This is a genomic window from Winogradskyella sp. PC-19 (assembly GCF_002163855.1).
Taxonomy (GTDB): Bacteria; Bacteroidota; Bacteroidia; order Flavobacteriales; family Flavobacteriaceae; genus Winogradskyella.
Map to the genome: position 1 here is coordinate 99,213 of NZ_CP019332.1, position 115,343 is coordinate 214,555.

At 31.0% G+C, this 115,343-nt stretch carries 108 protein-coding genes and 1 tRNA gene (1 of these 109 only partly in view); 31 read left to right on the plus strand and 78 right to left on the minus strand.

Annotation, left to right across the window (positions count from 1 at the left end; genetic code table 11):
- The 17 genes from BTO05_RS14065 to BTO05_RS00520 form a co-directional block, all read right to left on the minus strand.
- Window positions 1-3,849: M14 family zinc carboxypeptidase (locus tag BTO05_RS14065; protein WP_198295242.1), on the minus strand; the 3,849-nt coding region annotated here is incomplete at its 3' end.
- A 419-nt stretch (window positions 3,850-4,268) separates the two neighbouring features.
- The gene (locus tag BTO05_RS13905) at window positions 4,269-4,640 is read right to left on the minus strand and encodes a hypothetical protein (RefSeq protein WP_157662492.1); all 372 of its coding nucleotides are present in this window, start codon (window positions 4,638-4,640) and stop codon (window positions 4,269-4,271) included.
- Entirely contained in the window at window positions 4,637-5,137 is a 501-nt protein-coding gene (locus tag BTO05_RS00450; RefSeq protein WP_087490765.1) for a thermonuclease family protein, read from the minus strand. The genes BTO05_RS13905 and BTO05_RS00450 overlap by 4 nt, the downstream gene beginning before the upstream one ends.
- Window positions 5,137-5,658 (minus strand): hypothetical protein, encoded by a 522-nt coding sequence (locus BTO05_RS00455; RefSeq protein ID WP_087490766.1) that lies wholly within the window; start codon window positions 5,656-5,658, stop codon window positions 5,137-5,139. Before BTO05_RS00455 ends, BTO05_RS00450 begins: the two co-directional genes overlap by 1 nt.
- A gap of 2 nt (window positions 5,659-5,660) precedes the next feature.
- A complete protein-coding gene (locus tag BTO05_RS00460; RefSeq protein WP_087490767.1) occupies window positions 5,661-7,256 on the minus strand; it encodes a hypothetical protein in 1,596 nt (531 codons plus the stop codon).
- Window positions 7,237-8,220, minus strand: a complete 984-nt coding sequence (locus BTO05_RS00465) for a DUF4407 domain-containing protein (protein WP_087490768.1) — start codon at window positions 8,218-8,220, stop codon at window positions 7,237-7,239. The genes BTO05_RS00460 and BTO05_RS00465 overlap by 20 nt, the downstream gene beginning before the upstream one ends.
- Complete coding sequence (locus BTO05_RS00470; RefSeq protein ID WP_232459758.1) at window positions 8,221-9,444, minus strand: DUF4407 domain-containing protein; 1,224 nt, start codon at window positions 9,442-9,444, stop codon at window positions 8,221-8,223.
- Window positions 9,437-10,039 (minus strand): hypothetical protein, encoded by a 603-nt coding sequence (locus BTO05_RS00475; RefSeq protein ID WP_087490769.1) that lies wholly within the window; start codon window positions 10,037-10,039, stop codon window positions 9,437-9,439. Before BTO05_RS00475 ends, BTO05_RS00470 begins: the two co-directional genes overlap by 8 nt.
- A gap of 30 nt (window positions 10,040-10,069) precedes the next feature.
- The gene (locus BTO05_RS00480) at window positions 10,070-10,423 is read right to left on the minus strand and encodes a hypothetical protein (RefSeq protein ID WP_157662493.1); all 354 of its coding nucleotides are present in this window, start codon (window positions 10,421-10,423) and stop codon (window positions 10,070-10,072) included.
- 13 nt (window positions 10,424-10,436) lie between these two features.
- Window positions 10,437-10,757, minus strand: coding sequence for a DUF2845 domain-containing protein (locus BTO05_RS00485; RefSeq protein ID WP_087490770.1), 321 nt, complete (start codon window positions 10,755-10,757; stop codon window positions 10,437-10,439).
- 27 nt (window positions 10,758-10,784) lie between these two features.
- Entirely contained in the window at window positions 10,785-11,066 is a 282-nt protein-coding gene (yidD, locus tag BTO05_RS14265; RefSeq protein ID WP_087490771.1) for a membrane protein insertion efficiency factor YidD, read from the minus strand.
- Window position 11,067: 1 nt separating this feature from the next.
- Window positions 11,068-11,301 (minus strand): hypothetical protein, encoded by a 234-nt coding sequence (locus BTO05_RS00495; protein WP_087490772.1) that lies wholly within the window; start codon window positions 11,299-11,301, stop codon window positions 11,068-11,070.
- A 374-nt stretch (window positions 11,302-11,675) separates the two neighbouring features.
- Entirely contained in the window at window positions 11,676-12,218 is a 543-nt protein-coding gene (locus tag BTO05_RS00505; RefSeq protein ID WP_087490773.1) for a hypothetical protein, read from the minus strand.
- A 5-nt stretch (window positions 12,219-12,223) separates the two neighbouring features.
- A complete protein-coding gene (locus BTO05_RS14220) occupies window positions 12,224-12,352 on the minus strand; it encodes a hypothetical protein (RefSeq protein WP_262508171.1) in 129 nt (42 codons plus the stop codon).
- A gap of 111 nt (window positions 12,353-12,463) precedes the next feature.
- Window positions 12,464-13,129: a DNA-binding response regulator gene (locus tag BTO05_RS00510; RefSeq protein WP_087490774.1), complete on the minus strand. Its 666-nt coding sequence runs from the start codon at window positions 13,127-13,129 to the stop codon at window positions 12,464-12,466.
- Window positions 13,130-13,132: 3 nt separating this feature from the next.
- Window positions 13,133-14,719, minus strand: a complete 1,587-nt coding sequence (locus BTO05_RS00515; RefSeq protein WP_198295243.1) for a tetratricopeptide repeat-containing sensor histidine kinase — start codon at window positions 14,717-14,719, stop codon at window positions 13,133-13,135.
- Between the two features lie 126 nt (window positions 14,720-14,845).
- Window positions 14,846-15,025 (minus strand): hypothetical protein, encoded by a 180-nt coding sequence (locus BTO05_RS00520; protein ID WP_087490776.1) that lies wholly within the window; start codon window positions 15,023-15,025, stop codon window positions 14,846-14,848.
- Between the two features lie 355 nt (window positions 15,026-15,380).
- Here BTO05_RS00520 and BTO05_RS00525 point away from each other — a divergent pair, with 355 nt between their 5' ends.
- Window positions 15,381-16,058 carry a hypothetical protein gene (locus BTO05_RS00525; protein WP_157662494.1) on the plus strand — a complete coding sequence of 226 codons (678 nt, stop codon included), beginning with the start codon at window positions 15,381-15,383 and terminating at the stop codon, window positions 16,056-16,058.
- Here the strand turns inward: BTO05_RS00525 and BTO05_RS00530 are convergent.
- From BTO05_RS00530 to BTO05_RS00560, 7 genes are read right to left on the minus strand one after another with little or no spacing between them, the layout of a single operon-like run.
- Window positions 16,055-16,570, minus strand: coding sequence for a hypothetical protein (locus BTO05_RS00530; protein WP_087490778.1), 516 nt, complete (start codon window positions 16,568-16,570; stop codon window positions 16,055-16,057). The two genes, BTO05_RS00525 and BTO05_RS00530, sit on opposite strands and share 4 nt — an antisense overlap.
- The gene (locus tag BTO05_RS00535; RefSeq protein WP_087490779.1) at window positions 16,551-17,768 is read right to left on the minus strand and encodes a hypothetical protein; all 1,218 of its coding nucleotides are present in this window, start codon (window positions 17,766-17,768) and stop codon (window positions 16,551-16,553) included. Before BTO05_RS00535 ends, BTO05_RS00530 begins: the two co-directional genes overlap by 20 nt.
- Window positions 17,768-19,930 carry a type II secretion system protein GspD gene (locus tag BTO05_RS00540; protein WP_087490780.1) on the minus strand — a complete coding sequence of 721 codons (2,163 nt, stop codon included), beginning with the start codon at window positions 19,928-19,930 and terminating at the stop codon, window positions 17,768-17,770. The genes BTO05_RS00535 and BTO05_RS00540 overlap by 1 nt, the downstream gene beginning before the upstream one ends.
- 4 nt (window positions 19,931-19,934) lie before the next feature.
- Complete coding sequence (locus BTO05_RS00545) at window positions 19,935-21,341, minus strand: GspE/PulE family protein (protein ID WP_087490781.1); 1,407 nt, start codon at window positions 21,339-21,341, stop codon at window positions 19,935-19,937.
- Window positions 21,341-21,820: a hypothetical protein gene (locus BTO05_RS00550; protein ID WP_087490782.1), complete on the minus strand. Its 480-nt coding sequence runs from the start codon at window positions 21,818-21,820 to the stop codon at window positions 21,341-21,343. Before BTO05_RS00550 ends, BTO05_RS00545 begins: the two co-directional genes overlap by 1 nt.
- 3 nt (window positions 21,821-21,823) lie before the next feature.
- Window positions 21,824-22,228 carry a prepilin-type N-terminal cleavage/methylation domain-containing protein gene (locus tag BTO05_RS00555; RefSeq protein ID WP_087490783.1) on the minus strand — a complete coding sequence of 135 codons (405 nt, stop codon included), beginning with the start codon at window positions 22,226-22,228 and terminating at the stop codon, window positions 21,824-21,826.
- 18 nt (window positions 22,229-22,246) lie between these two features.
- On the minus strand, window positions 22,247-22,966 hold the full coding sequence (locus BTO05_RS00560; protein WP_087490784.1) for a response regulator: 720 nt from the start codon (window positions 22,964-22,966) through the stop codon (window positions 22,247-22,249).
- Between the two features lie 213 nt (window positions 22,967-23,179).
- On the opposite strand from BTO05_RS00560, the gene BTO05_RS00565 reads away from it, so the two are divergent.
- The 4 genes from BTO05_RS00565 to BTO05_RS00580 are packed head-to-tail and all read left to right on the plus strand — an operon-like array spanning window position 23,180 to window position 31,451.
- The gene (locus tag BTO05_RS00565; protein ID WP_087490785.1) at window positions 23,180-26,578 is read left to right on the plus strand and encodes an RHS repeat domain-containing protein; all 3,399 of its coding nucleotides are present in this window, start codon (window positions 23,180-23,182) and stop codon (window positions 26,576-26,578) included.
- 11 nt (window positions 26,579-26,589) lie between these two features.
- On the plus strand, window positions 26,590-26,988 hold the full coding sequence (locus BTO05_RS00570) for a hypothetical protein (RefSeq protein ID WP_157662495.1): 399 nt from the start codon (window positions 26,590-26,592) through the stop codon (window positions 26,986-26,988).
- 18 nt (window positions 26,989-27,006) lie between these two features.
- On the plus strand, window positions 27,007-30,711 hold the full coding sequence (locus BTO05_RS00575) for a DUF6443 domain-containing protein (RefSeq protein ID WP_087490787.1): 3,705 nt from the start codon (window positions 27,007-27,009) through the stop codon (window positions 30,709-30,711).
- A 2-nt stretch (window positions 30,712-30,713) separates the two neighbouring features.
- Window positions 30,714-31,451, plus strand: a complete 738-nt coding sequence (locus BTO05_RS00580; RefSeq protein ID WP_087490788.1) for a hypothetical protein — start codon at window positions 30,714-30,716, stop codon at window positions 31,449-31,451.
- Window positions 31,452-31,667: 216 nt separating this feature from the next.
- Here the strand turns inward: BTO05_RS00580 and BTO05_RS00585 are convergent, their stop codons facing one another.
- Window positions 31,668-32,933, minus strand: coding sequence for a DDE-type integrase/transposase/recombinase (locus tag BTO05_RS00585; protein WP_087490789.1), 1,266 nt, complete (start codon window positions 32,931-32,933; stop codon window positions 31,668-31,670).
- 166 nt (window positions 32,934-33,099) lie between these two features.
- Between BTO05_RS00585 and BTO05_RS00590 the strand changes: the two genes are divergently transcribed.
- From BTO05_RS00590 to BTO05_RS00615, 6 genes are read left to right on the plus strand one after another with little or no spacing between them, the layout of a single operon-like run.
- Entirely contained in the window at window positions 33,100-33,459 is a 360-nt protein-coding gene (locus tag BTO05_RS00590) for a hypothetical protein (protein ID WP_157662496.1), read from the plus strand.
- Window positions 33,449-33,910, plus strand: a complete 462-nt coding sequence (locus tag BTO05_RS00595) for a hypothetical protein (protein ID WP_087490791.1) — start codon at window positions 33,449-33,451, stop codon at window positions 33,908-33,910. Before BTO05_RS00590 ends, BTO05_RS00595 begins: the two co-directional genes overlap by 11 nt.
- Complete coding sequence (locus BTO05_RS00600; protein WP_087490792.1) at window positions 33,907-35,160, plus strand: hypothetical protein; 1,254 nt, start codon at window positions 33,907-33,909, stop codon at window positions 35,158-35,160. The genes BTO05_RS00595 and BTO05_RS00600 overlap by 4 nt, the downstream gene beginning before the upstream one ends.
- On the plus strand, window positions 35,148-35,474 hold the full coding sequence (locus BTO05_RS00605; protein WP_087490793.1) for a hypothetical protein: 327 nt from the start codon (window positions 35,148-35,150) through the stop codon (window positions 35,472-35,474). Before BTO05_RS00600 ends, BTO05_RS00605 begins: the two co-directional genes overlap by 13 nt.
- Window positions 35,464-35,928 carry a hypothetical protein gene (locus BTO05_RS00610; protein WP_087490794.1) on the plus strand — a complete coding sequence of 155 codons (465 nt, stop codon included), beginning with the start codon at window positions 35,464-35,466 and terminating at the stop codon, window positions 35,926-35,928. The genes BTO05_RS00605 and BTO05_RS00610 overlap by 11 nt, the downstream gene beginning before the upstream one ends.
- Window positions 35,928-37,058 (plus strand): type II secretion system F family protein, encoded by a 1,131-nt coding sequence (locus BTO05_RS00615; protein ID WP_087490795.1) that lies wholly within the window; start codon window positions 35,928-35,930, stop codon window positions 37,056-37,058. The genes BTO05_RS00610 and BTO05_RS00615 overlap by 1 nt, the downstream gene beginning before the upstream one ends.
- A 37-nt stretch (window positions 37,059-37,095) precedes the next feature.
- Here BTO05_RS00615 and BTO05_RS00620 read toward each other — a convergent pair whose 3' ends face one another.
- From BTO05_RS00620 to BTO05_RS00630, 3 genes are all read right to left on the minus strand, one after another.
- Window positions 37,096-37,752 (minus strand): hypothetical protein, encoded by a 657-nt coding sequence (locus tag BTO05_RS00620; RefSeq protein ID WP_087490796.1) that lies wholly within the window; start codon window positions 37,750-37,752, stop codon window positions 37,096-37,098.
- A gap of 2 nt (window positions 37,753-37,754) precedes the next feature.
- On the minus strand, window positions 37,755-39,065 hold the full coding sequence (locus tag BTO05_RS00625) for a tyrosine-type recombinase/integrase (RefSeq protein ID WP_087490797.1): 1,311 nt from the start codon (window positions 39,063-39,065) through the stop codon (window positions 37,755-37,757).
- Window positions 39,066-39,118: 53 nt separating this feature from the next.
- A tRNA-Met gene (locus BTO05_RS00630) sits at window positions 39,119-39,192 on the minus strand.
- A 150-nt stretch (window positions 39,193-39,342) separates the two neighbouring features.
- On the opposite strand from BTO05_RS00630, the gene BTO05_RS00635 reads away from it, so the two are divergent.
- Both BTO05_RS00635 and BTO05_RS00640 read left to right on the plus strand, forming a co-directional pair.
- Window positions 39,343-39,735 carry an START-like domain-containing protein gene (locus tag BTO05_RS00635; protein ID WP_087490798.1) on the plus strand — a complete coding sequence of 131 codons (393 nt, stop codon included), beginning with the start codon at window positions 39,343-39,345 and terminating at the stop codon, window positions 39,733-39,735.
- A 54-nt stretch (window positions 39,736-39,789) separates the two neighbouring features.
- Entirely contained in the window at window positions 39,790-40,641 is an 852-nt protein-coding gene (locus BTO05_RS00640) for an aminotransferase class IV (RefSeq protein WP_087490799.1), read from the plus strand.
- Here BTO05_RS00640 and BTO05_RS00645 read toward each other — a convergent pair.
- The 5 genes from BTO05_RS00645 to BTO05_RS00665 form a co-directional block, all read right to left on the minus strand.
- Window positions 40,638-41,192: a YqgE/AlgH family protein gene (locus tag BTO05_RS00645; protein ID WP_087490800.1), complete on the minus strand. Its 555-nt coding sequence runs from the start codon at window positions 41,190-41,192 to the stop codon at window positions 40,638-40,640. The genes BTO05_RS00640 and BTO05_RS00645 overlap by 4 nt on opposite strands.
- Window positions 41,193-41,324: 132 nt before the next feature.
- On the minus strand, window positions 41,325-41,597 hold the full coding sequence (locus BTO05_RS00650) for an HU family DNA-binding protein (protein WP_087490801.1): 273 nt from the start codon (window positions 41,595-41,597) through the stop codon (window positions 41,325-41,327).
- Between the two features lie 194 nt (window positions 41,598-41,791).
- Entirely contained in the window at window positions 41,792-42,751 is a 960-nt protein-coding gene (gene fmt / locus BTO05_RS00655; RefSeq protein ID WP_087490802.1) for a methionyl-tRNA formyltransferase, read from the minus strand.
- Window positions 42,748-44,643, minus strand: coding sequence for an ATP-dependent DNA helicase RecQ (locus tag BTO05_RS00660; protein ID WP_087490803.1), 1,896 nt, complete (start codon window positions 44,641-44,643; stop codon window positions 42,748-42,750). The genes fmt and BTO05_RS00660 overlap by 4 nt, the downstream gene beginning before the upstream one ends.
- A gap of 1 nt (window position 44,644) precedes the next feature.
- Window positions 44,645-45,184 (minus strand): AAA family ATPase, encoded by a 540-nt coding sequence (locus BTO05_RS00665; protein ID WP_087490804.1) that lies wholly within the window; start codon window positions 45,182-45,184, stop codon window positions 44,645-44,647.
- 89 nt (window positions 45,185-45,273) lie between these two features.
- Between BTO05_RS00665 and BTO05_RS00670 the strand changes: the two genes are divergently transcribed.
- From BTO05_RS00670 to murA, 3 genes are all read left to right on the plus strand, one after another.
- A complete protein-coding gene (locus tag BTO05_RS00670; protein WP_087490805.1) occupies window positions 45,274-45,567 on the plus strand; it encodes a DUF493 family protein in 294 nt (97 codons plus the stop codon).
- 88 nt (window positions 45,568-45,655) lie between these two features.
- The gene (locus BTO05_RS00675; RefSeq protein WP_087490806.1) at window positions 45,656-46,309 is read left to right on the plus strand and encodes a DUF4290 domain-containing protein; all 654 of its coding nucleotides are present in this window, start codon (window positions 45,656-45,658) and stop codon (window positions 46,307-46,309) included.
- Window positions 46,310-46,315: 6 nt separating this feature from the next.
- Complete coding sequence (gene murA, locus BTO05_RS00680; RefSeq protein ID WP_087490807.1) at window positions 46,316-47,632, plus strand: UDP-N-acetylglucosamine 1-carboxyvinyltransferase; 1,317 nt, start codon at window positions 46,316-46,318, stop codon at window positions 47,630-47,632.
- Window positions 47,633-48,398: 766 nt separating this feature from the next.
- On the opposite strand, the gene BTO05_RS00685 is transcribed toward murA, so the two are convergent.
- From BTO05_RS00685 to BTO05_RS00795, 23 genes are all read right to left on the minus strand, one after another.
- Entirely contained in the window at window positions 48,399-50,393 is a 1,995-nt protein-coding gene (locus BTO05_RS00685) for a DUF748 domain-containing protein (RefSeq protein ID WP_087490808.1), read from the minus strand.
- A gap of 44 nt (window positions 50,394-50,437) precedes the next feature.
- The gene (locus BTO05_RS13910) at window positions 50,438-50,578 is read right to left on the minus strand and encodes a hypothetical protein (RefSeq protein ID WP_157662497.1); all 141 of its coding nucleotides are present in this window, start codon (window positions 50,576-50,578) and stop codon (window positions 50,438-50,440) included.
- 61 nt (window positions 50,579-50,639) lie between these two features.
- Window positions 50,640-52,322 (minus strand): mechanosensitive ion channel family protein, encoded by a 1,683-nt coding sequence (locus tag BTO05_RS00690; protein WP_087490809.1) that lies wholly within the window; start codon window positions 52,320-52,322, stop codon window positions 50,640-50,642.
- Between the two features lie 152 nt (window positions 52,323-52,474).
- Window positions 52,475-53,026, minus strand: a complete 552-nt coding sequence (locus BTO05_RS00695) for a porin family protein (protein ID WP_087490810.1) — start codon at window positions 53,024-53,026, stop codon at window positions 52,475-52,477.
- A 53-nt stretch (window positions 53,027-53,079) separates the two neighbouring features.
- Window positions 53,080-53,538 carry a phosphate-starvation-inducible PsiE family protein gene (locus tag BTO05_RS00700; protein ID WP_157662498.1) on the minus strand — a complete coding sequence of 153 codons (459 nt, stop codon included), beginning with the start codon at window positions 53,536-53,538 and terminating at the stop codon, window positions 53,080-53,082.
- Window positions 53,539-53,983: 445 nt separating this feature from the next.
- Window positions 53,984-55,204 (minus strand): toxin-antitoxin system YwqK family antitoxin, encoded by a 1,221-nt coding sequence (locus tag BTO05_RS00705; protein WP_087490812.1) that lies wholly within the window; start codon window positions 55,202-55,204, stop codon window positions 53,984-53,986.
- Between the two features lie 678 nt (window positions 55,205-55,882).
- Window positions 55,883-56,611, minus strand: coding sequence for a DUF6090 family protein (locus BTO05_RS00710; RefSeq protein WP_087490813.1), 729 nt, complete (start codon window positions 56,609-56,611; stop codon window positions 55,883-55,885).
- A gap of 348 nt (window positions 56,612-56,959) precedes the next feature.
- On the minus strand, window positions 56,960-57,604 hold the full coding sequence (locus BTO05_RS00715; protein ID WP_087490814.1) for a hypothetical protein: 645 nt from the start codon (window positions 57,602-57,604) through the stop codon (window positions 56,960-56,962).
- Window positions 57,605-57,783: 179 nt separating this feature from the next.
- On the minus strand, window positions 57,784-58,212 hold the full coding sequence (locus BTO05_RS00720) for a hypothetical protein (RefSeq protein ID WP_087490815.1): 429 nt from the start codon (window positions 58,210-58,212) through the stop codon (window positions 57,784-57,786).
- Between the two features lie 391 nt (window positions 58,213-58,603).
- Entirely contained in the window at window positions 58,604-59,515 is a 912-nt protein-coding gene (gene hchA, locus BTO05_RS00725) for a glyoxalase III HchA (RefSeq protein ID WP_087490816.1), read from the minus strand.
- Between the two features lie 8 nt (window positions 59,516-59,523).
- On the minus strand, window positions 59,524-60,153 hold the full coding sequence (locus BTO05_RS00730; RefSeq protein WP_087490817.1) for a nitroreductase family protein: 630 nt from the start codon (window positions 60,151-60,153) through the stop codon (window positions 59,524-59,526).
- Window positions 60,154-60,223: 70 nt separating this feature from the next.
- Entirely contained in the window at window positions 60,224-60,799 is a 576-nt protein-coding gene (locus BTO05_RS00735) for a Crp/Fnr family transcriptional regulator (RefSeq protein ID WP_087490818.1), read from the minus strand.
- Between the two features lie 148 nt (window positions 60,800-60,947).
- The gene (locus BTO05_RS00740; RefSeq protein ID WP_087490819.1) at window positions 60,948-62,138 is read right to left on the minus strand and encodes a serine hydrolase domain-containing protein; all 1,191 of its coding nucleotides are present in this window, start codon (window positions 62,136-62,138) and stop codon (window positions 60,948-60,950) included.
- Window positions 62,139-62,526: 388 nt separating this feature from the next.
- Window positions 62,527-63,321 (minus strand): cation transporter, encoded by a 795-nt coding sequence (locus BTO05_RS00745; RefSeq protein ID WP_198295244.1) that lies wholly within the window; start codon window positions 63,319-63,321, stop codon window positions 62,527-62,529.
- Between the two features lie 165 nt (window positions 63,322-63,486).
- Complete coding sequence (locus BTO05_RS00750) at window positions 63,487-63,831, minus strand: hypothetical protein (RefSeq protein WP_087490820.1); 345 nt, start codon at window positions 63,829-63,831, stop codon at window positions 63,487-63,489.
- Between the two features lie 44 nt (window positions 63,832-63,875).
- On the minus strand, window positions 63,876-64,751 hold the full coding sequence (locus BTO05_RS00755; RefSeq protein ID WP_087490821.1) for a carboxypeptidase-like regulatory domain-containing protein: 876 nt from the start codon (window positions 64,749-64,751) through the stop codon (window positions 63,876-63,878).
- Window positions 64,752-65,047: 296 nt separating this feature from the next.
- The gene (locus BTO05_RS00760) at window positions 65,048-65,599 is read right to left on the minus strand and encodes a hypothetical protein (protein ID WP_087490822.1); all 552 of its coding nucleotides are present in this window, start codon (window positions 65,597-65,599) and stop codon (window positions 65,048-65,050) included.
- A 353-nt stretch (window positions 65,600-65,952) separates the two neighbouring features.
- The gene (locus BTO05_RS00765) at window positions 65,953-66,528 is read right to left on the minus strand and encodes a tyrosine-protein phosphatase (protein WP_087490823.1); all 576 of its coding nucleotides are present in this window, start codon (window positions 66,526-66,528) and stop codon (window positions 65,953-65,955) included.
- A 506-nt stretch (window positions 66,529-67,034) separates the two neighbouring features.
- Window positions 67,035-68,483 carry a toxin-antitoxin system YwqK family antitoxin gene (locus tag BTO05_RS00770; RefSeq protein WP_087490824.1) on the minus strand — a complete coding sequence of 483 codons (1,449 nt, stop codon included), beginning with the start codon at window positions 68,481-68,483 and terminating at the stop codon, window positions 67,035-67,037.
- 427 nt (window positions 68,484-68,910) lie between these two features.
- Window positions 68,911-70,386 carry an amidohydrolase family protein gene (locus tag BTO05_RS00775; RefSeq protein ID WP_087490825.1) on the minus strand — a complete coding sequence of 492 codons (1,476 nt, stop codon included), beginning with the start codon at window positions 70,384-70,386 and terminating at the stop codon, window positions 68,911-68,913.
- Between the two features lie 580 nt (window positions 70,387-70,966).
- Window positions 70,967-71,842 carry a T9SS type A sorting domain-containing protein gene (locus BTO05_RS00785; protein WP_087490827.1) on the minus strand — a complete coding sequence of 292 codons (876 nt, stop codon included), beginning with the start codon at window positions 71,840-71,842 and terminating at the stop codon, window positions 70,967-70,969.
- An 801-nt stretch (window positions 71,843-72,643) separates the two neighbouring features.
- Window positions 72,644-73,819 (minus strand): P1 family peptidase, encoded by a 1,176-nt coding sequence (locus BTO05_RS00790; RefSeq protein WP_087490828.1) that lies wholly within the window; start codon window positions 73,817-73,819, stop codon window positions 72,644-72,646.
- 396 nt (window positions 73,820-74,215) lie between these two features.
- Window positions 74,216-75,295: a choloylglycine hydrolase family protein gene (locus BTO05_RS00795; protein WP_087490829.1), complete on the minus strand. Its 1,080-nt coding sequence runs from the start codon at window positions 75,293-75,295 to the stop codon at window positions 74,216-74,218.
- 331 nt (window positions 75,296-75,626) lie between these two features.
- Between BTO05_RS00795 and BTO05_RS00800 the strand changes: the two genes are divergently transcribed.
- The 10 genes from BTO05_RS00800 to BTO05_RS00845 all read left to right on the plus strand — a co-directional run bounded on the left by BTO05_RS00800 (window position 75,627) and on the right by BTO05_RS00845 (window position 86,913).
- Window positions 75,627-76,844: a site-specific integrase gene (locus BTO05_RS00800; RefSeq protein ID WP_087490830.1), complete on the plus strand. Its 1,218-nt coding sequence runs from the start codon at window positions 75,627-75,629 to the stop codon at window positions 76,842-76,844.
- A 3-nt stretch (window positions 76,845-76,847) separates the two neighbouring features.
- Window positions 76,848-78,830, plus strand: a complete 1,983-nt coding sequence (locus BTO05_RS00805; RefSeq protein WP_087490831.1) for a hypothetical protein — start codon at window positions 76,848-76,850, stop codon at window positions 78,828-78,830.
- Between the two features lie 187 nt (window positions 78,831-79,017).
- A complete protein-coding gene (locus BTO05_RS00810; RefSeq protein WP_087490832.1) occupies window positions 79,018-79,308 on the plus strand; it encodes a helix-turn-helix domain-containing protein in 291 nt (96 codons plus the stop codon).
- 19 nt (window positions 79,309-79,327) lie between these two features.
- On the plus strand, window positions 79,328-80,812 hold the full coding sequence (locus tag BTO05_RS00815; protein WP_087490833.1) for a phage/plasmid primase, P4 family: 1,485 nt from the start codon (window positions 79,328-79,330) through the stop codon (window positions 80,810-80,812).
- Window positions 80,813-80,903: 91 nt separating this feature from the next.
- Window positions 80,904-82,289 carry a DUF6965 family protein gene (locus tag BTO05_RS00820; protein ID WP_198295245.1) on the plus strand — a complete coding sequence of 462 codons (1,386 nt, stop codon included), beginning with the start codon at window positions 80,904-80,906 and terminating at the stop codon, window positions 82,287-82,289.
- A gap of 29 nt (window positions 82,290-82,318) precedes the next feature.
- Window positions 82,319-82,834 carry a hypothetical protein gene (locus BTO05_RS00825; protein WP_087490834.1) on the plus strand — a complete coding sequence of 172 codons (516 nt, stop codon included), beginning with the start codon at window positions 82,319-82,321 and terminating at the stop codon, window positions 82,832-82,834.
- Window positions 82,835-82,912: 78 nt separating this feature from the next.
- A complete protein-coding gene (locus BTO05_RS00830; RefSeq protein WP_087490835.1) occupies window positions 82,913-83,230 on the plus strand; it encodes a helix-turn-helix domain-containing protein in 318 nt (105 codons plus the stop codon).
- The gene (locus tag BTO05_RS00835; protein ID WP_087490836.1) at window positions 83,230-85,218 is read left to right on the plus strand and encodes an Eco57I restriction-modification methylase domain-containing protein; all 1,989 of its coding nucleotides are present in this window, start codon (window positions 83,230-83,232) and stop codon (window positions 85,216-85,218) included. Before BTO05_RS00830 ends, BTO05_RS00835 begins: the two co-directional genes overlap by 1 nt.
- Window positions 85,205-86,386: a DNA (cytosine-5-)-methyltransferase gene (gene dcm, locus BTO05_RS00840; protein ID WP_087490837.1), complete on the plus strand. Its 1,182-nt coding sequence runs from the start codon at window positions 85,205-85,207 to the stop codon at window positions 86,384-86,386. Before BTO05_RS00835 ends, dcm begins: the two co-directional genes overlap by 14 nt.
- A 20-nt stretch (window positions 86,387-86,406) precedes the next feature.
- Window positions 86,407-86,913 (plus strand): hypothetical protein, encoded by a 507-nt coding sequence (locus BTO05_RS00845; protein ID WP_087490838.1) that lies wholly within the window; start codon window positions 86,407-86,409, stop codon window positions 86,911-86,913.
- A 7-nt stretch (window positions 86,914-86,920) separates the two neighbouring features.
- Here the strand turns inward: BTO05_RS00845 and BTO05_RS00850 are convergent, their stop codons facing one another.
- Window positions 86,921-88,531, minus strand: coding sequence for a hypothetical protein (locus tag BTO05_RS00850; RefSeq protein ID WP_087490839.1), 1,611 nt, complete (start codon window positions 88,529-88,531; stop codon window positions 86,921-86,923).
- Window positions 88,532-89,383: 852 nt separating this feature from the next.
- Here BTO05_RS00850 and BTO05_RS13915 point away from each other — a divergent pair.
- The 5 genes from BTO05_RS13915 (at window position 89,384) to BTO05_RS00870 (ending at window position 92,213) form a co-directional block, all read left to right on the plus strand.
- Window positions 89,384-89,551 carry a hypothetical protein gene (locus tag BTO05_RS13915; protein WP_157662499.1) on the plus strand — a complete coding sequence of 56 codons (168 nt, stop codon included), beginning with the start codon at window positions 89,384-89,386 and terminating at the stop codon, window positions 89,549-89,551.
- 249 nt (window positions 89,552-89,800) lie between these two features.
- Window positions 89,801-90,241 (plus strand): DUF6943 family protein, encoded by a 441-nt coding sequence (locus BTO05_RS00855; protein WP_087490840.1) that lies wholly within the window; start codon window positions 89,801-89,803, stop codon window positions 90,239-90,241.
- A 137-nt stretch (window positions 90,242-90,378) separates the two neighbouring features.
- Window positions 90,379-91,020 (plus strand): DUF6266 family protein, encoded by a 642-nt coding sequence (locus BTO05_RS00860; RefSeq protein WP_087490841.1) that lies wholly within the window; start codon window positions 90,379-90,381, stop codon window positions 91,018-91,020.
- Between the two features lie 172 nt (window positions 91,021-91,192).
- Window positions 91,193-91,705: a Panacea domain-containing protein gene (locus tag BTO05_RS00865; protein ID WP_087490842.1), complete on the plus strand. Its 513-nt coding sequence runs from the start codon at window positions 91,193-91,195 to the stop codon at window positions 91,703-91,705.
- The gene (locus tag BTO05_RS00870) at window positions 91,698-92,213 is read left to right on the plus strand and encodes a hypothetical protein (RefSeq protein ID WP_087490843.1); all 516 of its coding nucleotides are present in this window, start codon (window positions 91,698-91,700) and stop codon (window positions 92,211-92,213) included. The genes BTO05_RS00865 and BTO05_RS00870 overlap by 8 nt, the downstream gene beginning before the upstream one ends.
- A gap of 217 nt (window positions 92,214-92,430) precedes the next feature.
- Here the strand turns inward: BTO05_RS00870 and BTO05_RS00875 are convergent, their stop codons facing one another.
- From BTO05_RS00875 to BTO05_RS00975, 21 genes are all read right to left on the minus strand, one after another.
- On the minus strand, window positions 92,431-93,141 hold the full coding sequence (locus BTO05_RS00875) for a T9SS type A sorting domain-containing protein (protein ID WP_087490844.1): 711 nt from the start codon (window positions 93,139-93,141) through the stop codon (window positions 92,431-92,433).
- A gap of 10 nt (window positions 93,142-93,151) precedes the next feature.
- Window positions 93,152-93,664, minus strand: coding sequence for a hypothetical protein (locus BTO05_RS00880; protein ID WP_087490845.1), 513 nt, complete (start codon window positions 93,662-93,664; stop codon window positions 93,152-93,154).
- A gap of 205 nt (window positions 93,665-93,869) precedes the next feature.
- Window positions 93,870-94,601 (minus strand): DUF6090 family protein, encoded by a 732-nt coding sequence (locus BTO05_RS00885; protein ID WP_087490846.1) that lies wholly within the window; start codon window positions 94,599-94,601, stop codon window positions 93,870-93,872.
- A gap of 524 nt (window positions 94,602-95,125) precedes the next feature.
- The gene (locus BTO05_RS00890) at window positions 95,126-96,982 is read right to left on the minus strand and encodes a hypothetical protein (RefSeq protein WP_087490847.1); all 1,857 of its coding nucleotides are present in this window, start codon (window positions 96,980-96,982) and stop codon (window positions 95,126-95,128) included.
- A 116-nt stretch (window positions 96,983-97,098) separates the two neighbouring features.
- The gene (locus BTO05_RS00895; protein ID WP_087490848.1) at window positions 97,099-97,779 is read right to left on the minus strand and encodes a response regulator; all 681 of its coding nucleotides are present in this window, start codon (window positions 97,777-97,779) and stop codon (window positions 97,099-97,101) included.
- Complete coding sequence (locus BTO05_RS00900; protein ID WP_087490849.1) at window positions 97,779-99,689, minus strand: sensor histidine kinase; 1,911 nt, start codon at window positions 99,687-99,689, stop codon at window positions 97,779-97,781. The genes BTO05_RS00895 and BTO05_RS00900 overlap by 1 nt, the downstream gene beginning before the upstream one ends.
- A 450-nt stretch (window positions 99,690-100,139) precedes the next feature.
- Window positions 100,140-101,021, minus strand: a complete 882-nt coding sequence (locus tag BTO05_RS00905; protein ID WP_087490850.1) for a hypothetical protein — start codon at window positions 101,019-101,021, stop codon at window positions 100,140-100,142.
- A gap of 490 nt (window positions 101,022-101,511) precedes the next feature.
- Entirely contained in the window at window positions 101,512-101,817 is a 306-nt protein-coding gene (locus BTO05_RS00910; RefSeq protein ID WP_087490851.1) for a hypothetical protein, read from the minus strand.
- 44 nt (window positions 101,818-101,861) lie between these two features.
- Window positions 101,862-102,743 carry a hypothetical protein gene (locus BTO05_RS00915; protein WP_087490852.1) on the minus strand — a complete coding sequence of 294 codons (882 nt, stop codon included), beginning with the start codon at window positions 102,741-102,743 and terminating at the stop codon, window positions 101,862-101,864.
- A 213-nt stretch (window positions 102,744-102,956) separates the two neighbouring features.
- On the minus strand, window positions 102,957-103,553 hold the full coding sequence (locus tag BTO05_RS00920; RefSeq protein ID WP_157662501.1) for a hypothetical protein: 597 nt from the start codon (window positions 103,551-103,553) through the stop codon (window positions 102,957-102,959).
- Between the two features lie 231 nt (window positions 103,554-103,784).
- Window positions 103,785-105,470: a serine hydrolase domain-containing protein gene (locus tag BTO05_RS00925; protein WP_087490854.1), complete on the minus strand. Its 1,686-nt coding sequence runs from the start codon at window positions 105,468-105,470 to the stop codon at window positions 103,785-103,787.
- A 118-nt stretch (window positions 105,471-105,588) separates the two neighbouring features.
- A complete protein-coding gene (locus tag BTO05_RS00930) occupies window positions 105,589-106,125 on the minus strand; it encodes a helix-turn-helix domain-containing protein (RefSeq protein ID WP_157662502.1) in 537 nt (178 codons plus the stop codon).
- A 403-nt stretch (window positions 106,126-106,528) separates the two neighbouring features.
- Entirely contained in the window at window positions 106,529-107,452 is a 924-nt protein-coding gene (locus BTO05_RS00935) for an RtcB family protein (RefSeq protein WP_087490856.1), read from the minus strand.
- Window positions 107,453-107,606: 154 nt separating this feature from the next.
- Window positions 107,607-108,350, minus strand: a complete 744-nt coding sequence (locus tag BTO05_RS00940; RefSeq protein ID WP_157662503.1) for a DUF2927 domain-containing protein — start codon at window positions 108,348-108,350, stop codon at window positions 107,607-107,609.
- Between the two features lie 337 nt (window positions 108,351-108,687).
- Window positions 108,688-109,857, minus strand: a complete 1,170-nt coding sequence (locus BTO05_RS00945) for an acyltransferase family protein (RefSeq protein WP_087490858.1) — start codon at window positions 109,855-109,857, stop codon at window positions 108,688-108,690.
- Between the two features lie 109 nt (window positions 109,858-109,966).
- A complete protein-coding gene (locus BTO05_RS00950; protein ID WP_087490859.1) occupies window positions 109,967-110,842 on the minus strand; it encodes a LytR/AlgR family response regulator transcription factor in 876 nt (291 codons plus the stop codon).
- A gap of 226 nt (window positions 110,843-111,068) precedes the next feature.
- A complete protein-coding gene (locus BTO05_RS00955) occupies window positions 111,069-111,800 on the minus strand; it encodes a DUF6090 family protein (protein ID WP_087490860.1) in 732 nt (243 codons plus the stop codon).
- A gap of 161 nt (window positions 111,801-111,961) precedes the next feature.
- Window positions 111,962-112,432, minus strand: coding sequence for a hypothetical protein (locus tag BTO05_RS00960; RefSeq protein ID WP_087490861.1), 471 nt, complete (start codon window positions 112,430-112,432; stop codon window positions 111,962-111,964).
- 198 nt (window positions 112,433-112,630) lie between these two features.
- Window positions 112,631-113,200 (minus strand): hypothetical protein, encoded by a 570-nt coding sequence (locus tag BTO05_RS00965; protein ID WP_087490862.1) that lies wholly within the window; start codon window positions 113,198-113,200, stop codon window positions 112,631-112,633.
- A 165-nt stretch (window positions 113,201-113,365) separates the two neighbouring features.
- Window positions 113,366-114,052, minus strand: a complete 687-nt coding sequence (locus BTO05_RS00970) for an RloB family protein (protein WP_087490863.1) — start codon at window positions 114,050-114,052, stop codon at window positions 113,366-113,368.
- A protein-coding gene (locus BTO05_RS00975; protein ID WP_087490864.1) for an AAA family ATPase crosses the window boundary here: on the minus strand, window positions 114,052-115,343 show its 3' portion. 25 nt of this gene lie beyond the right edge of the window; only the last 1,292 of its 1,317 coding nucleotides appear in the window; its start codon lies off the right edge, out of view — the gene reads right to left on this strand; the stop codon is at window positions 114,052-114,054. Before BTO05_RS00975 ends, BTO05_RS00970 begins: the two co-directional genes overlap by 1 nt.

Below are 115,343 nucleotides of genomic sequence, written 5' to 3' on the forward strand. Positions count from 1 at the left end.
GACGACGACAATATTTTGTGTTTGTGTAGATGTGTTCCCATTACCATCATCGAAAGTCCAAGTTACAGATGTAGTACCTTGAGTAGAACTTGTTAAGCTATCTGATGTTGTCCCAGTAATAGTACCACCACAGTTATCTGTAGCAGTAGGAGCACTACCAGAGATGGTCGCAGAACACTCACCAGTGGCATCAGACAGTGCTGTCGCATCTGGTACAGGTGCTAAATTATCAACAACAGTAACAATAGCTGTGTCTGATGCAGAACCATTATCATCTGTTACGGTAAGAGTTACAGTATTTGCTCCAATATTTGCACATGTAAATGCCGTGGTATCGGTATTAAAGCTCAGTGTTCCTGTACCTGTACTACCGTTATTTACTGCATCTTCTGCTATCGTTGCATTACCAGTAGCATCTAAATTCACTGTTATATCTTGAGTTATTACTGAAGGACCAGCGGCAACATTAGATGAAAAATTTAAATTATCTATTGATATATCACTTGTAAAAGTGCCATCCGTAATTGCAACAAATCTTAATCTAATTATTTTACCATCGTAGTCGGATAAATCTGCGGATTGAGTTTTCCAAACAGCACCATTACTAGTCTGTTGTTCACCAATTAGAGGATTTTCCTGAGAAGTGTCTGTGTTTGGTACTACAATAAAAGGAGCACCGCCATCACTTACTTCTAATGATAAACTACCTGTTGAATTTAATCCAAACATATGATAATCAAAAGTGAAAGTACTATTTTCTCTTCCGGTCAAGTCAAAGCATGGCGAAGATAATATTGCGTTTCTAACAGGAGTAATATTACCAGGGGCAGAGGCTTCAATATATAAATATCGTGAACCATTAGAGGCGTTATTTGGTCCAGTTCCACCAGAACCAGTTGTTCCAGAATTATTTGTCCAATTTAAATCATCATCTGTGTTCTGAGTCCAATCTCCAGTAAATGTTGATGATGCAGTTTCAAAACTTTCAGAATAAGGATAGCTAGAAATTGTTTCGTCACAAAAAACTAAAGTATTGAACTTTACGGATTCAGAGAATGTTGAAACAGTACTATTACATCTTGTAGCCACCTGTAATTCATATTCTGTATTATTAATTAATCCCGATAGAGCCTGTGTTATATTATTTATATCAGTAATAACTGTCCAAGTCGAACTGCCTGTTTCTCGGTATCGTAAATCATAAGTAGATCCTGAAATATTTGACCAAGAAGCATCAGCTGTTGTAAAACTGATATTATCTAATTGAATGTTCTTTGGGGGTAAAGCAGCATCGCAAGGGACATCTAATTCTAGAATTCTAAAGTCGTCAAAATAAAAACCGCTAGGAGTAGAGGAATAGTTTTCTAAAACATTGCCATTATCACTTCTAAATCTAAATTGTATTCTAACATTTGATTGACCAAGTAGAAAAGAATTTGTTTCAGAATCAATAACTATTTCTTCCATTTTCCAATTGTCATACAAATCTCCATCGTATATTAATCCAGAACTATTTGAGTCTTGTTGCGTATTGCCATTATTTGAATGATCTGTTGTTGCTGTTGTGGCTGCAGGTTTTGTGTATTTACCTTCTAAAGGCTGAAATGCACCATTGTTTATAGAAGCTAGCACCTCAACAAAATCATAATTTCTTTCAATATCCCATTTTGCAAAATATTGAATAAGATAATCTGGATTTGTATTAAAATTATAAGAGTTTTGAGTTGTAATGGTTCTTGTTGTACTATTAGGATAAGCATTATTGTTATTTCCGCCAACTTTAATTCCTCTTGTGCCAGAATAAGCAGCTCCTGTTGCTGTAGCTGCAGTCCAAGTTCCAGAAGTGGTCCAGTTGCTTAATAAATCAGTATCAGGATTATCTTGAAAAAGTACAGTTGGTTTATATATTTTTTCGTAAGTCGCATCGTAAATGATAGCGCCTGTACTATTTGCTAACTCTACCTTGTATATTATACGTTCTTTAGGTTGTATGCTAGACGTTAAAGTTATTGAACTTGAAACTTCTGTTTGGTCTAATGAATTTAGGCCATTAATTGCTATAGTTGGTGTTGCTATAGATTGAATGTTTTGAATAGGTGTAATTGTCAATGTAAAATTCCCATCCGTTTGTCCAACTCTTTCTACACCAAACGTTAAGTCAGTTGTTAAGTTTGAGGCTGGTTGGCCACTTAGTAAGTTTGATGGTGTTAAGTCATGAAATTTTGCGTAGCGTCCACCATAATATGCATTCATTAGATTTATACGCATCATACGTTTTGCAATAGGAATTATATTGTTCCTAGTTGGCCAAAAACCTTGATTGGCACCATTGTTAGTAAACCCATTTCCTGAGGCTTCACTGCTTGCTCCATTTTCTGGAGTAGTAGCCAATATTCTCATTGGTGTAGTACCTAGACCATTAGGGACAGCGCCATATGAGCCATTATCATCTTCAGCACCACCTAACATCCAATCATCTGCAATACCATTTGCAGGTGGAAATATTGTTGCACCAGATACATATCTATTGTATTTGGTCATGTCTTCGTGCCACTTTTGCATTTCATCTTCTCTACCAGAAACAAATGATGGATTACCTCCATATGGATGCGGAATGGAATTGGCAAAAGTGTGCTGCCAAACAGCTGTTTTAAAGTTTCTTGATTCTACAAACTCCACAATTATTTTTGTTTCAGGCTCAGAAGCTGCTGCGGGACCTCTATAACCAGAACTTGTCGGGCTAGGAGAAGAACCAGAACCAGCACTTCCCCAGAAGTAATCAAAATTTCTATTCAAATCTACACCTCTGTTGTCAAGTGATGAAGAGTTTGCGTTTGGTCTTAAGTTTTTACGTTGCATACCACCACCAAAAGGTTGTGTTACTTCATTCCATTTTAATCCATCTGGATTTACTACTGGAATAAAATAAAGTTCGTTATTGTCCACTAATTCTTTTACAGCGGGATTGCAATCATAATTTTCAATTAAATACCACATAAAAAAGATGTTCCCTATCTGAGCACTTAACTCTCTTGAGTGAATCATCGAAGTATATAAAATTTGAGGTTTAGTTCCTTCTGCCGTACTAGATTCGTTACCAGTTATTCTAATATAATATATAGTTTGTGGGTCAAAACGTTGTGCTGTTGTTCCGACACCTATATAATCTTCAGGATTGCTTGCTGAGTTTTCAGGAAGCATATCATCATATAAGGGATTAGGAATTGTAGTTAGAGGGTTACCCCATGTTTTCATATTTAAAGTTCCAGAGGCATCGGCTTTTTCTGAAACTATATTTAGTCCTTTACTTTGAGAATAAGCACGCATTTCGTCGAGTTCTGTTAAAACTTGTGATATTGTTAGAGCGCCACCCATAGGCACTTCCGCGGAAGAAGTCACATCTGGAAAATTTAATGGTACATTCCAATCTTCTTCGGAAGCCCCAATATATTGCAGGTAATTATCAATGGTGTTTAATGCAACTGATGATCTCTGACTTAAGCCTTGACGGAATGCTAAAGTCTTAGCTCGCTCTGCTTGAAACTCTTGTTGTGCTCTAAATAAATCTTTAGTAGAGTTTTCTTGATAAAATTCATTTAAGTTATCTATAACGATTTGGTATGAGATATTATTTTCTCTTAATAGTTCAAGCTCTTCATTGCTAATGTCAATTGTAGATTCGTGATCATGATGTGTAGCACCACACCTTAAATCAATTCCTAAGTCTGCCAGTCTATTTACATTTGCTTGGCTATGGCTATTAATTTTAATTCTCTTATGAGTTTGTGAATTTGCGGTTTGCGCTAAGGCAAAAAATGCCAATAGAACAATGAGGGTAATTCTTTTCATTAGATTTGGGTTTAAATGAATTTGCGGCAAATATATAATAATATTTATAAAATAATCGATAAAAAGCAAAAAAAATAGATAAAGTGTAAAATTTATATATTTTATATGTTTCAAGTCAATTTGAAAAATGATTTAAAAGAAATAATAATTTATTTTTCTAGTGAATTAGTACGTTATGTAAATGTTTAAAAATAACCCATAAAAAAACCAGTACAATTTGTACTGGTTCTTATAAATATTAGTAGCGAGAACGAGATTTGAACTCGTGACCTCCGGGTTATGAACTCGCGTTATGAACACAATTTCAATGAATTGAGGCGCTATTTCTTTCTTTTTTTATCTAATATGTTCTAAATCGTGTTCAGTTTTATGTTCACATGATTGTAATGCAAAAGTAACATTTTTTAATTATTGATTTATCAATGTTGATAACAACGTCCACTCGAATTTTTTGTTTTCCGTTTGCAGCGTTTTCCAGATTTAGTTTTACCAGTACATTGACTAGCGACTGCTTTTTTTGAAGTTGTTGTTCTCTTTTCTTTCTTTGAAGTTAAAGACGTTGCATTTGATTTCTTTTTTGTATTGCTTACTGTTGGTTTACATACTTTACAAGCCAAGTATCCTAATGCTTTGGCTCTGTCTAATTTGATTTCTTTTTTAGAATACTTAAGATAACGGCAATTACTTTTATGGTATTTCTCGCCAGTTTTAGTGGTATAAACAGTTTGTGCAGATATACAATAACCAAAGGATAATGTTATGAAAAGTATGATGATTTTTAGCGACTTCATTCTTTAGATTTTTTCTTTTTCTTGTCTCGCCATTCCCAAGGAGCCATAGCATTTTTATCTTGCCAAAGTCCTATTTTGTTCCTTCTGGCATTATCCTCTAAGTCTTGTAAAATAGAATCCTTAGAATATTTTCTGTAATGCCATGCTAGACCATTTTTCACAAGCTCATGGCATAAACTTAGAGAATCATCATATATGACATTACTGATATAGCGTCTATATCTATCCTTTTTTAGTACGTTTAACTTTACAGTTTTACTAAAGATGGCTTTAGATACAAATTGTTTAGCAATATTAGAAAATGGTTGTTTACGTTCTGGGCAATCTATATTGGCTAATCTTACTTTTATAAGCGTAGAATCTTTGGTCAGTAGTTTAAACGTATCACCATCTGTTATAGCAACTACTTTGCCTGTAATAGTTTGCTTTTTTACAACCGCTTTGTCCTTTTTTGTGGTAACAAAAAGAAGTAGAAGAATGATTAGGAGTTTTTGCATTAGTATAAAAGGTTAGGCATTTCTGGGTATGGAACAAAGCTGTCTAATATCATTTGCAGATTATCTTTTAATAAGAAGCTACAAGAAATTAAAACAGTAACAACCAAAATACTGATCCCTAAATTATTGTTTTTAATCTCTTCGTAAATGTTTATTCCTTTTAAATAGCGTTTTGTGATTGCTATTACTATTGTGCAAATTACCAATGCCAGAACTAAGGCTATTATTAAAAGTATTGAAATATGTTTTGCAGACTCAATGGTATATTGCCACGAATTTAAACTGCTACCTAATAGTTTTAAGGTTGAAATTACAGGTGTAACTAAAACTGATATAATGTAAAAAACAGAGAAAACTATTCCGCCAGTAAAAATACCAAAAGCAGTATTGTAATTTTCAATATTATGTTTTTTGGCTATAAATCGTTTAATGAACCAAAGTGTTATAATCAATGCTATAATTGACAATAAAAGAAAAATACCAAAATGTATTAATCCTGTTTTAAATAGTTGCTGCTCCATAATTAATTATTGTTAGTTATTAAATGTACGCTCCATAAATCCATATTAGAAATTTCTGGATTTAAAACACCAGGCTCAAAACCTTTTGCTGTGGTTTCCCATGTGTAATAACGTTTTCCTTTTATACTTTTATAAATACCATTGTATGGCAAATTTATTGCTAAAATTGAATGTTGATAGGGTAAACTCCCTAAAACTGCAACGTCGTACCCAAATTTTGAAAGTATGGTAAACAATAAAACTGTACGTGTGTCGCAATCACCTTTTAAATTAGCAACAAATTCTACTGGTGCTTGTACACCATATTTAACATCGCCAATACAACATTCTTGGCATTTATATAATTGTTGTTTAATAGAGTTATCCTCGTATAAATTACTTTTACATTGTTCTTGTAAAACTAAGGCATAAGGAATGTCTTGAATGCAAGACACAACCATTTCTGCAAATTGCGTTTTATTAAGTTGATTTTTACGACTAATGCTATCAAAGGTTTTGATTACATATTCTAATTTATTCTTATCGTTATTAATTAAGGAATGGTATAATTGTGTCCATTGATAATCGTCATACAAGCGATAATTTGTTAAATTTCTATGTTGAAATGACGCATTAAAATCTGAAGATAACACACTTAAATTACCTCTATAAATATTTTGATTATAATCTCGCCAAACACGTTGATGACTAATTATTGACACACTATCTGTGAGCTTAGTTTGGGTTGTTGTTTCTTCTTTAACAAATTCTGTTTGATCTGGGATAATGTTGCCGGTTGAACGCGTCGAAGATTTTGTTACTACCGAATAAATGCCTGAAAGTATTGATATGGCAAACATAAATATCAGGAAATTAAAAAATAGTCTTAACAGCCACCCAATAATATTGATGATGCCATTTGCTAAAACAGAAACATAAGAGAATAGAAAATAAATTACTGTAATAACTGCTAGTAAAATTAGTCCAGGCAAACCTATTGCCGCAATAAAAGCAATACCCAATCCTATGATTATAAACCAACCAAAAATTTCAGAAAAATCAACACCTGACGGTATTCTTGTTCTGCCTTGGCTATCTTTTGGTTTTGTTGTATCTGGCTTATCAATTTCAATAGGTCTATATGGTTTACACTTGCATAGACTTGGTATTTTGTAGCACCAATCACAAACTTTAATTTCAGTTTCAAATTCTTTATCTCTAGTATCAATTAAATAGCCATAAACTTTACAAGAAAAAGTGCCAAAAGTTTGGTTGTCTTCTTTGACCACATCTTCAATATCGATGAATTGTACCTTTGGAGCATTGATTTTTAACCGAAAACCATCAAAATTATTTATTTGTTCATCGGTTATGGAGGTAACATTTTCAAACTGTTGCTGTAAAAAATGAGTTTCAGAATCGATGTCTTCATAATCCGATTCCGAAATAATTTCAGTATTTCTTATTTCGCCTTCATAGATATTGATATTGTAATAGCGTTCATTCTTAAAAAGTACTTTTTTACTGTCGAAATCACCGTAGTATTTCCCAACAAAATTGCCTTTAATATACGTTTTTCGTTCAACTGGTTTTATGACTTTAACTATCTTGGTTGCCATATAGATGTTTAATGAAATCGGTTTCTTTACCTATGTTACGATTGTCTTCAATTTTGACGGTATTAAAAGGCGGATTTTTATAATGCTCTATAACTTCAATTGCTCTACCTATAGATTTTTTGAAAATTAGAGGATAATGTTTTTTAAAAAAACTGTACTCATCTTCAATAATTTTATTTTGAATATTAAGCCGTTTTCTGTTATATATTCCTGAAGGCGTTACAGAAAACTTTAGAACAAAAGGCGTTAAGAATAATGAGACCAAAATGAGAGTTATCAGCCACATTTGTGGATGTTTAGAATTAACAAAAATGAGTCCTTTTATAAAATAAGGCGACGCATTTAGCAATTGCTCTGTTTCTTTTATTTGCTGCGTTTTATCCGCCTTTAAAAATTCAATTTTATCTGTAAGACTTTTTTCTTTAGTTTGATAATTGACCAAACGTTGTGTTTCAATTTTTACCCTAAAATCCTTAAGTGCTTTTTCTGTATTGGTTATTTCAGTTTCAAAATAAGTTGCTGTTTTATTAAGTGCTTTTTCAATTTTTTGCTGTTTTGCATCTTCAATTCCTTTTGAAAAAACAGTATCAAAAATGATAAGTTCTAATGGTTTTATAACCGTTAAACCTATAAGCATAATAAATACAAGCCTAATGCCTAAGGACACAAAATACCCGAAGCTATACTTTAATTTTTGAGAAGAAAGCGTAATAATATTTAGTCTATAAATATTAATAATTACCATAGTAAACACTAAGCCAATTATCCAAGAAAACACGGGTATTTTAAATAGCTTATTAAATGTGTAATGGTAAGATATAACGCTTAGTAAAAAGAGCACACAAATAATAATACCACTACATAAAAACCTGCTTTTGAGTTTGGCGTTGGTGTTATTAAGGACCTGTGCTTCTTCGCCAGATACCTTCCAAAAAAAATGATATAGTTGGTTGCTATCCTGCATTTAGGCTTCTGAGATGTAATCTTCTACATTTTGGTCTATGTTCTGTTTCTCTTTTTCTTTCCACTTTTCAATAATGTAATCACTAAGCTCTGTTTGCGCTTTAATCAGCATCATTTTTTCATCTACTTTTTTCTTTGCTTGGTGGTTAATAATAAGATTACGCTCTTGCCCTTTTTTATCTTTGTAATAATCGTACTTTATCTGTATGCCTTGGTCGGCCTTTAGTAGCTCATTAACGTTGTCCGACATATAATCGTAAGGGCTTTTTATAAGCATCATTTTAAAGAAAATCGGTGTTAGCTCAATAACTATAAACAATAGGGTTATAAAAAAAGTGATCCAAAAACCAGCGACTTCGTGTGCTAAGTGAATACGTTCTAAAAGACCGTCGAGACCACCAGCGACTTCTTTATTCTTTGCGAGTTCGGAATCTAATTCTGTTTGTAGTTTCAGCTTTTCTGAGTTTAACCGTGTGAGTTCGCTTTTATTCGTTTCATCAAAATCATCTAACTCTAATTCTAATTTATCTATTTGACTTTTCAGTGCTTTCGATAATGGTCCATTACCAGGCGTTGTTCCTGGTACCTTACCGTTTAACTGGTCACTATAATCTTGTTCTGCTTTTTTTATTCTTTCGATTAAATCAACTCTTTTAATTTCAATCTTTTTTAATCCCTTTTCAATTTCTAGAAATCTACCATCATAATTAGCTGTTGTAGCCTCTTCATATTCTTTTTGTTTTTCTAATTGCGTCTGATGCAACTCGGCATCAATCTCAGATTTAAACATCCTAATTTCCATAGGTTTAGAAATAGTTATAGCTATAACCAAACCCATAATAATACGTGGTATTGAGCCAGTAAATTCTTTCCAAGTTATTGCTTCTGTACCATCGCCTTTTCCTGTTGCTGCTACGATAAAGCGGTCTATATTAAAGATAATTAAGCCCCAAATAACCCCAAATATACAAGCCATTAAAGCCGTTGGTATATGCGTAGCATCATCTAAGGCAGAACCTTTGGGCTCAAAAATGGTGTAAACAGCGTAACCACCTGCCAAAGCTGCCATAAATCCTGTGGCTACAACAATACCACCTAAACAGGCGTATTTTACTTGGTCGTTGTAGGTGCTTCGTTTTAAGATGTAGGCGTCTGAACCAGCTGCTTTCCATAGCCATTGCATTACTTTTCCTGGCTTTGGACTGTGGTAATAATCTCTATTCATAATTATGGTTATTTAGTTGGTCTAAGGTTTGGTAATTATTTATAATGTCCAGTTTGTCGATTGGTTGTGGGCTATCTAAAACCTTTAGCTTATCAATTTTAGCTGAAATTTTTATAGGTTTAAATTTTATACTCGCTGTTTTATCTATTTTTTTTAAACCGAAATTGACTTTCTGCAATTTATTAAACTTGGGATTGTATTTTTTTACAGCAGAAGTTCTATGCTTTAAAAGTTTTGCCTCAATTTCTTTTTGTTTTAAAGCAACTACTTTTATGCTCGTTTTTTCAATTACCTTTCTATTAAAACCATAAACCTTTAATGAAAAATGGGTTTGATTTTCATCAACTTTAAAAATAAAATCTTGCGTATTGAGATGTACTTTTGATGTACCTTCAACAATGGTAAAAAGAGAGTTTTCTACGTCCCAAATTAATTGGTTAAGTGCTCCATTTATACAATAATTGTTTGTGGCTTTAAATGAATTGACTACTAGTTGTCTTTTAAGTATGACAAATTTAAAATACCTTAAAACCAAGATTGGCGAATATTTTAATAGTTGCAATGTTATGCTAAGCTTTTGTTTTGAAATAATCATCAATCACAAATTTGTTCGTCTAAAATTACATTATTCAAGCTTATAAACCGTAGCCGAGTAATAATCTACTTTCATGATACATTCGGTTGAATAACCTGCATAGCCAAAATAGCCTCTAAATTTTATGTATATGTTAGTGCCTTTTACCTCGTATAAATCGCCATCGCCGTCAGAAAGTTCTATTTTATAATCGCCTGAATCTACTTCGGTTTTGACATAGATGTAATCGATATCGTCGCCATCTTCGTCTAATGTGCCGTAATCTAATTCTACTTTTTTGTAAAACTCATCGACGGTGTAATTGTCTAAATCTTTTAGACTTTGAGAAAAAGAAAAACTAATAAAAAGAATTAATGTGGTGGTTGAAAATATGTATTTTTTCATCTCTATACTTATTTTATTTTTTATCCCAACCAATAACTTTCCCATCTTCAATCGTAATTTTTAAGGCATATCTATTGGTTCCTGTCTTTTGATATTTCCAAATTTCTTTTTTTCTTGTTTTTAAAACCTGTTCACTTATTTGCTCTGGTTTTCCTAGAGCGTCTATTAGCTGACCTTTGGGTTGTCCCTGCCAAAAAGAGCCTGACATTAGTTTCTCTACAAGAACTTCGTCCTTATATTTTTTCATTAAACGCTCTCTTTTTTGCTTGTCATTAATGTAAGTAATAAAGAAGATAGCAACGATAACTAGTATTATCCATATATACCAAGGCATAGTTTATTTATTTTAAGTTTTATCTATCTAAAACGAAGTTATTATACTCTGATTAATAAAGTTCTCTTTGAAGATTTTGTTAGACTTAGTAATTAAAACCTTCTCTCCATCTAATTCCATAATGGAGTAATGAGGATTACAATTTTTAACTCTAAACTTTAAAGCTTTTAAACCTGAAAATAATCCCTCAGACTTAGTTGTTTCATAAACATAATTTGAGCATGACTTTTTAAATAGACATTTTCTACGTCTATTTTTAGGTATTAAATACCAGTACAACTTGATAACTATTAAAAGGAAAACTTTCATATTATCCTTTACCAAAAACAACCATCTGATTTGATGTTGTATAACCAGCAGTTGCTCCTAATCCAAAACAACCTGTATTTGGCTGTACAAATGTTGTCACACTTTCTAGTCTTACATACTTCCAACCTTGGTTAGAATGATGCTCAATAATATCTTCTAACTGATTTGCAACATGACTCGAGTTTCCACTTTTTGAGTCTATTGATGCTACGAATGGTATTACTTTATATTCCATTTTATACTTTTTTTAATTAATAACATTAGAGATTGGGTGAGCATTTAAGTACTTTATTATATGGCTCAATGTATTTCCAGAATGCTTTTCCAGCACTATCTAAATAGTGCGATGAGTAATTAAATTTTGTGTTTAAATCTACTTGATATATGTTTTAAAGAGCTTGTAAATTTTACTAAAGCAAAATAGTGTGCATTGTAATTATTGTCAGTTACATCATAAAAAGTAACTTGTGAAATAGCATCACTATCATAACTGTACTAGGTACTGCCATAACTTTTAGACTTAACATAATCCATTAACTCTGTGCACGATTGTGCAGTAATTCTAGAAATTAATACCAATAAAAAAGTGGTAAATAAGATTTTTTCATTTCAATTATTTTTTAATTCCTCAATTTTTTCTTTCCCAGATTGAAATACTAATTCTAAGTCTTCATAATTCTTGACAAAAATTGTGTTGTCACTACCGTATTTTTCTAGTACTGCGTACCATTTAACTTTTCCCTTACCAGCATAATAGCCTATCTTAAATCCATCTTCTGTAATGAACTTATTTTCTAAATAATCTGCTGTGGTAGTGATATCAACTTCTGATTGCAACTTTAAAGTTTGTATGGCTTGTTGTACTTCTACAATATCATCATATGCTATTGATGCTGTCTTGGTATCATACTTTCCTGTTTTAGAAATTTGAAGAAAATATTGGATTTCATCTCCTGCAATAATCTTTCTTATTTTGGATGGTGCAACACTAGAAAAAGTAAGTTTTATACTTTGTAAATTATAATCTTCAAGCTTTATTATTACTCCAGTTTTAGATGCAAATTCTTGCATTTTAGAAACTCCATTTTTCTTTTCTTGACCATATCCTATAAGAGTGACTAATAAAATAATAATCTTAATACAATTTTTCATGAAAACTATTTTTTTCTTCGTTTTGGTGGTTTCAAAGAAGGTGTATTTCCTTGTGTTTCTTTATTGTCTCGTGCTCTTCTATCTGGTTTCCCAGTTGATTTGGCAATTCTTTTTGGTCCTGGTTTAAGTCCCATAGTTTTCAAATTTTAAGATTAATAATGCCCAAACCTAAAACCATTAAAAGAGTATTCCTTACGGTATTCCGTAAGGCTTAATTTTTTGACATAAAAAATATTTTTAGATAATTAAATAAGTCCCAAGTCTTTCATTTTGGCAACTAAGTGAATAGCGTTGTCTGCTTTGAACTTAATACGAAGGTTATTTAGGCGTTTTTCTATTGAGCTTACGCTACCAGGTGAGATATTGTTTTCAATAAAGTAACGACTAATACCCTTTTGGTCTAAACCTAAAGAAAGTTGTTTGGTAAGTTCAATATCATAATCTGTGATTTCTAAATCTAATTTTGAATTTATGGCATTTGCTACTTGCGGTGACAGGAAAGATTCATTATTGTATACTAATTTTATAGCTTCAGCCAATTCCTTTGAACCGTTTCTGTCTTTGCAGACATAGGCATTGACTTTATAGTTTTTGACTAAAAGCCGTACTTTCTGCAATTGGTCTTTCATAGAATATATTATGATGGACAAATTGGGAAAGTCTTTTCTTAATGCAGCAATTAAATCTTCACCAGATGTAATATCGCAATTACGATGGTCTTTTTTAAAGGATAGGTCAGTTATTAGCAAGTCATAAGGTTCATTATCATATTTAGCTCTTTTAATCTTTAAAAATGCATCATCACAGTATTGAGAATTAATAATATTGCTAACATCATTAGCTTTTAAAATATTAAATACACTAGTATTGATATCATCATGATCATCGACAATTAAAACCTTTTTAAACATATCTTAAACTTCAATTATAGCCTTAAAGCCTTTGTTTATTTCTGACTCAAAATTAATTCTACCACTAATAGCATTAATACGGTTTTCCACATTTAATAATCCATTACTCTTTTTTAAGTGACAACCAATACCATCATCTTTATAGTTTATTATTATCTTTTTAGAACTACTATTAAACGTAATTACTGCAATCGAAGCTTTGCTATGTTTTTTCATATTTATAAGTAGTTCTTGAAGGACTTTATATAAAGCAGTTTTCTTTATGTCAGAAACTTTCTCCCATTGTATTTTTGAGACATCCTTAAGGATAACATTTGTGTCAGAATTAGTGTAATTAATAGCTAAATCATTTAAAATTGTTTTAAAATCTCCAGTAATATTTAACTCTCCTAATTGTTTAGAAATATCCCTAGCTTTATCGTAGATATGTTCAATGTTACTTTTTAAGTTGCTGTTTATATCTGCTTCTGCTTCTAAGTTTGTCATTACTTGAAAAACGTCATTAGCAATTTCATCATGTACTTTTTTTGATATTCGAGATTCAGTTTTATAGACTTGTTGTAGTTTTTCTTTTTTGTGCTTAGATTTTAAAAGAAAAAATAAGAAAATTGAGGAAATAAAGATTATACTTCCTAAGAGTAAATAAATAGTTTTGTAGCGCTTTTGTTCTAAACTAGATAATTCTGCTTCCTTAGCTCTTATGTCTGCGTCTTTTGCCTTAAGTTGATTTTCTTTTGCTAATTTTTCTTGTTTTTCATAAGCATATTTTTTTGATGCATATTTATTTTGTGCTAACCTATTGCTTTTATTTATACTGTCTTCTAGTCTTTTTAATTTTAGAATTTTAGAATCTCTATTTAATTTACTGTAAAATGACAAAGTATTTAATAAATAGTCACTATTTCCGGTAGCTTCAGCAACTTCAATTGCTTTATTTGAATATTCCAAGGCTATTTTTCTTTTGTTTCTGTCTTTGTAATATTCTCCTATGTGCAAATAACTCTCAATGATTCCTGGTGTGTAGTTTAAATTCTGTCTCATTTTCAAAGCCTCTGTTAAGTTTTCTATGGCATCCAAATTTGCTATTTTGGATTGAGCGAATCCCAAATTATCCAGAGCTCTTGCAGTATTTTTTTTGTCATCAAAATATAAGCTACCTTGATATGATTTTTCATAGAACTTAATAGCAGATTCATAATCTTTTAAACCAAAATATACTTTACCAATATTATTTATAATTGTAGCTATATTCTTTGGGTCTTCGTTTAGTTCTAAAACTTTATTGTAAAATTTAAGAGATGTTTCATAGTCTTCAAGTTCTAAATATAGAATACCTAAAGAATTATATAGAGGTATTTTATATTCAAAGTTATCTTCTTCTAAATCATCGAGTATTTTAATAGCTTCAACGGCTGAATTCTCAGCTTCATATATCACTCCCATTTTTCTTTGCCCACGAGCAATATATGTTAAGTTATATACTAACCTTATGGAATTATTCTCTTGCTTTTGAATGACATTGTCTTTTCTAAAAAATGATATTGCATCTATAATATCATTATCATTTTTAGAATCATTTATCAATTTCACATAATAACTTAAACTGTCTACACTGTTTTGTGCTTCACTGTTTTGAGTAAAACAAAAAATAAATAAAAAAAAGAGGAATGAAATTTTTATTGGTTTCATTCCTCTAAAATAATAACAAATTAGTTATTACCCACCAGTTCCAGGTGGTGGTGGTGGAGGTGGTGGTGGTGGAGGCGGTGGATCAATTTCTCCACTTCCATCACAACAGGCTTGCTCTTTTACTTCTTCATTAAGTGCTTCTGGTGTGCACGAAAAGAAAGCTCCGTTGAGGAAAACCGTAAATAGAATTACATATATTTTTTTCATTTTGTTATGTTTAAAATTGAACAATAGTGTTGCTGTCCGAGTAATTCTCAGAGTATTTATTGCATAGCAACACAAACTAAATTTTGAAGAGGTACCTCTTCATTGGGAAGTATGGAGCGCAGAAGTAAAACAGTATCGTTACTTCCCAAATGGCAATCCCATTTTACTTTGCAACTCCAATATTGAATTGAATTTCGTAAGCCCTATTACGAGTAAGACGTTTATCAATTCTTAAGCAAATGAATGGAGATTTTTTTGTGAATAATGGAATTAAACTGGAAATAAATTGGAAAAGAATTTCCAATTTATTTCCAAAAATGAATTATTAACTTTAAGATTTGTTAATCATAATAAAATGCATAGAGAACTACTTATAAAAGCTTTTCAAAAGGCTGAAGAAGAAATACAAACAGATAAGGTTTTACCAAGAGCAAAATTGCTTTCAGATTTTATTCTAGAAGACAGTAAGGAACCTTATGGTGAAAAAATTTTGGGAATAAAGTTTAAGGCTGTAAAAGATGGCGCTAAAAAAACAATTCGACTAAAAAAACATGCCGAGGAAGCATTAAGTCATTACTTAGATTATGAAGATTATCCATCTTTTTTAAAAGCAAATAGTGTAGATAAACCAGATGATAAGGGTAGAGTGGAAATATTTTGGAATAAAAATAAGATTATACTGATAGTTTCATTAGTTATCATAACTAGCATAATAATTTATAACTCTTTAAATAGACAGCGTTGGATGATTTGGCAAGAAGATCATTATATAGAGGTGAAGTTAGATTTAGAGAAGTATAATGTAAATCAACTTAAAGTATATAAAGAAGAACGCGTAGAGTTTTTTAAGAAGATAAATCCAGATTGCAGTTATAAATTCTTTAATGATGATGGAAGTGTTATAATTTGGTATGGAAAGAACATTAAAAAAGAATTAGAATATTTTACAGCATTAGGTCTACATCCAGAAACTGGTGTTACTTTGAAACCAATCACTAATTATATGATTAATAAACATATTTGCGATAATTAACCAAAACTCTTCAGCAAAACTCTAGCTTGAAGATAGTTTTTTCTGGAACGACGTTGCTTTTTGAGTTCAAAATGCACATGAATAACTTCTCCAAACTTGGTGTTTTGTTCTAAATGGTGTATGAGCTCAAGAATTGAATTATAGTTTCCTTCTAAACTAAATTCGTAGGTCTTAGCTATAAGCTCATTTTGTTCTATTACATGAGGCTCTATAAACGAAGTAACTTTTATATCCTTTTCTTCCGAGAGTTTATTTAGTGTCTTTAAAAGATTATACTGTAATGAACCTTTTCCTATTTGGTATTGATTTAATAAAGTATCGTAGTATTTTTCTTTTTTCTTTAGAATAGCCAGTTGTGTAGGCATATCCTCAAATAATTTAGCCTCATTTTTAAGTGCTATATATTTATTTTTTAAATCAAAAGTTTTAGAAATTGAAACTTTGTAGGCTATTGCTGTTATGAATATAAACCCAATAGCTAAATAGATATTTTTAAGCTTGGGATTTTTCATTGATTTTTATTTTAATGCTAAAATTAGACTCACGTTTATTTACTGTTTCGTAATTAATTATATCAACAATTTTCACCCATTTTAGATTTTCAAGTTGAGTTAACCAACTTGAGAAAAACTCACTATCCAATGATTTTCCGCTTATTTCTATTGTCCCAAGTTGACTCTCTATACTTTTATTTGATTGAATTTTTTTATCGAGAGGCTGATAATTAAGCTCTTTTAAACTTAATGATTCTGGTATGCTAATAATAATTTCATTTATATAATAAGAAGCTTTAGAATTACTTAAACGTTGAACATCTTGCACCTTCTTTTTAGATTTTAAAACTTTATCTGCTAGCTTAGTCATTTTTTCTTGTGAAGATGACGTTATTTCAGAAGTGTTTCTTAGGTGGTCTAATTGATTGAAATAATAATTAAAGAATAAAAAATTAGTGATTAAAGTCACTAGCAAGAAAGTTATGATACCTCTTGATGCAAGTCTAAAAATGCGCTTATGTTTAAAGTTTTCTTTTAATTCTAAATGGTTGCGGTTAAAGTTACTTTTTAGAAGACTACTATTTAAAGCTAATTTTAAAGCTCCAGAAAATGCCAATAGATAGTTAGAGCTTATGTCCAAACCATTGACATTATATGTTTTACTCTCTGTAGTGTTTGATTTCTTAATATTTTGAATTTCTTTTTCATCTAAACTAATAATAGTGTTTGATAGAGAGATAGATTCCGTTTTATTCAGAAAACTAAGTGTATTGGAAATAATCAAATTACCAATAATAAAATCAACAATATTGATTCTATTTGTTTGATATTCTTTTAGAATAGTATCAATAACTTCTTTTCTGCATATTGAAACAAAAGCATTTCTCTTTTGTTTTAAAATTTCAAAATAAAACTCATCTTTATTAAGATTTGGAAATGCTTCGTTTAGTATTTTATTGTCATCTTGATGAGTACTATCTATGCTTTTTATTAGTACATCTGAAGTATTGATGACTAAAGTTACAGGCTTATCTTTACAAATAAGCTTAGCTACATCTTTTATATTATTAAAGCAATCCTTAGATATAATATCAAGCCTTTTTTTTGACTTTTTTAATTGTATAACATTAAAAACCTCTTCACTATCCTGTGTTGTGTATTCTATACCAAAAACGGTATTGCCAATTTCTAAATATGACGCTATTTTAGATTTCATTAATCAATAATTGTTGGCTTTATAAATACAGTAAGCCTTGACTTTCTTGCTTCTCTTTTACGCTTGCTAAAAAGCCACTTAATTATAGGAACTCTTGCAAGAAAAGGTACACCTGAGCCACTATTGTTTTTAAAATTTTCTTCAAGTCCACCTAAAACAGCAATATCTTTATCTTTCATTCTTACTGTTGATGAAAAGTTCCGTGAATTTATATCAGGTGGTGCATCTTCAGCTATTCTATTTCCAAAGCTAGACTGCACAACTTTTATATTTAATAAAACTTGCCCATCACCAGTGACATAAGGTTTAATATCTAGTCCTAGTTTTGCATCAATAGGGAAGTAGTTACGGATTTCATTAGTTACAGGGTTATCAGTTCCAAATGTATTTCTATCTGTAACTGCATAATATGAAGTCTGTCCATTAGAGAATGAAGCTCTATGACCATTGAGTGTAGCCAACTTTGGAGTTGACTTTATTTTTAAGTCTCCATTAGTCTCCATAGCTTTTATGGTGGCAAAAAAATTAGGTACTACGCTGCCAAAATTAAATGCCGATGTATTACCAAAGCCATTTATAATTTTATTAATTGTTTTTGCACCCAAGGTTAAATCTGTATTTGGAAAAATTCCACCTTGTGTTGTACTAGGATTATCTCCAATACCCCATTCAACACCAGTTTCAACAGTATTACTAATACTGGCTTCAACTATCATAACCTCGATAATAATTACAGGAATTGGCTTATCTATGTGAGTGATAAAATCTTTAAAAAATTGAATTTTTGCTCCAGTACCAGTAACATATATGCTATTTAGTTCTATATCAACTTTAAAATCTAAGCCTTCTTTAACTTCGTCTGGTATTAAGTCTAAGATATCTTTTTCTTCTCCTTCAATTTCTAATGTATTTTGGTCTTGATAATTTCGATCTATTGGTCTAGTTGTATTGCTATTATTGAAGTTTCCTTGAGGCGTAAAACGAACATTTCTATTAGACCTATTAAAATTGCTTTCTACAACACTAGAGTTAATATCTGATTGCGTATCTGGCATTAGATTTACAGAACGATGTCTTAATCTAATAATTTCAACATTTCTAACGCTTAATTGATGCTCTGTTCCGAAATAATAGATATTGTTTTCCTTTTTATATGTAAATCTTTTCCTTTTCGAAACTGAAGAGTTATTCTGTACTGTATTAGTTCTATTGGAAGAGGTAATGGTTTTATTTGTAGATGTTATTACTTCAGTTTGAGTTTCAAACATTTTGTTCAATAACTCATCAAAAGTGATATTCTGGGCTCTAAAAGTAATGTTGCCTGCTTCTTTTAATGGTGTCGCTGTAAATCTATTAATAGCCAATGTATCTCCCAACTGATTAACAATCTCTTCTATAGAAATATTTTCGAAGTTTACATTAAGTAATTGATTATTGATATCAATAACTTCAAAAGCCACATCAGAATTTATTCTTCCGTAAAAACTACTTTTGGACGTTTTGTCTTTATTTAGCGTATCAAATACATAAAAATTATCTTTTGTTTTTACTAAGGTCATATTATTCGTTAATGCCAATTTCTCCATAGCAGAGTCAAAATTCACAAGCTTCATATAGGCATTCAACTTTGTGTTTTCCATCCCAGGTGCAAAAACTAAATTTTTGCCTGTCTTATCCATTATAACTTTAAACACGTCATAAAGGTTATTATCCTTTATATCCATATCGACTTCATTGAATTGAGGATTATATTGGACATAGATATCGTGTTTCTTTGGTACAATATCTTTAGAATTGTAAGGCTTTATAGACAATATGTTTTCTGTAAATTCTATAGTTAAGCTATATTCTTTACATAGAAAAAGTATAGCTGTAGATACATTTACATTTGAAAAGTTATTTGAGATGGTAGCTTGCTGAATGTTTGGGGAAACATTCATGTTAATTTTATGAATATTAGATACAGCTAATAAAAAACTGGATAATGATATGTTATTAAGCGCAATATCCGTGTTTAATTGTTCTGAAAGCCCTGGAGAAGAAGAAGCTGTAATTTCTAGCTTGTTTCTTAAATCATTAATACGTTGCGTTTCATCTTGAGTATACCCAAATTGGAGTGAAAGAAAAATGAAAAGTATGAATATTTTAAATTTTAATTTCATTCAATTAGTTGTTTAAAAGTGGGTAAACCTCTTCAAGAGATGTAATTCCGTCTCTAACTAGATTTATTGCATTTTGCTTAAGCGTTACAATTTTATTATCATTTAAATAATCATCAATGTCCAGTTCATTAGATTTAATATGCCTTATGAGGGATGTATTTATAGGTATTATCTCATAAATGGCTTTACGTCCACTATATCCAGTATAAAAGCAGGACGGACATCCAATAGGAACAAATTGTTGCTCTAAGCCTTTATCAGGTTTGTAGTTTAGTGGGTAATCTTCCGATTTTATCTTTTTTCTTTCTTTACATTTCACACACAGTTTTCTAACTAAACGTTGCGCAACACTGACATTTAATGTACTTGCAATTAAGAATGGTGGAATACCCATATCTACTAATCTAGATATTGTAGCCCATGCAGAATTTGTATGTATTGTTGACAGAACTAAATGTCCTGTTAAGGATGCTCTTATAGCCATGTTAGCAGTTTTTACATCTCTTATCTCACCAACCATAATGACATCTGGGTCTTGTCTTAAAAATGTTCTAAGTGTGCTCGAAAAATCAAGACCTATGTTTTCTCTAAGCTGTACTTGGTTGATACCTTCAAGAGTGTACTCAATAGGGTCTTCAATAGTTAGAATATTAGTTTTTTCATTATTGAGTAATTTTAAAGTAGCATATAGAGTTGTTGTTTTGCCAGAACCTGTTGGTCCAGATATTAGGACTATACCATTTGGTTTTTTAACACATTCTTTATATGTAATTAACTCTTTGGTAGTGAAGCCAAGATCATTTAATTGAATATGTTCTGCATCTTTACTCAATATTCTGAGTACCATTTTTTCACCATGTAGAGTAGGTAAAGATGATACTCTAATATCATATTCCTCAGTCACAGACTTTATACTTATTCTACCATCTTGAGGTAGACGTTTTTCAGAAATATCTAATCCAGCTCTAATTTTTAACTTATTAATGATGACAGGATATTCTTCTGTTGCTATAATGTAGTATTCTTTCAGTTTTCCATCTAAACGTAGTCTAACTCTGCACTTATGTTCAAAGACTTCAAAATGGATATCACTACTGCCAATTTGTTTTGCACTATCAATGAGTTTTTCTAAAAAATCTGTGCTGTAATTTAAATTTTGAGTGTTTGCCTGTGTTTTAATTCTGAAATTATGGCTTAGATATTTTTCTATGTTATTGTCAGAATCTTCAATTAGCTTTATATCTCTTCCTAAAACAATTTTTAGCTCTTGCTTTAAATCATCTGTTACGTCCTTAGTTTTAAAGGTAATTATATCATCTTCTAATGCTATAGGAATAATATTATAGTTGTAAGCTTGTTCACTACTAATTAGTTGAACTAACTGTGTTGGTATTTGAAATTCAGCTACCATTATATACTATAAAGGTTAGTGGTTATACCAGTCCAATTCGAAACGTAAACTAGAATAAAAAATAGACTCATATAACCAGCAAGTGGTATTGTAGTTACTTTGTTTTTTTGCTTAAGAAGTAAGTGTAATAGTAAGGAAAATATAAGTGAGAAAACGAAAATAACTATATACGATATTGACGCAAAGCTGAATGCTAAGCCTATAAAAAGTAAAGCATCACCCAAGCCAAAAACATTTTTAGGAGATGTTTTTAGTTTAAATATTGAGTAACTATATACAATAGTGAGTAAGAAAACAACCATAGCTAGATTAACCAAAACATTGATAATAAATAATTCAAGAATAGTACTATTGTAGAATAATATTCCTGAAATTAAGGCTACCAAAGGAAATAAGAACCAATATACCTGTCGTTCTTTTATATCTTGAAAAAGAATCAAAGCAAACCCTGTGATAAGTATGATTTTTAATAGAATCATTAATTAGTCTTTAACTATTTGTTTTGGGTTACCATTTTCATCAATCTCCCAAACATTAAATACACCATCACCATCAAAATCATTAATTGCTGTTGCTCTGGCTTTAAAAGATGTATCAGATGCATTTAAAATTTCATATACATAATTGCTAGTACCTTCTTCCTTAGTAGTTTTTGGAGGTTCAAAATCCAACTCATTCATGTTAATGGTGTATTTAGAATTGAGATACCTATGCGTTGTTTGATTATTATAGATGTACTTTAACTGAATTTGAGCTTCAACACTTTTTGTTCTTGCAATTAGAGGCATTAGACTTGGCAAGGCTAATAATAAAAGAATGCCAATTATGGCCAATACTGTTAATACTTCCTGAAGATTAAAAGCATCTACTTTATTTTTTTGCTTCATAGCTATAGAATTTAAATTTTAAAGAAAGCCAGCTATTTCAGCTTTTACTATTAAGTCTCTATCACTACCATTATCAACTTCAAAAGTTGTTTTTAGTCCATACTTTCTCTGTTCTACTGCACTTTTAGATAAGCAAACAAGCTCAGCTATTTCAGAGGTTTTAGCACCTTTATGTAGATGATATAGTAATTGACGGTCAATCTTGTCAAGTACAAAACTATTAGAGATATGTCTACGTATTAATTGCTGTATAGCCTTACTGTAGTATGGTGGCTCTTGTAATACAGACTGTATAGCATCTAGTAATTTTAAATAATTAATATCACTTTTTATAAGAAAGCCATCAGGATCTATAGACTTAAGAATATTGTTAAGTCTATAATTATTATTATGGGAGGTAAAAACAATAACCTTAACTTTTGGAAATAAACTTTTTATTTCTATTCCTAAATCTTCTCCTGACAAAATACGTTTGTCACTCGAAGGCGGAATAGATATATCCAATAAGATTAAATCAAAAGGTACTGACTTTACTGCTCTATCAATTTCATTAAGGGCTAAATCAGAGTTTGTTGCTGACTTTACTTTAAAATCATAACGTCCGTTAGATTCACTAATACTATTTAATGCATTCTTTAACACATCAATAATCAGTGGTTCATCTTCTACAATTAAAACATTAATTGGTTCACACATATTCTTTCTAATATCCACACCTGTATAAGAAGGTGTATTCAACTTCTACGAAAATATTAGATGTGTGATAATTACAACAAAGGAAAAGCCTTTGAATAAATGGGGGAAATCCACAACTGTAAAAAAAATAAGGGATATAAATTTACAGACATTATTTAAGAACTCGACTGTATGTCAGTAAAAAATATTATTGATGTAATAATCGGGGCTTAATTAAGAATATCAGGGTAAATAATCCAATAAACGTATTTAAAAATGAAAAAACAACTTAATTCAGTTATCAAGATTTTGATAGGCTTGCTCCCTCTATTAGCTCTATCTCAGGAGCTTCCAGAGGTTTTACCACCGTCACCAACTGTTGCTAACCTAATGCAATTTGAAGAAGTCCCAGTAAGTTACTATACTGGACAACCTAATATTTCTATTCCTATTTACTCGAAAGGTTTAAGTGGTGATTTGTCTGTAAATGTAAGTTTAAGCTACAATACCCAAGGAGTTAAGATTAATAACCGCTCTGGATGGACAGGTACGGGATGGTCTTTAAATGCAGGTGGTACAATATCCAGAACAGTTAGAGGAGAACCAGATGAGATTTCTACTAATACGCACAGTACTAAAGTAGGTATTTATCATTTAGACGATTATTGGAATTATGATAACCCTTCCACAGATAAAGCAAAGTTTAACTATCATGTGGCAGGAACAAGTGCTGAGAAATATGATAATAAGCCAGATTTATATCAATTTAATTTTATGGGCTATTCTGGTCGCTTTATTATTTTAAAAGAAGCTAATAATACTTTAGTACCCAAATTCATAACAAACAACTCTAATATAAAAGTTGAATTTGTAAACACTACTGACTATACTATTACAAGTTTTAAAGTTACTGACTCTAAAGGCTATATCTATACTTTTAATGCTGTTGAAAGTTCTCTGACTTACCCATTTACTGGTACACAAACTCAAGGTCAAGGAAGCACATATAACGTTTCTGCTTCTCAAGCCCAACAAGCCTATTCAGCAAATACTGCATGGCATCTTACAAAAGTTGAAAATAGCTCTGGATTAGAATTATTAAGTCTTGCATATAATTTTATTACCGAAAATTATACTGTATCAATAAGTAGCACTAAAAATGTTATTCTGGGAATGGATCCCGCTAGTTTTCAAATAATTACTAGTAATTCTTATAATCAAGGTATACTAGAGCCCTACCATACTATTAGCTATCAAAACGTAAATACTGGAACTCAAAAGCTATCTAACATATCATTCCCTCAGGATAATGTTGTGATAAGTTTTGATGTAGATACTAACTATACACATCCTGAAACACTAGGTAGACTTCTAAAAAATATAGAAATAAAAAGAGGGACTGAAATTGATAAAACTTTCACTTTTGATTATGAAGAAACAATTGACAACTCTACACCAGTAATAAAAAAACGTGTATGGCTAACCAAACTTACCGAAACTAGTGGAAATATAGATCAAGAATATCAATTGAATTATTATCAAAAAGAAAACCTACCCGGTTTTAATGATGGATATCAAGATAGTGCATGGGGTTATAATAGTGGTATAAATTTGGGTTTACTAAGTTGCTCAAATAATACATATAATGATAATATCATTAAAACAGGTCTTCTTTCATCAATAGAATATCCTACTGGTGGTGTTAAAGAATTTGAATTTGAGCATAACACATATTCATATTTTCAAGATGATCTTATTGATTATGATGACTACATAGAAAATCCTAGAAATACAGAAATAGTATCTCAATTTACAGATGATTTGACATATACCAATGGTTCATCACCTGTGGAATTATTAATTGACACGTTTACTTTAGATTTTGAACAAGAAATACATATTTCTTCTTGGGTTACTGCTTCTCCAAGTCAATACTTAAATGAGCATAGAATAAAAATATCTCAAGCTAATAATCAAGGTAGCTCATTCTTTTTTGATTTAAATGAACAATGCCAGAGCTCGACTAATCTTTCAGCGGGAAATTATACCATGTCGTTAGTGCCAACTGAAAATTTACTTTTGGATCAATATTCAATAACAGGAGATTATAGAGTTTCTTTTGTAGAGGAAAAAGCAACTATAAAACAAGAAATGATAGGCGGAGGTGTAAGGATAAAGGAGATTAGATTCAAGGATGATATCAACACCCTCAATTTATCTAAAAAAATACTTTACGAATACAAAGATGAAAATAACAGTAATCTTTCTTCAGGAGTTATTGATTCGAAAGCTGATAAGCTTGACCGAAAATATATTAAAAACACATCTCGTTTTGTGTTTGGTAATACTCTAAATAATTGTGGTGCTTTTTTAGTACAAAATATTCAATATCAAGTTACAGAAAACAGTTATAATGTAGAACTCTCTCAAGGAAGTTATGTAGGGTATGAACATGTAAAAGTGACAGAAGAAAATAATGGGTATAAAACTTATTCTTACACATCACCTGCGTTATATCCAAGTCCTTTAGGTACGTTTTCCTATGAAATTCCTAGACCAAAAGAAAATATAGATTATAAAAGAGGCCTTTTATTGGAGGAAAAAATATTCAATCAAACAGGTGAGATTTTAAAGGAAGTTAGTTATAAAGATATTAATAATGAACCTAATTATGAGTTTGCAGAAACACTACTTTTTAAAGATAGATCTGTCTTTAAGCCAAATTGTGAATATCTTCAGTTTTATGATTTATATACATTTTATGAGAGTGGTACTGTGCAACTTCATGTACCTTCGTCAACAAGCGGAAATTGTTCACAGCCGAGTTACTCTCCAACTCCATGTGGTGCATTTCCAGTATTTACTGCAGACTTTAATTCCGGTTGGGCAAAGCTTAAGGGTTCTACAACCAAAGAATACTTCTACGACACTTTAGGTACCCAAAGCGTCAAAGAAACGCGTCAAGTCTTTACTTACAACTCTGATAATTATCAAATAGCAACTCAAGATACCTATTATGATATAAAAGGTGTTGACGAACATTTAGAGACTAAATATTATTATCCTGTTGGTCCTTCACTAAATAGTAATTCTACAGCCGTTAAGAATACTCTTGTTGCAACAAATAAAGTTACTGAAATTTTAGAATCCCAATCTTTTAGAAACAGTAACAAAATCAGTGAGACGCATAATATTTATGACGATTTTGATGCTAGTGCCAACGATTTAATGTTACCAAAAGAAATTAGGGTTGGTAAAAGCACATTAACACCAGAAACTCGTGTAGAATTCTTAAAGTACGATAGCTATGGTAATCCTACTGAGGTCAAAAAGACAAATGGTACATCTATCATATATGTTTACGGCTTTAACGGCTCACTGCCTGTAGCTAAGATTACCAATGGCAATTATACTACTGTTCAAAATACAGTGGGCAATACGCTTAATGTAGCGACTAACCTTACAACCACTCAAGAAAACACTCTAAGGTCTTCTCTCCCAAATGCGATGATATCCTTTTACAGGTATGACCCACTAAAAGGCGTAATAAGTACTATAGATGACAAAGGCTACGAAACGACCTATGAATATGACGAATTTAACCGTCTTAAAGTAGTTAAAGATGCCCAAGGCAACATCTTAGGCGAGAATAGTTACCATTATAAAAATCAATAAATATAATAGATATGAAATTAATGTATACAAGCATTGTACTGCTACTATTGGTTATAGCACCATTAAATGAAGTGAGTTCTACATTTACACTTAATTGTAGTAATACCGAAGTCGATAATGTTTCTTCTAATGTTGTTTCAACAATAGAGGTATTAGATGATACTGTTGTTTGGACACAGTTTCAGACGACAGAGGACATACCATCAAGCTTTGATATTGTATCCACTTCAGGTAGTTGGGATGCTACCAACTCTACTGGACAGTTAAGCTATATACTTAACCAAGATGGCTATCAAGCAGACTTTAGTGTTACAGGAACCAACTCAGGGATAAGTGCACAGTTTGTGTTTCATATTTCGGATACACAACAAGAGACTTACAATTTCTTGGTTAGTAGCATCACTTATTAATTAAATTCATTTCAAGTTATGTCAAGCATAAAATCACGTACATTAAATAAAACAATATTTCTTTTTTTAATAGGCTTATCTTTTGGGTTTTCGAGTTTTTCCCAAAATATAACAGGTACCACTAATCCATCTTTAAACAGTTCAGAGACCTATTTATTCAACGATGGTAATCTATGGCCTTACTTTAATTGGCAGGTTGTAGGCGGTACAGTGACATCCTCAGGACTTCAGTCAGGCACTACATACTATGCTGTTGTCAACTGGACAACTTTAGGAGCTGGTTCAATAACAGCAAGACGTAAGGGTATTGTGTTAGGAACACTCAGTGTTACAGTAGCCAATGGCGGAGGTGCACCAGTATGCGCAGATACTAATTTAAGTAATAATGAGAATTATGTACATACCTTAGCACCTCGAATAGCAACAACCAATACAAGTGGCTTATCTAATGATCAAAAGATAGAATCGGTAACTTACTTTGATGGATTAGGCAGAGCAAAACAATCGATAGGGATACGCGCAGGTGCAGGATGTGAAGATATTATTACTCATGTAGCTTATGACCAATATGGTAGAGCAGAAAAAGAGTACCTACCATTTGCACAAGGTAATAATGGCGGAGCACAACACAGCAATGCATTAAGTGCCACCAATACGTTTTATAACACTACAAAATATGAGAATACACCAAACCCATTCTCAGAAAAGGAGTTTGAGGCATCACCATTAAACCGAGTATTTAAGCAAGCAGCACCTGGTCAAGATTGGGCGATGGGTAGTAGTCATGAGATAGAACTCGATTACCAAACAAATGGTATTGATGAAGTGAGACGCTATAAAGTTAGTACATCTTTACATGTTTACAATAGAGCTAAAACATATAATCCATCTTTAATTTCAGACGGTTATTATAACCCAAGTGAGCTTTATAAATCTATTACAAGAGATGAGAATCATACAGTTGGTGACAATTATAATCATACTACAGAAGAATTTAAAGATGCCGAAGGACGTGTTATTTTAAAACGTACTTACAATAATAATGAGACTCATGACACTTATTATGTCTATGATGATTTTGGAAATCTCACCTATGTGTTACCACCAAAGGTAGATACTAGTAATGGGGTTTCTTCTTCAGAACTTGACGATTTGAGCTACCAATACGTCTATGATTACAGAAACAGATTGGTAGAAAAGAAAATACCAGGAAAAGGTTGGGAGTATATTGTGTATAATTTATTAGACCAGCCAATACTTACTCAAGACGCAAACCAAAGAGCGAAAAGTCCTGATGAATGGCTATTTACTAAGTACGACGCTTTTGGACGTATAGCTTACACTGGACTAGTAAAAAGTAATACAGCGAGGCATGTAATTCAAAACTCTGGTGATAATCCTAATCATATGCATTACGAAACCAGACGCACCGAGCATAATGTATTAGGTACATTAATGAATTACACACATGATGCGTTCCCTGTTTCTGGAGTAGTTGCGATATACACAATTAATTACTACGACGACTATGCTTTTGACAAAGATGGTGGTAACTCAGAAACGGCATACGGTGTTACGCCAATCACTAGTGTTACAAACTTAGCAACTGGCAGTAAAGTTAGAGTACTAGGCACAAGTGATTGGATAACTTCTGTGACGTATTACGATGATAAGGCACGACCAATTTACGTCTACTCCAAAAACAATTATTTAGATACCACAGACAAAATAAAGAGTGACCTTACATTTGATGGCACAGTGACTGAAACCACAACCTCACATGCAAGACAAGGCTTTAGTACAATCACCACAGTAGATAGCTTTACCTATGACCATATGAATCGTCTCATTGACCAACAGCAAACCATTAATGGTTCTGCAGCAGAAGTAATTGTTGAGAACACCTATGATGAGCTTGGACAATTAGAAAGCAAAGGTGTTGGAGGTACCACAGCACAAACGCGTTTACAAACTGTAGATTACAAATACAATATCAGAGGTTGGCTTAAAGAGATTAACGATGTGGCTAATATGGGTAACGATCTCTTTAGTTTTAAGTTGGGCTATAACGAAGGTGCAAACCCACTATTCAATGGTAACATTTCTCAAACGCAATGGCGTTCAAACAATACAGATAACACATTAAAAGGTTACACATACCAATACGATGCGCTTAACAGAATTATCAATGCTACAGACAATACAGGGAAGTTTAATCTCGACTTGGTGAGTTATGACAAAAATGGAAACATTGACCAACTGATACGAAAAGGAGCTGTAGTTAACCAACCTGTTTTATCTAACAATAGCCATTTTAATACAATGGATAACCTTATTTATACCTATAGCGGAAATAAATTGACTAAGGTTTTAGATAACGGTAATGACAACTATGGGTTTATAGATAGTGCAGTTAATGACCAAGACTATTGGTACGATTCTAATGGTAATATGACAAAGGATGATAACAAGGGTATTACAAATATTACATACAACCATCTTAACTTACCAACCAGCGTTTCGATAAACGGTAATGGTAATAACGGAACAATTACGTACATTTACGATGCAACTGGTGTAAAACAAACAAAGACGGTGAGTAACGGAGCTACGACATACTATTCAGGTAACTATATCTATGAGAATAGTACGCTTAAGTTTTTCTCACATCCAGAAGGATACATTGAGCCTAATGGAAGTAATTTTGACTATGTATACCAGTATAAAGATCATTTAGGAAACATAAGATTGGCTTATTCTGACAGTGACAATAACGGATCTGTTAACAGCTCTGAAATTATAGAAGAAAACAACTACTATCCTTTTGGACTTGAACACAAAGGATACAATAATGTCGTGAATGGTAGAGAACACAACTACAAATACAACGGAAAAGAACATCAACAAGAATTAGGTTTAAATTGGTACGATTATCAAGCTCGAAATTATGACCCAGCTTTAGGACGTTGGCACGTTATTGACCCATTAGCTGATGAATTTTACGATTGGTCACCATATACTTATGCTTTTAATGACCCTATTAGGTTTGTTGACCCTGATGGAATGGCACCTGATGACATAGTTTTAAGAGGTAAAAATAATTCAAGTGTCACAATAAAAACAGATTTGATAAATGTTGATGTCAATGTTGGTGGTATTGTAGGAGATTTAGGAGGTAATTATTCTTTTGAAGGTGATGATATTTTAGTTGCAGGATTAGATATTGTAGGTATTGCTGACCCAACTGGTGTTGCAGATATAGCTTCTGCCAGTATTGAAGCTAAAAACGGAAATTGGGGCGGAGCTATTTTAAGTGGTTTAGGTGTTATACCATATGTTGGAGATATAGGAAAAGTTGGTAAAATTGGTAAACACGTTAAAACAATTAATAAAGCTATTGATGGTGCTAAAGCTGTAAATGGTAATTCCAAAGCGAGTAAAAAAGCACAACACGTATATGAAATAGTAAATAATACCACAAAAAATGTAGAGAAAGTAGGTATAAGCGGTGGAAAAATATCTAAAGCAGGTAACTCATATCGAGCAACAAGTCAAGTAAATAAACTCAATAAGGCAGGCGGTAATTATTCTTCACGTATTGTAGAAAAAATATCTGCTGGTAAAGGAGCAAGACAAAAGGCTTTAAATGCAGAAAAAAGAGTTACTAATGCTAACAAAAAGACTTTAAATCCATTAATACATAAAAGACCAAAAGCAAACTAATTATGAATTTGAATTATATATCATTGGGTTTAGATTACAACACTTACATTGGTGTTGATAATGAGCTTCGTTATGATTTTCAACAACATATAGATTTTATTAACGATTATTTTTCAAAAGCAATTAGAAAAGATAAGTTTAAAACTGATGGCACATTCAATATGATTAACGTTGCTTTATCGGAGTTTGAGTTAAAAACATCATCTATTGTGCCTTCTAACGTATTGCAAGTACATTTAGATTTTGATAAGTCGAAATATAAAAAGGCAAAAAAAACAAACGACTGTAGTTATTATTTAGAATTACTTGAAAAAGGTTTTAAAAAAGCTCACAAGTTTAAATCCATACCGTTAGATAATCTTTTGAATTTGATAGAGGAATTTAAAAAAGGAGATTGTTTAAATAAATGGGTTCACAAGAAAAAACGTTTTAAAGGAGATGATTTAGAAATTATACTAACTTGTGAATTAACTACTAACTGTTTTCAATTGTGGTTAACTGCAAATAAAATAAGCACTAAAGAAGAGCTGATAAATGGAGTTATAATGAGAACAGAAACAGGAACTTCAATTCACGAAGGAATGTTTAAAAACATTATAATTGATAAAGATATTATAATAACTGACAAGAGTGATAGCCCAAGAGTAATAGTAAATAAACAGGCTGTATTTAAAAGGGAGTTATTATTTGAAATAAACGGTGATTCTGAAATAAAAGAAATATTATCGTATGAATTATAAGTAACAAGAATTAATGTAAAGCCACAACGAAAGTTGTGGTTTTTTTATTTATAAGCTAAACGAGTTTTAGCATCACGAAGTAAAGCATCAAGATTATAAAGGATAGCTTCTTTATCCTGCTCTGCTACGTCCAAAGCACTTTTAAAATAACGTGTCCCTTAAATGGGAATAGATATAGAAACACCTGTTGATTCAGGTGTTTTCTGTTTATACTAACTAAGTACATATTTTACAGCTGCTATTTTTATTCAGCTTAATTCTTAGATCTTTTTGTTCTTTAAAACCCAATTTATATTGGTTAAAATTTGTGATTTTCCCTGAGTACGTTTCTAATGGCGTATTTCCTCCCAAAGATTTTTGTGGTCTTTTACTGTTATATGTTTCTACAACCTGTACAAAAATATTAGCTAATTGTTTTTTTGAGTTTATGTTTTTTGGGTAAAGAAACTGGTGCTTCAATATTTTATTTAAAGCTTCTATCATTGAGTTAGAATATAAAACATCGCGCTGCGCAATGATATGTTTGTGAGGAAATACTATATTATTTAAAAATGAGAATACATTACTATTTATATTTTCTGTACCTGCATCTGTAACCAATTCTAATTTATCTGGTTTGTATCGTTTTGTAGCTTCTCTTAATATATTTGCTAGTGCTTTTCCAGAATTTGATGTTTCAATTTTATAACCTAGTATATACTTTGAGTAATGATCCATTAGTATATGTATATAGTGTTTTTTACCATCTCCTGTTTTAAAGATAGTTACATCGGCACACCATTTTTCATTTGGTTGCTTAGTAATAAGTGGATTATAATCATTGCTTTTTTTTCGTTTTGGTTTGTTAGCAAAACCCAATAACCTGCAATAATTATAAAAAGTACTATCGCAACACTTAAGTGCATTATCTCTAACTGCTTTAATGTATACAGATGCTTTTGACCAAAACTGATAATCTTTATGAGTCATATAAGATTTAATCACTTCAACTTCTTTTGGTAGCAATTGATTTGGAAAACGTTTGCTACATCTACTATAATATGAGCTATCACATTTATGGATGACTATAGATTTATAATTCTGGTATGTGCTACGAGAAATGCCAAACAGTTTTAATGCACTTTCTATAGGAATGCTCTCCTTTACTTGTTCTATAGTATTTACAATAATAGCTTTGTTATTTTTTATAGATTTTTTTAATGGTTTTGCATTATCTGTAATGTGATTAAATGCATCGATGAGTCTAAAATAATTTTCATTTAACTGTTTTATCCTTGAGGACTGACAGAATCGTTTTATTAAATCTAACTCTTGTTTTAATAGCTCGTTAAGTTCTGAAAACTCGTATTTATCTTCAGGCTCATGTTTCCACCTCGATATGTTACTACTTGGTAATTGAGAATATTGTTCTCTTGTCAAAATAGATTCTAATATTCCTAAACGTGCTAAATGTTTTACAGATGTATCCCATGATTTTCGCATTGTATTTATTTTTTAAAATGAGCCAACCAATAAAAAATAGATACTTGTAATATCACAAGGTATTTCCCTTTGTCTTGCAAGGGAAACATCGTATCAAAACAAAGGGAAAACCACAATACATGACGATTGAAATGTATTAAATTTCTTCTTTAAAAGATAAATACAAATGAGAATACGTTTTCTTTTTCTTTGCTCACTTTTAGTATTAGTGTCTTGTGAAGAAATTATTGAGGTAGAGGATATTTCCCAAGCACAAATAGATATTTTGGCACCAACAAATGATGCTGTTTTAAACACGACTCAATTAAGATTTTCGTGGCAAGACTTAGAGTTTTCAGAATACTACAGATTACAAGTAGCGACACCTAATTTTTTAGAAGCTATACAAATTGTAGAAGATACTTTAATCTCTACTACTGAGTTTAATAAAATCTTACAAGTAGGAGATTATCAGTGGCGTATTAAGGCTATTAATTCAGCTTATCAAACACAATATCAAACCCAATCTTTCAGCATTGAAGAATAAGAAAAAGACATATGGACTTTTAGTATTGGTTATCGCAGTTTGGGGCTACATTGGGTATTATGTGATGACATCATTAGACCCTTCATTACCTGATTATACAGAATCTAAAATAGCATTTAAGGATGATTTTGTTTTTAATAATTCCTTTGAGAAATTCTCAATTCAAAGAGTAAATAGAGACCCTTTTTTAGGTACGGTAGAGACTCCTATATCTCAAAAAACAAATACACCAAAAATAAAAAAGCAAATGTCTTGGAAACCTATTAGTTATTTAGGTATGATAGCTAATGACACTAATAAGGATAAAGTGTTTATCCTGTCAATAGCTAATCAACAAGTATTACTAAAACAAGGACATACTCATGATAGTGTAAAAGTTATTAGAGGAAATGCTAAGAATATTACACTGAGGTACAAAGACAATACCAAAAGTTTTAAACTAAAGACATGATAAGTCCAAAAAAGCTAAACGCTGGTTCTCTGCAATTGGTAACCTTTGTGATTGTTGTTATAGCATTGTTGTTAGGATGCTTTATTCTTTTGGTGCATACTCAGAAACAGTATAGAGTCAAAACCTATCTACTAAAAGACACTATACAAAATACTGACAAGGGAATTTTATATGTTTTAGAGCATAACAATATTAACCAAGATAGTTTAGAGATTGTTACAGATGAGAATTTAAGTCTAAAGTTAAAAACAGAACTTTGGGGTACTTACCAGAAAGTAGGTGTTGTATCTAAGCTTAAAAATTTTAAATACAAAAAAACCGCACTTATCGGCGCAAAGCAAGAAATTGATAATACTGTATTGTATCTAAAAGATAATAACAAGCCTTTAGTGCTTGTTGGAAACACCAGAATTAAAGGAAATAGTTCTTTACCAGAGCAAGGCGCAAAATCTGGAAATATTTCTGGTATCTCTTTTAATGGAAATCGATTTATAGAAGGTAAAGTAGATATTAGTAAGCAGTTTCCTAAACTTAGTTTTCAGACACGTAGTTATATTCAGAATATTCAGTCAATATACGATTCTGATAAAAGTTTAGAGAACTTCAAAATCAAACTTGGAAGCTCAGTTTCAAACTCTTTTGAGAATGAAACCTTGGTTAGTGTAAGTTCTGATGCCATTTACCTCGAAGATATTTCTCTAATTGGTAATCTCGTTATTCAGTCCTATTCGAAAATTGTAGTAAGTAATACGGCTAAGCTTAAAGATGTGATTCTTATTGCACCTAAAATTGAAATTGAAGACAATACAACAGGAAGCTTTCAATCTTTTGCAACTGACCATATTTTAGTTGGTAATGGTTGTAAACTCCAATATCCATCGGCATTAGCATTGGTAAAACCATTTACAGATACGTTTCAAGAAGAACATAAAATTCTGATAAATACTGGTTCTAAATTACAAGGAAGCATTATTCTATTGGGAAGAAAAGAAAGAAATAACTACAATCCTCAGATAGTTATAAACCCAGAAGTAACTGTTGAAGGTGAAGTATACTGTGAACAAACTTTGGAATTAAAGGGTAAAGTATATGGGTCGGTATTTACAGATAGTTTTATCGCTATTGCTAATGGGTCTTATTATCAAAACCATTTATTAGATGCAGAGATAAATAGCGCTGAGTTAGAAGATGAATACATCGGTTTGCCATTAGTTAATACAAAGAAAGGAGTTGCTAAATGGTTGTATTAAAAAAAATAAAAGCATCTACTTTGATGGAGACTTTAGTAGCGACAGTGCTCATTGTTGTAGTTTTTATGATGGCTAGTCTTATTTTAAACAATACGTTTTCTAACCAGATAAAAAACAATAACCATCAGTTGAAAAATTATATCTATGAGTTGGAGTATATGTATGTTTCAGACAAAATAAGTTTACCATATAATTCTGAATACAAAGATTGGTCTATATCTGTTTTTAAAAACATAGAATCGTCTGAGGTAATTATTTCTGCAATACAAAATGTAACAAAGAAAGAGCTAAAGCAAGTTATATATGCACATTGATAAAAAAATACCATCAATGACTATTAATGAAATGCTAGTGGTTATTATTATATCGACCATAGTCGTTGGTATGGCATTTTCTGTGTTGCGTATGGTTCAGCAACATATGTGGTCCATTGAAAAATATATTTCAAAAAATAGAACTATAACAAGCTTAGAGCAATCACTTTGGATTGATTTTAATAGATATAGTTCTATAAACTATAACAGTGAAAAATCTACATTGTTCTTTAAATCTGAGTTAGATTCAGTTACTTATAGATTTGATACTGAGTTAGTAGTTAAAAACAGAGATACTTTTAGGCTAGCAACAAAAACTAAACACTTATTTTTTGATGGTAATCGAATAGAATCTGGTAAGATAGATGCACTTAAATTAATCCTAGAAAAAACACCTATTGAAAAATCACTTTTTGTATATAAACGAAAAGATGCACACCAATTTATGAACTAATGGCATTTGATTTAACCAAAATAGAAAAAAGAGAATCTATAGCGGTAGCTAAAGACAAACCTTCTATTCTCGAAAAAGAAATAGTAGTTTTTAAAAAACCTTTTTCAAATAAAATTAAAGAAGATTTTTATACAGAATTAAGTGTGTTATTAAAAGCAGGAGTTAACCTTAAAAACGCGCTAGAATTACTTTTAAACGCACAAAAGCAACAACAAAATAAAGATGTTGTAAAAACGATACTTACAGCAATTATATCCGGAGAGAGTTTATCTCAATCTGTGAAGAATCTTAAACCTTTTTCAAGGTATGAATACTATTCTTTAAAAATAGGAGAGGAGACAGGTAGGACTGCTGAAATTGCTGAGCAACTTGGTGATTTCTTCTCAAGAAAAAATGAACAACGTAGACATCTCGTCAATGGTCTGACTTATCCTGCAATAATTTTAATTACAGCTCTATTGGTTGTTGTATTCATGCTACAATTTGTAGTGCCTATGTTTCAAGATATCTTTAAACAACAAAATGTGGAGTTACCAGGGATTACAAATTTTGTTGTGTCACTCTCTAATGGTATACAAGATTATGGTTGGATTATACTAGTTGGATTCTTTGGAATACTTGTTATAGCTAAACTTTTAAAAAATAACATTAGATATTTAAGACTAAAAGACAAAATACTAAGCAAAATTCCATTTGTTGGTGATTTTATAAAAACTGTATATCTGTCTCAATTTACCCAAGCAGTAGCACTTTTAACCGCATCTAAGGTGCCAGTTGTAAATAGTATAAAGCTAGTCAAACAAATGATAGCTTATCAGCCCTTAATTCAATCTCTAGAAGTTGTTGAACTAGAACTTTTAAAAGGGAATACATTAAGTAAAAGTCTATCTGAACACAAACTCTTTGATGATAAGATGATAGCATTAGTTAAAGTTGCTGAAGAGACAAACCAAACCAAGTTTATATTTAATAGATTAAATCAACAATACAACACCAAAGTACAACAACGGTCTAAGTTATTATCTACAGTTTTAGAACCATTCATTATACTTGTTGTTGGTGTTTTTGTTGGGTTTATTTTAGTAGCAATGTATTTACCAATGTTTAGACTAAGTAGTGTTATTGGGTAGCAAATTGGTTATTAGTTAAATCAAAAAGTAAATTGTTTTATGTTATCTCAATATTAAAAACATATTGTAATAAGTAGTTATCAGCTTCCTCTTCACGTATTAACAAATCAGTTTGTTGTTGATTAAGACTTTTATGTTTTGCAACAAAAAAACTTTTGTTGTTGCTGTTGTTAAGACCTCTAAAGTCAAGCTCTTTAATGGTTTTGGTGAACTTGGCGAAGTAAGTTTTTTTATGTTGTTGCAAACAATTGTGTTGTAATTCAAAAAAAGGAAGTAATTCTGGATAGTAATTGTCTAATGTTCTTGAGTTAGAGTCCTCTTGTAGATATTCTATCATTATTTTAGTATAGTCAACCCAAGCTAAAAGTTCTTTTGAATAGCTGTCTAATAAAAATTCAAAAGCTTTATCGTTTAGCAAAGCCTTTTGTTGCAACAACAAAAAAATGTTGTTTTGTAGAATTTTTTCTTTCTCGAGTAACTTTATTTGATATAAATTATTGTCTATATGCCTTATAGAGTCATCTACATTCAGTATAACGATGCTATCAATAATACGGGTAACTTTTAATCCAGAGTAATTCGTATTCTCTAATTGGTCTAATAGTTGGCTAGGAATAAAAAACAAAAGAGGTTTTCTAATGCTATTCAACAATTGTTGCATTATCGTATTTGTATCGTTATTGTTTGTAGCCATATTTAATCAAATAATTCAGAATAGTCGGCTGGTAGTTCCGCATCTATGTTTCGCAGGTATTTTTCTAAAGCATCCATAGTGATATGACCAGTAATCTGCATCAATTTACTTTTGGCCTCGTTAGGAGTCATACTTTTGACTAACTTTCTATAAAGTTTTGTGATAAAAGTATGTCTAAAACTATACAATCCGTAATTATTATCAAATCCAAAGTAATCCTTGACTTTTTCTTTATATTTTTTACTAAAATAATCTCTTCTATTCGTCAGTTTGATATCCCAATAACCTCCAATTTTATTTGGAGTAAATAACAACTGGTTTTTATCTAGCTTCGATATGTCGGGTAGCTCTTTAAATAGAATATCTGGGATTAATTTTGTTTTTAGAGTTTTGTTTTTTGCTTTAACTGTTAATGTTTTTTGATTAAAATTTATATCGCCAATTGTTAGCCTGCATATTTCAATAGGTCTTAAAAAACCATATGAAATAAATTTTATAAACAACAACAATACTTTATCCTTTTGTTGTAAGTGCTCAAAAATTTCCTTTTGCTCTTTTTCAGTATATGATTTGTTTCTTGTTGGTTTTGTTTTGATAATATTTATTGAGCTAATAAAATTATCATCTACAATATCATTATCCTTGAGTGTTTGGAATATACTAGATAAGACAGCTCTATTATTGTTTCTATTTCTTGCTGAGGTATTAAATTGAACATTATTTAAGTACTCAACAACAATTTTTCTATCAATTTGATTAATTGTTGCAATACTTTTTTTGTTCTCGCTAAGCCATTCCTTAAAATTACTTAGCCGATTTTTATAATCAGCAAATGTTTTCTCTGCAACAATATTATATTTTAGTTTAAGTGCCTTTTCAAATGCTTCAGAATAAGTTATAATACTATTATCAATAGAAGTAACTGTTTTCTTTTTTTTTGTTTTTCTATTAGTATTCTCTGACACATCAGGATTAGAATTTTTTAATCTTTTCTTATATAATTCAATATTATTTGAAAATGGATTAAAACCTTCTTGCAATAATTTGATTAATCTTTTTTTGTAAAGATTAAGTAGTGTATATCGTTCTTCTTTTGTTTTATAGCGGTTAGCTTTCCCATAAATGTTCTTAACCCGTTTTAACTTTCCAGTTTCAGGATGACGATAAGAGAAATACACATACCAACGCTTAGATAAATCTCCATTAGCATCAAAAATTTTTGGTGTAGAAAAAAGTGGTTTGTGTTCCAAATTGTGTTCTAAATCGTGTTCATTTAAAACATCTAAGGTAATTAATTCAAAAATATTGTACATAAAAAAAGGTTTAGTGTGAACTAAACCTTTTGTTTATAACATATTTTAAAAAGTAGCGAGAACGAGATTTGAACTCGTGACCTCCGGGTTATGAATCCGACGCTCTAACCAACTGAGCTACCTCGCCGTAAATTTTTATGCAAAAGCTAATCTTAAGCGGCTGCAAATATAAAAACAAATTCTTCTACAGCAAACATTACTTTCCAAAAAAATAAATTTAGTTTAATGTTTTAATCTCCACTAATATTATATATATTGAGCAAATAATTATTTATTTATGGACGACAAAGTTAAGTACGAATTAGAATTTCCTATACACGCATCACCAGCTATGTTATACACACATATATCTACACCATCTGGTTTGTCAGAGTGGTACGCAGATAATGTTAATAGTAGAGGAGAGTTGTTTACTTTTATTTGGGATGGCAGCGAAGAACAAGCTAAACTTCTCAATAAAAAAAGCAACGAGCGTGTAAAATTTCGTTGGCTAGAAGATGAAGAAGAAGGATTTTCATGTTATTTCGAAATTCGTATTCAAGTCGATGAAATTACAAAAGATGTATCTTTAATGGTAACAGATTTTGCAGATGAAGACGAAGTTGAAGAATCTAAAATGCTTTGGGAGAATATGATAGGTAGTCTTAAGCAAGTTTTAGGCTCGGCCTAAATTTTATGACTTACAAATAGTATCTTTGTCCCGTATTTATTTCGGGATTTTTTTATGGTAAATTTTAACGGCAAATTATTAAATAATTCAGAGGCTAAAATAGATATCTCTAATCGAGGCTATAAGTATGGTGATGCTCTTTTTGAAACCATCAGAGTTGTAAGCGGAAAAGTTTTATTTCTTGAAGACCACTATTTTAGATTAATGGCATCTATGCGCATCATGCGTATGGATATACCTATGAATTTTACAATGGAATTTTTTGAAGAAGAAATCATAAAAACTGTAAAAGCTAACGAATTTTCTGGAAATTCAGCTAGAGTTAGACTTAACGTAGATAGAGGTGAAGGTGGAAAATACATACCTAATCAAAACGCAAATGTCAATTTTAATATAGTTGCCGAAACTTTAAATAACCCTTTTTACCAGACCAATAATTTCAAAGATTACATTGTAGACTTATATAAAGATTTTTATGTAGCACCTGGACTACTTTCTGGTCTAAAGTCAAATAATAAAGCAATACAAGTAATTGGTAGTATTTACGCTAAAGAAAATGGATGGAATAACTGTTTGGTTTTAAATACTAACAAAAGTATTATAGAGGCTTTAAATGGAAATTTATTTTTGGTTAAGGGCGAAAATATTAAAACGCCACCATTAGAAGATGGATGTCTCAAAGGCGTAATGCGTAAGCAAATTTTGAGCTTACTTCAAAATAATCCAAATTATAATATCGAAGAAGCTTCAATTTCTCCTTTTGAACTCCAGAAAGCAGATGAATTATTTATTACAAATACGATTGTAGGTATACAGTCTATTGGTCAATACCGTAAAAAGAAATATAATAATACAGTAGCTGAAGATATTTTAAAAAGTCTAAATGTAAAATTAAGATTGGGCTAGTTGTAGCTAGGATTTTCAGGTGCATTTGACCAAATGGAATATTCCCCACCCATTTCTAGCATTTTTTCTTTCCAAAATTCATTACAACACTTAGATATGAGTTTGTTATTGTAAGTGTTTTTTGAAACTACCCAAGCACGGGAATCTAATTCATCGTTGAGTTGCTTTTCTTCCCAACCAGAATATCCAAGGAAAAACTTAATATCCTCACATGTTATTTTTCGAGTATTGATAAGCTCTAATACGGTGCCAAAATCGCCACCCCAAAAAATACCTTGAGAAATTTCTATGCTATTTGGTATTAAATCTGGTGATTTGTGTATAAAATAAAGATTATCCTGTTCTACAGGACCACCATTATATACAGGGAATTCAGACTCTGTACCTTCAATTATATCTTTGAGATTATAATCTAATTTTTTGTTTAATATAAAACCTACGGAACCCAAATCGTTATGGTCCGCCAAAAGTACGACAGCTCTATTGAAAGATAAATCTCCAATAATAGATGGTTCTGCAATTAATAAACTTCCTTTTTCTGGCTTTTTCACGGTTGGTTTCGTAGTTATACTATACTAAAAATAGCGATATTTTTTTTATAAGCAATTAATTATATATCAAATTTATGCAAACAAAAAAGCCTACTTAAAAAAGTAGGCTTTAATATCGTAAACAAATTAAGCTTAGTTTACAGCATCACTTAAGTCAGAACCTGCCTTAAATTTTACTACATTTTTTGCTTTAATTTTTATTGTTTTTCCTGTTTGTGGATTTCTTCCGTCTCTTGCAGCTCTACGAGTAACTGACCAAGAACCAAAACCTACTAAAGATACGCGGTTACCTTTTTGTAAAGATCCTTCGATATCGATTAATAATCCGTCTAATGCTTTCTTAGCTGCAGCTTTTGTGATACCTGCATTTTCAGCCATGTTGTTAACTAAATCTGTTTTGTTCATAAAATGTTAAATTTAAATTATTAAATGTTTGGATTCTAACATAAATGTTAAAACCAATAACAAATTTATACGTATAATCCACTCATGCAAGGAAAACCCTAGTAAATACGCGGTTTTGTTGATAACTCGACCGATTTGTTAATAAAGGTGTGCATTTTATCGATGTTTTCTCGAATCCTAATGAGAATAAGGGTTTAGAGCATTTTTGCATTTTTATTAAATTCAAAACCATTTAATAATGATTTTGCATCCATTTTTCGCTTATTAGGTAGTTGTAATTCTTTGATATTAATGAATCCATTTTTACAGGCTACTTTTATTTCATTATCAGAAATTTTTATTGTGCCATTTTCATAATTGTGCAATTCTTCAATCTTTGAAACACCATAAACTTTTACAGAAATTTTTTCGTCTTCCGCATTGTTCAAATAACACCATGCAGTAGGAAAAGGATTTAATCCTCGAATCTTATTATATATAAGGTCTAAATTCTGATTCCAGTCAATTTTACAATTATCTCGATTTAGTTTATAAGCTGTTTTTAAATCTTCACTTTTTGGTTGTATTGTTGTTTCAACCTTATCGTTTTCGATAAGTCTAACTGTTTTAATAACTAAATCGCTTCCTATATCCATTAATTTATCATGAAGTTTACCCACAGTTGCATCTTTAGCTACATCTGTTTCTTTTTTCATTATAATTGCACCAGTATCTATTTTCTCATCGATAAAGAATGTTGTAACACCAGTTTTTTCTTCACCATTAATAATAGCCCAATGTATTGGTGCAGCTCCACGATAGTTTGGTAGAAGTGAAGCATGTAAATTAAAGGTGCCGTATTCTGGCATATCCCAAACTACTTTTGGTAACATTCTAAAAGCAACTATTATTTGAAGATTTGCTTTTAATGAAGTTAATTCTTCAATAAACTCTTCAGATTTAAGATTTGTAGGTTGCATGATTTTCAAATCGTTTGCTAATGCAAATTCTTTAACTGCAGATGATTTTAGTTTTCTGCCACGACCTGCAGGTCTATCAGGTGCAGTTATAACACTAACAACATTATAATTATGGTCTAATAGATTTTTTAAAGTCGCGACAGCAAAATCTGGCGTTCCCATAAAAACAATTCTTAAATCTCTCTTTTTTGTCATTTTAGCTTGTAAGTATTTGTAGGTGTAACTATAATTGTTTCATCTTTAGTGAGCAAAGATAATACTTGTAAAAGTTCTGCTTGGCTACATTCTATATGGTGTAACAAGTCTCTAGAAGATCTATCTTTTTCTTTTAATAATAATAAAATTCTTTCCTCTATAGATTTTATTGAGGTTTTAGTCGAAGTTTTTTGTTTTGATAAACAAACTGAGCAGATACCACAGTTTTCTGTAGATGTTTCATCGAAATAACTTAATAATTGAATGCTTTTGCAGATTGTATCATTGTTAGTATAATCGACAACGCTCTTTATTTGACGTTTTTTCTGAGCCTGCTGTTGTTCTATAATACCAATTATTGGATTAATAGTTTTTTCGTCTTCTCTTGGTTTTATGAATGTAATTTCAGAATCTGTATTGGCGATATTAAGTTCTATAATATTGTGTCGTTCCAAATCTTTTAAAATAGCAATGATTTGTTTGGAATTGGTTTCAGCTTTATTAGCTACCAATTCAACATTAATTTTTGTTGGATAATCTATTATACCTCCATAAGTTCTCAAAAGTGCTTTTATAGCTTTGTCTTGAGATTTATTATTTTCTAAATATTTAAATATAGAAGTATTACTTACTTTAAACTGAACTGTAGTTTTATAATTAAAACGCTGGTCGAGCGAAATAATACTGTTGCTATCTAATATTCGAAGTGCATTAAAAGTAAGCGTGTTTTTTAGACCATAGATATTACAAAATGTTTTAAAGTTAAGTTGGTGTAATGTGTTTTGACCTTCACCATAAGATATCTGAAAATAACTGCATAGCTTTTTATAGACATATTTTATGGCATCGATTGAAGGTAGTGTATTTAAAAACTGAGACTTTAGTCTATCTTCATCTACATTTTTCTTCAATATTACAGCAATTGCATTTTGTCCATTTCGACCAGCACGACCGGCTTCTTGATAATAACTTTCTAAACTTTCTGGTAAATTATAATGAATAATACTCTTTACATCTGCTTTATCAATTCCCATACCAAAAGCTGTTGTAGCTACCATTATAGGTTTTTGATTGTTTGTCCATTGCTGTAAACGTTCAGTTTTTTCAACATTGGTCAAGCCACCATGGTAAAATGTTGCTTCGAACCCTTTTGAAATTAAATAGTCCGAAATGCTTATTGTAGCTTTTCTGCTTCTAGCATATATAATCGAAGCACCATTATATTGTTTTAAAAGGGTTTCTAAATGATAGTTTTTATCTTCTGTATTAATGACTTGGTAACTAATATTTTCTCGTTTAAAAGATCCTTTAAAAACCTTTGCATCTATAAAGTCTAATGCGTCGATTGTGTCTTTTACAACTTCGGCTTTTGCTGTAGCAGTCAATGCAATACAACTGACACTTGGTTGCAGTTCTCTTAATTTAGAAATTGTTTTATAAGCAGGTCTAAAATCGTTTCCCCATTGGCTAATACAATGTGCCTCATCAACGGCAATAAGATTTACGTTCATTTGCTGAATACGTTCTTGTACTATAGCTTGTTGTAAACGTTCTGGAGATAGATATAAAAACTTATAATTACCGTAAATACAATTGTCTAGTTGTGTGTCTAAATCGGCGTAAGATACCCCAGCAGAAATTGCCATGGCTTTTATACCTTTTTGTTTTAAGGTGTTAACTTGGTCTTGCATCAATGCTACTAAAGGAGAGATGACAATACATATACCAGGTTTAATTAATGCAGGAATCTGAAAACAAATCGATTTTCCGCCACCAGTTGGTAATAGTGCAAAAGTATCGTCATTATTAAGTACAGAAGTTATAATCTCTTCTTGTAATGGTCTAAAAGAGGTGTGATTCCAATAACGTTCTAATACTTCAATAGGATGCATATTACAAATCTAAAGTCTGTAATATAAAGTTAACTCTTTCTTTAACAGTCCCAAAAGGAACCTCGATTAAATTATAACCGTATTTAGTGTAGGTTTCAGCCAAATGTGTGTGTATGGTTACGGATTGTTCAAAATTTTCATAACGTTCACTATCTGGGGTAAAAATAGCTTCCCATGGTGGTAGTAAAAAGACAAGATCATATTTATGAATTTCGCAAGACTTTACGAAATGTTCAGGGTAATCATCACCGATATAATCCATGTATGCCAAAACATCCGGAATACCTCTGTCTAAAAATACAACTTCAGTCTTTTCATCGTTAGCACCTTTAAATTGCTGAGCTCGTCCTTCTAATAACTTCTCACTAAATAGAAGTGGCTCTGTTAAAAATAGCTGCTCAATTCCATCTTTTCTTGCTTGCAAAGTGATTTGTCTAGAAATTTCATCATAACACATATAACCACTGTTCTTTAGTAAGTTAATTATCGATGTTTTTCCTGTTCCTGGACCACCAGTAATAGCTATTTTTTTTGGATTCAAATCTGAAAATATTTTGTCACAAAATTCGGAATTAAAATTTAATTAAAAACTATAAACTTAAATGTATCTTTGCAGTTCAAAAATTGGTTATGAGTACATCAGATAAATCGGAAGCATTTTACAAAAAATTAAAATCTCAATTACAAGACACAGCACTTTGGCCATCGGAGTATTTGTATAAGTTTATCATAACTACAGATGCATCAAAAATTAAGAAATTAAGCAACTTGTTCAATAATCAAGGAGCTGTTATTACGACCAAAGAGTCTAAAAACGGAAAATATACAAGTGTGTCGATTAATGTTAAGATGAAAAACCCTGACGCAGTTATTTCTAAATATAAAGAAGTAGCAGAAAAAATAGAGGATGTAATTTCTCTATAATTTTGGTGTAGCTATCTAAATTTTTGTACTTTGCGACAGAACCAGTAACTACAGGTTCTGATATAATTTACTACACATTTTTACAATTTTGATAGACGATTTAGAATACAACACGGAGCGTGAGCATTTGATTATTCCAGAATATGGACGCCATCTTCAAAAGATGATTAATCATGCAAAATCACGTGAAACAAAAGAAGAACGTAACAAATTAGCAAAATCAATCATTTCGGTGATGGGTAATTTGCAACCACATTTAAGAGATGTTGCGGATTTTCAGCACAAACTTTGGGATCAACTTTTTATAATGGCAGATTTTGACATCGACGTTGATTCTCCATACGACAAGCCAGAGCGCGAAGTTTTACAGGCTAGACCTGAGCCATTAAAATATCCTCAGAATTTCCCTAAATATCGTTTTTATGGTAATAATATAAAAACTATGATTGATGTAGCTATCACTTGGGAAGATGGCGAAATGAAAGAGGCATTGACTTACACCATTGCAAACCACATGAAAAAGTGTTTCCTTAATTGGAATAAAGACACGGTTGAAGATGCTGTGATTTATGATCACCTTTTCGAACTATCAAACGGTGCTTTGAACCTTAAAGATAGCGAAGAAACGTTAAGTGATTCTAACAGTTTATTGCGAACAAAATCCAAATACGGAAATAAGAGCAATAACAACAAGAAAAATAACAACAAGAAAAAATATTCCAATAATAGAAAACGTTACTAGAAACGTATGGGAACATTTAAAATAGAAGGTGGCCACCAACTTAAAGGCGATATAACGCCTCAAGGCGCAAAAAACGAAGCATTACAAATTTTATGTGCAGTTTTATTAACTCCAGAAACGATTATTATTGATAATATCCCAGATATTGTCGATGTCAATAAGCTTATAAAACTGCTTATAAACCTTGGTGTCGAAGTCGAAAAACTAGCACCAAACAAATATTCTTTCAAAGCAGAGAATGTCAATCTTGACTACTTAGAGTCTGAAGCTTTTAAAGTCGAAGGCCGTGGACTCAGAGGTTCTATAATGATTGTTGGACCAATGCTTGGGCGTTTTGGAAAAGGATATATCCCAAAACCCGGTGGCGATAAAATTGGTCGTCGTCGTTTAGACACGCATTTTGAAGGTTTTATTAATCTAGGTGCAAAGTTTAGATATAACAGAGAAGATTATTTCTACGGTGTAGAAGCAGATGAGCTTACAGGAACATACATGCTTTTAGACGAAGCTTCAGTAACTGGTACTGCAAATATTGTAATGGCTGCAGTTTTAGCAAAAGGCGAAACAACAATTTATAATGCCGCTTGCGAACCCTATTTACAACAACTTTGTAAAATGCTTAATCGCATGGGTGCAAAGATTACTGGTGTTGGTTCTAATATGCTAAAAATTGAAGGTGTCGAAAGCCTTGGCGGAACAGAACATAGAATGTTACCAGATATGATTGAGATTGGTAGTTGGATTGGTCTTGCTGCGATGACAAAATCAGAGCTTACGATTAAGAATGTGAGTTGGGATGATTTGGGAGTAATACCAAGTGTGTTTCGTAAAATAGGTATCACAGTAGAGCGTAAAGGAGACGATATCCATATACCAGCACATAAAGATGGTTACGAAATACAAAGTTATATCGATGGTTCTATCCTAACAATATCAGATGCGCCATGGCCTGGTTTTACGCCAGATTTATTAAGTATTGTTTTAACTGTACTTATCCAAGCTAGAGGAGAAGCAGTGGTACATCAAAAAATGTTTGAAAGTCGTTTATTCTTCGTGGATAAATTGATTGACATGGGTGCAAAAATTATTTTGTGTGACCCACACCGAGCTACTATAATAGGGCATGACTTTAAATCTCAATTGAAAGCAACGACAATGACTTCGCCAGATATTAGAGCAGGAGTATCCTTATTAATAGCAGCATTGTCTGCAAAAGGCACATCAACTATTCACAATATCGAACAGATTGATAGAGGTTACGAAAACATAGATGGACGTTTAAAAGCCATCGGTGCAAAGATTGAACGTTTAGAAGGAAATTAATAATCCAATAATCTTCTGAAATCTAAAATATTACCAAAACACAAAGCCTCAAGATGTCTTGAGGCTTTTTTATGCATTGTAAAATAGGCTAGAATTTAATCTAACTGTACTAGGATAGACTTGCTTTTATTCAAACCAATATAGAAATTAGGTTTGTTAACCATGTCCTTAAGTTCACTAAAGAAAAAATGTAACGGTATTATAAATCAATGTTTTTTTGAAGTATAATATTTTATAGCTTTAACTTCTAAAATATTCAAGTAATATATATCACCAATATAGAAAATCTTAACAAACTTTTTTATCATTTCGAAAAAAAACAAACAGTACAGGAAGCACTTATTTCTCTATGGTTTTAAATTCTTAATAAATAACAACTGATTTTCTATCTATCGTATTTCAAAATTTTAAGTATTGTTTGGTTGCGATATAATTTTCATAAAAAATTATTAGCTTTTTGACCAAATATATTTCCGTATAAGTCTGTCCATTATTTTTTTAATTTGTCAGGAGTATTTTGTCGTAAATTATATATAAAATAAATAGTATCTATATTGTGATCCAAAAACTTACTAAAGTTAAAATTTATAATAGTCTATTATCATTATTTTTCTATTTTATTTTATTTGTAACGTACTGTCTTAGTTAAATACCATAATTGAAGTAATTTATAACGGTATTTTATTTTTATTATGCGTCTTAAATCTAAGTGTTATAAATAGTTTAAAATGTAAAATTTTATTAAAAAAACAAAAAGGATACTCCTTTAATTATCAATAAAAATTTCAGTCTGATCGCCCTCTCCCAACAAACCATAAGTGATTAAAAACCTAGGATAGGAACCAGAATTTTCAGGTGCTTCTGATTTTCCTTGTTTTAACTGAATATTACTAATTGGATATTCTTGTTTTATAAAAGTATTTATTTGTTTTATTAGATGCTCTCCTCTTAGTACAACCATACTATCAATGGGTTTGTCTTTAGTCAGAGTTCTTAAAGTTTGCTTGATAGTCAAGGAATCGTTACCAACCTTATTTTGTAAATAAACATAAAAGTCCTTTTCATCCTTAATGTAATCTTTCTGAGTCTCTTTATTATATTGTGATCCAATATATTCGGCTTCAAGCGCTTCTTTTAATAAAGTTGAATCCACGTAATATGTCATTGTAATTTTAAGTGAATCTTTTTTACGTTCTAAATTTAATAATTTAGACAGCTGTCTTTTGTGCTTTTTAGATAATAGAGTATCGGTGTATTTAAAATTTAATTCTTCTAACTCTTTTGGATCTCCTCCAACTAGACCAACTAAAAAGTTAACGGGTGCTGCTACTGTTTTTCCAATAACATTCTTGAAAGTTTTCCAAATAATGGGACCAAGATTCGTGCTTGGATCCTTTAAATCGCCTTTGACAGGTATATCTAATTCAACATCACCATTTTTATCTGTGAGTAAAAAGAAGGCAAACTTTAACGGTAAGTCATACAAGCCTCCTTTAGAATTCTCTAAAGATGCGTTTTTAATAATAAGCTTATTTCTACTCTCAATGTTACCATTTGTTAATTTTGATTTTGAAAAGTAGTACATATCGCCTTTTAAAATCCTGTGCCCCATATAATAATTCGTGTAAATATTCAGATCTTCTAATAAAAAGTTTTCTACCGCAATATCTAAAGTTGAATTCAAAAAATTATTGGGATCAATACCAATTTCAGATTTTAAAGTTCCTCGCTCATTAAGTAACATTGTTGCATAAATATCTAACCATTCGCTTGAATTAGTAATACTGTCTGAGTCAATTTTAATTGCACTTAAATTATAATTAAAAGGTTCTCCTGTTAAATTATCAGTGTAGTCTAAAACACCATTATTTAAATTAAACTTATTTACGGCATACCTAAGATTTGTATTAGACTGTTTTTGAATACTGTCAAAGCTAGCTGGAAGGGAGCTTTCTTTTTCTGTTTGATCAATTTTAAAAATTCGAAAGAAATTATTTGAAAGTGAATCTAATTCAAAAAAAGTATAGGAGTTTTCGATACTTATAAAATCAAAAATATAATTTTTGTTGTAATAATCAAGAGATTGTATTTGGGTATTGATATCTTTTGCAGATAAAAATAGGCGATTACTAGCGTCAATCATCTCAAAATTATTAACATTAAAGTCTCCTGAAACTAATGACTTTTTGATTTCATTTGTATTGCCTTCTATTTTTATATTTGAACTTAATAAGCCTTTAAAGTTATTTAATTCTGCATATTCAGCGATGTATTCGTAAAATGACTGTAATGACAAATCATTAAGGGTAATCTCAGCATCAAATGCACCATTAATTGGATTGATGTTAAATAACGATTGAAAGTAACCACCGTTATTAAATTTAAATGCAATATCAGCATTACTTTTTTTCTGTTGGTCCCAAACGATCTTGGGTATAGTAAATGATAAATCGTTAATATGGGTTTCTTTATCAATGTTTTTGTCATCAAAAATAAAATGGGCATCTTTTAGTTCAATATTGGATATATTGTATTTAAGAGGTTTGGTTAATTCTTTACTAACAGAGTCCTTTGGTTTTTTGTAAAATGCTGTTAAATCGTCAAAATTAAAGCTGCTATTTTTCATTATTGCTTTAAGTCTTAATCCTTTTGCATAAAATTGTTCTATTTCTATTTTATCTTTTATTAATTGCAACGGTTCTAGATTGAGGATTAAGGTATCTAACGAAGAAAATAAATCGGTATCGTTATTTTCATACATTTTGAAATCATACACTTTGATAGTGCTTGTAAAGTAATTATACTTTAGACTACCCACATTAATTTTCGTCCAATTAATTCTTTACTATTATTTACAAGATAGTTTTTAATTAATGTTGGAGATATAAGCATTATGATTATGAGGACTGATGTAAATCCAATCAGAATTTTTATTTTTCTGTTCATTTAGATAGAATTTAACTTCCCGATACTGATTTGTTTGTTTCAATAAAATATCACAAAACCACTAGTTTTTTTTATTGGTAATATTTGGCTGATTACTTCCAGTAAGATGATCTATAAGCTTTGATATTGGACTCTTGGTTTCAGAATTTAAATGACTAGGTACTGTGGTCACACTCCCATCTCTAGCAGCTGTATATCCTGGGGACAATATCTCTATACCTGCCTCGTCAAAAACATCCAAAATATACTTATGAATTTCTGAGTAGATAAAGGGTGTTTTTTTATATGCTTCAGTATATGCATTAAGCTCATACGACACATAAAAATCATCAAGACTGGTTTGTAACACGAATGGTGCAGGATCTTTAAATAAAAGTGGAGCACGATTTGCAGCTTTTAATAGTAAGTCATTTGCGGTCTCCCAGGGTACATCATAACCTAAAGTAATAGTAGTGTGTACGATTAAATTTCCTGTTTCAGGACTAGAATAATTAATAATATTACCGACAAGTATATTGGCGTTAGGAATGGTTACATCTTCGTTTTTTGTAGTTCTCAAATGGGTCACTAAAATAGTTTTATTAATGATATCACCAACAAGGTTATCAATTTTTACACGATCACCTATCTGAAAAGGACGCATATAAGTGATGACTATGCCTGCGATAATATTGGCGATGGCAGATGTAGATCCAAATGAGATAATGGCGCCAATAAATATTGAAACACCTTGAAACGCAGATGAACCTGATCCCGGTAAATATGGAAATATTAAAACAAGCGCAAAAGCATAAATAAAAATGGTAAGTAATTTACCAGTAGGCTTAGCCCAATCTTTATGAAAGTTGTGTAATTGTAATTTCTCTCTTTCTATATCAGTGGTAATGACGTTAAGCACTCTTGCAAAATAGCGCGCTGTAATTCCAATGATAATAATAAAAAATAGTGACGGTATAAAATCGATAATACCATTAAATATATAAATCACGGGTTCTTCTATGTATATATAAAATTTCTGAACCAACTTCTCAGAGAATGGAAAAAAACTAAACATAAAAGGAGTTCCTATGAATAGAAGAAAAATAATTAATCCTATTCGTAATACGTTCATTAAAAAAACAAAAATATTATTTGAATTTCCTGGAATGAAATACCTTAATAAACTTCCATTACGATTTAAAAAATGACGTTCAATTTTAGATAGCCGCTTATTAATTTTTGAAAACAAAAGATTAATCAGCCTAACAATGCCATACAACGCCAATAAGCATAGTAGAAATGAACCAATACGTTTGAACCATTCTATGTTACTAATAATTGAATTTTTTTCAAAATGTTCTTTAATATTTTGTTTCCTTAATTTGGCAAGTATTTCTATAGGCTTACCTTCTAAGATGGCATCGCCTTGAGTTACTGTTAATAGCAAGTTTCTATTACAGCTAATCTCAATATAATCATGACTAGTTTTTAAATAAAAACTATCGGTGAGTTTATTATAGCTGGAGGCAAGAATTTTTAGATTTTTATTTATCGCACGCGCTCTAACGGTTGCAGGATAATTTCCTTTAACACTTTTAATGAAGAAAAGGGTATCATTTTTAGAAATAACAGGAACCTTCTCTAACTCTTGTACAGAGTTTTTAACATCATTCTGTTTACTATTTTGCTTTGAACTTGTATCTTGACCATATAATAAATGGCTTACTAAAGTGATAATTAACAAACAACATATATTTCTTCTCATAAACTAAATATTACATAAAATCATATTCTGTAAAACAAGATTTAGATTGATAGATTATTTAACGTTAATTTTAATTTGTACATAAAGAAGGTGTCATTAATTTTTAAATTAAAATCAAACATTTTAGTAAACACTATAAAATGAGTAGACTGCTACAATATTGTAAAACCAACTAATAATGAAAAAACTTTATTTTTTCCGCTGTAATTAGTATTGTCATTAACATCAGAAATACCAAAAATATAACGCGCTTCTAGACGAAGACCAAAAGGAATATCTAGTCCTAATCCAACCACGCCAGATAAATCAAACTTATTGATATCTATATCATTAATAACACCACCTGGTTGTGTAATCTTTATTTTTTCATCTAATACAAAACCAAATTGAGGTCCTACTTGGAAATGGAGTTTACTGATTAGACGGTGTTTGTAAACCACAGGGATGTTCAGATAATTTAAATCAAAATCTCCTCCGGTTAATTTTGCACCTTGTTTTGAGTATAAGGCGTCAGCCCTGATACCAGATTTATCGTTGAAATTAATACCGGCAAAAATGCCACCAACAAAACCTGTCTTATTTTTTAGCTCCGAAGCATCACTTAAATTTGAAAAGTTCATACCTAATTTCACTCCAAAATCAACTCCTTGCGCATACGTGATGTGGGTTACTAAAATAGCAGTCAATAATATTAATTTTTTCATATTGATTTTTTTTGTTGAAGATAATAAATCGATTTATTTAATTATACGCATTGTTAGCACCTAACGGCTTTAATGTTTTTTTTTTTTTTCTTTAATTTGTAACCAGCTTTTTTAATAAGGAAATAACCAAATGAAAGGGCAATAATAAGTGAGGAAATTCCGAAAATAGTAAGAGGTTCTAGATGTTTATAATCTAAATCAATAACATGTCTAGAAATTCCTATAAGAGCTACGAGTAAAACGATTTCGACATGTACAACGTCCTCTTTAAGGTACATTTTAATAGTGTGTAAAAGCTCAATTCCGATTAATACTGAAAGGAAACCACCAAATATACCGTGTAGATGTTTCATAATGTTATTTTCTGAAAAAGAGTCTTGAATCGCTGATAGTATACCTCCCAATAACAGTGATAAAAAGACTATAGTTGTATATGCTACGATAATTAATAAGCCAAAAAGTAGAGCTATGATAATTATTCGTTCTGTTTTTTCTACAATTTTAAGTATCATTTTCATTATGTTTAAGTTTGCTGCTAACGTCCACTGTGTATGGCGTAGTGAGGCGCGCCTCATGGAAAGCCATTGTTGCGCCTCATTAGCTATACACGCTGTTGTATGTAGTTTCGTGTGTAGTTCACGTAGACTTGACTAAATATACATAAAATCGGCGAGGTGCGACAAACAGTGGACGTTGGTATGTAATTAGTAGAAAGGAAGCGTTTGCAAAACGCGATTCTACGTGCCGCAGGCAATTACATACCAACGGTCTTGTGTATGGTTAGTTGCGTGTTTAAGCAACTAATTTAGCAAACATTCACGAGCCAGAGAAAATTCCGAAGGAATTTTCTCAGTAGGCAGTGACCAAGCAATTAATTATACACGTTTTAGTAGCATGTTTTTTTTAGATAAAAATCTTAATGTGAATTATGTTGGTTTGATAATTAGTAATTTATAATTAATCCTTAACAATAACACCTTCTTCATAAGTAACTGTTTTGATTAGTTTTCCGTTCACATCGTATTCATTAACTACGCCTTCACCATTGATAAAAGTTCCTTTATTTAATGGGTTTCCTTGCCCATCAAAACAATTAATTATATCTGTTAGTCCACCATAACTAAATAAAGCAGTTTTATATAATTTACCATTCTCATGGTAATATAGCCACTCACCGTCTTGAGCATCTTGTGGCCATCCTAATTTTAATCCTATACTAGCTATCTGACCATTACGATGATAATATTTCCAGTTATAATCTCCAGATTCATCATCTCTAATACATTCAGAACTAACAGCACCATTTTCATAATAACTCGTTCTAAGCAATATATATCCATAAGACATATCAGCTTTTACTTTTACCTGACCGTTTTCATAATAATAAAAATATTCGCCTTCTAATTTGTCATTTTTATAAAATGATTTCTCCCCGATTTTCCCACTTTTATAATACAATATTTGAATTCCTGTTCTTTCTCCATTTATAATTTCTTTCTCCACGTTTTTACCTCCTTCTTTATTAAAAGATATATACTTACCATTTAACTTATCATTATTAAAATTTGTCTCTACCTCTAATTGTCCGTTTTCAAAATAAGAATAAAACGGACCATTTGCCTTTCCATTAAGATAAGTACTCTTGTTTTTTAATTGTCCATTTTCGTAATACGATTTTCTTTCGCCGTTTAATTCTCCATTACTGAAGTTTGCTATTAAATTTGGTTGAGAATTTTCATAATAGGTTTTAGTTAATCCGTCTAACTTTCCTGCATCATTAAAGTAATCTACAGATTTTAAATCACCGCTAGGATAGAATTTTTTATGTTCACCTATTTTTAAATTATTAGCAAAATTACCTGATGATAAAACAATTCCTTCTTTAGAGTAGGTTTTATAAACACCATGGTATAAATCATTTTTTAAATTGATCAATGTTGATATTTGTCCACTTTCATAATATTCCTTACCTAATCCTGACATTTTTCCATTGTTAAAATGCACCACTCGTTCAAGTTTTCCTGACGGGAAATAGTATTTTGTTTCTCCTGTTAATTCCCCATCCTTTTTTGCACTTTCTATTTTAATATTTCCATTTTCATAATATTCTATGTAAGGTGTTTGTCCAAAAGAATAGAAGTTAATAAAGATTGCAATAAGTATGATTTTGAAATTCATTTGTTTATTAATTATAAATTTAGTTTGCCAAATGTGCTACAACGTCCACTGTGTATGGCGTAGTGAGGCGCGCCTCATGGAAAGCCATTGTTGCGCCTCATTAGCTATACACGCTGTTGTATGTAGTTTCGTGTGTAGTTCACGTAGACTTGACTAAATATACATAAAATCGGCGAGGTGCGACAAACAGTGGACGTTGGTATGTAATTAGTAGAAAGGAAGCGTTTGCAAAACGCGATTCTACGTGCCGCAGGCAATTACATACCAACGCAGCGCTATGTGCAGTTCTGCGTTTGGATTTAGTTTTTGTGTATCGAAGATACGATAAAAAGTAAATACAATAGAGCAGACCAAATTGCATTTAGCGACCTGATATGTACAGTTTTCCTCGATGGCACGTAAAAGTGATAATAAGCTATATGCCTAACGCCTACACCTAATGCAATTTGACATAGCGCTGCGATGATGTACATATCTCAAAGGGCGGGAATCGAGGAACGAGATGTAGCAATTTGAGTTCACTTTTGGGTGAATTGTACATCATCGGTTTCGGCTATGAGTAGTTGCGTGGTTTAGCGGTTAACTTAGCAAGTACACACCAAACTGAAAATCCTCGCGGATTTTCAGAAGTAGGCGAGAAGGAGCAATTACTTATAGCCATTGTTGTGCGTTCGTTATTTAATTGTTGTAATTTCTTATCGTTAACTCTCGTTTAATTTCGTTTACCAATGCATTGCTGCTAGCAAGTATTTCTTTAATATAGGTTCTTTTATTTCCATTAACACCACCTATCACATGGTTATAATGTCTGGATAAAGCTAAATAGGTAGGTGAATTATAATTCCCTATCCAACTGGTGTCAATTTTATTTCTATCGAATTCGGGATTTCCATAGTATTTTTTCAAAAATCGGAAGGTATTTAAATCGGGATTTTTCATATACTCTCGTCCGTCCTCAGTTATTTCTCTCATGAATTGTTGATACTTTTCTATTAAAGCATAATGCTCGTTTAAATGAATTAGTAATTCTTTGTTCTTAATAATATATATTCCGCTAGTATTGAGCATTTCATTATACGTCTTTCTATTTATTTCTATATTATTCCAACTATATTGCATTACCGATTCAATATTCGCAATATCTTTTACTGATGTTGCTTTAAGTAATAGTTCTGGTATTTTTTCTTGATTGGATAGATAACCTGCCAAAATGGAATCTTGCTTAGTTAAATGTCGAATATCGAAATTGATATCTTCTTGCAGTTTCTTAATAAAGGATAATTCCTTCTTTTGTTCTTTTCTATTTTCGTTTAAATCGTTAAGCTGAATAGCTATTAAAATTCCTATAACAACAAGTAAAATTTCACCAATTGCATATTTGAAATACTTTCCAGTTTTGTTTTCCATAAGCAAGTTTTGTCTAATTTTCCTAAAGAATTTTATCATTGGTTAGTGGTTGGTTTTAATGAAGCACAACGTCCACTGTGTATCGCGAGTGAGGCGCGCCTCACGAGAAGCCATAATCGCGTCTCATTTGTTATACATACAGTTGTGTGTAGTTTCGTGAGGAGTTCTCGTAGACTTGACTAAATATACAATAAAATTGGGAGGCGAGATTAACAGTGGACGTTGGTGAGTAATTAGTAGAAAGGGAGCGTTTGCAAAACGCGATTCTACGTGCCGCAGGCAATTACTCACCAACGTTTAGTGTAAAATGCGTTTTAATGCATTTTTACACCTTGTTGTAGACAGTTTTTATTCTTCTTTGTTTTTTAAAATTACTTTAACATCTCGTTCAACTTTTTTCTGTTCCAATATTTTGAATTGCTTTTCTTTTAATTTCAAATTCTTTTCAGTCTCTCTGAATTTCCGCAATTCTTCACTACTCATTCCTTTGGTTTTTCTATTGGAAGGAAAATCCGCAATTTTGACTAATTCATGTGAGTCAGGGTCAACATAAAACTCTTTAGGGATATGTATATTATAATCATATGGTTCATTGGGATTAAGGTGTAAATATTTCTGTTCTCTTTTATCCCAAAGTCCGTCTTCCCGTTTTTCGATTAAATCGGCAACAAACCATTTTAAACAATCCTTATACTCGCTTAAGTTACTTGGTATTCTTTCCGAAACTTCTTTTTGTACATCATTCCAATTGGAACCATTTCTACCTCTTAAGAATCGAATAAGTAGTCCATAATTTATTTTACTATTAAAGAATTTAAAACTTTGTCCCATGCCCTCAAAGGTTGGCAATTCGTCCCAGTTCTTATTCTTATTCTTTTTCGTGTTTCGGGTATCCGAGTAGTCACCATCATTCACATATCGTCTTTTACTTCCAGAAGTTTTAAGTCGTGAAATCAGCCACCTTTTGTTATGTCTTTTTCCTTTATTGCTCATTTCTCAAATTGGCTACAACGGTCTCGGCTATGAGTAGTTGCGTGGGTTAGCACTTAACTTTGCAAGTACACACCAAACTGAAAATCCGCGAGGATTTTCAGAAGTAGGCGAGAACAAGCAATTATTTATAGCCATTGTTGGCAATAGTTATTTTTTATATTTATTTACTAGTACTATATTTAGCTTCCAATTCTTGTCATTGTTATAAAAATCAGTATCAATGTTAGTATTCCAATTATGCTAGTAAATCGTCCTACTTTTTTTGATTTTGTCCAACCCGATAAAGCAATCATAGCAGAAAGGGAAATAAGCCCAATCATAAATGTCAACATTCCCAAAATTCTGGCAATTTGAAAGTCATTCAATGAAACATTTTTAATATATCCTCCTGGAGTTGTAGTCATTACAATATTTACCATTGCAAAAACACTCACAAGAAAACATCCAGCTGATAAAGTCGCTGATTTCAAAATTCGATTGTTCAGTTTATCATTTTTGTCAGAAACCAGTAAATTCGCCACTACGGTAATTGAAAATCCACTTAATAACGAAGTAATCAGTAGTGTTTGCTTTCCAAGTTCATTCCAATATTCTAATGTAATTTCCATTTAAAATTTTGTTCGTTCTAATTATTGCCAACGTCCACTGTATATGGCGTAGTGAGGCGCGCCTCATGGAAAGCCATTGTTGCGCCTCATTAGCTATACACGCTGTTGTATGTAGTTTCGTGTGTAGTTCACGTAGACTTGACTAAATATACATAAAATCGGCGAGGTGCGACAAACAGTGGACGTTGGTATGTAATTAGTAGAAAGGAAGCGTTTGCAAAACGCGATTCTACGTGCCGCAGGCAATTACATACCAACGTGTTTGTGTATGAGTAGTAGCGAGCTTATATACCATACTTTTCGGAAAGTAAAATACAAAATATAAAAAGAATAGCGACTTGAATTAAGATTCAAATCGCTATTACTTATACACGTTGTTGGCGGTAGTTTTTTATTTATTTACCTCTTTAAGTAATTCAGTTGCAGCTAATTTTCCAAAATCATTAGCAGCTAAAGGACTAGCTCCTGTAATTAATTTTCGGTCTTTATGAACTGTATTATCAGCTTCTTCGTTGATGATTGTAACTCCCAAATTGTTTAATTTCTCTCCATACTTGTATGGCATATGACCTGGTGTATAACCAATCATAGGTCCTTGTTCGTCTGCAGCATCTGGAAATGAAGCGATTTTATAGCCTTTATATATATAATTATCTTTGTTACTATCTAAACCTGCTGCTAATAATGCTGCTGGACCATGACAAATTGCTAGTGTAAACATATCATTATTGTGCGACCATTTTATTAGTTTATTCACATCTTCGTTTTCTGGTAGTCCAAGCATTGCTCCATGACCTCCAGGAATAAAAATAGCAGCATAATCTGAGCTTTCATTCATAGTGTTAGCAACAAAATCAGATAAGTTTCCTGGGTTTTCAAATTTCTTTTTGAATTCAGTATATATTGCTTCTACATGTTCATCTTCTTCTGGCATTGCCCATTGTTCAATGACAACTGATTCTCCATTAGGAGTTACAACATCTACTTCAAAGCCAGCATTTCTTAAATGTAATACAGGTAGAAGTATTTCGACAGGATGATTTCCAGTTGAGAATTGTTTGCCGTTAGCCATGGTCATATTTTTTTGCTCTGTACAAATCATTAAGACCTTTTTATTTCCTGTATACTTATTTTCATAAACAGTATTATCAAAATCCGTAGTAGGAGATATTGCCAATTTTAATGCTAATGGTGACGGAATGTAAGATCCATCTTCAATTTCTGTTGGTCTCGATGTAAAGTATAAGACAATACAAGCTAGTAAAATGATGCTTACTAGAGTTAAGATTATTTTTTTCTTCATGATTTAATTTATATAAATGTTACTAATTTATCCATAGGTTTTCTAACCTTTACAAGGTTGACTAACCAATCTTTATCTACGTCTTTATAGCCTATTGGCAATAAAAGTGTACTTCGTAAGCCTTTGTCGCGCAATCCTAGAATTTTATCTAATGCATCTGGATCAAAACCTTCCATTGGTGTGCTATCTAATCCCTCGTATGCAGCTTGAGTAATAGCTGCCATAAAGGCGATATAGGTTTGTCTTGCAGCATGTTCAAAATTTTCTTCTGCGTCTTTTTGAGGATATGCATTTAGCAATTGCTGACGGTAATTTTCCCAACCTTCGTTTTTAAACCCTCTGATTTCGTTAGTTAAATCAAACATATAATTAATACGGTCTTCGGTATAATTTTCCCAAGCGGCAAAAACTAGTAAATGAGAACAATCTGTAACTTGAGATTGATTCCAAGCGATTTCTTTGATACTAGATTTAGTGTCGTCATTTGTAACTACAAACACTTCAAAAGGTTGTAAACCGCTTGATGTTGGGGCTAATCTGATAGCTTCTAAAATATTGTCTATTTTTTCTTGAGGAACTACTTCGCCATTCATAGCTTTAGTAGCATAACGTTCATTTAATTTGTCTAAAAAACTCATTGTCATATTTTAAATTATCGTACAAAACTAAATGATATTTAGAACGCAAATATGAACCTATGGTAATAAATTAATTTTTGATTCTTTCTTTTCGAATTCTACTTAAACTTTGCGGAGTAATGCCTAGATACGAAGCTATTTGATAGTTAGGTATTATCTTTTCAAATTCGGTATATTCTTTAATGAATTGATTGTATTTTTCAGTTGCAGATAGTGCTAACAAACTCAAAATTCGTTTTTGAAGTGCAGAAATCCGTTTTTCAAAATTCTTACGCTGAATGGTTTCAAATTGAGGAAATTTTTGATAAAATTTTTCAACTTTAGAATTGTCGATTATTAAAACCTTAGAATGGGTTAGGCTTTCGATGGTGACAACAGATTTGTTATCTGTATAAAGTGTTATATAATCACTTATCCACCAGTTCTTAATGGCAAATTGTATTGTGTGTTCTTTTCCGTCTTCAGTTTTGAAAAAAGAACGCAAACAACCACTTGCAACAAATACATGTTCTTTTTTAATAGAGTTATCAGTAAGTATTTGTTCTCCTTTAACTAAGTTTTTTTCTTTGATTATTTCATTTAATTTATTTTCTATTTCAGGTGAAATTGTAACCGTATTTTTAAAATAATCTAAAAGTTCATTCATATATTCAAATTACCGCCAACGGTCTCGGCTATGAGTAGTTGCGTGGGTTAGCACTTAACTTTGCAAGTACGCACCAAACTGAAAATCCACAAGGATTTTCAGAAGTAGGCGAGAACAAGCAATTACTTATAGCCATTGTTGTACCCAGTTATTCATTTTTAAGTGCAGGGATTAATCTGTCTTGTAAAACTCTAAAAGTAGACTTTTCAGCCCTGTCATTAATATTCCATCCGTTAAAAATGACTAATAATTCATATTCAGGTGCTACCATTAAAAATTGACCACCGAAACCGTTCGCAGAATAAATAATACTTTTACCATTAGTATGTTCTGGAATCCACCATTGATAACCATATCCTATCTTGCGCCTATCACCTCGATTTGTGTCTTGGATTATGGGGCTAGTCGAATCGGTAATCCAATTTTCAGATACAATTGATTTTTCATTCCATTTCCCTTTATTAAGAAATAATAAGCCAATCTTTGATAGATCTTCAGACGAAAGATACAATCCTCCTTCGGTATCAATTTCACCATCAGGTGTCTCTTTCCAATAATAATCGCTTATGCCAAGTGGGGCAAATAGTTTTTCTTCTGCCCATTTATCAATTCGCTTTCCTGTTATAACCTGAACAATTTTACCTAATAAGACACTTGCTCCACTATTGTAATTGAACTTTGTACCTGGAATTGTATCCAAAGGTTTATTCAGAATAAACTTTACCCATTCATCACTTTCCTCCAATAAAACGCAATCATTTAATGGGTCGGTGTAGTCTGCCTCGTTCCATTTAAGTCCACTTCTCATAGTTAGTAAATCTTCAATGGTCATCCCTTGCTTTCTATTATCCCAAGATTGAACATTATAATTGCCAAATAGTGATGCGACTGTTGTGTTAATATCAAAATCTTTATTAGAATCTAAAGCTATACCTACAAGAATTGATGTTATAGTTTTGGTTGCTGATTGAAGTGTATGTAAGTTAGTCTTCTTGTAATAAGGATGCCAATTTGGATGATTGTAATTATATTGATGATTAGTGGTGTCAAATTTTTGAGCGATGGTTTCATAGTCCTGCTCGTATTTAAAATCTGCCAATAATTTTTCGTTTTGTATGACCATAAAACGGTCAATCAGTCCGTATTTTCCATTATTGATTTCCAAATTAATAGAATCCGCTACCGCTGAAATAACTTTTTGAACAGATAGGTATTTAGAAGTAGGGATCACTCCTTCAGTGGATTCTTTACTCTTATTTTTTGATTCACACCCGAAAACCACTATCGCTATTAAAACTAATAATGGAAGCAATTCTATCTTAATCTTGAGTATTTTCATAATCTATGTTTTAATTGGGTACAACGTCCACTGTGTATGGCGTAGTGAGGCGCGCCTCATGGAAAGCCATTGTTGCGCCTCATTAGCTATACACGCTGTTGTATGTAGTTTCGTGTGTAGTTCACGTAGACTTGACTAAATATACATAAAATCGGCGAGGTGCGACAAACAGTGGACGTTGGTATGTAATTAGTAGAAAGGAAGCGTTTGCAAAACGCGATTCTACGTGCCGCAGGCAATTACATACCAACGTGTTTGTGTATGATTTCGTTGCGTGTTTCAGCACTAAAGTTAGCAAATAAATCACAGATAGAAAGTCCGCGAGGACTTTCGTAAGTAGGCTATAACTAGCAATGAATTATACACGTTGTTGAGGTTAGTACTTATTTTATTTACTTAACTTCAATATTCTAATTGCACCTTGAATTACCAAAATAAAAACGATTGTTCCAATAATTAAATCAGGTTTACTTGAACTCAACCAATTTACCAAAATTCCTGCGATAATTACACCTAAATTGATAATCACATCATTTGAAGTAAAAATCATACTCGCTTTCATATGAGCTTCTTCTTTACTTTTTGACTTTTGTAAAATATAAAGACAAATTCCGTTTGCGATAAGTGCAAAAATTGAAACGATAATCATTGTTGAAAAATTGGGAAGTTTTTCGTCTCCGAAAAATCTCGTTAAAACTTCTACAAATCCAATAATTGCTAGTGTAATTTGAAAATATCCAGCAAGTTTTGCAATCCGCTTTTTCTTAATTACAGTTCCGCCAACCGCAAACAAACTAATTCCGTAAACAAAACTATCGGCAAGCATATCCAAACTATCTGCAACAAGTCCCATTGATTTTGAGATAATTCCTGTTGTCATTTCGATAATGAAAAAGGCAAAATTGATTGCAAGTACAGACCAAAGTAGTTTTTTTTGGTTTGTATTTTCTTTAAATTCCGTTTGGTCGGTTTGTTCAGTTGAGATTTTTTTCCCGCCTAAATTCAGTTCGATAACTGACTTTTCGATTCTGTTAATTTCTCCGCTATGAAAAATGGTCAATTTTCGATTCGGAATGTCAAAGTCCAAATTCGCAATACTTGAAATTCCGTCCAATTTCATTCGGATTAGATTTTCCTCTGAAGGACAATCCATTTTTGTAATTTCAAATATGGTTTTTTTCACTCGGTTTCTGGGTTTTCGGTATTAACCACAACGGTCTCGGCTATGATTCCGTTGCGGCGAAAATCAGAATGATTTTCAGAGTAGGAATCAGTAGCATAGGTTAGGGGATTAAATTTAGTTTTTCTCACGGTTATAGCAATGGATTATAGCCATTGTTGTGTGTAGTTATTTTTTTATGAAGGTTTGATTGTTGTAAAACGAAATTTTGTCTTTAGAAACTATTCCCTTTTCTATTCTATTGTTACCATCTAGGGTTATAATTGAATCGTTAAGGGTGTACTTCCCATTTACTTTCTCTATATTATTATCAATTGCTTTTGTGTAGGTAACTACAAATTCAGATTCAGACAAAAACTTTATAACGTATATATCATCTATATCGATAAACTCCCATTGAGAATTTACAAGTTGTAACGGTTTTTTCTCAGTCTTATTGCATGATATTGTTAACACCAATATTAAGATTGAAATAATTTTTATGAGTTTTAAATTAACTAATTGAATCTTCATTGTTAAAGTAAAAACTGAGTTTATCATAATATGTAAATACTATTTTAGTTTGATAATATTAATTGAGCTGCTATTACGTTATGTTTAATCGTTTGGTTTGTCTGCCACATTTCGTTAAAAGTCTTCCATTTTCCTTGTGAATATATAAATGCGTCATATTGAGAATTATTTGAAACCGTGCCAATACTAGGTTCGTAGGCGTACTGTTTTTTCTTTGATCCCCTTATATTAACCTTGTATTCATATTTATTTTCTTCTATAATTAACCATTCAAAAGCTAGAAAGAAGCCTTTTTTAGGAAACTGAATATTTAAATGAGAAACGTCGACTTCAGTTTTTCTTTTTCCTTTTTTCGCTATTCCATAAATGTTTTCATTAGTAATTAAATTACCTGGTTTACCGTCTTTACTTACAGCATGGATTCTTAAATTAAATTTAGCATTCTTAACATCACTCGACGTCAAAATTTTGATTGTTTTGATGAATGGTGCTTCATCATATTCTTTGTTATAATTAAAATATCTAGCTGTAATCCATGGTACAGGACCACAACCAAAACTAGTTGTAGATTTGTTCTTAAAATCACTTACTTTTATTTCTTTACTATTTTGTCTGGCCTTTACAATAACTTCTTGTAACATTACAGTACTTGGTTCTAATTTAATAACATCATTTATTAAATTAGAGTTTAACTTTAATCTTTTGTAACCTATAGCCGAAAGAATTATCTGTTTTGGCTTATCGATATTTAATATAAATTTTCCTTGTTCATTAGAAGTGGTTCCAATGTTTTCGTTCTCTACCCAAATATTTACATATGGTATATTTTGTGAGGTTTCACTATCAATAATTTTAGCTGTTATTTGGCCAAAAAGAGAATAACCAAAAAGTAAAGAGAGTGTTAAGAATATTGTTTTCATAGATGAAGATGTAGGTTGTGTTGATGTCTAACAAGGGTTTTAACGATAATTAAAAAATTTTATTGCAGAAGGATTCAATCTTGCCAAATAAGAATAGTCAATTTTGTTGTTTAATTACACACAACGGTCTCGGCTATGAGTAGTTGTGTTGGTTAGCAATTAACTTTGCAAGTAAACACCAAACTGAAAATCCGCAGGATTTTCCGAGTACACACAAACTAAGCAATTGGTTATACACGTTGTTGTGTGCAGTTTTTTTAAACAAACGTTTTAATTTCAATTTTTGGCCTGCGTCTTTACTTTCTTAAAATTATTTTGGCCTTAATTATTTTAAATGAATTTTCAGTATCAATATTTAGTTTAGCCGCAAAAGTATATTCACCATCTTCTTTTACGGTAAAGACTGGATTGTTTTTTCCTTTTACATTTTTCTTGATTCCATATTTTATAATATACTTTTGTTTTTGATGATCTTCTCTTTCATCTTTATTTTTTTTCCAACCAAATATTGTAAAGCGATTTTCATTATATCTTTTCCAATCAGGATTTTTCTTTTTTGAAATAATCCATCTTTCATCAGAAGACAAATATCTTGGATTTGTGCTTAATGGGTTATAATTATATTGTTTATAAAATTCACCATTCTTATAAATTATCACTGAATAGCCTAACTCTAAAGCATTTTCGTACCTGTATTTTATTTTTGTCCAAAATTTAATTTTATCTCCTTTATAGAGTTTTAAAGTTTCAGAATGTTCCAATCTGTCTTCTACAGCGATATTACTTATAGCTTTTCCACAGGAATTTAATACTAATGCTAGTATTATGATTTTAATATAGTTTTTCATTAGAATATTTCAATTGTGTAATCCAAAACTATACCATAATTGCAAAGATGAAATGTTAGTTGTAAAGATTTTCTGTGCTAGTTGAAATTGCACACAACGTCCACTGTGTATGGCGTAGTGAGGCTCGCCTCATGGAAAGCCATTGTTGCGCCTCATTAGCTATACACGCTGTTGTATGTAGTTTCGTGTGTAGTTCACGTAGACTTGACTAAATATACATAAAATCGGCGAGGTGCGACAAACAGTGGACGTTGGTATGTAATTAGTAGAAAGGAAGCGTTTGCAAAACGCGATTCTACGTGCCGCAGGCAATTACATACCAACGTTCTGTATAAACTGCGTCTTAATGCAGTTTATACCTTGTTATATAGCGTTATTAATTTAGATTTTAAGTTATCTCTAACTTTACTCAAATCAACTCTGTTAAAATACTTTTCAACATCTTGAATTCCATCAAGAGTCTGGCTTATCCATTCTACTTTCACATCTCCTTCACTTAAAAGATATTCCTCTATTATTGTTTCCTTTTTAACACCAATGATTAAAAGTATTATACAAATAACAATTCCAGTTCTATCTTTTCCAGATAAACAATGAACTAGTATAGGAAATTTTAAATCAGATTTTTCAAATACTTTGATAATTTCGTTTAACCAAATTCTGACCTCTTTTTGGCTAGTATCATATTTTTCAATTTTGTTAGACATTGGGAAATGAAAATATTCTGATTTGAAAATAATAGAATCAGAACCATTTCTTAAGTTAATTATTGACCAAGCATTACCAATTTCACTTAGCTCATTTACATAATCAATACTTCCTCCCCTTAGAAGTAGTTTTTCATTTAATAACTTTTCGCCACTTATTAAATTGACAAACTCTCCTACATCTCTGAAATTAACACATCCATCTGTATAATCTAGTCCCATTTTTTATGCTATATAACGTCCACTGTGTATGGCGTAGTGAGGCGCGCCTCATGGAAAGCCATTGTTGCGCCTCATTAGCTATACACGCTGTTGTATGTAGTTTCGTGTGTAGTTCACGTAGACTTGACTAAATATACATAAAATCGGCGAGGTGCGACAAACAGTGGACGTTGGTATGTAATTAGTAGAAAGGAAGCGTTTGCAAAACGCGATTCTACGTGCCGCAGGCAATTACATACCAACGTTTGGGCTAAAAAGCGTTGCTGTCCCGAAGGGCTGCTATGATTTTTTAGCCATTGTTGTGCTTTCGTTATTTGTTTTCTTTTGCTTTGAACGCGTTTTGATTACTTCTAGGTTATTGGCTTTCAATTCTACAATTTGTTAATCTTTCTCTACTTTTTCTCCTCAATACTCGTACTTAATGGTTGCTGTAGAATCTGATGTCATTTTCCAAGAATCCTTGTAGTTACTATAATTTATGGGAGGTGTCCCACATTTTTTCTTGATTATTTAGATACTACTTTAATCCCATTTTTATATTCAGTTATATGAGATACTTTACCATTTTCATCATAAGATATCCAAGTACCATTTCCATTTTTTAATGTGCCCTTTCTTCTTTCTTTTCCCTTTATATCAAAAGATGAAATAATTTCCATTCTTAGACCGTAAGGTTCGGATGAATCGAACTTGTAAAGCACAGATTCCTCAATTTGTCCCGTGTCATAATACCAAGTAGTAACTCCATCTCTACCTCCATTTTTGTATTCTGATTGAAAAGTCATCTTATTGTTTTCAAAAACTTTAAAAACACCATTACCATCCTTAAGAATTTGATTCCCATCAGGTAAATATTGTTCCCAAAACCTAAAGTGTTCTCCATCTTTATACTCTTTAACTAATCGAGTTTCTCCATTTTCATAATAATATTTCCATTCTCCATCATGTTTATTAGTTTTCCAGTTAAATGATCCTTCTGATGACTTTTGACCATCTTTATTATAATGTGTCCATTTGCCATATCGAGAGAAGCTTCCCGTGTTATCTACAGACTTTTCAATATCAATAAATTCTTGTTTCTCACAATGGATAGAGTAACTTATGGCCAATACTTTTTCTCCTTTGCCAAATCCACCACTTGGATAAGTGTAATGCTCATCATATTTAGTGTTCTTTATATTTATGTTGATTGTTGAAAGTTTAGCTGGGCCTTTACATTCGTATTCATTAGCAACATTACCATTCTCCCAATAACTTGTCCAAGTTCCTACACTTCTGTAGTTAGCTAAATCACCCCAATCTCCATCAAAAGTATATATTAATTCATACTTACCTTCTAGAAATTTTTTTCCATTCGGATAATATCCTACCCAATCATCAATTTTTTGACCGTTTTTATAATTCCCTTTCATTTTTAGTGCACCATTTAAATAGTAATATTTCCACTCACCTATTTTTATTCCGTCAATTTTATATCCCTCACTAGTTCCAGTGAAACTTTTTTCTTGATAGTATTTTTTTTCTTTTCTTTTTTCAGGTGCTAAGTTACTAAGGTGTTTGAATGCTTTATATAAATTTACACGAATCATTCCGTTAAGGACTAGAAGCTCTATGCTAGATTTACTTGGTCTACGGTATCCATTTTCTATAAGCATAACATCCTTATCCGTTGTGTAAAGGTTTAGGTAGGCACTGGCAATTATTACCTCATGCAATTTCTCCAAAGGTAGGGTTTCAGTAAATTTATACTTCTTCAATATTTCATAGGAAAATGTAATAGAATTTTCTGTAATTTCAAATACAACATTGCTTGCATACTCTTTATCTGTATTGATGTATGAACTGTTTTGTTTGATAAACTCAATGGTTTCCTCCCAATTGGAATCCTCAGAAAAAGTTTGAGAATAACTTGATAGATATGAGATAATTAGAATACTAAGTGCAATAATTTTCATTGTTTAATTTTTTATTAAGTCTATTTATTCAAACAGTGTGCCTTTATCGTTCTTTTAATGAAGCACAACGTCCACTGTGTATGGCGTAGTGAGGCGCGCCTCATGGAAAGCCATTGTTGCGCCTCATTAGCTATACACGCTGTTGTATGTAGTTTCGTGTGTAGTTCACGTAGACTTGACTAAATATACATAAAATCGGCGAGGTGCGACAAACAGTGGACGTTGGTATGTAATTAGTAGAAAGGAAGCGTTTGCAAAACGCGATTCTACGTGCCGCAGGCAATTACATACCAACGGTCTCGTATAAGAATAGTAGCGGGTTTTAACGCATTGACTTTTCGGTTAAACACAGACCTTTTTTATATTTACTTACTTTCGTTTTAAGCGATTAAACCGCTATTATTTTTAAACGTTGTTAGCAATTGTTTTAATTTGCGTCAATTCTTTCACCAGCTCTGTTATTTGTTAATTTATCATCTTCTACTGCTATTTGACCATTTATAATTACATAATCCCAACCTGTTGATGCTTGATAAGGGTCAGTATATGTAGCATTTACTTTAAGGTTTTCAAGATTAAAGATTAAAATATCTGCATCAGCTCCTTCTTGTATTCTACCTTTATTTTTGAAAGCTGGAGCAAAACTTTGTAAACGTCTGGCTGGGTAATAACTTGCTTTCGCTATTGCGTCATTAATAGATATTGTTTTTTCATCCCTTACATAATAGGTTAGTAATCTTGTAAAACTTGAAGTTAGATTTGGATTTGATTTTACTTCCATGGTTATTGCGGGCATTCCATCTGATCCTACCATCATTGTTGGGTATTTTAAGCCTGTTTTTATCCAATCATCTTTCATGTAATGATGAATAATCATACCTTCAGGACTGTTTTTACGTTTTTCTTCCCAACTTTCCTTTGTAAACCACTCACCAGTTTCAGACCACTGAACATCTTTATAGGTAATGTCAAATATGGTTTGCCAATCTCTATTAAAAACATCCGCAGAGATAGAAGTAGAGCCAGCAGTATAAGGGAACAGTTCTACAGATATGTCAGCTCCTTTTGCATTAGCAGTGTCAATGGCTTTTAACCAATTTCCAACTTGGCCCATTGCATTCGCGTTTATATGACAAATATGAACAGCGCCACCTGTCTCTGATGACAGATCAATAAGCTCTTTTAAACCCTTAATATCACCATTAGGACCTCTTCTACTATGAGCGAAAATAACTACTTCATTTTTCTTTGCTACTTCGAACACCATTTTAAGTTCATCATTACTAATAGCAGGAGACATATAGTCTAATAATAGTCCAATACCAATTCCTCCTTTTTTAAGATCATCATCAATTAATTTACGCATTTCTTCAATTTGTGTGGCAGAGGCAATTTGGGTAAAAGCTTTACCTGGAACACTTCCTTGAAGATCACGCGAAATCATATATGCTTGGTCTTTATCTTCAATAACTTTTATTCGCGCAAATCCGTGCGCTGTAGAAGCTCCAAAATTAGCTCTTGCAGAATCTTTTATGTGATATCCATATTCCTTATGCGGAAATGCACCTGCTTCTAAATCTAAGAGTGTAGTTGCTCCATCTCTAATTTGAAAAGATTCACCTAACGGAAATGGAGAGTGCGTATGTAGATCAATAAATCCAGGAGAAGCTATCTTACCTTTAGCTTCTATAATATTTTCTCCAATAATTTTTTTTGAAGTTAATTTTTTAATTTTCCCGTCACTTATTCCAATATTCATAATTGAGTCAGTATGAGTTTCTGGGTCAATGACTCTTGCATTTAAAACAACTATGTCATATTCTTTATTAAGTTTATCATCTGACTTTGGTGATTGACAGGAAAACAGAAGTAATATTGCACTAATGTATGTAGTTATTTTCATATTTATAAATTTTTTTTGAACTGAATTTAGTAAAATATACGAACGAATTTATGTTTTCTTTTTGTAATACAGGATATAATATTGATAATATTTGCTAACGTCCACTGTGTATGGCGTAGTGAGGCGCGCCTCATGGAAAGCCATTGTTGCGCCTCATTAGCTATACACGCTGTTGTATGTAGTTTCGTGTGTAGTTCACGTAGACTTGACTAAATATACATAAAATCGGCGAGGTGCGACAAACAGTGGACGTTGGTATGTAATTAGTAGAAAGGAAGCGTTTGCAAAACGCGATTCTACGTGCCGCAGGCAATTACATACCAACGTGTTTGTGTATAAAATTCCCGATGCAACCTTTTGTCCAATTAATTCAATAGTTTCTCCATTATAGTTTACTATAACTTTATTATTTGTCTTATTAAAAGACATTTTTAACTTGTTACCGTTTTTATTATTTGATGTTTTTTTTAAGATTTCTTCAGTTTTTTGCTTTGATGTATTGTCTTCTCTTGTAAACTCTTTACATCCTAAAAAAATACGCAAATAAAGATTACTGAATATATTGATTTGTTCATAAAGTTTAATTTTTAATTATTACTTTATTGCTATTAATTATTTTATTTTTATTGGATATTATAATTAAGTAAATACCATTTTTTATACTAGCTGGAATTTCCATTTCAATAAAATCTGTATTCATTGATTTTGTTGAAAATAAGACTTTTCCATTTAAGTCAACTATCATACTATTAACATCCCCATATTGTTTATTCAAATTTATATTTATATTTTTTTTAACTGGATTGGGAAATAATGTTATCGAATTACTTTTCTCAAACTCTCCAATATTTAATGTTGTGTTAATGGTGATGGATTCAATTCTAAAATCAACCGTGTTTATTGACCCAGTGTCAATTGTTACATCCATTCTATGAACATTTTCGACTCCCGAAGATTTTGAGAATATGTCTTTAATATCGTAAAATCCTGTATTACCTGTCATCGAAAATGGTGCACTTAAAGTCCATATGTCAATTAATGTTCCTGAGGTATTATAAAATTCTATTTTTGTGTCAGTTTCTAAAGTTATTCCTGTCGCTAGAAAATAACGCCATACCATTCCATCTACTGAAAATGTAGAAGATGAATTACTTGCTTTAATTGTAAATATCATATCTTGTCCAGTAGTGTTAGATGTTTGCTGAAGTGAGTTAAGAGAGACCTGCATATTGTTTGATACAATTAAGTCAGCTCCTACAGGTGATGTGACTAATGATTTAAATCCATTCTCAGCACTATCATTTGAACCTGAACTTTGAAATGTGTATGTCTGAGCGGAGGTAGAGGATATGAAGAATATCACAAAAATAATTAAAAAACCTTTTTTCATTATAAATACTTTTATTTTATCAAAATTTTCTTCAAGATAAGAAATAAATAAAAAGTTCTCTCGCATTAATGTAATTTTAGTGGAAAACTCTTAAACCATATTTCTTTAACTTGCAAAAGAACAGAATGTTTTAAATAGGTTTGAATTATGATACACTACATAATAATATCAAAGATTATTTCTATTCTAATCAATCTTTACCCTTCGTTTAGATAGTAATTCCTCAATATCTCTAAAATTTAAAGTGAATAGAAATTTGAAATAGACAGCTAGCTTAATGTCTTTCCGTTAAATCTAAATTTTAGGAAATAATTACTTCTTCCACTTTCATAGCAGTCGATGATTTTTACATCAACAGTTTTATTCCTTTCAGTTATTTTTTTATACAGATAGCCGTTTCGAATTATGATTAGGTAGACCAAAATCATAAACACTCCTCCAAGCATAAGTCCGTATTTATTTAAATATGATAGTATTTTATTTTTCAAGGTGTTTTTTAAAATATGTGGTAACGTCCACTGTGTATGGCGTAGTGAGGCGCGCCTCATGGAAAGCCATTGTTGCGCCTCATTAGCTATACACGCTGTTGTATGTAGTTTCGTGTGTAGTTCACGTAGACTTGACTAAATATACATAAAATCGGCGAGGTGCGACAAACAGTGGACGTTGGTATGTAATTAGTAGAAAGGAAGCGTTTGCAAAACGCGATTCTACGTGCCGCAGGCAATTACATACCAACGGTCTCGGCTATGATTTCGTTGTGGAATCATCTGCAGGATTATTCCGCTTAGAAATCAGCCCTTGATTTATACTTTTATTATGGTGTGGCACAAAACCATAATGAATTATAGCCATTGTTGTACCATGTTATTTTTTAATTCGATTATATTTTTTTAGAGTTTCTATGAGTAAATCATGAGGAAGTGCATATGCTGTATTTCCATTAATTCCTTCCATTGTTTCAGCCGCTACCATTGCATTAATAATCGCTTCCTCTACAGCCTGCACAGTTGCTTCGAAAACTGGCGTAATTTGGTCATTCGACATTGATTTTACGGTCGTGGTTTCATCTCGATTAAATGCGTTTTCATTTGCAGTTGAGAAAGCTAAAAAAATATCTCCTGAACCATTACTTCCTCGTCCGCCTACAATTCCAACTCCTAAAGGAATTCTTTGGGCTATTCTTTTCAGTTGATGTGGTAAAAGAGGTGCGTCAGTTGCTACTATTACTATTATTGAACCATCACCTTCTTGTCTTCTTGACTTTGGTGGTGCCTTAAATTTATAGTTTAAAGTATCTTTTAATTCAATTCCAACAGGAACACCAGCAATTGATAAGTTTCTTTTGGCTCCAAAATTTGATTGAACAATTGCTCCAACTGTATAGGTAGAATCCTTAATTTTAATTACTCTAGAAGAAGTTCCTGTACCACCTTTAAAACCCAAGCACATCATACCAGTTCCTCCACCAACGTTTCCTTCAGCAATTTTTCCACTTGAAGAATTCTCTATAGCTTCTAAAACGTGTTTTTCTTTCACGTGAAATCCGTAAATGTCATTAAGAAATCCATCATATGTTTCCGCTACTACTGGATAGGTGTACCACCAGTTATCTCCGCTATACCAATCTGTATCAACAAACCATTTCAGTACAGCTTGTCTTACCTCTCCAACACTATTGGTATTTGTAATCATAATAGGTGTTTCTAAGAAACCAGATTCTGTAACCCAAGTTGTACCTGTCATTTCTCCATTTCCATTAAGACTATACCAGTTAGCATAAACCGGGCTAAATTTTTTAGCTTTTCCTCTGGGAAATATCGCTGTTACACCTGTTCTTATAGGTCCTTTGCCAACGATATTTTCTCCATTTCCAGAAATAATTGTGCTGTATCCAACCTCTACACCTTTAACGTCCGTTATGGCATTAAATTCACCAGTTTTACCAATAAATGGAATTCCTAAATCTCTCGCTCTTGGTTTTTGAGCATAAGATTGAGAATAAATTAGGAATACTAAAAAAACTATAAATACTTTTTTCATATTGGTTGGCTTTTAATGTGGTACAACGTCCACTGTGTAAGGCGAGTGAGGCGCGCCTCACGAGAAGCCATAATCGCGTCTCATTTGTTATACATACAGTTGTGTGTAGTTTCGTGAGGAGTTCTCGTAGACTTGACTAAATATACAATAAAATTGGGAGGCGAGATTAACAGTGGATGTTGGTGAGTAATTAGTAGAAAGGGAGCGTTTGTAAAACGCGATTCTACGTGCCGCAGGCAATTACTCACCAACGGTCTCGGCTATGAGTAGTTGCGTGTTTTAGCACTTAACTTTGCAAGTACCCACCAAACTGGAAATCCTCGCGGATTTTCAGAAGTAGGCGAGAACAAGCAATTACTTATAGCCATTGTTGTACTTTATTGCTGATCGTAAGTTTTAATCAAGTATTACATTTTCATAACCTCTCTTGGTTTCAGATTCAATTATAGTTATTTCACCTTTACAAGATTTTAATATGGCTAATAAATCTAATTTTTTTATGGACTGATTTTTATATGTTTTATAGTAATATATCTTATTCTTTGTGTCAACAGCAGATGTCCAAACTGTGTAATCAGTATGGGCATCTTTAGTTGCATTATCTCTAATTGCTCCTTTAGGAATATCAAATGCATTTAATATATGAAAAGCTCTAAAAATTCCTTCTTCTTCATTAGCAGAGGGTAGTGCAGTATTAGCAAAAGCAGCAGCCCTAACAAAACGAGATGGAGAAGTGTAGTCTCCTGGCATACCTAACATTCCAGTTCCTTGACCCATTCCTTTGATTTTTTCATTATTTACATTAAAACCTTGTCTATTATTTGGTGTTAAATTTACGTAATTTCTTAGGTTTGTTAAATGCCAATCATAGGTAGGGTTATTACATACAGCATTTACAGTATTTTCGTGAACTTTTAATCCTTCTTTAGTATACTCTATAACAACAGATCTTCCAGTTGCGTCAGTTACAGCATAATGAAAAGGAGCTTCGCCCTGTATAACATCAATGAACGATCCAACAACAGTAACCTTTTTTAGTCCTTCAATAACTTCATCAATAGTAGCAAAGCTACCTAGAACATAGTTGCCTAATTCTTCACTAGAAACAGCGTTTGATTGGTTGCTAGAAGTTAGTTTTTCGTATTGTGCATCTCCGCTAAAATAAAAGCAACCTAAATATAAACCTGCTTCATTTACGCCATCAACAACAATGTTTTTTTCAACAGCATTCATTCCTGCAAAACCGTATTTTGCTTTCATTTTATAGCCATCTTTTCCATCAACAAAACTTAAGAATGTTATATCAGATCCTTTAGGTATTATTAGTAATTTAGATTTAATGTCAAATCCAAATTCCATAGTTCTTGCAGGAATAGTTACTCCGTTTTGTGTTTTAATGATGATACCAGTACATGCGATTCCAATTTGATAAAATAGCATTATTAGTGCAAGAAAAGTAATTTTTAATTTTTTCATAATTATAATTTTTAAGTACAACGTCCGGTTTGTGTATGATTAGTTGCGTGGTTTACGCTACTAATTTAGCAAACAAAACCGAGTCTGAGAATGTTTCGAAGGAATATTCCAGATGAGCCCAAGCCAAGCAATTAATTATACACGGTGTTATATAGATACTGCACTCAGTTACTCTGAAATTCACTGAAACCCTTTGAATACAGTGCTTTACAGGTTTTGACTAAACTAACATAATGCAACAAAATGCGCTAAAATGCTTGTTTTGTTGTACCTATTGTTGTACCTTAGTACTCGGTTGCACCGCATTGCATCCCTTTAAAACCAGTACTTTATGTCTTCAATAAAACTAATTTTAAGAAATAACAAAGTAGATAAAGCAGGTGAAGCACCTCTTTATTTAAGAGTTATCAAAGACCGTAAAACTAAATTCATTTCGTTAAGCCTAAAATTAAAGCCAAATGAATGGGATGAAGATAAGCAAAAAGTAAAGAAGAATCACAGCAATTCTACAAGGCTAAACGCTTATATTTCTCAAAAGGTTGCAGATGCAAAAGGCGAGATTGCAGACCTTGAAAGAAGAAACCAATCTACAACCGCAAGAAAACTAAAAGAGGCCATTAAGGGTAAACCCTTAACGAACTTTTTTGACTACTCTGATAATCTTTGCGAAAAGCGAAAAGACACTTTAGCCTATTCAACGTATAAGAATTACAAAACCTATTTAAAGAAATTTGAAAAGTTTGTAGGGCATAGAGAATTGATGTTTGAAGATATTACAGTTACAATGTTAAAAGATTTTGCATCCTATTGCAGTTCTACATTAGGTAACAATAACACAACGATTAATTTCTCTTTAAAGATTATGAAGATAATGTTTAAGGAAGCACAAAAAGAAGATTTAATACCTTTGGATTTATTTCCCTTTAACAAGTTCACAGTAAAAAAAGAAAAGAGTACAAAACGCTATCTATCTGCGGAACAGTTTCAGGACTTTATGGGTTTAGAAGTTCCAAATAAAGACAAAGCACAGATTATAAAAGATATGTTTATATTTTCAGTCTTTGCAGGTGGTTTAAGGTTTGGTGATATGCTAGAGTTAAAATGGAAAAATTACGATAAGAAAAACGGTAAAATCACAAAGGTTATCAGAAAAACAAACAGACAGCACAGCGTTAGAATAGGTCAAAAAGCGGTTGAGATATTAGAGAAGTATCAACAAAAAGACCAGAAACAAGAAGATATAATTTTTCCTTTTGCAAATATTGATAAAACCTATTTTACAGATAAAGAGCATAGAAATTTAATAACCGGAAGAGCCATAGCATTAAGCAATATGTATTTAAGAAAAATGGGCAAACGTTTAGAACTACCTTTTAATTTATCGTTTCACATAAGCAGACATACATTTGCTACTAGGGCATTAAATAATGGTATGCGTATAGAACACGTTTCTAAATTGATGGACCATTCAGATATTGGTATTACGCAAGTGTATGCAAAGATTATTAGTAGTGAGTTAGATAATGCAGTAGATAAATATATTAATTAGTTTATGAAGGAAATTGTTTTTGATAGTTTTAAAAGCACACTTCAAGAAGTGAAGATTTTAAATAATATCGTTGTAAAAGAAAAAATTAGTAAGTCTGAATTAGAAGAAAGTTTAAAGCAAGCGCAGAATTTATTATTTTCTAGTTACAGTAGCTTGAATATTTTTGCTGAATCAGTTAAAAGTTATATATCTGTAGGGTATAAGATTACACCTTTTGATAAAAAAGAGAAGAAACAAATATCAAAAATTGAAGCTAAAATAATTTATAACAAATTATTAGGCATCATAAACACGGAACTAGAAAAAGATATTATTGTATCAACAGAATCATTAATTCTTCAAAGTCAAGTTTCTTCATTAGGTTTAGCTTTTATTTCGGCTTCAATAGATGAAAATCTAAAAAATTTTAATGACGAATTAAATATTGGTAAATTAAAATCACAAGAATTATCAACAGCACTAAATAAATATTTTGCTGCTATAATAGGTTATATCCAAGATATTTTATTGTACGACATTTATTTAATCTTTGAAAAACCAGAGATTACCTATATCCAAGAACTCGTATTTACGAGCGACTACAAAAAAGAATACATAGATAAATGGTTGAACTGTACTGTAACTTTTAATGAATTAAGAAGAAATAAAAGAACAGATCATTGGGCTGAAATATATAAGCTAAAATTAGAATTTGAACAAACAGAAAAAATAGAAAATCATCAAAAAAAACTTTTTAATGAACGTATTGAAACAGAGATAAGGAGTGCTATAACTGATTTTGATGAATTAGAAGATGACGTTAAAAAGGAAGCATTAAATAAAGAGATTAAATTAATACAAGACTTTTTTAATAGTAATACATCAAAGACTGTTGTAAAAAGACTCAAAAATATTTTAAGTTTTTCAAAGCCAAAAGAGGTTGTTCTAGAGTATGATAATATTTTAAGAGATAGGTTATTGTTGAGTGATTTTAATGTTTACGAAGTTGGTAAATCAAATTATTCATCAGCTTTTGTAGCATCTTTCTTTATGCAGTATTTAGATAAATTAAAAGAATATTTAGAATCACTTAACAATGAAGTAAATACTAATAAAATGATAAACGAACAATTTCAATACGACAACTTCAAAGATTTATTATTAGTAGAAGAATTAGAAAAGCGTTTAGCGATTGAAGCTGTTGAGTACAAAAAGAATTGCGATGACTATTGGGAAACTTATACTTTCGACCCAACCTATTTTGATACGTTTATTTCTGGTGAGTTGTACACTATATTTTTAAACGCCATATATGAAAGAATAAAGCCTTTAAATGACTTTGAAATTAATAAATACCTAACACTATCAGTAAATCAATTTAAGACGCATACACCAACAAAAAGAGCTGAAATATTTAAAAGAATTTATAATGCCACATATTGGTATCCAAATTATATGGAGTATGAAGAATATGAGTATGAAACTAAATATGTAATGCACGTTTGGAAGCATTACGCAAATCATTTCCACTTATTTAAGGAAGCTACAGAAAACGTATTACAGGACTTTAAAAAAGGCTTAATTGGTAGTGGCAGAAAACAACAAGTAATTGAAAAACCAAAGCCTAAAACAAAATCAAAGCATCACTCATTTACTTATAAAAAATGGCAATTTGAATCTACAAATCTAACTTATTTAAAAGAGTCATTAATTGATAAAAAATTAATAGCATCTGACACAGAATTAAAACACTTTAGAAAAGTATTTAGCGGAGAAGAAATTGAAAAGCCTATTGTCTGGACTGGTAATATTAGCGAACTTTCATATTTCATTAAGCAATTGCATAATGAATTAAAACTTGTTGAGGATTTAAAACAACAGCAGTGGGCAGTAACTATAAACTGTTTTATTCAAGAAAACGGAGAGCAATATAACCGCACTAAATTAAGAACTCAAAAAGTTCCTGCTACATCAAAAAACATTGATATCGCATTAAAAACACTATAATAACACTCTACACTTCAAGCGCAGTATTAAAAAACTTTTTTCAAAAAACACAGTTAATCTCTTTTAGGTTAGCTGTTTTTTTATGCCACTCTACACTCTGCACCTTACTCTAAACCCTTGTTTATGAAGTATTTTTATCCTCTGTTTCTGGCAATCTTTGTTTTCATAATCATAAAATTTTTATCAAATGGAAGCAATTATTCTATCCGCACAACAGTACAAAGAATTAGTAAATCGTTTAGATGTTCTAAACAAAAAACTAGAAGAAAAGCAAAAGTCGCCTAACGACACTTTTCTAGACAATCAAGAATTTTTACAGCTAATGAATATTAGCAAAAGAACAGCGCAATCCTGGAGAGATGAAGGTAAAGTATCATTTTCTCAAATAGGCTCAAAAATCTATTACAGAATGAGCGATGTTCAGAAGCTTTTAGACAAAAACTACAAAGCAGCATTTTCTAACAAACGTAAATATTAATTCTAAAATGTAAAAAGTTATGAAAAAAGCTGTACCAATAAAACCAGAATTTGAGAGTTTAGAAGAGCCTAATACCATTATGCAACACGTTAAGAAATTAATAGAAAAAGAAGAAATTAAACACACTACAATTTTATCGAAATTATTAAAAGAATTTAAACCTATTGATTTTGAAAAAATAGCGAATCCAAGTGTTCACGATAATTTTAAACTTTCAAACAAACACTATTCAATTATTTCAATTGATACTGTATTAAAAATTGCTAAAAGCAATAATTGGGGTTTATGTAAAAATCATAGTTTCATTTATTTATATAACGGTTCCTATTGGAATGAAATCGACAAAGAAGCATTTCAAAAGTTTTTAGGCAATGCATCAGAAATTATGGGTGTACCATTATTTTCTGCAAAGTATTACAAATTCAAAAAAGAATTATACGAACAATTTTTGGCAACTGCTTACTTGGAAGCTAAACCAACATCAGCAGATAATGTTTTGATAAACTTAAAAAACGGAACATTTGAAATTAACACAAAAGGCACACAATTAAGACCTTATAATTCAAATGATTTTATCACATATCAATTACCATTTGAATACAATCCAGAGGCGCAAGCACCTCTATTTAAAGCCTATTTAAACGAAGTGTTACCAGATATAGAACGTCAGAATGTATTGGCAGAATATATAGGTTTTGTATTTATCAAACACAATAGTAATCGGTTAAAAGAAGAAAAAGCATTAATACTTTACGGTACAGGTGCTAATGGTAAATCTGTATTTTTTGAAGTGATAAGTGCTTTATTAGGTGATGAAAATATAAGTAACTATTCTTTGCAAAGTCTTACCAATGAAAACGGATATTTTAGAGCAAAGTTAGCGAACAAGTTAGTGAATTACGCATCCGAAATTAATGGAAAATTAGAGAGTTCAATATTTAAACAATTAGTATCTGGCGAACCTGTAGAAGCGCGCTTACCTTATGGCGAACCATTTACATTGAAGCAATACGCAAAATTGATATTCAATTGTAACGAATTACCAAAAGAGGTAGAACAGACAAACGCCTACTTCAGACGATTTTTAATTATTCCTTTTGATGTTACTATTCCACCTGAAAAACAAGATAAAAACCTACATAATAAAATTATAGAAAAAGAATTATCAGGTGTTTTTAATTGGGTTTTAGAGGGGTTAAATAGACTGTTAACACAAAAAGGATTCTCTAATTGTAGTGCAGCAGAAGAAGCAGTTGCAGACTATAAAAAACAATCGGATAGCGTTAAAATGTTTATTGATGAAAACGACTATACTATTTCGCCAAATGAATACACACTCATAAAAGAAATATATCCACGTTATCGCCAATATTGTTCAGAAGATGGTTATAGACCTGTAAGCAAAGTTAATTTATCTAAACGTCTAAAGAACTTAAATATCATAGTTGAACGTGTTGCAGGTAACAAATTAGCAGCATTTATAACAAATGAAATTCCCTATTAAAAAAAGATGTTTATAAGTAGTACTTAAAGTAACTAAAATAACAAGCAGAGTTACTATAGTTATTAAAGTTACCCTTCAAGAAAAACTTTTTATGCACCAATACAAATACATATTCGAAAAAGGTAGTAAAAAACACCAATGTCCTGCGTGTCATAAAAAACGCTTTGTAAGGTATATTGATGTTCAAACAAAAGAATATCTTCCAGAAATATATGGAAAATGCGACCGAGAAATGAATTGCGGTTATCATCTAAATCCCTATAAAAATGGATATGCAAAAGACAATAAGATTAAGAGTGAATTTAACTATCAAACTATTAAACCGTTAGTAAAACCAAAAAGAGTATGTATTCCAAAAGATGTATTTTATAAAACAAGAAAAGCGTATGAAGAAAATACATTTATACAGAATTTACTAAACAATATAGCATTCCCTTTTGAGTCAGAAGATATTGAAAAAATAATAGCACAATATCATTTAGGTACAATAATAAAAGGCTATCGTAAAAGTGCAACAACATTTCCATTTATTGATATAGATAATAATGTAAGAGCTATCCAAGTAAAGCAATTTGATAAGAACAACCATACAATAGGTACAGATTTTTTACACTCAATTATAGAAAAGTATTACAGCCATAGCAACCAACAAATCCCTAATTGGCTAAAGGGTTATAATAAAAACGAAACTAAAGTTTCTTGTTTATTCGGCGAGCATCTATTAAGCAAATATCCTTTAAATCCTGTTGCATTAGTTGAAGCACCAAAAACAGCAATTTATGGTACATTATATTTCGGTTTTCCTAACAACCCTAAAAACTTATTGTGGTTGGCAGTTTATAATTTAAGTAGTTTAAATATTAATAAGTGTAAAGCATTAAAAGGTAGAAACGTGTATTTATTTCCAGATCTATCAAAAGAGGGTAAAGCATTTAATTTATGGTCTAATAAGGCGCAGAAAATTCAACAACAATTAGATAATTCATTTTTTAAAGTTTCCGATTTATTGGAAGAACTAGCACCAAACCAAGACAAAGAAGAAGGTAAAGACATTGCAGATTATCTCATAAAATTAGACTGGCGAGAGTTCAGAGAAAGGCAAATTAGGGTGTCAGTTCCTTATCCAACGATAATAAAAAAAGTAGAAGTTAATAACCCTATATCAAGTTTTGGTAGTGGAAAACCACAAGCTGCATCAGAACCAAGTATAATTCAGAATAATACTTGTTTTGAAGGAATTATAAGTATAAAAGAAAAACTCATAAATTGGGATGATGAAATTAAGGAATTAGAAACGTTTTTTAAATCTAATAAAATACCTTTAGCACCAATTCAATTAAACCAATGTAGCATAATTATAGATGTTTCAAAATTTATAAAAAGCCACTTGTCAACAGTAAAAGCTCAAAATGGTAATCCAATATATTTGTCTTATTTAGAAAGGTTGTTTAAATTAAAAGATTACATCTATCTTTAAGCAGAAATATCCATTTAACTTAAGTAAGTATGATTGATGAAATACTAAAAAGTATTGATTATAAAGAAGATGATAAAACCTTGAAAATATTTAATCTTATAAAACCAGAGGATGAATCATTAAGTAAAAGTACTTTAATAAAAATATTAAAATGGAAATCCCCAAGACCATTAAGATTTTATAATGAAAATGAGGAAGAAAATATTAGAAATATTACTGCATTAGCTTTCCAACAGAATGACGACAGATTAAAAATACATATTTTAACTGCATTGAAAGGTGTTAATTACCCATCCGCGTCAGCAATTTTAATGTTTAAAAACCCTGAATATTTTCCTGTTTTAGATATTAGAGTTTGGAAGCAATTATATAAGAATAATTTAGTTTCTGTTAATCCTCGTGGTATAGGCTTTACATTAGATCAATGGATTTCTTATATTAAAATAATTAGGTCTTTAGCTAAACAAAATAGTATGTCAGTTAGAGAAGTAGAAAAGAAGTTATTTGATTATGACAAGTTAACGCAAGAAGGCAATCTTTACTAATTCTTTTTTTTCTTTAGTTGCTTTTATTTAAAAAAGTTTATTATATTTGGACATAATTTGTCAAGACATAATATTTCTATGAATACTTTAAATAGTGTCGGTTCTCAAATAAGAAAACTGCGTGAAGATGCTCAAATGCCTTTAAGAAAACTTGCTTCATTACTTGATATAGACCAGTCTACATTAAGTAAAATAGAGCGTGACGAGAGGAGGGCAAATATACAATTACTTGAAGAGGTCGCAAAGATTTTTAGCGTACATAAAAAATCTTTGTTGGTAAATTTTTATAGTGATTTAATATCTTATGAAATTGAGGATGAAAAAGAGTATTCTGAAATTTTAAAAGTAGCAGAGGCAAAAATTGAATATAAGCGAACAATTAAATCAAAAAGCTGATGGAGAAAGTAATTACATTTTTACAGGACTATGAAAAGGAGTTAATTGTAAGTTATATTTTAAATGAATATAAGTTATCTCAAAACGAGAATGCTTACAGTGATGATACAATTCATTTAATTAATGCAAATTTGCATTTAACTGATAACACAAATTTAGCCTTTAAAGCTCATAAGGATTTAATAGGAGGCCTCATTAATTATTATACCCACAATAATTTTAGCATTGAACATAATGCTGAACATTTTTTGTTATATACAAATGAGAACATAAAGATAGAAATATTAAAATGTTTAAAATTAGAAGATATTCCATATATAGTTGAAGAATTACATATTAGGTTTTTAAATTCTCAATTTTCTTATTCTCAAGGTCAATTAAATAGGGCTAAATCAAAACACTACTTAAAAGAGTATGGTGCTGTTTATACTTTAAAAAGGATTACTAACGAAATGGTTGTTAAAACAGTTTCAAATGCTCTTAAAAACACAGATTTAAAAGATTTAAAATGTTTAGACTTTGCAAGTGGTACAGGTAGGTTTTATTTTGAAGCTATTAAAATTTTAAGAAAAAAGTATTCATTAGAACTAAAAGATATTGTTTGCAAACATCTCTATGCTGTTGATGTTGATGAGGTGGCTTTAAACATTTTAAAATGTAAGGTTATTTCTTTATTTGATAATATCGATGAAGATATTTTATTAAGTATTTCAAGAAATATATTACATCGCAACGCACTTATACCAAATACATCTTTACTATCTAATTCTAATATATCATTTGATTTTTCAAAAGATTTTAAAGAAGTATTTAATATAGGTGGGTTTAGTGCCATTTTTTCAAATCCACCATATTATTTACTAAAGGTTAACAATAAAAAGAGTAATGTTCTTAATGGCTATTTTACAAATCTTAAGAGTAAAATTAAATCAGAAATTCAATTTTTTAAAACATCTGGTGTTTATAATTATTCAATAGAAGGTATGTTAAATTACTATCAACTTTCTATTGAAATGATTTTAAAATTAACCAAAGAAAACGGAGAAATAGGTGTTATTTGTCCATCTTCTATATTTGCAGATTTAACTGCATCAAGATTAAGGAAGTTTTTATTAAACAATAACACTTTAAGATTTATAAGGTATTACCGAGAAGCCTCTAATTTATTTGATAATGTAGCGCAGTCCACAGTTATTTTTTATTTAAAAAAAGGGGGTATTTCAGATAAAATTAAAATTGAACATAACGATGATAAATTTAGGGTTGCATTAAAAACAATCAATAAAGTGTTTGATAAAAACCAAGAAATACCTCTTATTGATGAGGTTGGTTGGTCGATATTATCAAAATTATCAAGTCATAAGAAAATTAAAGATTACACTTTTATAAGAAATAAAAGAGGAGAACTTGATTTAACCCAATATAAAGATTGTATTTTAAAAGGTGAGAAAACTGATTATCGGCTTGTAAGAGGTAATATGATTAAAGAAGATGGTTTAGTTGATAAAAATGACGAATTTGTTTCTATTGATGATTTTGTCAATAGAAAATCTACAGACTTTATTGAAAATGATTTAAACAAGTCAAGACTTATTTGTCAGCAAATATCAAATGTTGATTTAAGAAAAAGATTGAAGTTTACATTTTCAGAGCCAAGAGATATACTTGCTAATTCTTGTAATTATATAAATTCATTAAGAAGCTTTGATGATTTAAAGAAATTACATTTTTTACTAAATAGTGAACTTTTAAATTGGAGGTTTAAAGTTACAAGCAGTAATAATCACATAAACAATTATGAATTAGATGAGTTACCAATTTTAAATTTAGAGCAATTAGATTTAAACAGTTTCAATGGTAATAAATATGAAAATGAAATGCAAATTTGTAAGTTATATGGGTTGAACGAGAGTGAAATTAATTACATTTTAGATAAAGTCCCAAATATTAAATTAGAAGAAATAAAACTATTAAATGAAGTTATATAATCATATATCGCCAAGGTTAAGTGATTTAGAATGGGAAATGGCAAAACACATTCCACCTGGAGGTAATTGGCAAAATATACCTGTTCATTTACCGTCTAAAAGATTAGAGCAAATTAGACGTACAGGAGGAAGAACCACATATTACGGTAGATTAAGATATGATAAGCCGAGTTATACAATAACTACCTATTTTAATAGATTAGGTAATAGTAGTAATCTTCATCCAGAACAGCAGAGAATGATTTCTATTAGAGAAGGTGCACGCCTACAATCTTTTAAAGATAGTTTTGTTTTTTATGGAAGTAAGACATCACAGTACAAACAAATAGGTAATGCTGTACCTACGTTACTTGCAAGAGCAGTAGCTGAAGTTATTTACCCTCATATGGCCAATAAATCAATGATAGATTTATTTTCAGGTGCTGGCGGTATGTCTGAAGGGTTTCTTATGGAAGGCTTTAATGTAATAGGTTCTAATGAACTTGAAAAACATTTTTTTGAAACATATAAGCAAAACCACTCATCAGTCAACAATGAAGATTCTTTAATTTTAGGAGATATTACTGATTCAATAATTAAAGAAAAAATTATCAACTCAAAGAATAAAGTGGATAAAGTAGGTCTTGTAATTGGTGGTCCACCTTGTCAAGGTTTTTCATATGCAGGTTGGAGAAATCCTAATGACACAAGAAATCAGTTGTTTAAAGATTTTGTAGAAGTGGTTAGAGATGTTAGACCGGAAGGCTTTGTGATGGAAAATGTTCCAGGTATATTAACTATGAGAAAAGGAGAAGCTGTAAAAGAAATTATTAGCACCTTTGAAGGTTTAGGGTATAATGTAAACAAACCATTTAAGTTGACAGCAGAAGAATATGGTGTTCCTCAAAAACGAAAAAGAGTTTTTATAGTTGGCACATTAAGTAAAATAAAAATCAATGCACCAAAAGCCTTATTTTCTTTAAAAGATGAAAATTTACCAAACCCAATTACTGTAAAAGAAGCTATTGGAGGTTTACCAAAAATTGAAACTGATTCAGGTGCATTTGAAGTAGAAAGTGAATATAAATCAACTTCCCCCTATGAATCTATGATGATGGGAGAAATTGATTTTAAAGAATTTTATGAATTAATGAAATCTAAAATTAATAATCTATCTTATGTTGTTTAATTATATTTTTTTAGAATAATATGAAACTTATTTACGGTACTAAATATCAACTTACAGAAGACGAACAACATATTATAACTAATATGTCAGAAGTAATTTGCGGTCAAGGACGATTACATTTTACAAGTAAATATCAAAGGGACAAATCAATGAAGTTACATCAGATGAACTTAAATGGCTTTGGAGCTGAATTTGCTTTTTGTAAACTATGCAATATACCTTTTGATTCATCAACAGTAGAAAAAGAAAGTCACTTTACTAAAGTTGATGCTACATTAATCAATGGTAAAACAGTCGATGTTAAGAATACAGTCTACAGTAGTGGTAAATTAATTGTTAGAACCGGTAAGGAGCAAAAAATAGTAGATATCTACGCTTTAATGATTGGTACTTTTCCAAATTTTGTGTTTTCTGGTTGGGCTACATACGAGGAAATTATACAGCCTAAATTTATTAAAGATTTAGGCTGGGGTCCTGCTTATACACTAACTCAAGGTGAGTTGAATAAAGAATTAATTATAAATTGATAAATCTTTACCAATTGCTTTCAGCAATGTCTGATAAATCTTGAAATATTTGATGGAGCATTGTTAATGCTTCATCATTTTTTTCTGCATCCAATAGTTCCAACACTTTATTTACTTTAGTGGTTATTGCTTCCGATTCCCATATTTTATTTTTTCTATTGTCCTTATCTGCATATTCAACTAATTTTTCAAAAGCTATTCTGAAATAACGCTCAACATTATTCTTTTGGTTTTGTCCTTCTAATTTTTTAGATACTACTTCTTCGTATTCACCAGTTTCAGGGTTAAAACCATTAAACTCATAATCAAAATAAGAAAAATCAGGATTTAAGAATTGTTCTAAAAACCCACTATATCCTTTCTCATTAATCATAGAGAAAACGATTAAAACGTGATGTAGATTTTTACGCATCAGCCCGCTTAATTTAAGTGCATCTGTGTCATTATTAATTTTACCTTTTAATTTATCCCAAATGTATTTTGAATGCCAAGTAATAACTTCATCACCATTTTTTTCGTCATCTATTAAAATTTGAACATCACTATAAGTCATTCGATTACCTTTAGCACTATTTTCATTTGCTGTCATCGGTTGAAATTTAGGTCTATGAGCGAAGCCTAAAGACATTGGTCCAATATGGTCAGGACTTACACCGTTCTTAACAAAAGTTGCATAAAGTCTATCTGCCATTTTCCAATTACCACCAGACCACATTTCATATACTCTTCTATCCTGTGTGTATCTCTTTAAGTTCTCTTTATATCTTCCTGTATCCGTAATAGCTCTAACATCATTATTGTATGAATGATAACCATCGTAACGGTCAGGAGAATTACTCATTACACCAGGAGAAACAAAAGGGGAATATTCAACATCTACAAAATCAGCTTTTAAAATTTCCAAAAGTTCATCTACATTATTAAACTCTTTAGTTATTTTAAATATGTTGCAGAACCTTTTACAACCATCAACATCAAATAATAAATTTGCAATCTCATATACATCTAAATCGTAATATTTTAAATCTTGGTCATAGGCTTTATTCAACAAGTCAATTCTATTAGGAGAAGGATACCTATAATCAATATAAAGTTCACTACCTGAAAACAAACAGATATGTATTTTTGTTGGATGATTTGCAAAAGCAACTTTTTGTCTAAACCCTGGTTCTAAAACGTGATTAGCTTCAATTCCTAACTCTTGTCTTTTGTGTTCCCAAAATTCAACCCTTTGTTGTCCATCTTTTGTTTTTATTGTTGCAACCCATTTTATTGTTCCGTCTTTTTTCCTCTTTAATGGTAATCCAATGTAGTTTTCGTGATTAGCTATAAATTCTTGATATTTTATACCATTTGGATGTGAGTTAAGAATATCCTTGGTTAAACTTAATTTAAATTCAGTACCTTTTTCCCACGCTTTTTCTTGATATAAAACGAACAGATAAGCGATTAAGAAAATATCGATTGGGGTTACTGGGTCATTATTCTCATACATTTCAAGTTTTTCAACATCAACTGCATCATCATTTTCAAAATACTCATAAGTTAAACCAGCTAATTCTCTTGCTTCTTTAAGTTTGTTTGGATTGTAATTAGTAATTAAGATTTCTTTATTCATTGATATATTGATTTTGTTTGTTTTTAGCTATTCAAATTAACTGATTTTTTTTAACATAGTCCCCACAAAACAAAACCCAGTTTTTTCGTACCTCAAAACCCTCTGTCTTTTGTTTTGTTCCGCTATCCAACGCATAGTTGGTTTTATGTCATAATACTTTTAGCCACCACTATAATGGCACATTGCTTGTTTTATTTAAATGTATCTATTTTGTAAAATTGGTACAATAAAAAATCAAAGAGCCATTGCCAACGCTCAAACAACTATTACGCCAAAAAACCAACCCAAAGCTATGTTACATAATAGAAGTTATAGTAGCAAAAACCTTTTCAAAGGTTGCCTACGGCGTGTTATTATGTTTTGGTAGCTATAACTGCTATTATGTAAAATATCCGCTCATCCAATGCTCAAATTCGTACTATTAACCACATTTTGAACAAGCATTAAATATTCGAACATTTTAAGGATTACGTTAATTGATAATAATATTATTTATCTCATTCAACTGCACAAAACCATCGTTAAGTCCAAGTATTCCTTACCTCAAGTCTTTGTTTGTTTCATTTCGCTAACTAATATTAAAGTCCACTTTTCCCCACCACCCAAGTCAGCGGTTATATAAAAATAGGTTTACAATATTTAGTAGTACGCCATAGCACATTACTTTTTATCGTGCATCAAAAAAGCAATAAGCTATTGCCTAAAAGTCCTGTATAAGTAGCTTGTTTAAATGCTGTTTTATCAAACAACTATTTAAAACGCTACCCATACAAACGCTTCATCCAACGCTCAAACCCGAACTGAAACCTATTTTTTTAAGTGTTAATTCCCCAGAAAAGTTATATTTAGGGTATGAAAAAAATGATTGTAGATTTATTTGACTTATTCTTTCCTCACGATATAGATGATAACGGTAATAAAATCGTGAATCCTAAAGGTGATGATTCTTATTCTACAAAGCTCTTCACAATTGTTATGATTGTTATTATAGTAATATTAACAGGTTTGGTATTAAAATAAAAAAAGGTAGCAAATATATGTGGCTACCTCTGCCAGCCGCACAAGGCAGTAAAGGTCAAGCCCTACGGGTTTTGAATAAAACTTTTTTCACAATATTTCTGCTATTTCATTAAACATTTTAACTCAAAAAACTTTTATCCAAAAACCTTGACAGCCTTACCCACGCCACAATAACTATGGCTATCTTTTTTTCTTTTCAAAAAAAATAATGGTGCGAAGCGTAGCGAAGCAATTTTAAATTGGATAGCTATGTCAACTTTTGAACTAAAAACACACAAATCTGGTCGCACTTACTCGAACCCTCATTTTTTTATTCTAAACAAAGGTCTAAACAGCGGAAAACCGCTCTCAAATCCTTGCCCTAATTGTTTTGTAGTCACAACTGCAACCGAAGAAGCAAAAAACACATTATTTCACTTATCGATGATGTTGCAAATAGGCGGTTTTTATGGGTATTATTTAAAAGGTACTGTTATTCCGTTTATCTCAATTGATGATTGCAGAAACACGCTTAAAAAAGGTTTAAAATCAAGTAATAATATCGCTAATCAGATGCAAAAACACATAAAAGCGGTAGAGGTAATCAGTAAAAAGGAAAAAGAACTGCAAAATGTCATTGATAAAATGGCAGTTTTAAAGGTGGCATATATCCGTAATTGTTTCAAAGTAATGCAAAGCAAAGAAGCCTAACGCAAAGGCATCTAAAGAGCCTGTAACCGTAACAATATGGCACAATATTAGTTATATTAGTAACGAAAATAAGGTTTAAAAGCAATGTTAAGTCCGTACCAAATCCGAACGAGTATTAATTTTAAATATTTATAGTTATGGGGAAAATAGCCCAAGGAATTTTAGGTGGCTTATCTGGTAAGGTAGGTAACATTGTTGGAGGTAGCTGGAAAGGCATCGACTACATTAGAATTAAGCCATCTAGTGTGGCGAATCCTCGAACAGAGGGACAAGTGAATCAGCGTAATAAATTTACCATTACATTGGAGTATTTGCAAGCGACTAAAGATTTTATCAAAATCGGTTATAAGGCATTTGCGACCAAGAAAACAGAATTTAATGCAGCAATGTCTTATGTATTAAATAATGCGGTAGGAGGTATTGCACCTAACTTTACGATTGATTATTCTTTAGCTTTATTAAGTAGAGGTTCTTTATCTGGCGTATTAAATGGCACAACCGATTTAGCAACACCAGGACAAGTAAGTTTTGATTGGGATGATAACTCGGCAGAAGGCAACGCAAATGTAACAGACAAAGCGATGGTATTAGTTTACAATCCAAGTAAGAAAGAATCAATTTCTATTTTGGATGGTGCTGTTAGAACTGTAGGTTCACAAGTGGTTACAATACCAAATACCTATGCAGGAGATACAGTAGAGCTATTTATGGCGTTTGTTTCTGCTGATGGTACACAAGTATCGAATAGTGTGTATTTAGGCTCTGGTACGGCAGCTTAATAACTTTAAGTTTAAATACATATTAAAAACCGTTTCTATTGGTTTAGGAACGGTTTTTTTAATTCTTGTTTATTGATAAACTAAACGATTTGTAATTTTATTTAACTATCTCAAACTCAATAATTTTATTTATGGGTTTGTTTTTTCTAACTTTGCATCGAATTAATCTAAAATGGAAACTAAAAATTTAAAATCACTAGTTAAGTTTATAATACTTTATTGTCAAAATAAGGGTATGTCCATTAGTCCTTTAAAACTACAAAAGCTTTTATATTACATACAAGTTTGGAATATAATAAAATTTGACAAGTATACTTTATTTGATGAATTACCTGAAGCTTGGGTAAATGGTCCAGTATATAGATCTGTATATAATACCTTTAAAGATAAATTTTTCAGAAATGATAATTTCAAATATAATTTTGATGAAGTAAAATTATCCGAAGAAATTTCTCAAAAACTTAAAGAATTAAGTTTATCGGAAGATCAACAAAAGTTGTTGTTTGCTGTTTTAGATAGTTATGGGGTTATGTCTGATGAAAAGCTCGTTTTCCTTACTCACAAAGAAAGTCCTTGGAATGAAGCTAGAGAGGGTTTGTCACCAATAGAGCGCTCTACAAATACAATAACAGTTGATAGTATTTATAACTATTATACAGCTCGTTTAAAAAAGAAAAATGCTTAATATACTTGATGAAATACAATATTTTATTGAGGATGAGGAAAGAGATTTAAAGTATCAATTAGGTGATAATTTTTCGATTCCTCTGACAACAACACCATCCATAGCATATGACTATTTGAATATAGATGATGTTCCAGAGTATTCATTTCATAACCCTGAATTTTTAAAAACGGAAAGTGAGGAATTTCCAAACAAGTCTGATTACAATATATATTTTAATAAGATTAAGGATTTATGTAAACGTAGTTTAGATGATTCTCTTTATAATTTACCATATACAGAACACTTAAAAACAATAAGACCAAACAAGAATCTCTTAAGCGTTGTAAAGAAAATATTTAAAAAAGATTATATACCAGATGAACAATTACCTCAATTCGGTGAGTTTGGTTTGTATACTAATAAAAATAATGATAGAGCGCCAAGAGTATTCTTCTTTATTGGTAATGTAGGTATGATTTACATACTTTTTTACGACCCTTTTCATAAGATTTTCCCTGGTAAATAATTAGAAATATTATAAAAGGTTGTTGTTATACCTATGTTGTACCTATTTTAATAATATTTATTTAAAGTCAATAAATAAAATACTTTCAAGAGGTTATTAATATAACACGGTGTTGGCATTTCGTTTTCTTGTTTAGCAAATTTCAGATAAAACTTTTAATTTCAGAAGGTGTAATTGTGTGAGTAATATTTTTTAGAATGATAGTAATTATTACTGTCTATTCTTTTCCAATTTTATATGATTTTGAAAAGTTAGAGTCTTCATCTGTTACTTTTAACAAATAAATAGCATTTGGTAAATACAACATTTCAATGGATGAATTTTTTGTTCTCAAAATTCGTTGACCAAAGAGATTATATAACTCAAATGATAGGTTTTTATCGGTTCTTATATTCAGTAATGAAGTAGTTGGATTAGGGTAAATTTTAATTCCGTCAAATTCATTCCCGAAATCTTCCACAGGTAATGTGATACCATCTCCAGCTGCTGTTATTGATAATAAGTCAATTAAAGAAAAGGTATAAGTAATTGTGTTTAAAGTTTGGTCAATAGTTCCTGTAAATGGTGCCCATATTCCGCTAGGGCTTTCCTTAACGTAAAGTTTAAGAGTACTCTCATTTGCACCACTATTTACAAGTTCAATATCTTCATAATGAAAAATCATAGTACCTTGGAAGCCATTCATGGCATTTGAATTATTATAAACTCTATCAATACTGGTTCCATTAGAACCTGTGATAGGGGTTCCTGATTTGGAAATTGTATTTGCTCCAGAAATATCATAGTTCACTGAAGGTAATAATTCCAAACCTCCAATATTTATAGAACCTCCATTTTCAATCGTAATGGTACTTGAATTATCCACAGTTAATTCTTGTGACTGAGCAACGGTAGTAAAAAGAAATAAAATAAGTAGTGTTTTTTTCATGTTCTAAATTTTAATATTTACCCCCAATAGCAACCCATGTTGCTACTGGAAATGGTGCATCTTGGTATATAGCTTGTATGACAACAAATTCGTTTGCTGCATCAAGAGTAAATGTTGTAAGACCATCTATTGATTGGCCTGTAAAAGGACTTATGTCAACAGTATCGTCACGTCGTTTAATAACATAGATTCTACCGTTAATCGCTGAAGTTACTTCAGGTAAATTAACAGTTAATGTACCGGTTTGAACACCAATAAGAGTATAGTCAGAATCACCCATGGTGTATGAGTTTGCAATAGTTACAAAATTAGATAGCGATATAGATCCACTTACTTCCAATGTACTTGTAGGTGTGTCAGTACCAATACCAACTTTTCCAAACGGATCAACTTTTAAGAAGTTTGTTCCATCATTTTTATTAACTAAAAAGCTACCGTTTGAACCAAGTGTATTAATAATATCCTGTGCTTGCATTGTATGCGCAAAACTTGCAATGATAATAATTGTAAAGAGTTTTTTCATGATTTTTAATTTTGTAGTGTACTAATTTAAGTTTTTTAATTATTAATATATTGATAATATCAATGAATACCAACGGTCTCGTATAACCGTCAGTTACGGGTTAATATACTCTAATTTTCGGTTTGGCACGGACTTTAGCAATTCCGAGTGGATTCGGACGTAGTCGAATCCGCCGTAATTGCGGTTATACATTGTTGTGCTTTCGTTATTTTTGAATATCAGATTCATATTTTTTAAGTTGATTTAGTAAGAGCCGATTTTGATTCTGTAAAATTTGTAATTTTTCATTTAATGTAACGACATAATTTGCCAATACACGATTTTTAAGTTCATCATTTTTTAAAGCATCAATTATGTCAGGTGTTTTTGAATTAACAGTTAATCCGTTATCAAATACTCTCGGTATTTTTAATGCTATTTTTCTTAACTCTTCTCTACCACGTTCATAATACGACTGAAAATTATTTGTGAAGTTTTCGTATGTATTATATGTCTTAATGATTTGTTTTCTAATACTGGAATTTTGAATAAGTCCTATTCTCCCTGTGCTTTTCAATTCATCTATTGTTATTGTAATTGGATTGAACTCATATGTTATTTCCCATTGTGAAGAAAAGAAATGAGCGATAGAATCATTAGTGAATTGTTTTCCCTCAAAATACTCTATTAATTTATTTTTTCTTTTTACTTGTTCGTTTGATACCATTTTTATTTCAGAAATTGCAATTGAGTCAGCTTCAAGGTCATTAATCAGACTCGAGATATATTGTTTCTCTAATTTCAGATCTTTAATGTTATTGTTCAAATTATTAATGGATAGAGCTATTAAAATTCCAATTACGACTAGTACAATCTCACCAACAGCATATTTAAAATACTTTCCAGTTTTACCTTTCGAAAGTAAATTTTGTCTAATATTTCTAAAGAATTTTATCATTGGTTAGTGGTTTGTCATAATGAAGCACAACGGTCTCGTATAAGAATAGTGCAGTTTTATGTGCGAGAATTTTCAGCAAGAAAATCAGCAGTAACAAAATTGCGCGACTCTTTAGTTAAGCACTATAAAGGGAGCATTATTCTTATACGTTGTTAGCCACAGTATTTATATTTATTAATTTTTTTGGAATCCTATCAGATAAATTCATCTCTAAAAGTTGGTATTCTTCAAATTTAATTTTCAATTTCATCAAGTTGCTTAAATTTTATTATCAAAAAACTGAATTTTTTTAAAAAAATCAATTCTTTTCCGCACTGAAGCTAACTTTTTACATTAGAAATTAACGATGTTACCAATAAAAAAGTTTTGAAACAAGCTAAATTTCAAGAATTTATATAAAAAAAACCGAAGTTATTAACTTCGGTTTTGGTTGAAATAACCATTAATTAGAAAACTAAACTATTACATTTCTATTGATATATAAATTTAATTTACCATTTTTTCAATTATTTACTTTTAAGTAACTATTTTATTTCATCAACTCCAAAACTTACTAAAGTATAATCATTCTCATGAGTTCCATCTCCTTCTATTTCTACTGACACCTTAGAGTTCTTTTTTAATTTAAATGTGTATTCCCTCGTAATTGTTCCGTTATTAGCATTATATTCAGTTCTTGTAAGATTAATGTTTTCAAAATTACTCCACGTACCATCTTTATTAGTCCATATTTCTGCTTTAGCTTTTGTAAAATTTGTATCTAGATGTTTAAAAGTCAACCGAATTTTATAAGTTCCTTCCTTAGGAGCAGAATACCTTACTTTAGCATATTCATTTTTGTATTGCCCAGGATGTAATGCAATTGCACCTTTTGATTTTGGTGGAAATGTGATTGAATGTTTTACATCAACCCAATCTTTATTAGAATTATTTTGAGCTGCAGAATAAAAAGCAGTACCGCTTTTTTTCATAATGTTAACCGGGCTTCCTTTTTTATAAGCTACAGGAGGAGGAAACGATGTGAAATCCTCACCTGCTTTACCATATCCATAAGACCATTTAGGGTCATTCTTTTTTGAAAGATCTGGTATAAATTCTGATACCGTTACTTTTTTTACTGTTGTTACTTTTTTTATTTCTTCTGGACTTAAGACACCAGAATAAATCATTGCTTCCTCAATTCTGGCGTTTACCCAAGGATTAGAAGGAAGTCCGTTCCAAAAGTGACGTTGGCCAAAAATAACCCCAACTTGATTTTTATCTAAACTTAAAATTTCTCCTTTAATATATGTACCAGCTAAAACATCATTTCTGTAAAGTTTTACTTCATTTTTTCCGTTTTTTGACCCAAATGAAATTGCAATTTTTACTTGACTGCCAATTAAGGTTTCTTTAGCTTTGTTTCCTATTGGTTGTGTTCTGTTCCAATCACCACTTCCTGCCATCCAAGTGTTTTTTTGTTTTTCACCAAAAATAATTCCATCAAAATCAAAATCTGGAACTTTTTTGCCTACAGTTAAAACTGTTCCTCCTTGTTGTTTAGGATTTAAAACAGTAACCCAAGTTACTAATGTCTTTTCTTTTATATCTGGACCATTATATGTAGTGCTCCATGCTAATTGGTTATTCCCTACATGAAGTTGGCCATCTTCTATAACTGATCTCTCTAGTGTTAAATCTCCAAAGTTTCCTGTTAAATCTTTTGTAGAGCCGTTTTCGAAAGTCCAATGCCCAATGATTTTTGACTCGGCTAGAGGCTTTACAGTTTCCATTTCTTTTACTGTTTTGTTAGAAACAGGAATTGTTTTAGCATCTGCAATCATAGAAACACCTTCTATATGATTACCTTTTGCACTGTTATCAAATTGAACAATAACAATTCGATTTTTACCAGTAACTAATAAATCAGCAAAATTTCCAATAGTTCTAGCAGGTTGAGGTCTTGCATTATACCAAGTATCTAGTACAAAATCAGTTCCATTCTTATAAGTTCCTTTAGGGTATTTGCTATTGAATATATATACTCGAGCTCCATCATCAACAAATTTAAACGAAATTGTTAGTTTATTTGGTTTGGTATTTTTTGGAATATCAATTATACTTTGAAAGTAAGTAAAATCTAGTTGTTGATATTTAGGGATAGTTGATGGCTCTTCAAGCTTAATCCCATTTGGAAGTGATTTCCATCCTGTATCTTCTGTAGCTGGAATGTTTTTTTGAGAATATGCAGTTGGATCACCCCACTTTGTAGTTACAAAATCAAAAGCAGGTTTGCCTCTGTGCATTTCCCATTTGGAAATAGTAATTTTTTGTGCATTTGTTGTAAATGCAGCCAAAGCAAATATTAAAAAGAATAGGTTTGTTAAATTTTTGGTTTTCATATATTTAGTTTTTAAGTTATTTGATAAATGTATTACAGATATAAATAAATATTAAAAATTTGTTCTGAAACTGGTCTTTTTTGTTCTGAAAACGGCAGATTTAAATTTTTTTGATGCTAAAAACTAAGATTTGATTTATACTTTTCAGAAATTTTAAAAGTCTTATCATTTAGTTTAAGGCTTGATTTTCCTATATGATTTATGGCAGTTGGATTTATGGCAGTACTTCTGCTAATCTGTATAAATTCTTTATTAGGTAATTGCTCTAAAAATTTGGTTAATGAAATGCGTATAGATTGTCTATGGTTAGTAAAATAGAAATTTGTATATACATGTTCTGACTCTATATATTGTAAATCTGTACAATTAATATTATATGTTTTTGTGCCAGATTTAATTGGAATAATAAGTTGTGTGTGTATTTTAGTAGAACTAAAATACAAGTCTATATTGGTGAGTAAAGTAGCATCATTTATAGGTTTATTAATATAACCAATTGGATTTAAAACTTTAAGACTTTTTAAAGTTTCTACATCATTATAAGATGTTAGAAATAAAAACGGTAAAGCAAGATTCTGATTTACGTACTTAGCAATATCAATACCATCTTTTGAGCCATTAATTTTTATATCTAATAAAATTAAATCTACAGGATTACTTTCTAACAATTCTATAGCTCTTGTATAATCTACAGCAATACCAACGCTATTATATCCGTTATGCTCTAAAAACATTTCAATTTGATTTGCAATTAGTACTTCATCTTCGACAATCAAAATATTTTTTTGTGATTCCATTATACCTTTTTAGAGTTTTTTAATTGTAAGGTTATTTTGTATTCTGAATCTATACGGGTAATAGTTCCTTTTAATTGTTTAATCATGCTATTAATGATGCTAACTCCTAGGCTTTTAGAGTTTTTACTTTCTATAAACGTTGCCCCAGAATCTTTATAGGTAATAGAGATGTCAGATTGTAGTAAAGATATTTGAATATCTATGATCAATAAATCTTTAAATAAAGCATGTTTTAAACTGTTAGACATCAATTCATTTATCAAAATACCAATAGGTAGCATGGTGTCAATATTTAGATTGATACTTTTAGCATCTAAATTTAGTTTTATGTTCTTTGTTGAAATATCAATTAGTGCATTTGTTATTTTAGAAAGATATTCTTTTACATCATATTCTTCACCTTCAATATTTTCTTTGCTGTACAATAATTGTTCATGAGCAGCAGCTATCGTTTTAATACGATTTTCTAAACTTTGAAATTTATTTTTATATTTAGGTTCATCAATTTCATAATATTGAAATTTAACCAAACTCAAAATAAGTGCTAAATTATTTTTTACACGGTGGTTTAATTCGCGTAATAAAAATTCTTTTTCCTTTAGTTCTCTACTAGTTTCTTTTTCACTAGCCTTAATAATTTTATTTTTTTTCTTTGAAGAGTAAAAACCTAAAATTAAAATTACCAATATTATAATTGTTAATATTAGTAGGGAAGTTATATTTTTTCTTTCAATATTATTATTTAAAGCTCTTTGTTCTGCTTCCTCTTTTAGGTTTGTAATTTTATCAACGTCATATTTGGTTAAGTCTAAAGCTCTATTTTTTGCCAGTCTATTTATTTTAAAAGCTTTAAATTTTTCTAAATTTTTTGTTGCAGTTTCTTCTTTATCTAGCTTATCAAGAATTCTAATTTTTAAAAAATATAATTCTTGTGTTTTTTTTAGGGAAACCTTTTTTTCTCCAAGTTCAAGTGCTGTGTCAATAAAAGTTAGTGCCTTTTGATATTGCTTTGTTTTAAAATAATAAGTACCGATAAAATGATTGGCAAAAACTGCAGTATGAGCTTCATCTGAAAAATTAGTTACAGCATTTTTTAAGAAGTTTTCTGCAAATTCAAGGTTTTTATTGACGAATAATTCTTGATGCCAAAAATCATGTAACAGAATATAATCTCTAATATAATTCTTATAATCAGTACCAAAAATACTTGATTTTTTAGATTTTAATATTTTTATAGCATTTAATCTATATTTTAAAACGCTATCTTTTTTATTCAGTTCTTCATAAATAGATGCTAAATCATTTGCTACAACAGCATAACTTATTGGGTCTACTTTTAATGAATCTTTAACTAAATATTGTGTGTAGTATTTACTTGCTTCTTCATAGAATCCAGCGGAAGATAATACATCGCCTCGTAATTTTTTTAAATTTTGAGGTTCCGTTTCTCTATAGAAATTAAACTTAGAACCCAATTCTTCTAAAGGTTTTATTTGTTCTAATTGACCAACTAAATTTTCAGAATAACTAAAAACTCTAAAAATTCTCCAATGCAAATCTATGGCGGCTTTAGAAGTTTTTGCTTCTGGAAGTTCTAATCCTTGATATAAATAAACTAAAGCGGTGTCAACTCTTTTTAAGCTTATATTTGCATTAATGATGTATTGTAATGCTCCCATGGCTTTATATCGTTCTTTTTTTCGATCTAAAGTTTTTAAATATTTTTTTGATTTTTTTTCGTAATATAAAACGGAATCTTTTGTTAGCTGATTAAAATTATACATAGTAGATTCTATTACAGTATAATCTTTATTTACCAAATAGTGTTTTTTTACATGTTCTTGAGAAAATGAATTTAGTAGCCCCAAAAAAAATAAGGGAATTATAAAGAAAAAATATTTGATATTCATTTCGTAAAACTAAACTATTAATCAGCTGTTAAAAAAAAGATTTATAATTTATTAAAAATAATACTTGTTATTGCAAATAATAAAAAATATTATTTAGGGATGATAATTTTGTTATGAAAAGCAATTATTTGTTCTGAAAAAGTAAAAGTATAAAAAAAACAGAAGCTTTGGGCTTCGGTTTTTCTAATAAAAATAGAATAACTTATTAATTGAATTTACTTAAATCTAGTAAATGTTAGATACAGACTATAAAACAATTTTTTCAGGATGAAATTTAATAAGCAAATCTCAAAAGGTAGAATTAATTTTGTAATTAAATCTCATATACGGGTTTTAAACATATTGAGGCTAACGTCCACTGTGTATGGTGCGTATCCCAAAGGGTATGCACTATAAACCGTGTTAGCTGTTGTTGTTTTTCAGGTTCCTGAATTCTTAAATAATTGGTCTTTACTGTTTGTAATTTGAATCATGGTTATCGGTTATTTGTTTTGCGATTTCGTGTAAATCTGTATTGAATCCTGTTTCATAAGTATTGGTATTTAGATCAACATGATAGATACTGTTTAACCATATAAGACCACCTGTTACGCGAACTATATCACCTTGATGTCCTTTTGGGTCTGTAAAAATAGATGTTTCGCGTGCCCCAAACATATCAATATCGTCAAGCAATAAGCCATCAATATTCATTTGTGCTAATTCAAAGGTTGCCAATCCAGTTGGGATGGTGAATATATTGGTAGAAGGAAATTCGATACGCAATTCGTCTACAATTTCGTTATGTATGATCTCATTTATGTAATAATCATAGAACTCCTGTATTGAATTGAATCCATTTTCGATTGCAAATGTATTCCAATTTGGTCGAGTACCATTAGGATCTCCGTTGGGAAAGTCAAAAGGTGATAATGATATAAAAATAGTTACGTCTGGATTGTTTTGTAATGCATAGTCTATCCAAGCGCGATGACCTTCAATTCGATTGATTGAATCGTGCCCAAAAGTCATCCCAAAGTATTTAATATTACCCGCATCAAGTACAGACTTTATCTGTTGATGTTCGGCACTAGTAGAATCGTTCCAAAAATTGATAGGTCTTCCATTTTCGCCCCCACGAAAGACAGTCGTACTAGTGTGATTTTCAAAACCAGCATCAACTGCCATTATATCAAATTTTTCTGCATAAGGTCTAAAAAAGCTATTCCCAATAAGAAGCATATTATACCCTTCTGTTTCAATTGGTTCAGATTCCTCTAATGGATTGTCGTCTTTGCTGCATGCAAGAAATACTAACATCAATGCAATTATCCATAAATTATTTCTGGTCATAATTTGTGATTTTTGATATTAGACCCAAATTTTCTTATTTGGTTTAATTACAGCTAACGTCCACTGTGTATGGCGTAGTGAGGCGCGCCTCATGGAAAGCCATTGTTGCGCCTCATTAGCTATACACGCTGTTGTATGTAGTTTCGTGTGTAGTTCACGTAGACTTGACTAAATATACATAAAATCGGCGAGGTGCGACAAACAGTGGACGTTGGTATGTAATTAGTAGAAAGGAAGCGTTTGCAAAACGCGATTCTACGTGCCGCAGGCAATTACATACCAACGTTGTTGTGTATGATTTCGTTGCGTGTTTAAGCACGAAAGTTAGCAAATAAATCACAGATAGAAAGTCCGCGAGGACTTTCGTAAGTAGGCTATAACCAGCAATGAATTATACACGGTGTTGTAAACAGTTTGAATAAGAATATAAATCAATCGCTTGTATATCAACTAATAAACTCAACTCACTTGTTCAGCAAAATAGTTTGGGTTAGGTGCAATTTAGAGCAGCTATTTCAGCTTCAAGATCTTCGATTTCTTGTTCTAATTCTGCACGATCATCTGCATCAAGACAATCTAGTATACTATTACTGTAATCAATATATTCTTCTGCGGCCGTTTCATAGGCAACACAATTAGAATTACTATTATCTGCTAAATAAGCTAAGGCTGTACTAATTAAATTTAAAGAAACTTCTTCTCCATTTGAAGCTAAGTTGTCACAAGGGTTATCATCATCACTTGATGAGCAACAAAAGCAAGTGATTGTAAATAAAAATAATAAAAGTTTTTTCATTGCAATAGGGTTTAGAATTTTAGTATAAAATTGTCTATGTTAGTCTAATTTGACTTATCCATTGTCATATCTAAAGCAACCTTCATACATTGTCTAAACTCTTCTTTTGATAGGGATAAATAATCGCCAATAGGCTCTTCATTATTTTTATCGAAAATTCTTGGAATTCTTTTAATTTTGAAGAATTTCCCTTTTTTATCTTCAAGAATATCAAATGAATTGAAGACACTTGAGAAATCTTTTACTTCTTTTTCTTTTACCCACAGTTCATCGCCTTTTTTATTCGAAGCGGTAATCGAAACTTTTATTTTGAATTTCAAAAATGGCTCGCTTTTTACCTTATCCATTACGATAGAATAATCCTTGGCACCTCCGAACATAAACTTCATTTCAATTTCATAATATTCATCTGCAGATACTTTTATTTTTTTTAATTTTTTGTTTGGTAGGTAAAACGAAATTTTGTTCGACCCCATTGCATTACTGGCCACATTACCAAGCATACCAGACATAACGGATCCCTTACTTCCTTTTAAAAATTCAACTGTTTCATTATCTGTTTTTCCCATTATTACATTAGAAAAATCAGTCAATAAGTCATTTGTTTCGTTTTGATCAAGCATTTCATATAGTGGACCATTAGCTTCTGTGTTGAGATTATTTTTTTTCAACCATTTCTCTTCAACCTTGTCTATAAATAGTGTTTCATACCCTATTATCGCTTTTTTCTTATAGATTGGATTATAATAAATAGAATTGTCTCTGTCTTTAACTAGTGCACGCTCCATAATATTTTCATCAATATTCACTTTGACTTTATATATGTATCCAGTTTTAGATATGGATTTATTGCAGTTGTTACTCTCTGCAAAGGATAATGAAATTAAAGATAAGATTAGGATAAAAAGGCCTTTAGATTTATTCATAGTTTTTTATGTTATTTAGATGTGTCAATAGTACGATAAAATGCTTGGATACGAAATAAAAAGTTTATAGTAACAGAATTTTTGTCAATTATAACTATAAAAAATGAGCAAGACTTGAAGCTTAAACCTGTAAAGCTAAAAGTTTCTCATAATTGTTTACAACGATTTGTGTAAAATGCGTTTTAATGCATTTTTACACTTTGTTGTAAAACGTTACTTCAATATTTTTCTTTCGTTGACAACCTTGTCAATATTAATTTTAACTTCAGATTTTTGATTCATTGAGAAATCAATTTCATCTACAAAACCGAGGTGCTGTATAATATAGTCCTCTTCTAAAAAAGATCTTTGGCCTCTCATAAAACCCCAAGTATCATATTTATAATTTGATCGATACCTAATCGTTTTATTTGGTTTGATTTCTGCAACTTTATGTGCAGACCTTTCTGGTGACGGTATTTCTAAGAACGATACATTTTTTGAAGAAATTACGTGTATTTCAAATAACGAGTCTTTAATTCTTCTAATTTTTAATGAACCTAATTTCAGAAATAGATGATTTTTAGGATACATTGAAATATAAGATTTGTCTTCCCTGTTATCTTCACTTATAACAATTAAGCCAATTGATTTATTTAGTATGATTTCGGGTTTTAATTCTTTTAATAAGAAAAGTCTGTTTTCAATCTTTAATGCACAAGAAGAATGAGATTCATTCGCCCAGTTATTTAAGTAACTTCTATACCCAGAATCGTACGATGATTTCATTCTTCTTTCGCTGTTATCAAATATCCTAATGAGTTCTATCATATTTTAAGACGGGTCAAAATGTTTTACAACGTTCAGTATAAGAAACGTAGGGCAGATGATAAGCGATACGTTTCAGTTTTGTAATAAGCCAAATATAAATATTTTGCTTTTATCTTTTTTATTGAAAATGCCAAATTTTATAGTTAGCGACTTTGCAAACAAACACAAGCTTTTCGATTAAGCCAAAAAGCCCTATGTTTTTTATACCTTGTTGTGTGGCGTACTTTTTTATCACATGACTTTTTTAAACCATACATTTCGAGTACGACCATTTGTCATTCTTAAACCCAAAACTTTTCCTTCATCATTCTTCTTAATTTCAACAATGCCTGCAGGCCAATCACCCAAAAAAATAGTATTGTATAACTGTTTTAATTTTATTGAACCATGTCTGGCATGCTCGATATAGATACTAGATTTATCATCTGTAAAAATTGAATAACTAGTTTTGAGTTCCGGACTATAATAACTCCCCTCAAATATCTTTAAGTCATTTCTTTTTTCGTCTAAGTTACTTTGAAGAAATGTAAATACTCCAGATAAATTATTTTCAATTTGAACGGTCATTTGTTGCTTTTTACTATCAAATTGTACAATTGGTTTTACAGATGCACGAATCATTACAAATGTTTGCTTATCGATAGGTAACAAGGGCCATTCCTTTTTATCAGAACTCGAATATCGCAAGGTATCATTTTTTACAAGAATTTTTCTTCCTATTTTCTCTTCATCACTCCAGTAAACACCCTCAAATCCCTTTAACTTATTATTTGATAACTTGATTGTTTTAGTAGGTGTTTGCGCTATTTTTTTAGTTTCTTTAACTGATAGATTTTTACTTTTATCAAAAAAAACATCGGATATCTTATTGGTCTTGGATACAATGCTACTTTCAGAATAATTACTTAGAATTATAATATTGAGATGCTCTTGGGGGAAACTTCTCGCAATCGCTCTAAAGCCACCAACAGATCCGCTATGCTGAATCACCTTCTTACCAAAGTAATCATCAACTCTAACCCCAAAACCATAATTGGTTTCAAAACCATTTTTTAGAGGTGTCGTGATTATTAGCTTTTTAAACGCTGTCTCCCAATTATTTTGAGGCGTACTAAAATTTTGTAACCAAATATTTAAATCTTCTATTGTAGAGTGTATATTTCCAGAACCATAGTAACCCCAATATTCCAAAGCTTTTTCAAATTCTTTTCTTAAATAGTATGATGTAGCATTGTTTGGAACAATTTTCTTTATAGAGGTTTCTACATATGTGTTTTTCATTCCTAATGGTTGAAAAATATTTTGCTTCATCCATTGGTCAAATTTCAATTGACTAATATTTTCAATAATTTTAGCTAAAAGTATGTATCCAGTATTGCTATATAAAAATTCTTCGTCAGGTTTAAAGTTGAGTTCCTTTTGATTTTTAATTATTCTGTAAACATCATCGTTTGTTTCTAAATCTCCACTTCTCCAACCGGCCAACGCTAATAAACCGTGTAAATCTCTCAATCCACTGGTATGGTGCAATAAATGACGAATAGTAATAACTTCACCAAAATCTGGTAATTCAGAAATGTGTTTTCTAATATCATCGTCAAAAGAAAGTTTGTTTTGTTCTTCTAATAATACAATACCCATAGCTGTGAATTGTTTTGATATGGAACCTATATTAAAAAGAGTGTTGTTTGTGTTTGGAATGTTATATTCAATATTAGCTAAACCATAGGATTTTGAAAAAATAGTTTTTTCGTCCTTTGAAACCAATACAGAACCACCTGGATGATTAGACGCATTCCAAGAAGTAAAAAGACTATCTATTTTTTGCAATTGTTTTTGACTAATCTGACCGTAACTATTTAAGACGTGTATTAAAACAATAAACAGGCTTAAAATATATACTCTTATTTTCATCATTATTTTATTTTACAAGATTAAAATGCAAAAATCAATAACTGACTAAAACGATAAAAAAAAAGAACACGCCAATAACCCGTCACAAAGCTGTCAGTGGCATGCCAACAGGAAGATTAAGCTAAATAACATTAAACTTAAGGCTAAAGAAAAGTCGGTTGTTTTTGTTTAATTCAGCACTGTTTCTAAGGATAATAAAAGCGTTTGCAAGCACTAGAAATAGTAAAACTCCGATTCCAATATTACGGCCTAATTCATTAACGAAAATAATACTTCCAATTAAGTATAACGAGATCATTATTACAGACCATAATATTTGAATTGTTATAATCTGTCTAGTTAATGAATTTAATTGTTTTTTGATCAGTGTAATTATTAGAGGTAAAACAAAATTCGCAATAGGAATAAAGACAACAAGCAATGAAGAGAGATTAATTAAGTTAATAACCTTAGAATTGGATTCTTTGTTTAAGATGTTAGTTTTAATAAGCTCATTTTCTTTTATATTCAATGATTTAGCCAATGCTTTTAAAGTATAACCTTTGGGTTCTATCCCAGATTCTATTCGCTGAATAGTTCTTACAGAAATTCCCGATTTCTTTGCAAGTTCTTCTTGGGTTAAGTTTTGCTTCTCTCTATATTCAGTTAATTTCGACATATTTATTTGCCAGCTTATGGGATTGATTTTATGACACACAACGTCCACTGTGTATGGCGTAGTGAGGCGCGCCTCATGGAAAGCCATTGTTGCGCCTCATTAGCTATACACGCTGTTGTATGTAGTTTCGTGTGTAGTTCACGTAGACTTGACTAAATATACATAAAATCGGCGAGGTGCGACAAACAGTGGACGTTGGTATGTAATTAGTAGAAAGGAAGCGTTTGCAAAACGCGATTCTACGTGCCGCAGGCAATTACATACCAACGTTTCGTGTATGATTTCGTAAGGGATTTCGGACTTTAAACCTGTCAAGTTACCACCAAATTTTGATGCGAGTGATAATGCCTGAAAACCTCTGAAACCCTTATGAATTATACACATTGTTACCAGCTTTTGATTTTTATATCTGTCCAAGGTACGCAAATGGACTAAATCTTTTTTCTATTATTATTAAATCATCAATCAGGGCTAAACAATCATCCAAATCTCGATAGCAAAAAGGTGCCTCTGTCTTTATAGATGTATCCTTAATCATCTCAGGAATATAAATCCTTTCTCGAAGTCCAACATAATCATATTTGTCAGAATGTTCTTTTGCGTCTGAACGCGACATTACTCTTCCTGTCCCATGATTTAAAGAATTATAAGTTTCTAAAACCTTATCAGTCGATTTGACAAGCACAACATCTCCATCAAGGTTTGAAGGTAATATTGCCAATTCATTAGGATTTATCCTTATTGCACCTTTTCTAATAATCACACCGTCGTCTGTCAGCTCAAAGTTATTGTGATTGCGGTCAACAATAATTTGTAATTTCCCAAAATACTTTGACACCATATCAGCGATTGCTTTTCGATTATTTTCTGCCCAATCGCAAACATCAAGAAATACTTTATCAAATTCACTTGGTTTCTCAATCAGGTGGTCAACTATTTTAGATTCATTTCTCGAACCTGTATGAATCAAAAAGTAAATAAAGTCATCGTCATATGATTCCAACGCATCAAGAAAGTGATTTCCTGAACCAAGGTCTCCTAATTTACCTTTATTGTTTTTTAAGTCATGGTAAATCTTATCCCAATCCGTTTCTTTAAAATCGGAACGTTTCACTTCCGATTTAGCTAAAAGCATTCCACATCCACAATCCGAGACTGCAAATTTCCTCCAGTCTGCTTGTTTTGTATAGACAACAGTTCCTGTCGGTAAAGGGGATTTTCCAGGACATGCATCTGGGAAAAATATTACTTTCTCCGCTTGCAGTTCTCTTGGCAACCATCCATATAATTTGTTTATCGGTTCTGCTGAATAATTTATCAATTCCATAATCTTATCTCTGTGCAATGTCGTCCTTTACAATTGCTGGTAACGGTTTCGTATAACCGTCAGTTACGGGTTTTAAATTACTATTTTTTGATTAATAACTGACGCTCGCAATTCCGAGTGGATTCGGACGTAGTCGAATCCGCCGTAATTGCGGTTATACATTGTTGTAAAACGTTTTTTGTTTTTTTAAAATTTGCTTTATTACTTCTTTAGCATTTTTAAAGTCAAGTCCTGGTTTCATTTTCGGATGATATAGCATTTTAATGATTTCCTTATCCATTTTTGAATATTCCACAGTTATAATGCTATCTAATTTATTCTGATAAAACACACTATTAGAATATTTTTCCGAATCATTCATTAAACCTATACTTTGTGTTATTTCCTCTACAATAGTTGTCTCAATAGATTCCTTTGGTTGTAGAATATCTATAAATATTCTTGCGTCACTAATATGGAAGGTTTCTGTGTCAAATCCAATATCTGCTATTCCATTAATTTCTGTCTCAATATTCTCAAATAAGTCGGGCATTAATGGTTCCAATCTCTCTCTTTCCCTTAAGATAATAAATGCATTAGCCTTTTTGGGGTCGTCTATTAATTGGATGTGAAATTCATCCTTTGTCAGATTATTAATTTTTTCAACTGTCTTTTTAACTAAGGTAACCTCGTAACTAAGATCTTTTTCCTTAATTATAAAAAGTTTCATTGGTTCAGTCCATTTTATAATTCTTTTAGGGTTTGAATCATATTCCGTATTTAAGGCAACTTCGTTGAAGTAATTTACCATTTCAGTATCATATTCGGTAAACTCATATTCCTCGAAGTCAACAAAACTATAAACAGCAATTCCAGCTATTATTAATAGACTAATAAAAAGGGTAGTTTTCTTCTTCAATATTTTGTTTCTCAAATGTTTTACAACGTCCACTGTGTATGGCGTAGTGAGGCGCGCCTCATGGAAAGCCATTGTTGCGCCTCATTAGCTATACACGCTGTTGTATGTAGTTTCGTGTGTAGTTCACGTAGACTTGACTAAATATACATAAAATCGGCGAGGTGCGACAAACAGTGGACGTTGGTATGTAATTAGTAGAAAGGAAGCGTTTGCAAAACGCGATTCTACGTGCCGCAGGCAATTACATACCAACGGTCTTGTATATGAAAAGTAGCGGATTTTTAAGCACTACTTTTCGGTTTATTACTAACTATAAATTTAAAAAATTAAATTTCGTTTAAACTTTAAAACCGCTATTTTTTATATACGTTGTTGGCAACTGGCTTTTATTCAGTGGTCTTTTTCGTGGTTTCATTCCGAAAAGCACTCTCATAATTCTAAAAGGGTAAATGGCAAAACGGTAAATTACTACAATAATAATAAATGAAATAACTAAAAGAACGATAAACTTAGCAGGAATATTTAAGTCTAGTTGAATGATGTAATATGCACAAATTATAATAACTGTTTGATGTAAAATATAAAATGGATAAATAGCTTCGTTCATTCGTTTAAGGTAAAGACTAGGTTTATTGAAGTAAACTTGCCCATATCCTAATATGGTCAAAACAAAACACCAGCCCAATAGACTGCACAGGACATACCAGATATCCCAACGAACAGAAACGGTTAAATAAGGCTCCACGATAGTATTCGGTATGAAATAGTAACCGTAGAATAATAGTGTGCTAATAATGAAGCTATTAAGATGAACAAGTCTAAAGTTCTTCAAATTTTCCCAAAACATTTTTGAACTTGCAAACAAAATACCAGAAATAAAAAAGTAAGTGTAAAAGAATGTTTCTGAAAGATTAGTTAATGAAGAAGACCCAGTTGGATAATACCTTTTTAGTATTACTGTTACAATGATAAGAGGAAGTCCGCTCAATAAAAGTCCCATTTTATAAGAGGATATTTTTTCGAACCAATTTATAAATCCCTCAGATTTTTTGGATTTAAGAAAAATAATTAAAGGAATTATAATTATAGAAATCACATAAAGATTTTCTATAAACCAAAGATGATTAGTTTCAAATCTACCTTCTGTGTATATCTGCCAGTAAGAATTGAATTCATTGATGTATTGATAATATGTTTGAGGTGGTACAATAAATAGCACACCAAAGAAGAGTGGAATTAAAAGTCTTCCTGTACGTTCCTTTAAAAAATGCTTCCAATTCCGCTTAGAAAATGCGAGTACTGTTCCTGTACCAGATATCAAAAATAGTAGAGGAAGTCTAAACTGCTCAAAGTAAACCATTATGTCGTCTAATAATTTGCTAGAATCGGCATTCATAATATGAAAATCATCTCCATTAAAAGGCATACCTAAATGATGGAAATAAACAGCCAAAATAGCAATAACTCTTAACCAATCTAAATCGTGTCTTCTTTTTGAAATACTCATTAATTTTGTTTTTTGGGCAATGATAAAAACAAAATCAACACGGTTTATACTAGTGGGATGAATAGCAACAGAAAGTGACGAAATACAACTGAAAAGGTCGAATTACAAGCTATTGGTTTTTTAAACTGTTATGAACTTGGTTAAATTCTTCAATTTTAGAACGAGAAACAGGGATTGTTCTTTTGGAGTAGTTTTTTAAATAAAGTACATATCCTTGGGCATTTCCAGAAACAGATTCAATTGCGTTAAGGTTTACAACATAAGAGCGATGAGTTTTAAAAATAAACGGATAAGACTTTAATTGGTCTAAAAATTCTTTTAGAGTTAATCTTTTTAAGTCCTTTTCATTAGTATTTGAATAGTCATAAAATATTTCTAAATAGTTACTATCCACTTTTGCGTAAAGAAAAGTCTGAATGTTTAACTCAAAATTCTCCTCTTTTATTGGCGTAACAATTTGAACAGTTGCATTAACGTCATTGATATATTGTTGCGTAACGGATATTTTTTTTAAATCATTTGAGTGCTTAATAATCAAACGATGAAGATTTAATGGTAAAATAATCATCAGCAATAAAATTCCTACTAAAAACGTATTTCTTATTTCTTCCCACAAGTAGCGAAAAGACCAATTATCAGGATTTGTATAAATAAAATCTCGAATCAAGAAGCTAACAAAACCTATAAATAATAGAATTACTGCCAAATGCAAAAACTCCTTGCCTAATGTCCAATTTTCAATATTTTTTATCGATTTTTTGAGCAAGAAAAAATACGTAAAAGCAACAGGGATTGGTAGAACGGAATGTATTACCATAATCCAAAAATTATCTATTTTATGTTCTTCAATATTTACAATAAAAGGTTCAAATAAATAGGTGAAAATAAAACTTGCTATTGCAAGAAAGCAAAGCAATAAGAATACTCTTTTTAATTCCTCATAATAAAATGGGTATGGTTGTTTTATGTAGGCTTTAATTTGCATTAAATTTATTCAGTCAAGTTCGGTTTAGATATTTTTTCAGCTTGTTGCCAACGGTCTAGGCTATGAGTAGTTGCGTGGGTTAGCACTTAACTTTGCAAGTACACACCAAACTGAAAATCCACGAGGATTTTCAGAAGTAGGCGAGAACCAGCCATTAATTATACACGTTGTTAGCCTCTCGTTTTTATCTATTTTTTAAAATCAACTGAAATTGTCATTTCATCCTTTATTTTATTTCAGAAAGCATTTCATCCAGCTGCGTTAATCCACCTTTTAAATCATTTATCAGAAATTGCGATCTTTTATACCGGTTTATCAAGACTGCATAAATTTCATTGTTTCTAATCAATAATTCATAATCTACCGGAAATTTAACTTCGTTGGGTTTGTCGAAAAATATCCACCAACTGGGAATTCCTGATTTTATTAATGCATTTTCTAGATCTTCTTCTCTATTAGCTTCCATTAAAGAGTAATCAGCCGATATTCTTCCAGCGAAGTGTTTCCAGTTAATTAGATTATTAATGAGTTGACCATATTTTTGCTTTTGAATTGGTTCAAAATCTACTTGTGTTTCTAAGTTTAGTCTCTCTGCTGTTATCAAATCTACATTTAGTGTAATAGCTAATAATCTGTGTATGGAATCTTGTGAAATTGTTAAGGTGGCATCTGGTCTCATCAATTCCAATAAGGCCTCATTTCCTTTTATTGAAGTTTCTAAAACGTTTGTGTGAAATTTTAAAAATTCTTGCATTGATTTTATTTCTATTTTCAAGTCAGATAATTGGGTTAACTGAATTTCCTTTTTCTTATTTTTTTCATTCCAATTGTTGACTTGTAATGCAAGCAATATTCCTATCATCACCAATAATATTTCTCCAATAGCATAAATCAAGTATTTTCTTAATCTACCTTCATTCAACAGCTTATGCCTAATTTTTCTAAAGAATTTTATCATTGGTTTTTGTTTATTCTAATGGAGGCTAACGTGTTTGTGTATGATTTCGTTGCGTGTTTAAGCATTAAAGTTAGCAAATAAATTACAGATAGAAAGTCCGCGAGGACTTTCGTAAGTGGGCAATAACTAGCAATGAATTATACACATTGTTGTAGCACGTTTTAATCAGATATTGTTATGATTTCAAATTTCCAACCTTTATCTGTTTTATGGTTTTTGTTAATATTTGGTGATTTTATTCCAGTATAAATCATTCCTGCTGCTGGCAGAACCAACCAAAATGCAGTTGAATCGGCTAATATTCCAATTATAAAGCCAAATCCAGCTGTTATAGCTCCTCCGTAAATAAGAAATCCAGAAGTAAAAATGGAAGTTAAAAGAGGATTCCGCTTCAATGAATCAATATCAGACAAATCTATTCGGACATTATCAACAACAATTGTACTATTATTTTCTATCTTATATCGGCCTTTAATTTTTCGACCATCAAATGTCTTTAGCTTTATTCTTTTGTTCTCTTTAATAATTTTTTCTTTGTTGGTATTAATATTGGTGATTTTTATAGCCTGATTTTGTGCTATAATTTGATTAAAAAAGAATAAACTAATAATAATTAAAAGGATTTTTTTCATTACAAATATTTTTTTAGGTAGATGCAGGAATAACTAGATGGTTGCGTCAAATGTGATACAACGTGTTTGTGTATGGTTAGTTGCGTGAGCGACTAAAGATAGCAAAAGGGGACGAGTCTGAGGAAAATTCGGAGAATTTTCCGATTGGCAGGAAGAAACTCTCGCAATTAATTATACACGGTGTTGTGCGTTCGTTTTTTAATTCATAATGCTATCTAATTCGAATATTAATCTTTCAGCATTTCTTGGTCGAGTTACTGACTTCTTAATTATCTTTCCTTTATTCGATATAATCATATATTTTGGAAAACTAGTTACAGTTCCAGAGTCTGTTTTTCTTGAATATTGAAGATTCCATTCATATCCTTGTGGAAGATTTATATGATAGCCTTTTAAATCATATTTTTTAATTAATTTTTTCCACTCATATTCATTAAAAAATCCGTTTATATCATCAGCAGTGTATAAAAAAATAAGGTTTTGTTTATTATATTTTTTTTGCAACATTTTCATCGAGTTGATGTCTTCTCGAAAGTCTTTCCAGTCTGCTCGATTGTTCAAGGTTGCATAAACATATTTGTTTTTCAATTCATCAAGTTGAAATATCTCTTCGTAATTATGATTTTTACTTTCTTCAATTTTCAGGAAATGAATATCATCATTTCCATTAAATGTATAATAATAAGTAAAGTCGATAACCTTATAAGCAATGAATAAAATTCCAATAATTGAAATAAGCCTAGATATTTTCTTTTTAGATAAATTCATTAGTTAATTGAGTAAGTTTTAAATGACGCACAACGTTCCGGCTATGAGTAGTTGCGTGGTTTAACACTTAACTTTGCAAGTACACACCAAACTGAAAATCCGCGAGGATTTTCAGAAGTAGGCGAGAACCAGCAATTACTTATAGCCATTGTTGGCAATAGTATTTTATTTTCTACAATTTTCATTCAAAAATTCAACTAACTCATAAACTAGAGTTATGGGATTTTGTTTGTGAAATGTTAAATCTTTTTGATTATCTAATAGTTTCTTAGCTCTTTCGATTGCCTTTTCCTGTGAAGCATTTACGTCAGATTCTAAAAGCGAATAAGTTTTTAAACAAAAATCATATTTCTTACCGTCTTTTTCATAGTTGCAATTCCATAAATTTCCTAAATGTTTGTAATAGAATGTTCTATGATTCTTTTGGTCTGAAAAATAGTAATGTAAATAGAACCAAACTTCAAAACAGTCATTAGAATAAGCTACCCTGTAATTTTTTGCAATACCACTTTCTATTGCATTATCAAAGTCGGAAAATTCTTTTTCTCCTTGCTTGATATCCATATCAAAGACACACCAAACGATGTCATATTTGTCATCACTTTTATTAACTATATTTTCTGTTGCCTCAATTAACTTTAATTTGCTTTGACCTTCAAGATTAACAGTTTTTACTGTTAAAGTTAGTACAGGGAATGATTCAAAATATAAAGTTTCTGTTTGACCTTCAGCAACAATTAGAATTGTTTTACCAATCTCTTTTGTTTCAACTTCATAGATTGAAGGCTTGACTTTTTTCAACCAAGCCTTTTTTCTATCAGTTTTTTTAATAGATTTAGTTTTTCTAGGCATTAGTCTTCGAAATTTAAGATTTTATTAAAATTACCTAAAAAAGGAATAGCACCATATTTCCCTTGAATATAGTCTTTCTCAAACGTTGCATTATTTCTAATGCCCTTAAACTGAACTAAAGAATATAGGTGGCTTGCTCCAAATTTATCTTTTTCAACAAATTCAATTTGGTCTCTTCTCAACAAATCGGATGATAAAAGATTCGTGTCGTGAGTTGTGAAAATTAATTGAGCACCCTTGTTTATTTTTGAATTAAATAATTCAAGTATCTTTTTTGTTAACAATGGATGAAATCTAGCATCAAATTCATCAATAATAATCGTTCTTTGTTCACTTAAAGCTTGGTAAATAAATGGACTTAATTCAAACAATTTTTGAGTACCTTCAGATTCGTGTAAGCTAAATGAAAAACTTTCATCCTCTACAAACTTATTATTTGCATCATATTTTTTTCTAGATGAAATTAAGAGTTTTCTTTTTTTAGATTTATCAAAATCTTTTTTTACATCATTATCTAAATCATCTGGTAAATCGTCTGATGAAATTTCAATTGCATTTAAATCTTCTATTCCAATATCACCATATTTAAGAAAATCCAATATGTATTTCTTCTTTTCTTTATCTTTTAAAGATTCACCTGCATATCTGTACATTCCTTCGTGACCTAAACCACTAATAATGTAAGTCGAAGTTATGCTCTTAACTAATTGTTTTGATAGTTTTGCAAAACCAAAAGTTGCAAGAGTTGAAAGAAATAGTGAATTATTTCGGAAGATTTCATTTTCTTCGGACTCTTCGTCAAATAATAGAGTTTTTAATTTATCCCCTTCAGAAAAATTAGTTTTATCAAGTTCAATAATTTCTTTTCCTTCCCTAATAAAATAGCAGAGTTCTCTTTCCCCTGGTTTACCATAAAGCCATTCAGAGTAAATATTTTCATCGTCTAATTCAAAACCATATCTATATTTAGTGTTTTTATCCCAAAAAATAATTTGAAAAAAACTAGGTTCATTTTCAGTCTCTGTAGAAAGTCTAAATGAATCAATCATATTTAGAACTTTATCATCTTTAACTGAAGTTCTAATGATTCTAGAAAAAGTTACAAGTGCTTTAATAATATTACTTTTTCCACTTGCGTTAGCACCATATATAGCTTTTGATTTTAGAAAAGAAATATTTTCGATATTCTTTCCAATAATAACATTGTTTGTATCAATACTTTCGTGTTTTGATTTTATTTTGGCAGCCGATAAATTCAATGTATTGATGTCCTTGAACGACCTAAAATTCC

Excerpts from the sequence above, each read along its gene's own strand:
- BTO05_RS00530 (WP_087490778.1), bottom strand. The coding sequence starts at position 16,570 with ATGAAAAATCCCAAGCTTAAAAATATCTATTTAGCTATTGGGTTTATA.
- BTO05_RS00455 (WP_087490766.1), bottom strand. The coding sequence starts at position 5,658 with ATGGAGCAGCAACTATTTAAAACAGGATTAATACATTTTGGTATTTTT.
- BTO05_RS00720 (WP_087490815.1), bottom strand. The coding sequence starts at position 58,212 with ATGGAAATTACATTAGAATATTGGAATGAACTTGGAAAGCAAACACTA.
- BTO05_RS00770 (WP_087490824.1), bottom strand. The coding sequence starts at position 68,483 with ATGAAAATTATTGCACTTAGTATTCTAATTATCTCATATCTATCAAGT.
- BTO05_RS00885 (WP_087490846.1), bottom strand. The coding sequence starts at position 94,601 with ATGATAAAATTCTTTAGAAATATTAGACAAAATTTACTTTCGAAAGGT.
- BTO05_RS00640 (WP_087490799.1), top strand. The coding sequence starts at position 39,790 with ATGGTAAATTTTAACGGCAAATTATTAAATAATTCAGAGGCTAAAATA.
- BTO05_RS00915 (WP_087490852.1), bottom strand. The coding sequence starts at position 102,743 with ATGAATAAATCTAAAGGCCTTTTTATCCTAATCTTATCTTTAATTTCA.
- BTO05_RS00465 (WP_087490768.1), bottom strand. The coding sequence starts at position 8,220 with ATGCAGGATAGCAACCAACTATATCATTTTTTTTGGAAGGTATCTGGC.
- BTO05_RS00865 (WP_087490842.1), top strand. The coding sequence starts at position 91,193 with ATGGAAACTAAAAATTTAAAATCACTAGTTAAGTTTATAATACTTTAT.
- BTO05_RS00830 (WP_087490835.1), top strand. The coding sequence starts at position 82,913 with ATGAATACTTTAAATAGTGTCGGTTCTCAAATAAGAAAACTGCGTGAA.
- BTO05_RS00845 (WP_087490838.1), top strand. The coding sequence starts at position 86,407 with ATGAAACTTATTTACGGTACTAAATATCAACTTACAGAAGACGAACAA.
- BTO05_RS00800 (WP_087490830.1), top strand. The coding sequence starts at position 75,627 with ATGTCTTCAATAAAACTAATTTTAAGAAATAACAAAGTAGATAAAGCA.
- BTO05_RS00460 (WP_087490767.1), bottom strand. The coding sequence starts at position 7,256 with ATGGCAACCAAGATAGTTAAAGTCATAAAACCAGTTGAACGAAAAACG.
- BTO05_RS00835 (WP_087490836.1), top strand. The coding sequence starts at position 83,230 with ATGGAGAAAGTAATTACATTTTTACAGGACTATGAAAAGGAGTTAATT.
- BTO05_RS00600 (WP_087490792.1), top strand. The coding sequence starts at position 33,907 with ATGATAAGTCCAAAAAAGCTAAACGCTGGTTCTCTGCAATTGGTAACC.
- BTO05_RS00750 (WP_087490820.1), bottom strand. The coding sequence starts at position 63,831 with ATGAAGATTCAATTAGTTAATTTAAAACTCATAAAAATTATTTCAATC.
- BTO05_RS00785 (WP_087490827.1), bottom strand. The coding sequence starts at position 71,842 with ATGCGAGAGAACTTTTTATTTATTTCTTATCTTGAAGAAAATTTTGAT.
- BTO05_RS00480 (WP_157662493.1), bottom strand. The coding sequence starts at position 10,423 with ATGAAAAAATACATATTTTCAACCACCACATTAATTCTTTTTATTAGT.
- hchA (WP_087490816.1), bottom strand. The coding sequence starts at position 59,515 with ATGAAGAAAAAAATAATCTTAACTCTAGTAAGCATCATTTTACTAGCT.
- murA (WP_087490807.1), top strand. The coding sequence starts at position 46,316 with ATGGGAACATTTAAAATAGAAGGTGGCCACCAACTTAAAGGCGATATA.
- BTO05_RS00535 (WP_087490779.1), bottom strand. The coding sequence starts at position 17,768 with ATGAAATCTAAAATAGCGTCATATTTAGAAATTGGCAATACCGTTTTT.
- BTO05_RS00855 (WP_087490840.1), top strand. The coding sequence starts at position 89,801 with ATGTCAACTTTTGAACTAAAAACACACAAATCTGGTCGCACTTACTCG.
- BTO05_RS00660 (WP_087490803.1), bottom strand. The coding sequence starts at position 44,643 with ATGCATCCTATTGAAGTATTAGAACGTTATTGGAATCACACCTCTTTT.
- BTO05_RS00690 (WP_087490809.1), bottom strand. The coding sequence starts at position 52,322 with ATGAGAAGAAATATATGTTGTTTGTTAATTATCACTTTAGTAAGCCAT.
- BTO05_RS00715 (WP_087490814.1), bottom strand. The coding sequence starts at position 57,604 with ATGAGCAATAAAGGAAAAAGACATAACAAAAGGTGGCTGATTTCACGA.
- BTO05_RS00705 (WP_087490812.1), bottom strand. The coding sequence starts at position 55,204 with ATGAATTTCAAAATCATACTTATTGCAATCTTTATTAACTTCTATTCT.
- BTO05_RS00805 (WP_087490831.1), top strand. The coding sequence starts at position 76,848 with ATGAAGGAAATTGTTTTTGATAGTTTTAAAAGCACACTTCAAGAAGTG.
- BTO05_RS00740 (WP_087490819.1), bottom strand. The coding sequence starts at position 62,138 with ATGAAAATACTCAAGATTAAGATAGAATTGCTTCCATTATTAGTTTTA.
- BTO05_RS13915 (WP_157662499.1), top strand. The coding sequence starts at position 89,384 with ATGAAAAAAATGATTGTAGATTTATTTGACTTATTCTTTCCTCACGAT.
- BTO05_RS00605 (WP_087490793.1), top strand. The coding sequence starts at position 35,148 with ATGGTTGTATTAAAAAAAATAAAAGCATCTACTTTGATGGAGACTTTA.
- BTO05_RS00970 (WP_087490863.1), bottom strand. The coding sequence starts at position 114,052 with ATGCCTAGAAAAACTAAATCTATTAAAAAAACTGATAGAAAAAAGGCT.
- BTO05_RS00825 (WP_087490834.1), top strand. The coding sequence starts at position 82,319 with ATGATTGATGAAATACTAAAAAGTATTGATTATAAAGAAGATGATAAA.
- BTO05_RS00775 (WP_087490825.1), bottom strand. The coding sequence starts at position 70,386 with ATGAAAATAACTACATACATTAGTGCAATATTACTTCTGTTTTCCTGT.
- BTO05_RS00735 (WP_087490818.1), bottom strand. The coding sequence starts at position 60,799 with ATGAATGAACTTTTAGATTATTTTAAAAATACGGTTACAATTTCACCT.
- BTO05_RS00670 (WP_087490805.1), top strand. The coding sequence starts at position 45,274 with ATGAGTACATCAGATAAATCGGAAGCATTTTACAAAAAATTAAAATCT.
- BTO05_RS00550 (WP_087490782.1), bottom strand. The coding sequence starts at position 21,820 with ATGATTCTATTAAAAATCATACTTATCACAGGGTTTGCTTTGATTCTT.
- BTO05_RS00625 (WP_087490797.1), bottom strand. The coding sequence starts at position 39,065 with ATGTACAATATTTTTGAATTAATTACCTTAGATGTTTTAAATGAACAC.
- BTO05_RS00960 (WP_087490861.1), bottom strand. The coding sequence starts at position 112,432 with ATGAAAAAAATCCTTTTAATTATTATTAGTTTATTCTTTTTTAATCAA.
- BTO05_RS00610 (WP_087490794.1), top strand. The coding sequence starts at position 35,464 with ATGCACATTGATAAAAAAATACCATCAATGACTATTAATGAAATGCTA.
- BTO05_RS00930 (WP_157662502.1), bottom strand. The coding sequence starts at position 106,125 with ATGTCGAAATTAACTGAATATAGAGAGAAGCAAAACTTAACCCAAGAA.
- BTO05_RS00510 (WP_087490774.1), bottom strand. The coding sequence starts at position 13,129 with ATGTTTAAAAAGGTTTTAATTGTCGATGATCATGATGATATCAATACT.
- BTO05_RS00875 (WP_087490844.1), bottom strand. The coding sequence starts at position 93,141 with ATGAAAAAAACACTACTTATTTTATTTCTTTTTACTACCGTTGCTCAG.
- BTO05_RS00695 (WP_087490810.1), bottom strand. The coding sequence starts at position 53,026 with ATGAAAAAATTAATATTATTGACTGCTATTTTAGTAACCCACATCACG.
- BTO05_RS00450 (WP_087490765.1), bottom strand. The coding sequence starts at position 5,137 with ATGCAAAAACTCCTAATCATTCTTCTACTTCTTTTTGTTACCACAAAA.
- BTO05_RS00495 (WP_087490772.1), bottom strand. The coding sequence starts at position 11,301 with ATGGAATATAAAGTAATACCATTCGTAGCATCAATAGACTCAAAAAGT.
- BTO05_RS00700 (WP_157662498.1), bottom strand. The coding sequence starts at position 53,538 with ATGATACTTAAAATTGTAGAAAAAACAGAACGAATAATTATCATAGCT.
- BTO05_RS00955 (WP_087490860.1), bottom strand. The coding sequence starts at position 111,800 with ATGATAAAATTCTTTAGAAAAATTAGGCATAAGCTGTTGAATGAAGGT.
- BTO05_RS13910 (WP_157662497.1), bottom strand. The coding sequence starts at position 50,578 with ATGAACAGAAAAATAAAAATTCTGATTGGATTTACATCAGTCCTCATA.
- BTO05_RS00920 (WP_157662501.1), bottom strand. The coding sequence starts at position 103,553 with ATGATAGAACTCATTAGGATATTTGATAACAGCGAAAGAAGAATGAAA.
- BTO05_RS00950 (WP_087490859.1), bottom strand. The coding sequence starts at position 110,842 with ATGCAAATTAAAGCCTACATAAAACAACCATACCCATTTTATTATGAG.
- BTO05_RS00575 (WP_087490787.1), top strand. The coding sequence starts at position 27,007 with ATGTCAAGCATAAAATCACGTACATTAAATAAAACAATATTTCTTTTT.
- BTO05_RS00565 (WP_087490785.1), top strand. The coding sequence starts at position 23,180 with ATGAAAAAACAACTTAATTCAGTTATCAAGATTTTGATAGGCTTGCTC.
- BTO05_RS00485 (WP_087490770.1), bottom strand. The coding sequence starts at position 10,757 with ATGCCTTGGTATATATGGATAATACTAGTTATCGTTGCTATCTTCTTT.
- BTO05_RS00570 (WP_157662495.1), top strand. The coding sequence starts at position 26,590 with ATGAAATTAATGTATACAAGCATTGTACTGCTACTATTGGTTATAGCA.
- BTO05_RS00650 (WP_087490801.1), bottom strand. The coding sequence starts at position 41,597 with ATGAACAAAACAGATTTAGTTAACAACATGGCTGAAAATGCAGGTATC.
- BTO05_RS00760 (WP_087490822.1), bottom strand. The coding sequence starts at position 65,599 with ATGAAAAACTATATTAAAATCATAATACTAGCATTAGTATTAAATTCC.
- BTO05_RS00935 (WP_087490856.1), bottom strand. The coding sequence starts at position 107,452 with ATGGAATTGATAAATTATTCAGCAGAACCGATAAACAAATTATATGGA.
- BTO05_RS00475 (WP_087490769.1), bottom strand. The coding sequence starts at position 10,039 with ATGATTATTTCAAAACAAAAGCTTAGCATAACATTGCAACTATTAAAA.
- BTO05_RS00765 (WP_087490823.1), bottom strand. The coding sequence starts at position 66,528 with ATGGGACTAGATTATACAGATGGATGTGTTAATTTCAGAGATGTAGGA.
- BTO05_RS00965 (WP_087490862.1), bottom strand. The coding sequence starts at position 113,200 with ATGAATTTATCTAAAAAGAAAATATCTAGGCTTATTTCAATTATTGGA.
- dcm (WP_087490837.1), top strand. The coding sequence starts at position 85,205 with ATGAAGTTATATAATCATATATCGCCAAGGTTAAGTGATTTAGAATGG.
- BTO05_RS00850 (WP_087490839.1), bottom strand. The coding sequence starts at position 88,531 with ATGAATAAAGAAATCTTAATTACTAATTACAATCCAAACAAACTTAAA.
- BTO05_RS00470 (WP_232459758.1), bottom strand. The coding sequence starts at position 9,444 with ATGAATAGAGATTATTACCACAGTCCAAAGCCAGGAAAAGTAATGCAA.
- BTO05_RS00860 (WP_087490841.1), top strand. The coding sequence starts at position 90,379 with ATGGGGAAAATAGCCCAAGGAATTTTAGGTGGCTTATCTGGTAAGGTA.
- BTO05_RS00910 (WP_087490851.1), bottom strand. The coding sequence starts at position 101,817 with ATGAAAAAACTTTTATTATTTTTATTTACAATCACTTGCTTTTGTTGC.
- BTO05_RS00810 (WP_087490832.1), top strand. The coding sequence starts at position 79,018 with ATGGAAGCAATTATTCTATCCGCACAACAGTACAAAGAATTAGTAAAT.
- BTO05_RS00820 (WP_198295245.1), top strand. The coding sequence starts at position 80,904 with ATGCACCAATACAAATACATATTCGAAAAAGGTAGTAAAAAACACCAA.
- BTO05_RS00905 (WP_087490850.1), bottom strand. The coding sequence starts at position 101,021 with ATGACCAGAAATAATTTATGGATAATTGCATTGATGTTAGTATTTCTT.
- BTO05_RS00505 (WP_087490773.1), bottom strand. The coding sequence starts at position 12,218 with ATGAAAAATTGTATTAAGATTATTATTTTATTAGTCACTCTTATAGGA.
- BTO05_RS13905 (WP_157662492.1), bottom strand. The coding sequence starts at position 4,640 with ATGAAGTCGCTAAAAATCATCATACTTTTCATAACATTATCCTTTGGT.
- BTO05_RS00925 (WP_087490854.1), bottom strand. The coding sequence starts at position 105,470 with ATGATGAAAATAAGAGTATATATTTTAAGCCTGTTTATTGTTTTAATA.
- BTO05_RS00615 (WP_087490795.1), top strand. The coding sequence starts at position 35,928 with ATGGCATTTGATTTAACCAAAATAGAAAAAAGAGAATCTATAGCGGTA.
- BTO05_RS00540 (WP_087490780.1), bottom strand. The coding sequence starts at position 19,930 with ATGAAATTAAAATTTAAAATATTCATACTTTTCATTTTTCTTTCACTC.
- fmt (WP_087490802.1), bottom strand. The coding sequence starts at position 42,751 with ATGACAAAAAAGAGAGATTTAAGAATTGTTTTTATGGGAACGCCAGAT.
- BTO05_RS00945 (WP_087490858.1), bottom strand. The coding sequence starts at position 109,857 with ATGAGTATTTCAAAAAGAAGACACGATTTAGATTGGTTAAGAGTTATT.
- BTO05_RS00580 (WP_087490788.1), top strand. The coding sequence starts at position 30,714 with ATGAATTTGAATTATATATCATTGGGTTTAGATTACAACACTTACATT.
- BTO05_RS00755 (WP_087490821.1), bottom strand. The coding sequence starts at position 64,751 with ATGAAAACAATATTCTTAACACTCTCTTTACTTTTTGGTTATTCTCTT.
- BTO05_RS00790 (WP_087490828.1), bottom strand. The coding sequence starts at position 73,819 with ATGAAAAAAGTATTTATAGTTTTTTTAGTATTCCTAATTTATTCTCAA.
- BTO05_RS00895 (WP_087490848.1), bottom strand. The coding sequence starts at position 97,779 with ATGGAATCACAAAAAAATATTTTGATTGTCGAAGATGAAGTACTAATT.
- BTO05_RS00795 (WP_087490829.1), bottom strand. The coding sequence starts at position 75,295 with ATGAAAAAATTAAAAATTACTTTTCTTGCACTAATAATGCTATTTTAT.
- BTO05_RS00635 (WP_087490798.1), top strand. The coding sequence starts at position 39,343 with ATGGACGACAAAGTTAAGTACGAATTAGAATTTCCTATACACGCATCA.
- BTO05_RS00685 (WP_087490808.1), bottom strand. The coding sequence starts at position 50,393 with ATGTATGAAAATAACGATACCGATTTATTTTCTTCGTTAGATACCTTA.
- BTO05_RS00555 (WP_087490783.1), bottom strand. The coding sequence starts at position 22,228 with ATGAAGCAAAAAAATAAAGTAGATGCTTTTAATCTTCAGGAAGTATTA.
- BTO05_RS00870 (WP_087490843.1), top strand. The coding sequence starts at position 91,698 with ATGCTTAATATACTTGATGAAATACAATATTTTATTGAGGATGAGGAA.
- BTO05_RS00620 (WP_087490796.1), bottom strand. The coding sequence starts at position 37,752 with ATGGCTACAAACAATAACGATACAAATACGATAATGCAACAATTGTTG.
- BTO05_RS00815 (WP_087490833.1), top strand. The coding sequence starts at position 79,328 with ATGAAAAAAGCTGTACCAATAAAACCAGAATTTGAGAGTTTAGAAGAG.
- BTO05_RS00880 (WP_087490845.1), bottom strand. The coding sequence starts at position 93,664 with ATGAAAAAACTCTTTACAATTATTATCATTGCAAGTTTTGCGCATACA.
- BTO05_RS00590 (WP_157662496.1), top strand. The coding sequence starts at position 33,100 with ATGAGAATACGTTTTCTTTTTCTTTGCTCACTTTTAGTATTAGTGTCT.
- yidD (WP_087490771.1), bottom strand. The coding sequence starts at position 11,066 with ATGAAAGTTTTCCTTTTAATAGTTATCAAGTTGTACTGGTATTTAATA.
- BTO05_RS00730 (WP_087490817.1), bottom strand. The coding sequence starts at position 60,153 with ATGAGTTTTTTAGACAAATTAAATGAACGTTATGCTACTAAAGCTATG.
- BTO05_RS00585 (WP_087490789.1), bottom strand. The coding sequence starts at position 32,933 with ATGCGAAAATCATGGGATACATCTGTAAAACATTTAGCACGTTTAGGA.
- BTO05_RS00545 (WP_087490781.1), bottom strand. The coding sequence starts at position 21,341 with ATGGTAGCTGAATTTCAAATACCAACACAGTTAGTTCAACTAATTAGT.
- BTO05_RS14220 (WP_262508171.1), bottom strand. The coding sequence starts at position 12,352 with ATGGGACTTAAACCAGGACCAAAAAGAATTGCCAAATCAACTGGGAAA.
- BTO05_RS00525 (WP_157662494.1), top strand. The coding sequence starts at position 15,381 with ATGCATAGAGAACTACTTATAAAAGCTTTTCAAAAGGCTGAAGAAGAA.
- BTO05_RS00890 (WP_087490847.1), bottom strand. The coding sequence starts at position 96,982 with ATGAAAACCAAAAATTTAACAAACCTATTCTTTTTAATATTTGCTTTG.
- BTO05_RS00520 (WP_087490776.1), bottom strand. The coding sequence starts at position 15,025 with ATGAAAAAAATATATGTAATTCTATTTACGGTTTTCCTCAACGGAGCT.
- BTO05_RS00900 (WP_087490849.1), bottom strand. The coding sequence starts at position 99,689 with ATGAATATCAAATATTTTTTCTTTATAATTCCCTTATTTTTTTTGGGG.
- BTO05_RS00710 (WP_087490813.1), bottom strand. The coding sequence starts at position 56,611 with ATGGAAAACAAAACTGGAAAGTATTTCAAATATGCAATTGGTGAAATT.